Genomic DNA, 114417 nt, shown 5'->3' with positions numbered 1-114417 from the left:
CCGGTTCCCCGCTTCCCTCGCGAACCACGCCTAACGCTGGTTAGTCTGACTCGGGTTCGGTTGCACAGCGTCGCGGCCTAAGGAGGATCACCGTCATGGACGCCGATCTGAAACGCTGGCTGGACTCCGGCGAGTACTTCGACTACCTCGGCTTCGACATCTTTTACCGCGTCGAGGGGAGCGGGCCGCCGCTGCTGCTGATCCACGGCTATCCGTTCAACACCTTTGACTGGGCGGCGATCTGGCCCACACTGACGCAACGGTTCACCGTCGTCGCACCCGACATGATGGGTATGGGATTCTCCGCGAAACCCGTGGCCTACGAATACTCGGTCACCGACCACGCCGACATGCACGAGGCGCTCCTACAGCACCTCGACATCCACAACGCGCACATCCTGGCCCACGACATCGGCGATTCGGTGGGCCAGGAACTGTTGGCCCGTCACGAATTCGGGCAGCAGGCGTACGGCGAATGGCGCATCGACTCGATCACCTGGCTCAACGGCGGCATGTTCATCGAGTCGTACACGCCCAGGGCGGCGCAGAAGCTGATGTCGGGCACCCCGTTGGGCGACGTCTTCAGCCATGTGCAGAACAGTCCGCTGTCCCGGCGGCTACTGGAACCCACACTGCGCGAGATGTTCGGGCCCAACACCAAGCCGACCCGGCGCATGATGGACGTGTTCAACCAGATCTTGGACTACAACGACGGCCGCCGAGTGCTGCACAAGGTCGGACGGTTCATCAACGATCGGTACAAGCACCGCAACCGCTGGGTGCGCGCCATGCGCCAGACCACGGTTCCGATGCGGCTGATCGACGGGCCGGTCGACCCCAACTCCGGTGCCCACATGGCCCGCCGCTACGCCGAGGTGATCCCCGACCCCGATGTGGTGATGCTCGCCGACGACATCGGGCACTGGCCGCAGATCGAGGCGCCCGACGCGGTATTGACGCACTTCCTCGCCCACATCGAACGGATCTCCCGGCGCGACGAATAGGCACCCACCAAGTCGCTGCCCTTAACGGAGACCCGGCGCGGGCCGCCACGCTGCATAATTGTGAACATTGGGTTCAGTTATTTGCGTGTAGAGGTGACGGGTGGCTGAGGATCCGAGGTCTCGTCCGGGCCGACCACGCAGCGAGCAGTCCCGTTCGGCCGTCCTGCGCGCCACGTCGGAATTGATCAACGAGGTAGGCCTGCGTGCGATGACGACCGACGAGATCGCCACCCGCGCCGGCGTGAGCAAGGCGACGATCTACAAGTGGTGGCCGAACAAATACGCGGTTGCAGTCGAGGCGTTCCTGTCGGAAATGGCGAAGGAGTCGCCGGACCCCGACACGGGGTCGGCCGAGGAAGACTTCCGCCAGGCGCTCCGGGGTCTGATCCGCTTCTACCGCAGCAAAAATGGCCGAGCGTATGCCCAACTCATCGGGGAGGCGCAGTTCGATCCCCAGATCGGCAAGGAACTGCGGGAGCACCTCGTGAGCTCTCGACGGGAATTGGTGCGGGCGATCCTGGACCGCGGCGTCGCGCGGGGGGAGCTGCGGCCCGACGTGGATTCAGAGGCCGCGATCGACCTGATCTTCGGGCCCGCGATGTACCGGCTGGTCGCCGGTCACGCACCGCTTGATCGCAACGCCGCCGACGCGATCGTGGACGCGGCGATGCGCGGCCTGGCGCGCTGAGACTGACATCACAGATCCGGCGGGATCAAAGCCGCCTTGCAGCGTGTTGGCTGCATTCGGAAACTAAACGTTCAGTTTTTAGAGGAGCCTGGTATGACGAACGCCTTTCCGGTCACAAAACCTCCGACGCCGGTCGCGGCGCGTCGGCCCTCGACCATCCGCAAGATGACCGTCGAGCTGATCGGCACATTCTTCTTGGTGTTCACCGTCGGGGCCACGGTGCGCGGCGGCGCCGCGCTGGCTCCGCTGGCGATCGGGTCGGCACTGATGGTGATGGTGTATGCCGGCGGGCACCTCTCCGGCGGCCATTACAACCCGGCCGTGACGCTCGCCGCGCTCGTGCGCGGCCGGATCGAGCTCACCGACGCGTTCGGCTACTGGATTGCCCAACTCGTCGGCGGTGTCGCGGCTGCTCCGGTGGTCCGCGCGGTTGTCAGTGCTTCGCAGGCCCACGCCGTCGCACCGGCCGGTCATGCCATGACGAGTGCGCTCGTCGGCGAGTTGCTGTTCACCTTCGCGCTCGCCTATGTCGTGCTCAACGTGGCCACGAGCAAGGACAACACTGGCAACTCCTTTTACGGCCTGGCGATCGGGTTCACGGTGGCGGTCGGGGTCGTCGCGGTCGGCGGGATATCGGGGGGCGCCTTCAACCCCGCCGTGGTCGTGGGCGGCGCGGCGATGGGACTGTTCGCCTGGTCGACGCTGAGTTATGTGGCCGCACAACTGGTTGCCGGCGTCTGCGCCGGCCTGGTGTTCCGCGTCCTCAACCCCGACGACAAGTAACGGCGGATCATGAGCCCAAATGCGAAGGTGGCCCGATGCGGTTCGCCTGATCCCTGCGCCGCGATTTGGTCTTGCGGCGCAACCTGTCTTGCTCTAGCTGTTGAGCCAGTCCGTTGATGATCAGTTGCAGCCCGAACTCGAATTCATCCTCCAGCGGCACGGGAAGGTGCTCCGCAACGGCGGCGGTGGCCGGAAACGCATGAGGGTCCAGGCCTTCGAACTGGGCCGAGAATCGCGGATCGGCCGGGCCCTCGGCGGTGGTGTGACCGGACCACTGCATAGCGAAGCCCAACACGTAACGAGCCAACGTCGCGTACGAGCGCGCAGCGAGTTCACGGGGGAACTCGTTGTCGAGCAGCAGCGCCACGAATCTTTCCCGGTAAGCCATCGCGTAGGGGCCGACCGGAAGCTGCTCGGCGAGCAGGGATGCGGCATTGGTGTGTCGCCGCAACGCCTCGAACATGGATTCTGCGGCTGCATGAATGGCTTGCTGCCACCCCAAGCCCTCCAGCCGCTCGGCGTCGAACTCGATCTCGGCGAAGACCCGATCGACGACATGCGCGATCAGTTCGGCTCGGTTGGCAAAGTGCCGGTAGAGCGTTGCCGTACCCGAACCCAGACGTTGCGCGAGGGCACGCATCGATAGGGCATCAGCCCCTTCCTCGTCGACGATCTGCAGGGCGGTGGCGATGATCCCGTCCACCGGGATCGCGGGTCGTCCAGGGGAACGGCGGGGTACCGGCTCGGCGGCCGTTCTCTCGCCACGGGTGCTCGTCACATACGCAAGTATGTCCTTGGTTGACAACCGCGCCAATAACGGCAACACTGTTACCGAAACAACGGGGTGCCGCCTTGTAGGCGCAACTATCTGGCGGGCACCACAAATGCAACCCGATCGAAAGAGTTTCACCCCAATGCTGCTGCCACTAGCAACCAAGCCCTTCACGGTCCCGACAGACCGGGACATGCTTCCGTCGGAGCGGCGAGAGTTCGTCCGCACTCACCGCACGTGCGTCTACGGTTTTCGGCGCAAGCAGGACGGGCCCGCAATGTCCATCGTGTACTACATCCCCACCGACGGCGACGAACTTCTGGTGGCTACCATGGCGGGCCGCGGCAAAGCCCGTGCCGTACAGCGCGACGGCAAGGCGAGCATTTGCGTCCTGGACGAACGATGGCCGTTCGCGTATCTGCAGGTATACGCCGACGCCGTGATCGACCGTGACCACGAGACCGTGGTGGATGTGATGATGGCAGTGGCCGGGCGCATGTCCGGTCAACCGCTCGGCGATGACGCCCGGCCCCACATCGAGGAGATGGTGGTCAAGGAAGATCGTGTCGTCCTGCGTTGCAAACCGTACGCCACGTTCGCGTCGCCGCCGCGGCACCTTTATCGCAACGACCAAGTCGCCCAGCTCAATCATTGGTTGGGGTCCGCCGTTCCCTGGGACGCCCCGGACCCGGAATAGGACCGGGTGGCTCGCCATGAGGCGGACGCTGCTGCGCGGTGCGCGGGTGATCACGATGGCGCCCCACCGGCCGGACACGGAAAGTCTCGACATCCTCGTTGAGGACGATCGCATCGCAAGCCTCGGCGATCACCCCGACAGCGACGGCGCGGAAATCGTTGACCTTTCTGGTCGTATCGTGATCCCCGGGCTGGTCAACGCCCACTTGCACACCTGGCAAACCGCTCTGCGGTGCGTGGGCGCCGATTGGACCTTGCCGCAATATCTGCGCCACGTGCACGGCGACGTTGCGCGGCGCTACAGCGCCGAAGACATCTACATCGCCAACCTGGTCGGCGCTCTCAACCAAATCAACTGCGGCATAACCACACTCGGTGATTGGTGTCATAACAACCGGACCCCCGAACATGCGGACGCGGCCGTCGACGCGTTGCGCCATGCCGGCATCCGCGCGGTCTTCTTCCACGGCATCCCGGACCGGTCAGCCGACACTGCCCATCCGCTGCACGAAATCGACCGACTGCTCGACGGCCCGTTCCACGACCATTCGTTAGTCAGTCTCGGGATGGCGATCAGCGGTCCGCAATACTCCACACCCGATGTGGCTGTGACTGATTTCCGCGCCGCCAAAGATCGCAACCTCGTCGTCTCGATGCACCAGAGCGGTGGCGAACCCGCGCCCGGATGGGAAGCCGTGCGCACCGCCGGGCTGTTCGGACCGCGGACAAATATTGTGCACGGCTGTGGTCTGACGGCCGGCTGGATCAAGGCCCTCGGCGAAGCCGGCGTCACGTTCACGATCACACCCGAAAACGAGCTCAGTCACGGCCACGGAACTCCGATCACCGGCCCCCTGCTGCGAGCCGGTGTGGCGCCGTCCGTGGGCACCGACACCGAAACCGCGTCATCTGGCCACATCCTCACCGGCGCACGGATCGCGTTAGCTCATCAGCGCGGCCTCGAGCACGATCGCACCCGAGAAGCGACAGGCGCCTCGTCGGCGACGAACTCGACCACCGGCAGGCAAGCTTTATCGTGGGCGACGTTCGAAGGAGCGCGTGCACTGAGTCTCGCCGAACAGGTCGGCCAGATTCAGCCCGGCATGCAGGCGGACCTGGTAGTCATCGATGCTGCGGCGATCAACCTGTGGCCGTCGCATGACGCGATCGCCGCGGTGCTCTGCGCGGATATCAGCAACATCGAAGCGGTCATGATCGCCGGGCGGTGGCGCAAACGCAATCATCGCCTTGTCGGAGTGGAACTCGCCGGCCTCCAGGACAGGCTGCTCGCCTCGGGCCGTCGCCTCCTTCGGCGCCCGACGCGGCGTTGACGATTCTCTCTCCCCACATCGACCGAGTAGCCGGCTGAACGAATAGGCATTCGTCGTCGGGGCGACCGGATCGGGTACGACTAGGGATGTGATGAACAAGCAGGAGTTGACCCGGGAGCTTGGCCACCCCGGCGCCCGAGAGTTGCTCTCCGGCTCCATGGCGAGGCTCGCCTATAACGGACTTGACGGCTTTCCGCGGGTCATCCCCGTCGGGTTCTACTGGACCGGCGAACGCATCGTCGTCTCGACCGCACCGACCTCCCCGAAAGCCCGCGCGATTTCCTCCCGCCCGCAGGTCGCATTGACCATCGACACCGGCTCCACGCCAGAAGAGGCCAAGTCCCTCCTGGTGCGTGGCCTCGCCGCACTGGAAACCGTCGACGGCGTCACCGACGAGTACCTGGCAGCAGCGAGGCGATCAATGGACGAAACCCAGCTTGCCGAGTTCGAAGACAACGTGCGGTCGACGTATAGGCAGATGGTGCGCATCTCCATTGAGCCGCAGTGGGCGCGCTTTTATGACTTCGGTGCGGGTCGGTTGCCCGCTTTCCTCGCAAAGCTGGTCAACGATGGTTAGCGCATGGGTCAGCGGGCGCCGAACGCAAAAACCGTTGTCGAATCGTACGTCTGGCCCGGGTTGAGCGTGGTGGTGGGAAACTCCGGGTGATTCGGAGAATCGGGGTAGTGCTGGGTCTCCATCGTGAATCCCGCGCCCTGCCGATAGATTCGCCCGCTGGTGCCCGCGAACGCCCCGTCGATGAAGTTGGCAGTGTAGAACTGCACACCGGGTTCGGTGGTGGAGACAGTCACGGTGCGCCCCGACATCGGGTCCTCGGCCCGGGCCGCCTCCACCAACCCGGTGTTGTTGCCGCGATTGATCACCCAGTTGTGGTCGTAACCGCGGGCCGCCAACAGCTGCGGGTCATTCGCGGTGATATTCGCGCCGATCGCGGTCGGTGACGTGAAGTCGAATGGTGTGCCCTTCACCGGGGCGATCTGCCCCGTCGGGATCAGGGTGGGGTCGGTCGGCGTGTAGTTGTCGGCATTGATGGTGATTTTCTGGGCGTAGACGTCGCGTGTGTGCTCACCCGCCAGGTTGAAGTAGCTGTGATTGGTCAGGTTGATCACGGTGGGCGCATCGGTGGTCGCGTGGTAGTTGATGCGCAGTTCATTCTTCGGGTCCAGCGTGTAGGTGACGGTGGTCGTCAGCGTCCCGGGGTAGCCCATTTCGCCTGCGGGACTGACATATTGAAGCTTCAGCCCCACGCTGTCGCTGCCGTTCTGTTCGGTGGCCTGCCACACCTTGGTATCGAAGCCCGCAGTGCCGCCATGCAGGCTGTTGCCGTCATTGTTGATCGGCAAGTGATATTCGTTGCCGTTCAACGAGAAAGCTCCCCTGGCTATCCTGTTGGCATAACGGCCGACGATCGCGCCGAAATACGTCTTGGCCGACCCGGTGTTGTTCAGGTATCCGTCCAGCGTCGGAAAGCCCAGCACCACATTGTCGACATGTCGTGAGCGATCGGGGACCTCGATCGATTGGATGACGCCGCCGTAGGTCAGGATTCGCACGCGCATGCCGCCCCCGCTGGTGAGCGTGTAGCGGCTCACCGGGTTGCCGTCCACCTGGCCGAACGGCTCGCCGGCGATCGACGGCGACCCGGCGGGCATCGGTGGATTGCCGCTGTTGGTGGAGTTAGTTGTCGCGTTGCTACATGCCGCCAAGCCCGCAACACCGGCGTTGGCGATCAGTTGAAGTATTCGTTTACCGCGCATGGGCGCTCCTCGCATTCGTGCCGAGCCACCTGCGCGGCTCGTGACGAGGAACCTCGTCAGGCCCGGGACGAGGATAGCCTGGTCGCGCCGGCCGACATTCGCGCCGCGGACAACCTCTGCCAATTAAGCCCGCGACCAGGGTAGGGTGGTGGGCGCGGTTGGGAGACGCCAAACTGCACCCCCTCGGTGCATTGCAGATTGCCGGCCGGACGGCATCAGATTCAAGTCCGGCCACACGACAAATCGGCGCGTCTCAGTAAATCCCTGCCACAGGAAGAAGTCATGCCCACCGTTGAGGCGCAGCTCCGTCAGGACTTGCGCGACTACGCCGTCGAATTACGGCAACTCGCCTACACGCTGCCCGGAGGTCTGGGCGAGCACGATCTGCTTGGCTTGTCTGGCCGGATGCGCGCTACCGCCGATCAGGCCGAACTACAGCGAAGTGTTGGCAATGGCTGACCGCGTCATGAGGGGCAGTCGACTCGGCGCCTTGAGTTATGAGACCGACCGCAACCATGACCTCGCGGCGCGCAAGATCGCGCGGTACCGCACCGAGAACGGCGACGAGTTCGACATGCCGTTTGCCGCCGACGCCGACGTGCCTAACTCCTGGCTGTGCCGCAACGGCATGGAGGGCACCCTGATCGAGGGCGGGGAACTCGCCGAACCCAAGCAGGGCAAGGCGCCGCGCACTCACTGGGACATGCTGCGGGAACGCCGCTCGATCGAGGAACTGGATGATCTTCTCAACGAACGCCTCGAGATCATCAAGTCACGCCGACGCGGCAGCTAAAAATCGGCTACCGCGCCTTCCGGAGATCGCCGAGCGAGTTGCGCAGCCCACCGTCCATGCGGATCTGGATGGCGGCCACCGCCAGCATCACGCCGGCGGTCACCAGGTGCACCACCGCGTCGGTCGTGTTGTTGGGGAACGTGAAGACGAACGCCACCTGATGTGAGAAGAACGCCCAAATGCCCGGCAGCGCACCGGCTATCGCGGCGAGCAAGAGATACAACACCGCCCACGACTTGCGCGTCGCGAACACCAACCCAGGGCCGAACAGGGCAAGCCCGGCGCCCGCGTGCCAGCCGTTGTAGTCCATCCCGAACAGTTGGACGGTCGGGGCACCAGGCCCGGTCGCGAAGCTGGGCTCCAGGATGAAGCCGATCACCGCCTGAATGACGTGCACAACACAGATGATCAGGAGCCCGATCTGGGCGAAACTCCACCTCACGTTGCACCTCCTTGTGCACGGTGGGATCGCCCCGAATACTACGCCAGGTAGTAGATCATGGCAATGTCACTTGCGGCCGGGCAGCCGCATCACCGCGCGCACCATAGGCACTAGCGACTTTTGCCACAGGGTCGACGGAACACCAAGCGGCGGATCGAGATTGAACACCCGCGCCGCCGCGATCGTCTGCGATTCGGTGTACTTCAGCAGGCCCTCGGGCCCGTGCCGGCGGCCGACGCCGGACTGGCCCATCCCGCCCATCGGCGCGCTGAGGCTGCCCCACGCGAACGCGTAACCCTCGTTGACGTTCACCGTCCCCGACCGTAACCGGGCGGCGATTTGCTCACCCTCGGTGGCGGAGCCCGCGAAAACGCTCGCGTTCAGCCCGTACTCGGTGTCGTTGGCCTTCTCGACCGCTTCGTCGACATCGGCAACGGGGTAGATCGAGACGAGCGGCCCGAACGTTTCGTTCGCCGCGCACTCCATCTCCGGCGTGACATCCGTCAGCACCGTCGGCTCGTAGAACAGCGGCCCTATGTCGGGTCGGGCTTTGCCGCCCGCAATCACCTTGGCGCCCTTGGCTTTCGCGTCATCAACGTGGTCGGTCACCGTGTCCAGCTGACCCGCGGAGATCAAGCTGCCCATGTCGACGGAGAAGTCATAGGCGGTGCCGAGCTTCATGTTCCGGACCGCGGTGCCGAACTTGCTGGTGAACTCGTCGGCGATGTCCTTCTCGACGTAGATCCGCTCGATGGAGATGCACAGCTGGCCCGCGTTGGAGAAGCATGCGCGGGTGGCCGCCTTGGCTGTCTTGTCGAGGTTGGCCCCCCGCGTGACGATCATCGCGTTCTTGCCGCCGAGCTCGGCCGAGAAACCGATCAGCCGACGGCCGCAATGCTCGGCGAGCTGGCGGCCGGTGGCGGTCGAGCCGGTGAACATCAGGTAGTCGCAGTTGTCGATGATCGCGGTGCCGACGACCGAGCCCGGACCGGGGACGACCGCGTAGAGCGCCCGTGGCAGGCCGGCCTCGTACAGCAGCTCGGCGCAGGCCAGCGCGCAGTACGGCGTCTGGCTGTCCGGCTTGAGCACCACGGCGTTGCCGGCCAGCAGCGCCGGCACCGAGTCGGAGGCGGTCAGCGTCATGGGGTAGTTCCACGGCGAGATCACCCCGACCACGCCCTTGGGCTGGTAGGCGACGATGGTCTTGCCGATGCCCGGAAACAGCGCCTGCACCGTGCGCGGCTTCAGCAGGTCGGCGGCGACGCGCACGTAGTAGTTCGCGTTCGCCATCAGGTCGACGATCTCCTCCTGGGCGGCCCAGCGGGCCTTGCCGGCCTCGGCCTGCAGCAGGTCCATGAGGAACTCGCGGTTCTCGACGACCAGGTCGCGGTAGCGGCGGATGACATCGACGCGCTCGCCGACGGGTCGGTTCGCCCACTCGACCTGCGCCGCGCGGGCCTCGGCGAATGCCGCTTCGACGTCGGCCGCCGTGCCGATCGGGATTGTGGTCAGCGGTGTGCCGGTGAAGACCTCATCGATCGTCTTGGTCTCACGTGCGGTGGTGTCCTTGATCGCTGCCAGCTGGCGCAAACGGTCGAAGACCGAGGCTGATGGTGCAGGCATGTCGTTACCCCTCGAGAGCGCAGGCGTACAAAGCACCAGCCTATAGCCGCGACTACAGTGCTTGACCGTGAAGCCAGACCCGGTTGCCTTCAGCCAGCAGTGGGTGGATGCGTGGAACGCCCACGACGTGGACTCGGTCCTCCGGCATTTCGCCGAGAACGTTGTGTTCACGTCACCCGTGGCCGCCACGTTGCTGACGGAAACAGCCGGAGTGATTTGCGGTAAATCCGCACTCCGCGACTACTGGACCCGGGCATTGCGGCGCGTCGCGAACCTGCGGTTCGCCGTCGAGGGCGTCTACGAGGGCATCGACACCATCGTCATCGCCTACCGCAACCAGGACGGTGGTCTGGTCAGCGAAGTGCTCCGATTCAGCGATGGCCTGGTCGTCGAGGGCCACGGAACCTATCTGGTTGACGCGCAAGGTGTTACGGGCTCGATGAGTTGAGCGGACTCGGCGGGCGGTCCGGCTCGGCGGCGGTCGGCAGGTCGAGTTGCATCCAGGCGACGTCGTGCCATGCGTTGTGTTTCCATCCGACGCGGCGGTACAGCCCCGCCTCCCGAAAGCCGAAGGAGCGGTGAAATGCATTGCTGGCTTCGTTGGGTTGCGTGATGCCGGCGAAGGCGCGGCGATAACCGCGCTCGGTGAGCCGGCGCAGTAGCTGGGTGTAGAGCCTGCGGCCGGCGCCAGAGCGGTGATGTCCGTCGTCGACGTAGACACTGGTTTCGGCCGACCATTGGTACGCGGCGCGGGGATTGAATGCGTGCGCGTAGGCGTAGCCGATGATGTGATCGCCATCCTCGAGCACGAGCCAGTCGTGGGTGGCTCGGGCAGCGGCGATGCGCGCGGCCATCTCGGCGGCGGGCGGCGCTTCGATTTCGAAGGTGATCGCCGTGGTCTCAACGTAAGGGCAGTAAATCGCGAGGCAGCCGACGGCGTCCTCCGGCACCGCCGATCGCACCGTGTCACCGCTCGCTGCCATGGAAGTAGTGTCGCACTGCGAATTCGCAGGCGCCTCAAGTTATTCAGTGACTGCCGCGGCGAGTTGTTGCCGGGCCGCCTGCACGATCAAGCCGGCGGTCAGGAAAGCGGGTTTGCCTTGGTCGCAGTCATCGATCGGCAGGTCGGCCGCGCGGCGCAGCACCATCACGGCCAGCGCGGTGTAGGTGGCATACGGGATGACCAAAAGGTTGACGTGTGACTGCCCGCCGCTGAACGTCATCACGTGCTGGCGTTTGTGTTCCCATCCCGCCCAGTTGAAGTCGGGCGGCCGTTGCAACGGCGGCCAGTTGACGTTGATGGATTCGATGCCTCCGAGCAACGGAGTCAGGGCCGCAACGAGGCTGGGCAGTTCATTGGTGATCCGGTCGGCGCGCGGCCACCAGGCGCCGTCGATGGCGCCGCCCAAGTGGCGAGCGACGGACACCCGGACGGGATCGATGCGGCGCCGGCCTTCGCGCGGATACGTCATCGCTCAGCGAATCGGTGCGAGGAGCATTACTACGGTTGACGCTGTGCGATCCACGGGCTGGTCCTTCACGTTCTGCATCGTCCGCCCCGCGGGTGCGGGCCGAGCGGAGAAATCGCATTGCCCGGGATGGCGGTGGACCACAGCTGACAACGAAACGGCTCGCGGTTGACGCTACGCCACCCGCGGCCGGGCGGATCCGTCGGCTGACCAGCGGGGAGCGCAAATCCCACGTAGGGTTGCGGCAACAACAACAGGATGGATGAGATGCCCATAGAGAATTGGTGCGACGCACCCCAGATCCATCCGTCGCAGGTCCGGGTCGGTGACGTCATCGGCACGTTGCAACCCACCAAATTGCGCCTGACCGTCAAGCTGATCGGCGGGCCCCAGACCACCCCGCGGCAGTGGACCTTTTTCACCCGCGACGACAACGGCCTGCAGCGCACGAGCACGTTCGGCGAGGACGAGCTGGTCCGCCGGTACGTCAAAGCCTCGTAACGACACCCTCACTTCGACAGTAAGATAGCCGACCGGTCGGCTAATATTAGCGTCATGCCACGCCCGCCGAACCCGGAGGTGCGCCGCCGCCTGCTGGAGGCGGGGCGCGAACTCGTACACGCGCGGGGTTTCACGGCCAGCGGCGTCAAGGACATCACCGACGCGGCCGGCGTGCCGAAGGGGTCGTTTTACGCCTATTTCGACAGCAAAGAGGCCTTCGCCGCGGCGATCCTCGAAGACTACTGGGCCGATATCGAGTCCCGGCTCCTGCCCATCCTGGATGCGGACGGGTCGGCTCAGGACCGCATCACGCGCTTCTTCCATGCGCTCGCCGACGAACACGAGGCCGGCGAATTCCTGCTCGGCTGCCTGGTCGGCAACCTGTCGCTCGAGCTCGGCGGGTCCAGCGAGCCGGTGCGCACTGAGCTCGTCCGCATCCTCGACCGCTGGGACGCCGCCCTCACCGCCTGCGTGCGTTCCGGTCAGCGCGGCCCCGGGGGCATCCGAGGGGACCTCGACGCGGGGGAGCTGGCCGCGCGGCTGATCGAAGCCTGGGAAGGCGCGGCCCTGCGCGGGAAAGTCACGCGCAGCCGCACCCCGTACGACCGGTTCGAAGCGATCACCGTCCCGGCGCTGTTGCATTAGCTCCGTCAGCAAGGGAATGGGCGGCCCGCACTCGCCGTTAAATAGACGACTGGTCACCTACCATAGTTGACAACCCTGATGGAGGCCGAAATGGCAACGAATCACGATCTGGGGCAGCGCAGATTCGCCTTGAACAACGGCAGGGGCGAGATTCCGGCGCTCGGATTCGGGACCTCGCTGTCCGACAACACCAAGACGCGTGACGCCGTCAGGGCCGCGGTGCAGGTGGGATTCCGTCACCTCGACGCCGCCGAGCGGTACCGCAACGAAGCGCAAGTCGGTGCGGCGCTGAAAGAATTGTTCGCCGATGGCACCGTGCGCCGCGAAGAACTGTTCGTCACCACCAAGCTGTGGAACAACAACCATCGGCCCGAACGGGTCAAGCCGGCCCTGCAGGCCAGCCTGGACAGGCTCGGCCTCGAGGCGGTCGACCTGTACCTGGTGCACACCCCGTTCGCGTTCCGGCCGGGGGATGATCAGGATCCGCGCGACGCCCACGGAGCCGTCGTCTACGACGACGGCGTAACGCTCGATGAGACCTGGGCGGCGATGGAAAGCCTTGTCGACGAAGGACTTACCGGGGCGATCGGCCTGTCTGACATCGACGCCGCCGGCGTCCGCGACGTAATCGATAACGCCCGGATCAAGCCGGCGGTCGTCGAGGTCGAGTCGCACCCGTACCACCCGCAGTGGGAGCTGCACGGATTGTGCGCGACGCACGGGATCATCCTGCTGGCATTCGCGTCGCTGGGGCACGCGCTCGAACCGCGGCTGCTCGACGACCCCCTGATCGTCTCGATCGCTGCCAGGGTGGGCAAAACTCCCGCACAAGTGCTGTTGGCGTGGGGCATCCAGCGCGGGAGCGCCGTTCTGACGGCATCGGTGACGCCCACGCGCATCCGCGAAAACTTCGACGTCACGGCGCTTCCTGAGGGCGCGATCCGCGAGATCAACGAGCGTCTCCGAACCCGGTATCGGTTCAACTCCGTCGTGGACGCGGGAGAGCCGGGGTTCGCCGAAGTGCCCCAGGGGAGTTGAGAACATGGCCGTCCAGAGCCGGCCGGGCTTTCACAGCGGCGAGTTGGCCACGCAACGACAAGCAGGCGTCGAAGCGGACGCGGCCCGGCTCGCGCCGATGATGGCCGGCGGCGTACTGCGCGCCGGCATGGCCGCATTCCTGTCCGAGGCGCCGTTCGCGGCGATCGCGGCGCGCGACGCGACCGGGCGGCTGTGGACCTCACCGCTGCTGGGGCCACCCGGATTCCTGCGCGCCGCGTCGCCGACCACGCTGCAGATCCGCACGTCGCCGCCGTCCGCGGACCCGCTGCACGGCCTGCCCAGCGGGCAGCCGGTGGGCCTCATCGCGATGAACTTCCTGACCCGCCGGCGTGCCCGGATCAACGGCCGGCTCGTCTCCACCGAAGGCGGGCTCACCGTCGACATCGACCAGGCCTACGGCAACTGCCCGCAATACATTCAGCAGCGCCGCATCCAACTCGAGGGAACCCCGGGCGCCGGCCGGGTGCGCCTGTATGAGGGAAATGCGTTGCGGCCCAGCGATATCCGCCTCATCGAGAACGCCGACACGTTCTTCTTGGGCACCTCCCACGTCGCCTCGGGCAATGACGCTTCGCATCGCGGTGGCCCGCCCGGGTTCGTTCGCGTCGAACCCGGAGAGCTGTGGTGGCCCGACTACCCCGGCAACAACATGTTCAACAGCCTCGGCAACCTGTCCGCGGATCCCACCGCGGCCCTGCTGTTCCTCGACTTCCGCGCCGGGATCGCGGTGCAGCTGTCCGGCAGCGCGAGCGTTCGCTGGAGCGCTCCGGGCGACGCCGGCGAGACCGGCCGGCGCGTCCATTTCGTTCCCCGGCGGGTGATCAGCACGGCGCTGCCCGGCGTCGGCGAGACGGACCACGCCCCTTATCCGAGAAACCCGCCGTTGAGCCGATAGCGCATCGCCCTGATACCCCAAATCCAATACGGGTTGGATTCAACAACTAAGTTTGTACGTATGGGGGACGACGAACGGGACGAATCCGCGTTCACCTGGCAGGGCCGGCGCGGGCTGGTGAGCCGCGTGCATGCACAGCTCGACGATCTGGTCGCGGCGCGAGACCAGATGGAGCAACTCGTGCGGGTCATCGTCGAGATCGGTTCCGATCTGGACCTGGATGTGACGCTGCACCGAATCGTCGACGCCGCCATGGAGTTGACCGGTGCGCCGTACGGGGCGCTGGGCATACGCGCGCCCGACGGGTCCCTGGTCTCTTTCGTCTACGCGGGAATGGACGATGAAACGGCGCGGCGGCTCGGCGACCTGCCGGTCGGTGCGGGTCTGCGCGTCGATGATGTGAGTGCTGACGCGCAGGCCGGCGGGCTGCGCGCGCACGATCCGCCGCTGCGGGCGCTCCTCGGAATACCGATCACCGTGCGCGCGGCTGACTTCGGCAGCCTCTACCTGGCCGACGACCGGCCGGGCCGGGTGTTCTCCGACATTCAGGAGGGCGCCGTGCGGGCGATGGCCACCGCGGCGGCTGCTGCCATCGACAACGCGCGGCTGTTCGAGCGGGAACGCGAATCGGCGAAATGGACGAAGGCCAGCCGCGAGATCACCACCGCGCTGCTGTCCGGGGCCCCGCAGACGGGACCGTTGCAGCTGATCGTGAACCGGGCGCTGGAGCTGTCCGACGCCGAGCAGGCGATCCTGCTGGTTCCCCGGGAACCGGATCTGCCCGCCGATGAAGTCGACACGCTGGTAGTGGCCGCGACGGCGGGCCGCTACTCCTCGGAGGTGATCGGCCGGCAGGTACCGATGAAGGGCTCCACCACGGGCGGGGTTGCCCGCCGGGGTCTGCCGCTGATCACCGAGTCCTTCCAGTATCCGATCGAGGGGTTCACCGACGTAGGTGAACGGTCGGCGATCGTCATGCCGCTGATTGCCGACGAAAGGGTGCTCGGTGTGATCGCGGTCGCGCGCCACCCGCAACAGCCGCCGTTCGGCAACGATTACCTCGAACTGGTCAGTGATTTCGCCCGCCACGCCTCGATTGCCTTGGCGCTGGCCGCGGGCCGCGAACACGCGCTCAACCAGGAACTCGCCCAAGCCGACACCGTCGACGACGCACTGCAAGCCGTCGCCGAGGAACTGCGACGGCTGTGGCGGGCGCGCCGCGTTCTGGCCGTTACCTTCCCGGCCCACGGTAGCTCCGCTGAAACCGCCTACAGCGCACCACAAGTGGTGTCCGTCGGCGAGGCCACCCAGTGGGCCGACCTGCCCACGGCTACGCGACAGATGCTCGCCGCATTGCGCGACGGCGATCTACTCACCCCCAACGCGACCACGCCCGGGACGGCCGGCATCGCCCTGCAGCATCCCGAAGGCGTGCTCGTCGTCTGGATGGATCTGGCCGAGCAGCGCCCGTTCACCCTCGAGGACCAGACCTTGCTCACCGTGCTGGCGGGTCGGCTGGGCCAGGGCCTGCAGCGCGTGCACCAGGTGGATCAACAGCGCGAGACCGCCCTGGCGTTGCAGCACGCGATCCTCGGTCCCGCCGACCTGCCGCATGGGTTCGCGGTGCGCTACCAGGCCGCAAGCGCGCCCCTGCAGGTGGGCGGTGACTGGTTCGACATCGTCGATCTGGACGACGGCCGCATCGCGTTGATCGTCGGCGACTGCGTCGGCCACGGCCTCGCCGCCGCCACCGTGATGGGGCAGATGCGCAGCGCCTGCCGGGCGCTGCTGTTCGACAACCCCAGCCCGGCCGCCGCCCTCGCCGGGATGGACCGCTTCGCCGCGCGGCTGCCCGGCGCGCAATGCACCACCGCCGTCTGCGCGGTGCTCGACCGCGCAACCGGCGAGCTGGTGTACTCCAGCGCGGGTCACCCGCCGCCCATCCTGGTCCACGCCGACGGCACCGCCCGGACGCTCGACGGCGGCCACACCATCGCCCTGGGGGTGCGATCCAACTGGCCCCGCCCGGAAGCCCGGGTGACGATCCCGGCGCGAGCGACCCTGTTGCTCTATACCGACGGCCTGGTCGAACGTCGCCGCAGCGCCCTGCACCACGGCATCTCCCGCGCCGCCACCCTGCTCCAGGAGGGCCGCACCTCCACGCTCGATGACTTGGCGAACCAGATCATGTCGGGCCTCGCGCCGAGCGGCGGATATCAGGACGACGTGGTCCTTCTCCTCTACCGCCATCCCGCCCCGCTGGAGCTGAAGTTCCCCGCGGACGTCAGCCAGCTTGCCCCCGCCCGCACCGCATTGCGCACCTGGCTGACCCAGGCCAGGGTGGACCCGGACCAGACCGTGGACGTGCTCGTCGCGGCCGGGGAAGCCGTCGCCAACGCCATCGAACACGGTCACCGCCACACCCCGGAGGGCACGATTGTCCTGGGCGCGACCGCACTGGTAGACCAGGTGCAGTTGACCATCACCGACACCGGCTCGTGGAAGCCTCCGCAACCGGCCGCCGAAGCCAATCGCGGCCGGGGTATCACGCTCATGCGAGGGCTCATGCAGGACGTCACCATCAGGCCCGGCGCCGCGGGCACCACAGTTCACCTATCCGCGAGGATCACCGGATGACCACGCCCCTCACCCTCGACACCGCGCGCCGCAACGACGGGAATCTCGTGCTGATCGCCGCGGGGGAAATCGACCTGAGCAACATCGACGCCTTCAACCAGGCCCTCAGCACCGCCAGCAATGAAGCCGGCGGCAGCGGCGAACCTCTCACCGTCGACCTCAGCGCCGTGGAGTACCTGGACAGCGCCGCCATCAACGCCCTGTTCGCCCGCGCCGACGACATCCGCCTCGTCGCCCACCCCCTCCTGATGCCGATTCTCAACATCAGCGGTCTGACCGAGCTGGTCGCCACCGAGTCCGCGCCGCCCGCCGAGCACCGACGCGCCGACAGCTGATGATCCGCGGCAAGTCTGTTCTCGTAACAGGGTCGACGTCGGGTATCGGTCTGGGCATCGCCCGCGCCTTCGCCGCGGAGGGCGCGAACGTGACCCTCAACGGCTTCGGCGAACCGGAGGCCGTGGAGGAGCAACGACGCGGCATCGAGCAGGATTTCGGGGTGGCGGCGGCCTATTCGGGCGCGGACGTGACCAAGCCGGACGAGATCGCCGGCATGATCGGCGGCGCAGAAAAGACCTTCGGAGCAATCGATGTCCTCGTCAACAATGCGGGCATCCAGTTCGTGGCGGAGGTGGAGGACTTCCCGGTCGAGAAGTGGGACGCCGTGATTGCCACGAATTTGTCGGCCGCTTTTCACACTTGTCGGTGTGCACTGCCGGGGATGAAAGGCCGTGGCTGGGGTCGAATAATCAATATCGCCTCGGCGCACGGCCTTGTTGCCAGCGCGGGGAAGGCGGCGTATGTCGCGGCCAAGCACGGGATAATCGGACTGACGAAGGTGGTCGCAATCGAAACCGCCGACCACGGCGTCACGTGCAACGCGATCAGCCCCGGATGGGTGATGACACCTCTGGTGGCCAAGCAGGTCGAGGCGCGCGCCGCCGCGACGGGCAAGCCCTTTGACGAGGCCAAGCAAGAATTTGTTGCCGAAAAGCAGCCGATGTCCCGCTACACGACTCCCGAAGACATTGGCGCCCTCGCGGTCTTCCTGGCCGGCGACGCGGCCGCCACCATCACCGGCGCAAGCTATTCGATCGACGGCGGTTGGACCGCCCAATGAGGCGCGATGGACTTCGTGAATTGGCGCTAAAGGCCCTATGACTCGACAAAGACATTCCATTCGGGTTGCCAATTGCTGAAAAGGCGAATTTTCGTGGCTATTTTGTGCCTTTCCCATTAGAGTCATGTCACTTAGGTCGTCGGGCGACCATCGCATCCGATCGAACTGGAGGCGCATGTGTCATATCTGGTGACCGCACCAGACGAGGTGGCGGCGGCGGCTCGCGATCTGGCAGGCATTCGCTCGTTGTTGGCCGGGTCCGCCGCATCGGCCGCGGCGCCCACGACCGCGGTGGCCGCGGCGGCACAGGACGAGGTCTCGGCCTTGGTCGCAGCGATGTTCAACGATTTCGGTCAGGATTTCCAAACCCTCAACGCCCAAGCCAGCGCGTTCCACGGGGAGTTCGTCGGTTTGATCAAGGCGGGCGCGGACGCCTACCTCAGCACTGAGGTGGCCAACGCCGCGGCCGCCGCGATGGGCGCCATCAACGCGCCCGTCCAGGGAGTGCTCGGGCAGTCGATCCACAGTGCCGCCGCCGCCGACCTGAGCCTGTCGTCGATCCTGGGCGGCAGCGCAAGCCTGTCGCTGGACGGTGGTGTGGTGAGCCTGCCGCCGATCCTGGGCGGTGGCGTGCTGAGCGTGCCGTCGCTCATCGCGGGCGGTGCGCTGACTCTGCCACCGGTACTCGGTGGCGCGCAATTGACCGTGCCGCCGCTGTCCAGCGTCGGTCCCGCCGTTGTCAGCGCCATAAGCCCCATCATCAACGGCGGCGTGGTGGCCCTGCCTTCCTTCCTGGGCGGCGGGGAGCTGGACGTGCCGTCGATCCTGACCGGCGGTGTGCTGAACCTGCCCGCATCGCTCGGCGGCGGAATCCTGAGCCTGCCCTCGATCCTCACCGGTGGCCTGCTGAGTCTGCCCTCGAGCCTCGGCGGTGGCATCTATACCGTGCCGCCGATCACCAGTGTCGTGAGCGCGATCGTCAACGGCGGCGCGGTGACGCTGCCTCCGATGCTGGGCGGTGGGCAGCTGAGCGTGCCGTCGCTCCTCACCGGCGGCTTGTTGACGTTGCCGCCCATCGCCGGCGGCGGAAACGTCGGCATCCCCTCGATTCTCACCGGCGGCGTGCTGACCTTGCCGCCGGTCGCCGGCGGTGGGGACGTCGGCATCCCCTCGATTCTCACCGGTGGCGTGCTGACCCTGCCCGCGAGCCTCGGCGGGGGCCAACTGACCGTGCCCCCGGTGCTCACCGGTGGCCTGCTGGGCCTGCTCGGTTAGGCCGGTTCGCTAAGGCCTTGCGGCCGCGGCGTTCCCGCGGTCGCCGCCGCCAGGATCTCCCGGATGCGCCGACGCGACCGACCCCAGCCGCGCACGCGCTCTTCGCCCACCGTGTGGCCGTCGCGCTTGATCACGATCCGCCACGGCAAACCGAGCCAATGCGCCACAAACCAGAAGGGCCACCACAACCCGATGACCACCACGCTGGTGACCAATGTCGCGGGGCTGACGCCCCCGGAGTCGGTGAACATCCAAGCGGACAAGCGATACCACCGGCGCCGGCGCACGGACCACACGGCGCCACGGGGGTCGGTTACCTGTGTCATGTCGTCCTCGTTCCTTCGCCCGGAATGACTCCTGCCGCAACGCGCGACGGGTCATCCGCAGCTTGGGGGTGAGGCCTTGGAGGATCCTTGAGGTCGGCCGGGATTGGGGCTCTCCCCGTCAATGAATCACTGTGGCGGCGCCGGGGTCATCGACCCGATGTAATAAGTCTCGTGCCCGGTGGGGTACCCGCCGCCGTTGGTGGCGATGTGGACGTGGTCGTAGTGGTTGAGGGTTTCGTTGCCGTAATCCGCGGTCCAGCTCGGCGAGCCGACGCCCGGATAGATCTTCTGCCGCCAGATCACGTGGTTGATTCCCCACCTTTTCGCATTCGCCAATGCGTACCCGGCGATCTCGTTGCCCAGCTGGATGCCCTCAGGGGAGGCGTGGTTGGGAATCATCACGTCGATCGCCAAGCCGTTGGGATGCCACGGCAACGGATCCTCCCGGTACCCGTAGATCGTGGTGATCTCAGGGAACAGCACGCTGATGGCGCGCGCCGCCCAGATGGTCTTCACCTGCAACCGCTGTTCCGACGCGACACCGGGGGACAACGGGAACAGGAATTGCTGGGCAGCGGCGGGAGCACCTGCCGCCAGCTTTTCCACCTCGGCCGGGGTGGCGATCTGCGGCGGGGCGGCCGCGGCTGCGGGCGGCGCGCCGGCCACCATGGACGGCGGGGCGGCGGGGCCGGACGCCGGTGCCGCCGGGCCGGGAGCCGGGTTGTCCACGCAGCAGGGCGGTTTGGCGCTTTCGGCGTGCAGGGGCTTGGCGCCCTGGGCGTAGACGATCGCGGCCGACACCACAAGGGAGGCCGCCAATGCCAGCCAGCGGCTCCTGCCGACGGCTAACACACCTCTGCCCACGAACAGCAGCTTAGTGGCGTGCGCAACGCCTGTGGCAATCTTTTCCATTTCTTATCGCTCCGATGCCCGACGAAAGGGGCCCGGATGGCGATAGTGAGCGGCGAGCGGGGGCGGCTCCGCACTCGAACCCGAGGCCCTGCGGGATCGTTTCCTCAAGCGGCACAGGTGTTTTCACGGCCGGACCCGGTCCGAGCGCGACGACCGATCGCGCGCCGGCAAGCGGCGGCCGGCTGTGGGTCGGCGCCCGAGCCCGGCGCTCCCGAGGGCAACCCAAGGGCAAGTTGTGGGACCATGCCCGTTATGGACTCCGACGATCCCGAAAAGCGAATCAGGGAGTTGGAACGGCGGCTCGCTGACGCTTCAGCCGGCCCGCCGGAGTCTGTTCCGGCCGGAGACGAGCCGGGTTCCCAGTACGACCTCCTGCGCCGTCGGCGATTCGGCACCATCTGGCTCATCGCCTTGGCGCCCTTCGCCTTGCTGTTCGCCATCCTCGTGCTCCATCCCTACCGGGCCGAGAGGCATCCGGCGCCGGCCACGTCCTCGGCTGCTGCGGAACCCACCGCGGACCTGTCGGGGGCGCTCACCGTGGTTCCGGGTGGAAACCTGACCGAGGAGCCCAGCCACGCCAGGTTCACGGTGGTCTGCGATCGCGCCGAACTGACAATTGCCGGCAACGCAAACGCGGCCTACGTGGCCGGCCACTGCTCGCAGCTCATCGTCAGGGGCTCGCACAACAAAGTGGTCGCCGACAACGCGGACGCGATCGACACGGATGGCTCCGGAAACCGGGTGGTCTACCGCGCCGGGACGCCACGGATCTCGATCAGGGGCACCGACAACGTCGTCACACCGGGCTGAGTTCGCCCGACGACACCTGCATCGGAATTCAGGGCACCATCCAGGACAGCAGCGAGGCCTGCAGTCCCGACAGGACGCAGATGAATGCCAGGAACACCAGGCTCCAGATGAACACGCGGCGGAAGATGTCGCCCTCTTTGCCGTGCACCCCGACCGCCGCAGCACCGATCGCGAGGTTCTGCGGCGAGATCATTTTGCCGAGCACGCCGCCGGAGCTGTTGCCGGCGGCCATCAACACCGGCGACAGCCCCGCCTTGGCAGCCGCGGTGACCTGCAGCGCGCCGAACAGAGAATTCGACGAGGTGTCCGATCCGGTCACTGCCACACCGAGCCAGCCGAGTATCGGGGAGATAACCGCGAACGCGCCGCCGGTGCCGGCCATCCAGGTGCCCAGCGTGATGGTCTGTCCGGACGCGTTCATCACGAAAGCCAGTGCGAGCACGGACATCACGGTGACGATGGCCCAGCGCAGCTGATGCAGCGTCGCGGCGTACGCGCTGTGCGCCCTGATCGGCGACAGCCGCAGCGCCAACATGGTGAGGACGCCCGCGACGAGCATCTGGGTGCCCGGCGTGGTGAGCAGGTTGAAGGTGAAGTTGGGCAGCGCCGACGCGGTGCCCTTGGCCGTGTAGAGATGCAGTCCCGGCCAGTGCACGGTGAAGGTGGCGTGATCGAGCAGCTTCTTCACCGCAGAGATCTGGCAGATCACGAAGACGGCGATGATGATCGCGTAGGGCGCGTAGGCGCGGAGCACGTCGCCGCGTGAGTCGGCATCCTCACCCTCCTCGGGGGGCGGCGCATCGGCACCGGCGCCCGCGGAGACCATGGCGCGCGTGTGTTCGGCCTGCGGCGGCCGCACGCGCACCATCGCCACCACGGCGCCGGCGGAAAGCAGGGAGGCGATCACGTCGGCCAGCGGCACAGACAAGAAGTTCGAGGTGGCGTATTGGCCGAGGCCGAAAACCACGCCGCCGGTGAGGGCGGTGAGCCATGTTTCGCGCACGCCGCGCGCCCCGTCGGCGATGGCGACGAGCGCCAAGGGGACGAAGACGGCCAGGATCGGGGTTTGCCGCCCGACCATGGCGCCGAGCGTGTCGGTCGGCAATCCGGACGTCTTGGCAAGGGTGATGATCGGTGTCGCCATCGCCCCGTATGCGACCGGCGCGGTGTTGGCGACGAGCGCAAGGACCGCCGCCTTGAGCGGTTTGAAGCCCAAGGCGAGCAGCATCACGGAGGTCACCGCGACCGGCGTGCCGAATCCGGCCAGCGCTTCGAGCAACGCGCCGAAGGAAAACGCGATGATGATCGCCTGAATGCGGTGATCCTCGCTGACGGTAGCGAAACTGCGCCGCAGCACATCGAAATGGCCTGTCTCGACCGTCATCTGGTAAACCCAGATCGCGTTGATCACGATCCAGAGGATCGGGAAGAATCCGAAGACCGCGCCTTCGCTGCCCGCCAGCACGGCCTGCCCGATGGGCATCGCGTAGACCGCGGTCGCGATCGCGATCGCGACCGCGAGGGACACCACCGATGCCAGCCAGGCCCTGATCCGCAAGACGCCAAGCATCACGAAGAGCGTGGCCAGCGGCAGGACGGCCACCAGCGAGCTCCAGGCCAGCGAATGGGCGACGGGATCAAGGATTTGGCGATACATGCCGGGCACCTTCCGAAATGAGGGGGGCGGGTGTTGATCGCAAACGATCCGCCAAAGCCGCGAAAGGGATCGGCGACCATGGGTTGCACACGGTCAGACCGCGCATCCGACAAAGCTGCCCTGGGGCCTTCTCAGCGGCCCGCAGAGTCAACACAGATTGGCATGTGGAGGGGTAGGTGACCGTGTACGGATCGTAACCCCCGGTGGCGCCGAATGCAGGGCGCGTGGCCGGGCCGCCACGAGACCGAACAAGGGTCCGGGCTGAAATCGCCTGGCTTGCTGGGCATCTGGCCGTGTGCGCCGGCGGCCCCACGGTGCGGGGGTCGCGCGCGCCGGGCGGTCAAACCGCGATGGCCTGATCAGCCTCGTCTTCGGGCGTCAACGCCAGCAGTTCCAGGTCCTGCGCCGCGAACCGCTCGACGAGAAGCGGTATGTACTCGCGGACCGGCCTGCCGTCGAAGCGGGCATGGATGTGCCGCACGACCGCACTCACGGTATCTGCCGAAATGCTTGGATATTTCCTGGTCAATCGACCGGCCACCCCGTCGATGATCTGCTGCTCGCTCAACTCGATCACGGCGACAGGCTCGCATGCGTTCACAGCGAAGTCAAACGCCGTTCATAAACGGGACGCCACGGGCACTCAGCGCGCACTCCTGGGTATTATGTACCATACTCAGCATGGCGGAAAAACTTCCCCGGCGGCTGGCCGACCACCCCACCGTGCGCCGGGTGCGCTCGCGCACCAGGCGGCGGCCCGGTGCGCTGGACGCCGAGTGGCTGCGCGAGATTTGCCTGGACGCCGGCGTCGACGACGTCGCGTTCGCCAGTGTCGACAATCCCGACCTCGCATCCGAGGTCGAACACGTTGAGGCCGCGCTGCCCGGAGCCAAGAGCTACATCTCGCTGGTCGTCAAGATGAACCGCGACAACGTCCGATCGACGGCGCGCAGCGTGGCAAATCAGGAGTTCCACCGCAGCGGCGAGGTGCTCAACGAGGCGGCTCACCGCATCGTGCGCCGGCTGCAGGACGTCGGCTACCGGGCGCTGAACCCCTCGGCGACCTTCCCGATGGATATGGACAACTTCCCCGGCCGGATCTGGGTCGTGGCGCACAAGCCCGTCGCCGTGGCCGCGGGCCTTGGCGTGATGGGCATCCACCGCAACGTGATTCATCCGAAGTTCGGCAACTTCATCCTGCTCGGGACGATCCTGGTCGACGCGCCGATCAGTGCCTACGGCCGGCCGCTGGACTACAGCCCCTGTCTGGAGTGCAAGTTGTGTGTGGCCGCGTGCCCCGTCGGCGCGATCGGCAAGGACGGCGACTTCGACTTCGTCTCCTGTTCGGTGCACAACTATCGCGAGTTCATGGGCGGGTTCACCGATTGGGTGCAGACCGTCGCAGACAGCGCCGACGCGGCGGACTTTCGTTCGCGGGTAAGCGATTCGGAGAACGCCTCAATGTGGCAGAGCCTGTCGTTCAAGCCCAATTACAAGGCCGCCTATTGCCTGGCGGTGTGCCCGGCCGGAGAGGACGTGATCGAGCCGTACCTCGACAACCGCAAGGGGTTCATGGACCTGGTGCTGAAGCCGTTGCAGGACAAGAGGGAAACGTTGTACGTGCTGCCGAACTCGCGGGCAAAGGCGCACGCCGAACGCCGTTTTCCGCACAAGCCGGTGAAAGTCGTCGACGGCGGAGTGCGTGGCCGCTGAACCTATTCGCTCACCGTGACCCGATATTGCGGGCAATACGCCGCCGTCGAAATGCCCAGGAAAAAACCGGCCTGCCTTGCGGAGAGATTCGTGTCCCGCATCAGCCGCAGCAAGAGCAGGGGCCGGGTTGTGCCCTGGTCGAGCAGGGTGCACATGATGCGGCCTTCCTGGACCGCGGCGTTGGCGTCAGGCACCGGAATCCCTTGGCCCACAAGCGCCGCCACGAAGTCATCGTCGGCCTGATCGGCGGCTGCCGGAGTTGCGGTGAGCGCCGCGGCGGCGCCCAGCAGGATCGCGACGAGAATCCGCGCAGGTGCACCTACCCTCGAATGGGCCATGGTTCCTCTTCGCGCGGACGAATGGCGTCCATGCAAAAATAACTCGACCACACCTCAGGTAAGACGCGCCTCACATCATCGGGGGAAACGGCACCGCCCAATTGAACGAATTGTCGGTCTTGCCCCGATATTGCGGGCAGTAGGCGGCCACCGAAACGCCGACGAAGTAACCGGCTTGTTTCGGCGAGAGCGGGGTTTCCCTGACGATCCTCATCGCCACCTCGGTTGAGGGTTGACCCTGATCGAATCCGGCGCACACGGTATGCCCCAACGACACCTCGGCGTTGCGGTCGGACATGGTGATCCCGTTCTTCGCGAGCGCCGAGACGAACGCATCGTCGGTCGGATCGCCGATCGCCGGCGCCGCGCAGAACACCCCGGCGGCCGACAGCAGGATCGCGCCGAGCGCCGGCCACTTCGCGCGACCGATGTCTGTCCGGGCCATGCGTCCTTCGATGCGGGTGAAACGGGTGCGAGTCAAGAACGACCTGGTTGAACGCTAGCTGAAATCCAGACATTCCTCTCGCCGAGCGGCCGCAAGAATTCCGCAAGAACTTCGCGATCAAGCGGCAAGCGGCGGGGAGCACCGTTTGTGCTGCCGGTCACAGCGACCGTTCCGCAAGAAAGTGTCCGACCGCGGGGGAGCGGTGGCTCTTACCGATGCGAGCGGCCCACCGCGCGTCCGTGGTCCGAGATGTTGGGACCGGTAGCCGAGCGAACCGGGTCGACTGGCACACAACCACAGACCATTCATCGAGAGGAAACTCCCCGTGACCGCCGACCTCGACAACGCGCCGACGCTGCGCACGCGGACCGTCAGCACGCTGACCGCCGCGAGCGAGCCCCGCATCGCCCACCGCGGTTGCTGTACGACGGGATCGCGGGCGCTCGGGTCGACGGACACGGCCACGCTTCCCCGCGTCAATGTCCTCACCACCGCGGTGGTCCCGCGGCCCACGGCAGCGCTCGAACGCGCTCCCCGGAAATGGCAGGGCCTCTACGCGCTGAAGCCGTGGTACACCCGCCGGCTGACACCGATCGTGAACGTCGCCGTCGCCCGGCGCATCTCGCCGGATGTGTTCACCGCGGGCGGGGTCGTGGCGGCGGGCGCGGCAGGCGTTACGGTCGCGCTGGGATGGTGGCCGCTGGCGGCCCTGTTCCTCGCGCTGCGGCTGGCCGGGGCCAATCTCGACGGTGCGGTCGCTCGCGCCCGCGGCGTGAGCCGGCCATGGGGATTCGTCGTCAACGAAATCGGTGACCGGGCCTCGGACCTGCTGACTTTCGCCGGCCTGGCGGTGTGGGCGGCGCGGCAGCGCGGGCCCGGGCTGCATTTCTTGTCCTGGCCGGTGCTCATGGTGCTGGTGGCCGCGCTGGCCGCGACGCTGCCGACCTTCGCGTCGCTGGCCGGCGCGGCGGCCGGAGCGCCGCGGCGCAACGGCGGACCGCTCGGCAAGACCGAACGCTGCGTGTTCGTGTTGCTGGCCACCGCGTTCCCGGTCATCCTGCCCGTGGTCTGCACCCAGCTGGTGAACGGTTCGCTGATCACCGCCGCGCTGCGGCTGCGGGCGGCGCACCGTGAGCTGACGGCCAAGCGCGACGGCGAGGTGCCGGCGTCATGACCGCGACCCGGATCACCGGCGTGCTGCGCCACCGGCTGTGGCGGGCGGTGTGCGCCGTCTCCGGCGGGCTGACCGTCACCGGGCGGTGGCGCGTGTCGGGTGGCTGCGTGGTGGTGGCCAACCACTCGTCGCACGCCGACACCGCGGTGCTGCTGGCCGCGCTGCCCGCCGGCGCCCAGCCGGTGTTCGCCGCGGCGGCGGACTACTGGTTCGACGTGCCGGTGCGCCGTTTCGTGGCGTCCTCGCTGATCGGCGTGCTGCCGGTGCGGCGATCCGGCTCCGACACCTACGCCCAGTTGCTGGCCGCCGCGCGTCCGGCGCTCGAGGCCGGGCGCACCGTCGTCATCTACCCGGAGGGCACCCGCTCGACGGACGGGACCGTCGGCGAATTCCGTTCCGGCGCGCTGCGCTTGGCGCGTGATTGCGGCGTCCCGCTCGTTCCGGTCGCCGTGCTGGGCACCGCCGAGGTGCTCCCCAAGGGCGCCGGCTTCATCTCCCACGCGGCCATGCGGGTCCACATCGGCGACCCGGTTGACCCGGCCGGCACGTCGGCGTCGGAGCTGCGGGCGCAGGTGATGGCGCTGCGGGACGGCTCGGCGTCGCAGCCGCTGCGGCTGGCGGCCGCGGCATGAGCGGCCCCTAAGCCAGCAGATACGCCAGCGGGAGAACCAGCAGTAACGAGTCGATCCGGTCGAGCAGGCCGCCGAAGCCGGGCAACCACGTGCCCGCGTCTTTGACCTGGGCCTGCCGCTTGACCATCGACTCGACCAGGTCCCCGAGCACGCCGCCGAACGCCACCGCGACCCACAGTCCGACGGTGACCGTTCCCAGCAGCATCAACACGAGAAACGCACCGACGACCGCGCCGACCAGGCCGCCGACCGTCTTGTTCGGGCTCAAGGGGGACAAGGGCTTTCGGGCCCACCCGAAGAACCGCAGCCCCTTGCCGCCGCACCAGGCCGCGACGTCGGTGGCCGCCGCCGCGAAGCACACCAGGTAGGCGTCCGACCACAGCGTCACCAGGTGCGCCAGAGACCAGCAGATCCACACCGAACCGAACGCGGTGAACGTGGTGCGCCTGCTGCCGTTCTCGACGTCGCCGCCGAACACCGACGGCAGGGCGCACGCCAGCACGACGATCGGCGCCAGGCGCAGCAGCGGCGGGTGCAGCCACGCCGCGAGCGGATACAGCACCGCCAGGCCCAGCAGCAGATAGGTGTCGACCTTACCGAGCTTGACCAACCGCGCATACTCGAACACCGCCACCACGGCCAGCGCGGCGGCCAGCGCGGCGGTGGTTCCCCGGCCGATCCAGATCGGGATGCCGACCACCGGGGCGATCATCACCCACGTCGTCCAACGCCGGATCAGCTCCCGCCTGCGCGACGCGAACACCGCGACGCCGGCGACCAGCAGGATCACCACGGTGACCCACATGAAGAACACCGATCGCGCGTACAGGTGCACGTGCAGCGGACCGAGGTCGAAGTTGAGCGGCATCCGCCGATCCCATTGCAGGATCCGCAGCGAGTCGCCGGTGAGCATCAGCGCGGCCAGGCGTGTCGGTGGAGCGGAGCGGTCGAGCGGTACCGGCCGAACGGCGTCCCGTCCACATCAGCCTCCCAGCAAACTGTGGTCCAGGAAACGATAAGCGGTGCGGCCCTATCCGGGAAACGAAAACGGCAGAACCGGGTCGGCGTTGGCTACCCATCGCCTTGGCCGCACTGTACGAGCCAGAACGCGTCCCGGTAGGGTCAAAGGAGTGTGTGGACTCACCGGTGAGGTTCGACTCGACGGCCGGGTCCCCGATCTAGCGGCGGTATCGGCGATGGCCGCCGTGATGGCGCCCAGGGGCCCGGACGCGGCGGGGGCCTGGTCACAGGGCCGGGCCGCCCTCGGCCATCGCCGCCTCAAAATCATCGACCTGACCGAAGCCGGCGCCCAGCCGATGGTCGACGCGGAACTCGGCCTGACGATCGCGTGGAACGGCTGCATCTACAACTACAAGGAGCTGCGGCGCGAGCTCACCGGGCACGGCTACCGGTTTTTCTCGCACAGCGACACCGAGGTCCTGCTGAAGGCCTATCACCGCTGGGGCGACGACTTCGTCAGCCACCTGCACGGGATGTTCGCCTTCGCCATCGTCGAACGGGACAGCGGCCGGGTGCTGCTGGGGCGCGACCGGCTCGGCATCAAACCGCTGTACCTCACCGAGGACGCGCAGCGGGTCCGGTTCGCCTCAGCCCTGCCGGCCCTGCTGGCCGGCGGCGGCGTGGACACCCGGATCGACCCGGTCGCGCTGCACCACTACATGACATTCCACTCCGTGGTGCCGGCGCCGCTGACGATCCTGCGCGGGGTGCGCAAGGTCCCGCCCGGCTCGCTCGTCGCCATCGAGCCCGACGGCAGGCGCGCCACCACCACCTACTGGACGCCCGACTTCACCCGGCGAGACGACCGCGCCGACTGGTCCGAGCGCGACTGGGAGGACGCGGTGCTGTCCGCACTGCGGGTCGCGGTCGAGCGCCGGCTCGTCGCCGACGTGCCGGTCGGCTGCCTGCTCTCCGGCGGCGTCGACTCCAGCCTGATCGTCGGGCTGCTCGCCGAGGCCGGTCAGCACGGGCTGTCGACCTTCTCCATCGGCTTCGAGTCGGCCGGTGGCGTGCGGGGTGACGAGTTCCAATGGTCGGACATCATCGCCGAACGGTTCGACACCGACCACCACCAGATCCGCATCGGCACCGACCGGATGCTGCCCGCCCTCGACGGCGCGATCGGCGCGATGAGCGAGCCGATGGTCAGCCACGACTGCGTGGCCTTCTACCTGCTCAGCCAGGAGGTCGCGCGGCACGTCAAGGTGGTGCAGTCGGGCCAGGGCGCCGACGAGGTGTTCGCCGGCTACCACTGGTACCCGCCGATGGGTTCCCCGGCGGCCGCGACGCTGCAGGGGGCAGTCGCCGAGTACCGCGGCGCCTTCTTCGATCGCGATTCGGCGGAGCTGGCGGGCCTGGTCGGTCCGGCGTACTTCGCCGACGGCGACCCCAGCCGGCGCTTCGTGGCCGAGCACTTCGCGCGCGCCGGCGCCGAAACGGGCATCGACCGCGCGCTTCGGCTGGACACCACGGTGATGCTCGTCGACGACCCGGTGAAGCGGGTGGACAACATGACGATGGCCTGGGGGCTGGAGGGGCGGGTGCCCTTCCTCGACCACGAGCTGGTCGAGCTGGCGGCGAGCTGCCCGCCGGAGTTGAAGATCGCCCACGAGGGCAAGGGCGTGCTGAAACAGGCTGCGCGACGGGTGATTCCCGCGGAGGTCATCGACCGGCCCAAGGGCTACTTCCCGGTGCCCGCGCTGACCCACCTCGAGGGGCCTTACCTCGATCTGGTTCGCGACGCCCTCTACGCGCCGGTGGCCAAGGAGCGCGGGCTGTTCAACGCCGAAGCCGTCGACGCCCTGCTGGCGGACCCGAACGGCAAGCTCACCCCCCTGCGCGGCAACGAGCTCTGGCAGATCGCCCTGCTGGAGCTGTGGTTGCAGCGTCACGGCGTGACCGGGCAGGCCGCGTGACCGCCGTCGACCCCTCCGACGACCACACCGAGGCCATCACCATGGGCCTGCACGACGCGTCGCCGCCCGAGCTGGTCGACGCGATGGCCAAGGACGTCGAGCTCGAAATGGGTTGGGGCAGGCTCATTTTCGGCCAGACCTTCGCGGATGCGGACACCCTGGCCGAGACGCTGCGGCGGGAGGTGCCGGGCCGGCGCGACATCTGCATCTACGCGCGCGAGTCCCATGTGGTGGTCGCCGGTGCGCCGACCGAGCTGTTCATCGACCCCAGCCACACCTATCGACTGCGCTTCCACCCGGACGATGAAGAGTCGGTGCCGACGCCGATCGGCGTCACGGTGCGCACCCTCAACGACCCGGCCGACGCCGACGCGATGAACCGGGTTTTTGTGCGCTGCGGCATGGTGCCGGCGCCGGTCGAGACGATCTGGGACAACCATCTGCACGCGGAGGCAGTGACGTACCTGGTCGCCGTGCGCGACGACGACGGCGCGGTGGTGGGCACGGTGACCGGCGTCGACCACGAGTTGCTCTTCTCCGATCCGGAGGAAGGGTCGAGTTTGTGGACCCTGGCCGTCGATCCCGCCGCGGCGCTGCCCGGGGTGGGCGAGGCGCTGACCCGGGCGCTGGCCGACCACTTCCGCCGCGCCGGCCGCGCCTACATGGATCTGTCGGTGGCGCACGACAACGCCGCTGCCATCGGCCTCTACGAAAAGCTGGGCTTCGTCCGCGTTCCGGTGCTGGCGATCAAGCGGAAGAACGCGATCAACGAGCCCTTGTTCACGTCACCGCCGGAAACGGTCGAGGATCTCAACCCCTACGCCCGGATCATCGCCGACGAGGCGATGCGCCGTGGGATCTGGGTCGAGGTCCTCGACGCCGAGACCGGGGAGATGCGGCTCACCCACGGCGGTCGCAGCGTGATCACCCGCGAATCGCTGTCCGAGTTCACCTCGGCGGTCGCGATGTGCCGTTGCGACGACAAGCGTTTGACGCGCCGGCTGGTCTCCGAGGCGGGCATCACCGTCCCGCGCGCCCGCCTGGCCACCTTCGACGATGGCGACTACGCATTCCTGCAGGAGGTCGGGGAGGTCGTCGTCAAACCGACCCGCGGGGAGCAGGGCAAGGGCATCACCGTGGGCATACCCGCCGAAAAGGGGCCCGACGAGCTGGCCGCGGCCGTCGCGCGGGCGCGGCAGCACTACCCGGAGGTGTTGATCGAGGAGCGGGTGGCCGGCGACGACCTTCGGCTCGTGGTGATCGACGGCCGGGTGGTGGCCGCCGCGCTGCGGTTGCCGCCCGAGATCATCGGCACGGGGGAGCACAGCATCCGGGACCTGATCGCCGCCGAAAGCCGGCGGCGTTCCGCGGCCACCGGTGGCGAGTCCAAGATCCCGATCGACGATCTCACCGAGGCGACGGTCGCCGAGGCCGGCTGGACGCTGGATGACGTGCTGCCCCAGGGAACCCGGCTCCGCGTCCGGCGCACCGCGAACCTGCACCAGGGCGGCACCATTCACGACGTCACCGCGGTGGTCAACCAGGAACTGTGTCGCGTGGCGGTGGCCGCGGCCGAGGCGATCGGCATCCCGGTGACGGGCATCGACCTGCTCGTCCCCGACGTGACCGGCGCCGAGTACGCCTTCATCGAAGCCAACGAGCGACCCGGGCTGGCCAACCACGAACCCCAACCCACCGCCGCGGCTTTCATCGACTACCTTTTCCCGGGTCAGCCCGGCCAGCCACCGGCCTGGACCCCCGAGGAGTCGCGCCCGGACCGGGATTGAGGCTTGCCGTACCGCGTGGGTGGGTAATTCTGTGCTCACCCAGATAGGAGTCAGATGAGCGCGGGCGTGCAAACCGGAACCATCACCACCCATGTGCCGGCACGGCTGGACCGGCTGCCCTGGTCGAAGTTTCACTGGCGCGTCGTCATCGGTCTCGGTGGGGTCTGGATCCTCGACGGGCTCGAGGTCACCATGGTCGGCAACGTGTCGTCCCGCCTCACCGAGAAGGGCAGCGGCCTCGGACTCACCCCGGCGCAGATCGGGATGGCCGCCGCCTTCTACATCGGCGGGGCCTGCCTGGGTGCGCTGTTCTTCGGCCACCTGACGGACCGCTTCGGCCGGCGCAACCTGTTCATCCTGACCCTCGCGGTGTACCTGATCGCCACCGTCGCGACCGCATTCGCCTTTGCGCCTTGGTATTTCTTCGTTGCCCGCTTCTTCACCGGCTCCGGCATCGGTGGCGAATACGCCGCGATCAACTCGGCGATCGACGAGTTGATCCCCGCCCGCGTGCGCGGTCGCGTGGACCTGATCATCAACGGCACCTACTGGCTCGGTTCGGCCGCGGGCGCGGCCGGCGCGCTAGTCCTGCTGGACACCTCGAACTTCCCGGCCAACATCGGCTGGCGGCTCGCGTTCGGCGTCGGCGCGATCTTCGGCATCTTCGTCTTGCTCGTCCGGCGCAACGTTCCGGAAAGCCCCCGGTGGCTGTTCATCCACGGCCGCGCGGAAGAAGCCGAGCGCGTCGTCGGCGAAATCGAGCAGGAGGTGCAGCGGGACACCGTCAAGCCGCTGCCGCAGCCGGCCGGTCGTCCGCTCAAAGTGCGTCAGCGCGAGACGATTTCGTTCCGGGAGATTGCCAGGGTGGCGTTCACCCTGTATCCGCGGCGGGCGGTGCTGGGGCTGGCGTTGTTCACCGGGCAGGCGTTCCTCTACAACGGGGTCACGTTCAACCTCGGCACGCTGCTGAGTGGCTTCTACGGCGTGCCGTCCGCCAAGGTGCCGCTGTTCTTCATCCTCTGGGCGCTCAGCAATTTCGTCGGCCCGCTGGCGCTCGGGCACCTGTTCGACACCGTCGGCCGCAAGCCGATGATCACCGCGACCTACCTCGGATCGGCCGTCGTGGCCGTCATCCTGGCGGTGCTGTTCGTGACGGGGACCGGCGGCGCCTGGACGTTCATCGCCGTGCTCGCGGTGGCGTTCTTCCTGGCCTCGGCGGGGGCGAGCGCGGCCTATTTGACCGTCAGCGAGATCTTCCCGATGGAGACCCGGGCGCTGGCGATCGCGTTCTTCTACGCGGTCGGGACGGCGATCGGCGGCATCACCGGCCCCCTGCTGTTCGGCCAGTTGATCAACTCCGGACAGCGCGGCGAGGTGGTCTGGTCGTTCCTCATCGGTGCGGCGGTGATGGCCGTCGCCGGCCTGATCGAGCTCTGGCTCGGCGTCGCGGCCGAACGACGCCCGCTGGAAGAGCTGGCATTGCCCCTCACTGTGGCCGACGCCCAGCGCGAGGACGACGAGGAACAACCGGCGGACGCCCCGGACGACGCAGGGTAGACGTCGCCACCGCCGCCGACGCCCGGCGAGCATGGCGGCACAGCGATTGGTTGAATTGCACGGTGATGCGATCCCGGCGCCTGGTTCAGATCCGTCGGCTGCGCGAATGGCTGGCGCTGTGCGCCGCGATCGCGCTGATCCCGTGGACCATCTTTCTGGCGTTGACGCTGCCGCAGAGCTACCCGGCTCAGCATTGGCAACTGACCTGGGTCGGCTTCGACCTTCTGCTGCTGGCCTTCATGATCGCCACCGCGGTACTCGGCTTCCTGCAGCACCCCCTGCTCACGCTGTTCGCCTTCGCGACGGGAGTTCTGCTCGTGTGCGACGCCTGGTTCGACGTGCTGACGGCCAGACGTGGCGACTTGATGGTATCGGCCCTGACCGCGGGGCTGGGGGAGTTGCCGCTTGCGGCGGTGCTGATCGCAGGTACGTTGCGGATCGCGCGGCTGCAGGGCCCGCCTTTCGGCCGGTCATGGCCGCCAATCCCGCTGCGGCGGTTGATTGTCCACGCGAAGCGGTCGGGCGCTTCGCCGCCGTACGTAAGCCCTCGGGGGTCGCCCAGAATATAGAATTCGGTCTAGAATCGAGATCATGGCGTTGAGCATCAAAGATCAAGAGGCGGATCGGCTTGCCAGGGAGCTCGCGGCGCGGACGGGCGAGACATTGACCGAAGCAGTGGTGGTTGCGTTGCGGGAACGACTCACCCGTGTCGCGGGGCACAGCAGGTCCATCCCGTTGCGCGAAGAGCTGGCTGCGATTCGGCGCCGTTGCGCGGCGTTGCCGGTGCTCGACACCAGGCCCGCCGAGGACATTCTCGGCTACGACAAGCGTGGGTTGCCGGCCTGATGGTGCTCGACACATCCGCGTTGGTCGCGATGCTCAGCGATGAGGCAGAGGCAGAACTGTTCGAGGCGGCGGTGGAGGGAGATCCCGTCCGGCTGATGTCGACGGCATCGTACGTGGAGACGGCAATCGTGATCGAAACAAGATTCGGTGAACCGGGCGGTCGTGAGTTGGATCTGTGGCTCCATCGTGCCGCAGTCGACCTTGTCGACCTCAACTCCGTTCAAGCCGACGCCGCCCGCGTTGCCTACCGCAAGTATGGCAAGGGGCGCCATCGCGCGGGCCTGAACTATGGCGATTGCTTCTCCTACGCCCTCGCCAAGGTCAGCGGCGAGCCCCTCCTCTTCAAGGGAGACGACTTCGCGCACACCGACATCGGCGTGGTTCTCACGGATCGTTAATAGGCCGACTCGTGCGCTGGCATGCCTTTTCGCCAGACTTTCAACACATCGTCGACGCATTGGCGAACCCGATCTCGCGCGGCCGCCCGGTTGACACCTGACATCAGCAGTTCGTCATAGTTTGTGTCGAGATGCCGGACCGATGCCGCAACCGCGAGGTCAACGGCATCCGGGTCGAGCGCCCGCCCGGCCGCGCTGCGTCCGATCCGGCCGCTACCGCGCATCGCCGCGTATCGCGCTATGTCATCCGCCCGCCCAGCCGGACAGTAAGGAAACAGGTCACGGATGACGGCGGCGAATTCCGCTTGGAACTGGACATCCTCGGATGCGCGCCGCGCCTGATCCCGCTCCTGGCGGCGTGAGCGGGCTTCGGCATCCGATAGACACTCTTGTTCGGCGCGTTCGATCGCGTCCGCCTCCGCCAGAATCCCCTGCCGTTCGTAGCGGTGGCGCGCTCGGCTCCAGCGCACAACGACTGCCGACAGCCCGCTCAGTCTCTTGGCCCGCCTGGGTCAGAGCCGCATCTCCAGACTGCAAGAAGACATGGTGCCCGAGATCGGCGCAGTCCATGCATAGCGGACCGCCGTCTTCCATCCGCAAGAAGCCGCCCGTGCCCCCGCACGACGCGCACGTCCAGTTATTCACCGCTGACACGACGATCAGGTTCGGCGAGCGGTTACGCGGTTCGGTCACAGGCTTCTCGCATTCGGCTGCCGCCTTCGCCGGCGCACGCGCATCACGATAGCGCTCGGCCGCGGGGCGCTGGACCCGGTCGTGCGTCTCACGATCGCAATCATTGCGGACCCAGGGTTGACATCGGCGTAACAGATTCGCCATCGAACGTTCCTACTGTGGGGCGGTCCGCTTTCCGGAACGGAAATCGCGGGCCCCCCTCAGCGATAGGAATTCAATTGAGCGGAAACGCCGTCCGCCTGCAGGCGATCAACAACGTCGAGGCGTATGTCCCCCCGGCCATCAGCTTCGTGCCCGGCGAACCCCCGGGTGAGATCTTCGGGTCGAACGTCTTCACCAAGGCGGAAATGCAAGCGCGGCTGCCCAAATCGGTATACAAGTCGGTCGTGGCGACCATCGAGAAGGGCGCCAAGCTCGACCCCGCGGTCGCCGACACCGTAGCGGTGGCAATGAAGGACTGGGCGCTGGAGAAAGGCGCCACCCACTACGCCCACGTGTTCTACCCCATGACCGGCCTGACGGCCGAAAAGCACGACAGCTTCCTGGAACCCATCTCGGACGGGCAGACGCTGGCCGAGTTCGCCGGCAAGACCCTCATCCAGGGCGAGCCCGACGCCTCCAGCTTCCCCTCGGGTGGGCTGCGCAGCACCTTCGAGGCGCGGGGTTACACCGGCTGGGACGTCACCAGCCCGGCGTACATCCTGGAGAACCCGAACGGCAACACGCTGTGCATCCCCACGGTTTTCGTCTCGATGACCGGCGAGGCGCTGGACTACAAGACCCCGCTGTTGCGCAGCCAGCAGGCGATGGGAATCCACGCCGAACGCATCCTGAAGTTGTTCGGCCACCAGGAGCTCAACAAGGTCGTGTCGTTCTGCGGCCCGGAGCAGGAGTACTTCCTGGTCGACCGGCACTTCTTTTTGGCCCGGCCGGACCTGGTCAACGCCGGTCGCACGGTGTTCGGCGCGAAGCCGCCCAAAGGCCAGGAGTTCGACGACCACTACTTCGGGGCGGTGCCCGAGCGCGTGCTGGGCTTCATGATGGACACCGAGCGCGAACTGTTCAAACTCGGGATTCCCGCGAAGACACGGCACAACGAGGTGGCGCCGGGTCAGTTCGAGGTGGCGCCGATGTTCGAACGGGCCAACATTGCCTCGGACCACCAGCAGCTGCTCATGACGGTCTTCAAGACCATCGCCAAGAAGCACGGCATGGAATGCCTGTTCCACGAGAAGCCCTTCGCCGGCGTCAACGGCTCGGGTAAACACGTCAACTTCTCGGTGGGCAACTCCGAGCTGGGCTCGTTGCTGGTCCCGGGCGACACCCCGCACGAAAATGCCCAATTCCTGGTGTTCTGCGCCGCCGTGATCCGCGCGGTGCACAAGTTCGCCGGGCTGCTGCGGGTGTCGGTCGCGTCCGCCACCAACGACCACCGGTTGGGCGCGAACGAGGCACCGCCCGCGATCATCTCGATCTTCCTCGGCGAACAGCTCGCCGACGTGTTCGAGCAGATCGCCAAGGGCGCCGCCACGTCGTCGAAGGGCAAGGGCACCATGATCATTGGCGTCGACACCCTGCCCCCGCTGCCCACCGATGCCGGCGACCGCAACCGCACCAGCCCATTTGCGTTCACGGGCAACAGGTTTGAGTTCCGGGCCCCGGGCTCCGGGCAGACCGTAGCCGTGCCGATGATCGTCCTCAACACGATCATGGCCGACTCGTTCGACTATATGGCCACGATCTTGGAGCAGGCCGTCGCCGACGGCGAGGACTTCGACACGGCGGTGCAGAAACTGCTCACCGACGTCATCACCGAGCACGGCGACGTCGTGTACAACGGCGACGGGTATTCGGAGAAGTGGCAGATCGAGGCCGCCGAGCGGGGACTGCCCAACCTCAAGACCACGCTGGACGCGATCCCCGAGCTGATCAAGCCCGAATCGGTCGAACTCTTCGAGAAATACGGTGTGTTCAACGAACGCGAGCTGCACAGCCGTTACGAGGTCCGCTTGGAACAGTACGCACTGACCATCGCGGTCGAAGCAAAGCTGGCGCTCGAGATCGGGACGACGGTCATCCTGCCGGCCGCGATCCGGTACCAGACGGAGCTCGCGCAGAACGTCGCGGCCTTGAAGAAGGCCGGTGTGGAGGCGAGCACGGCTGCCCTGGAAGGGGTTTCGGCTCCGCTTGCCGATCTGTCCGGGGCGCTGGTGACGCTGAAGTCGGCGCTGGCGGATCACTCGGCATCGTCGGCTCTCGAAGAGGCCGAACATGCACAGCGCGCGCTGCTGCCGGCGATGGACGCGGTGCGCGCGGCCGCCGACGCGCTGGAAAATGTTGTCGCCGACGATCTATGGCCGCTACCCACCTACCAGGAGATGCTCTACATCCTTTAAGCGACTTCGTCCGAATCCTTCTGAGGGACGAACAGACTTCGTCGGGCGTGGGGGTCGGCCGCGCGAGCGGTGGTGATCCGCGGCCCCCACGCCCGGCGATCCGCATCGCGGAAGCGCAAGAATTCCGCAAGGACTTCACCAAGATCTGACAAGTCCTGTGCCGCAACCTTTCCGCTGACGGGCAATCGCTCGTCGGGCGGAAAGGATCTGAAGTGCCGAAAAGCCCGAATGACAGGCCGTACGATGTCGCCATGTCGCTGGAGGTCGGCCAGGTGTTCGCCGGATACACGATCCGGCGGCTGCTCGGCTCGGGCGGCATGGGCCAGGTGTATCTGGCGGCGCACCCGAGGCTGCCGCGCGAGGACGCGCTCAAGGTATTGCCGCCGGAACTGACCGTTGACCCGGAGTTCCGGGCTCGCTTCCTGCGCGAGGCCGACCTTGCGGCGGGGTTGTCGCATCCGCATATCGTCCGGGTTCACGACCGCGGTGAAGAGGACGGGCACTTCTGGATCTCGATGGCCTATGTGCCCGGCACCGACGCAGGCCGGCTGCAGCGCGAAAACCACCCCGGCGGAATGCCGCTCGATGAGGTGGTGTCGATCATCACCGCCGTCGCCTCGGCGCTGGACTACGCGCACCATCGGGGGCTGCTGCACCGCGACGTCAAGCCGGCCAACATCTTGCTGACCGATACCGACGCGCAAGGGCGGCGGGTCTTTCTGGCCGACTTCGGCATCGCGCGGCGCATCGAGGACGCGACGGGCCTGACGGCCACCAACATGACGGTGGGCACGGCGGCCTACGCGGCGCCCGAGCAACTCAAGGGCGAGCCGATCGACGGGCGCGCCGACCAATACGCGTTGGCGTGCACGGCCTTTCACCTGCTGACCGGCGCGGCGCCGTACCTCGACTCCAATCCCGCCGTGGTGATCAGCCAGCACGTCAACGCCCCACCGCCCTCCCTCGCAGCGCGGCGGCCCGAACTGGCCGCCCTCGATCCGGTGTTCGCCACCGCGATGGCCAAGGAGCCCGCGCGCCGGTTCGGCAGCTGCGGGGAGTTCGCCGCCCTGCTGGGCGGTCAGGCGAGCCCGGGCTACGCGTACGCCGGTCAGATTCCGCCCCGTCCGGACAGCGAAACCACCCAGCCTTCGTTCGGCGTCGCCGCGCCCACGGTGCCGCTGCCGCCGAAGAAACGGTGGGGCCGGCGCCCCGCCGTTCTGGTCCCGGCCGTCGCGGGCGTCGCGCTGCTGATCGCGGGCGGCGTCCTGGCGGGGGACCGGCTCACCCGGTCGCATGAGCCGGCGAACGCCGCGGCGTCCACCGCGGCGCCGACACCCAAGCCCCCGCCGCCCAACACCGGTCCCTTCACGGGCGTGTACCGGGCCGACTTTGCGCGGATCACCAGCATCGAGGGGATGCCGCCGCCGGGTGCCGCGCCGACGACCGAGACGTGGGGGGTGAGCTCGGCATGCCGCCCCACCGGGTGCGTGGCAACCGCGACACGTCTCACCGGCGAAACGATGCAGGTGCCGACGATCGTGCTCGACCAGGTCGACGGGAGTTGGGTGTCGGTGACCGCGGGATCGAGCACGTGCAACAACGCCGAGGGCGAAATCTGGGAAACGTTCACGCTGCAACCGCGTCCCGACGGCACGCTCGCCGGCGAGGCCACCGAGATGATGGCCAAAGGTTGCGCCAACAAACGGAACGTGACCTTCACCCGCACCGGAGACGTCGACGTCAAGAGCGTGGCCGACCCCAACACCCTGCCGCCGCGGGTGGTGTCGCCGGCCGCGGGGGTGCACGGCCATTACCGGGAGACGGGCACCCAGCCGAACGGCTACCGGGAGCAGAACGACTTTGCGGTCCGCACGGACTGCCTGCGCACCGGCGACCGGTGCATGAGCTTCTTCCACAAACCACCCCTGTCGGCGATGGCGCTGGTATTCGACGGCGGCGCTTGGACTTACGACCGCGAGTTCGACATGCCCTGCACCAGGGGCGCTGCCATGGAACACACCAGGATCGTGGCGCATTTTCCCTTGCCGCAACCGCCGGAGGACCCGATCACGTTGATCAGCGGCCGCGGCCACGAGGACGTGACGGGGCCACCGTCGCCTTGTAAAAGCACCGACATCGACGTGAAGTTCGCGCGCACCGGCGATTAGGCGGGCCCGGTCGCTGGCCGCGGCGTGGCCGCCGGCGGGGCCGGGGGCTTCACCGGCCGCCGCGCGGACCCATCATGCAGCCGCCCATCATCTGCTGCATCATCGCGGGCATGCCCTGCTCCACGAACCCGGTGACCTCCCGCGCATGCGCGCGGATGGTATCGGTCAGGGCGGGGTCGTCGGCGGTCTCCTCGGCAACCACACCGGTTGCGGTGAAGGTGAATTGGCGGCGGTAGCCGCCGGCGTGGCGAAACAGCGTCGGCAGGCTCTGGCTCATGCATCGGACCTCGGACCCCTGATCGAGGTGGGCGTACATGCTCGAGACATGCGCCTGCAATTGGGCCGCAAGCTCCGGGGATTTCGATTCGGTGGTGGTGCGGACCCCGCCCGGAATCTCTTCCACGGCGCGGCTGATCTCGCGATGCCGCGCGAACATCTCCATGTAGCGGCTCATGTCCATCGAATCGGCACCCATGAAGCCCCCTCCGTTGGTGAGGCGGATCTGGGCATTGCCGGATGCGGGCAGGCCCCAGCGCACTATTCGCAGACCAAGGGCGCCGGCCGCACCGAATGCCCCGAGCGCGGCAAGTGCCGCCCGCCGCGTGAACTCAGCCATTGCCCTACCTCCACGTTCTGCCGCACCGTCCGGGGCCAAGCTGACCACCTTCGCGGCCCGCGAGCTAGGGCCGATGGTCCCTACCCCCGGTGGGTATATGTGTGGGATCCTTCGAGCCATGACGGAAACACCAGAACCCACGATCGAACCGACCACAGTGACCGGACAGCCCCGGTATGACAACCGATACGGCGCGCCGAGCCGGCTGGGCCAGGCTGCGGCGTGGGTGGTCATCGTCGCCGGGACGCTCTTCGTCGTCTCGGTGATCCTGTTCTGGGGGCTGTTGTTGGGTTGGTCCTCCGGCAGCCACTACGGCTGGTACCGCGGGTATTACGGCGGCCACGCCGGCACCTGCCCGATGACGGGATCCGGCGGCATGATGGGCCCCGGGATGATGGGCCCCGGCGGGATGATGGGCCCGGGCGGCATGATGGGGCCGCCGCAGACGCCCACGACGTCCACCCCGCCGACGCCGCACCCGTAAAGCGCCGCGCGCGCCGAATCGGCTGGCGCAGCAGCCTCATCCGATCAGCTTGGTGAGCCAGGTCGCGTCCTGGTAGTTGACGGACTTGGTGCCGTCCCAGACGAACGGCGTGCCGGTGGCGTTGAGCCCGCTCAACGTCGCGTCGCCCGCCGCGGCCTTGGCTTTGGCGGTGCCGACGTCGTCGCCGCCTTTGATGCAGTCGATCACGCTGGCGTCGACGCCGACGGTCTTGGCCAGTTGGGCGAGCTCGCCATCGGTGCGGTCTTCGGGGGCGTTCTCCGCGGGCTGGAAGGTGCTGGCGAACAACCCGGAGTAGAAGGCGGAGTACAGCTTCGGGTCCTCCTGTGCCGCAACGCAATACGTGGCGGCCACCGCGCGCGTCGAGTAGGTCTTGCTGTGTGACTTGTCATCGAGGAAGTTGAGCAGGTGATAGCGCACCGCCAACTTCTTGTTGTTCACCGCGTTGTCGATGTCGGCGGCGTTCGACCGGATGAAGCTGCCGCACGGCGGGCAGATGGGCTCGTTGAAGATGTCGATCGTCGTCGGTGCCGCCGAGCTGCCGATGGACACGCCGTCGTCGAGCACGCGCAGCTCGACCGCGTCGGGCGGGGGCGGCGCCGGCGTCGGGCTGGACGTGGCCCGCGGCGGCGACGATTGCCACGGATGGGTGGCGACGAGGGCCAATACGCCGACGACGGCCACCACGACGGTCACGGCCGCGCCCACCCACAGCCACGGCTTGCGTCCGGCCCGCGGCGGCTGGCCCCACAACGCTGCGGCGCCGCTGCCCATGTCGCCCGTGCCCCACGTCGGCGTGCCGGGCCACCCCGTCGGCTGCGGCACCGGCCCGCCACCGATCACCGGTGACCCGGTGGCCGGGGTCGCCGGCCACACCGGAGCCTGCGGCGCCCCGTGATTCGCCATGGCGGGCGGCGGCACGGACGCATACCCGCTTGGTTGCTGGCCGGCGAACGCGGCGGGCAGCTTGGCCACCTGGCTGCGCTCCAGGATGTCGGTGGCCCGATCCTGGTCGGGTGTGGCCAGCGCCGCGTAGGCGGCCGACGACAGGTCGCCGCAGGTGGCATAGCGCTCGGCGGGGTCCTTGGCCATGCCGCGGGCGATCACCGCATCGAACGCCGTCGGAATGCTCGGGCGCGCGACGCTGGGCCGCGGGATCGCCTTGTTGAGGTGGGCTCCCATCACGCTGACGGTGTCGCCCGTGTACGGCGGCGTGCCCGTCAGGCATTCGTACAGCACGCAGGCCAGGGCGTAGATGTCGGCGCGATAGGTCACCTCGCCGTCGCTGAACCGCTCGGGGGCCATGTATTTGACGGTGCCGACGGTGGTTCCGAACTGCGTCAGCTTTTCGTCCGACGTGGCGCTCGCGATCCCGAAGTCGACGAGATACGCGAAATCGTCGGCGCTGACGAGGATGTTCTCGGGTTTCACGTCGCGATGCATCACCCCGGCGGCATGCGCGGCGTCGAGCGCCGAGCCGATCTGGCGCACGATCGCCACCGCCCTGGGCGGCGAGAGCGGCCCGAAGCGACTCAGCGTGGTTGCCAGGTTCTTGCCGTCGATGAGGCGCATATCCACGTAAAGCTGGCCGTCGATCTCACCGAAGTCGTGAATCGGCACGACGTGGGGTTCCTGCAGCCGGCCCGCGGTGCGGGCCTCGCGCTGCATGCGCGAGCGGAAGACCGGATCGCCGGACAGGGTCGGCGACATCAGCTTGAGCGCCACGATCCGTTCCCGCACGGTGTCCTCGGCCTCGTAGACGTCGCCCATGCCCCCACGACCCACCAGCCGCCGCAGCCGATACGGCCCGAACTGCGAACCCTCCCGCGAATCCGCGGTCGTGTCACCCATCGCCGACTCCTCACCCGCCGCCGCGCGCCGCAAACACAGGAAAGCGTGGCCTGCCAGGCATAAGGCTAATGGTTTCGGCGACTTGGGGGCACTGTGAATAGGGAGAAAGCCGACTCACCGCGGCTTTGCTGGCGATCGCGGCTCAGGGCCTCAGGGCCGGACCGCCGGGGCGGGGCGAGGCCGCGACCGGATCAGCGACATTCCTCGTCGCCGGCTTTGCGCTCGCTGAGCCCCTCCCGGGACAGCGCCCGGACGAAGCCGTAAGCCTGCATCCCCGCCGGGCCGGGATTCTTGCCGATCCACTCGTTGATCTTTCCCAGGGCGCTGGCCAGGTCGTCGCGCCTGACCCGGATCAGGTATGTCTTTCGGTCGTCGTGCGGATCGTCGAGGGATTCCGCGACGGCGACGGGGTTGCGGAACGCGTACGCGATGCCGTGCACCGAGTCGTGGTTGAGCGCCCACTGCAGTTCACCGGGCCGTAGCCGGTTGACCGCCAGATTGCGGTATTCGTCCTCGTCGTTCGAATCGCTCACGTGGCCGCTGACCCTCCTTTCCGGTGCCCGCGAGTGGTTGGACGACGACGGACTGAAGGTAGTGTCGCGCAGGCAATTCGACGAAAATATTCCAAGCTTTCATCATAGGAAGCCGCATCACCCGCTGCATGCCGAGCGGCCGTCCAGCAATCGCGACGGCACTCCCGTCGACCGGCCGACGCGACGTAGAGTGACCTCCAGCGCAATTTATGGCTATCTCCGCCGGCTGCGAGGACTGATGACCGAACGCATCGAGACCAGTCGCACCATCCGGGCTCCCGCGGCCGACGTCTTCGCCGTGCTGTGTGACCCGCAGGGCCACGTCGCGATCGACTCGTCGGGCATGCTGCAGGGCGCCGAGGGCGACCCGGTGACGGGGGCCGGCGACAGCTTCGTGGTGCACATGGACCGCGAGTCGCTCAACGACTTCCCGCAATTGGGCAGATACGACGTCACCGTCAGCATCAAAGACTTCGAGCGGGATCGGCTGATCTCGTGGACGGTTCTCGGTCAGATCCGCCCGCAGATCGGCCACGTGTACGGTTATCGGCTCGAACCCGCCGACGACGGTGCGTCCACCGTGGTCACCTCGTTTTACGACTGGTCGGACATCGACCCGAAGTGGCGGGACGCCGGAATCTTCCCGGTGCTGTCCGAGGGCGCCCTACGGGCGACCCTCGGCATCCTCGACCGCACCGTGCGCCGGGGCTACCCCCGCGGCTGACCCCTCAGCGGCGATATTTCAGGAACAGATAGTCGTCGTAGGCCAACGCGTGCTCGAGCCGCATCGCGACCGGCATCGACAGTCGTGCGGTGCGCCGCAGGCCCACGGGCTGGCCGCCGGCGAGCTTGGGCGCCAGCGTCACGCAGATCTCGGCGATGGCGTCGGCGTCCACCAGTTCGTCCAGCAGGGTGGGTCCGCCCTCGCACAGGATGCGGTCCATCCCCTGTGCGCGCAACAGCGCGACGGCTCGGCCCACGTCGACGGAATCGTCCCCGGCCACCAGCGCCCGCGGCCGCCGATCGTCGCCGAGGCCGCCCCGCGCCGCGGACCGGGCGCAGGTCACCAGGATCGGCGGCTGACCGGGCTCGCTGAACAGCCTGGTCGGCAGTTCACCGGTCCGGCTGACCACCGCGATCGGGGGCGGCGCCGTCCGCCCTTCGGCGTCCCGCCTCTCCCGTTGGGCATCGGTGAGCCGCACCGGGCCGTAGTTCTCGGCGCGCGCGGTACCGGCGCCGACCAGGACGACGTCGGCGAAGCCGCGCAGGATCCGCAGCAGGTGCTGATCGGTGGGGCACGACAGCGGCCCGGCGCGACCACCGAAGGCGGCCGCGCCGTCGGCGCTGAAGATCATGTTGGCGCGCACCCCGGCCGGGGGATCGGCGTAGTGCGACGCCAGTTCGGTGACGTCGCCGACGGCGCCCACCTGGACAGGATCGGTCACGTCAGGCCTCGTGGCCGGGTTCCAGGTGGCGCACGTCCCCGAACGTCACCCATTCCTCCAGCTCCCGGGGCGGCTGACCGTCGACCGGCTCCAGCAGATGCCCGACGTGATCACCGAGGGAGAACCGATCGAGGATCTTGCCGACGAACCAGGCCGCCGCGTCGTCGAGGATGGGCAGTTGCGCCGGCCCGCGATGCCACGCGCACCGCTCGAACTTGTTGACGGTGTCGCCGGTCTGGCTGCCGAAGAATTCCGGGACGTCGATGTGCTCGCGGTCGAAGACGTGCACCGCGAGATGGTCGGCGTCGGCGGCGACCCGGAACGTGTGGTTCTTCTTGGAAAGCCCGACCAAGAAGCGCGGCGGGTGGATGCTCGTTTGGCTGGCGAACCCGACCAGGCAGCCGGCGTCGACGCCGTCGGCGTGCGTGGTCACAACGAACATCGGATAGTCCAGCAGGGCTACCAGCTTTTCGAACGCTTCCGCTGTTGCGGACTCTTCCGCTCCGGGCTCGGCCATCCGCTCAGTCTTCCCGTTCGGATCGCTCGGGAATCGTGGCGGGACCCCTAGGCCTGGCAGCAGGGCTCGTCGGTGGTTGCTCCGAAGGTGTCCGAGTCGGCGATGACGGTGTAGACCTCCCAGCGTTCCCCACCCGGGCCGGTCACCCACACTTTGTCCTGGGCGGCGAAGCAGCAGGTGGTGTTCATCTCCTCGTCGGTGACCAGCCCCTGATCGCTGAGACGGGCGATCTCGGCGTGCACGGTGTCGCTGGAGGCGACTTCGACGCCGAGGTGGTTGAGGGTGCCGCCGTGGCCCGGGTTCTCGAGCAACACCAGCTTGAGCGGGGGCTCGGCGACCGCGAAGTTGGCGTAGCCGGGTTTGACCTTGGCGGGTTCGGTGTCGAACAGTTTGGAGTAGAACGCGATCGCCTCGTCGAGGTCGTCGACATTGAGCGCGAGTTGCACGCGGGACATGTTGGCTCCTTTGTGGGTGCGGGTCATCTGGTGGTGGAGGTGGGCAGGAGTTCGGTGATCAACGCGCGGACGCGGTCGGCGATGTCGTCGCGGATGGCGCGCACGGTCGCCAGCGGTTGGCCCGCGGGGTCGGGCAGCTGCCAGTCGCGGTAGGCCACGCCGGGGAAGTAGGGGCAGGTGTCGCCGCAGCCCATGGTGATCACGACGTCGCTGGTCCGCGCGGCGTCGGCGGTGAGGACGGTCGGGGTGGCGGCCGTGATGTCAATACCGATTTCGGCCATGGCCGCGACGGCGACGGGGTTGACCTCGTCGGCGGGTTCGGTCCCCGCGGAGCGGACTTCGATCCGGTGGCCGGCCAGGCGGCTCAGCAGCGCGGCGGCCATCTGCGAGCGTCCGGCGTTGTGGACGCAGACGAACAGGACGCTTGGTTTGTCGGTCATCGGCGGCCCGTGGGGTTCGGCTCGGTTCGGAACAACCGGGCGCGCAGCGCCAGCGATACGTAGACCAGCCCGACCAGCACGGGCACTTCGATCAGCGGCCCGACCACCCCGGCCAGGGCCTGCCCGGAAGCCGCGCCGTAGGTGGCGATGGCTACGGCGATGGCCAATTCGAAATTGTTGCCGGCGGCGGTGAATGCCAGGGTGGTGGTGCGGGCGTAGCCCAGCCGGAGCAACAACCCAAGGGCATATCCGCCGGCCCACATGATCGCGAAGTAGGCCAGCAGAGGTAACGCGATACGGGCGACATCCCAAGGCCGCGAGGTGATCTGGTGGCCCTGTAGGGCGAACAGGATGACGATGGTGAACAGCAACCCGTACAGGGCCCACGGTCCGATGCGGGGCAAGAAGCGGGCCTCGTACCAGTCGCGCCCGCGGGATCGTTCACCCAGCCGCCGCGACAGGTACCCGGCCAGCAGCGGGATGCCCAGGAAGACGAGCACGGATTGGGCGATGCGCCAAGGGGAAACGTCGATGCCGGTTCGCGGCAGTCCGAGCAGGCCCGGCAGCACCGCGAGATAGAACCAGCCCAGCGCGGCGAACATGGCGACCTGGAACAACGAGTTCAACGCGACCAGCACGGCCGCGGCTTCGCGGTCGCCGCGGGCCAGGTCGTTCCAGATGATGACCATCGCGATGCAGCGCGCCAGCCCGACGATGATCAGCCCGGTGCGGTACTCGGGGAGGTCCGCCAGCAGCAGCCAGGCCAGGGCGAACATCACCGCGGGCCCGATCAGCCAATTGAGCACCAGCGAGCTCACCATCAGCCGGCGGTCGGCGGTGACCTCGTCGAGCCGGTCGTAGCGGACCTTGGCCAACACCGGATACATCATGACCAGCAGGCCGATCGCGATGGGCAGTGAAATGCCTTGTACCGCAATGGCGCTCAACGCCGATCCGAGACCTGGAATGAGTCGGCCCAGCAACAGGCCGACGGCCATCGCCGCTCCGATCCACACCGGCAGGAACCGGTCCAGCATGGACAGGCGGGGCGCGATGGCGTCCGGGGCGGTCACCGTTTCGGTCATGATCCGGTGTCCACGCGCAGGACATTCGAAAGCTGTTGCAAGGCAGAAGGAATCACCCAGTAGTAGACCCAGGTGCCCCGCCGCTCGCAGTCCAGCAGACCGGCCGAACGCAGCAGCTTGAGGTGATGGGAGATCGTCGGCTGCGAGACGTCGAACGTCGCGGAAATCTCACAGACGCAGGCCTCGCCGCCCGGATGGCTGGCGATCAGGCTCAACAAGCGCAGACGCACCGGGTCGCCCAACGCCTTGAACATCGCCGCCAGGTCCGCGGACTGCGCCTCGTCCATGGCGGCGGCGCCGAGCGTCGGGCAACACCCGCGGCTCTGATTCGACATCCATCTATATAAGCATTCATCGAATCAGTGCGCAAGCCCAGCTGCCGTCAGCCTTGGCGCAGCCCCCGCCGCAGCGCGTAGGCGGCGACACCAATGCCCAGCACGATCGCGCCAGCCAGCACCGAAGACAGCGGCATCGCGAAGGCCAGAACGATGCACCCGACCAACCCGATCACGGGGAGCGCGCGGTGCGGTCGGCCCTCATCGGGTCGCAGGGTGAAAGCCGAGGCGTTCGCGACCGCGTAGTAGATCAGTACGGCGAACGACGAGAAACCGATCGCTCCCCGGAGGTCGACGGTGGCGGCCGCGACCGCCACCAGGGCGCCAATCAGCAGCTCGGCGCGGTGCGGGACCCGAAACCTCGGGTGCACGGCGGTCAGCGCGTGCGGCAGGTGGTGGTCGCGCGCCATGGCCAGGGTGGTGCGGGAGACCCCGAGGATCAGCGCGAGCAGCGAGCCCACCGCCGCCACCGTCGCGCCGACCTGGACCACCGGCGCCAGCCAGCCGATCCCCGCCGCCCGCACCGCATCCGACAGCGGCGCCGGGGACTCGGCCAGGCGGCGCGGCCCCAACGCGGTGAGCGCGGCGACGGCCACCAGCGCGTAGACGGCCAGGGCGATGCCGAGCGCGAGCGGGATCGCCCGCGGGATGGTGCGCGCCGGGTCGCGCACCTCCTCGCCCAACGTGGCGATGCGGGCGTAGCCGGCAAACGCGAAGAACAACAGCCCCGCAGCCTGGATCACCCCGCCGACGGTGACACCCGTCAGCCGCAGGGGGTCGGCGTCGACGCTGTGGGAACTGAACACGGCGACGACCACCGCGGCCAGCACCGCCAGCACCACCGCGACGATGATGCGGGTAAGCCAGGCCGACTTCTGCACGCCGGCGTAGTTCACCGCCGTCAGGGCGACCACCGCGGCGACGGCCACCGCGTGCGCCTGCGACGGCCACGCGTAGGCGCCCACGGTCAGGGCCATCGCCGCGCAGGATGCGGTCTTGCCGACGACGAAGCCCCAACCCGCCAGGTATCCCCAGAAATCGCCGAGGCGCTCGCGCCCGTAGACGTACGTGCCGCCGGAGGCGGGGTAGAGGGCGGCCAGCCGCGCGGAGGAGGTGGCGTTGCAGTAGGCCACCACCGCCGCCACCGCGAGGCCCAGCAGCAGCCCCGTGCCGGCGGCACGCGCGGCGGGGCCGAGCGCGGCGAAAATCCCGGCGCCGATCATGGACCCCAGGCCGATCACCACCGCGTCGAACACTCCGAGGGTGCGCCGAAGCTCACGGTTGGTCGCGTCCACGGGCCCTAACCTATCAAACCAGTTTGATGTATTGTCCGAAGGGTGGCAGCGACCGATCGGGCTGTGGTCCCGCAGCTGATGCAGATGGCGTCGCATCCGGTGCGCTGGGCGCTGCTGACCGAGCTCGCGAACAGCGACCACCGCGTGCGGGAGTTGGCTGCCGCCGTTGACGAGCCGCAAAACCTCGTCTCCTACCACCTGCGGCTCCTGCGTTCGGCCGGCCTCATCGACGCCCGGCGCAGCAACTTCGACGGCCGCGACACCTACTACCGCCTGAACCTGACCAGCTGCGCGGGGGCATTCGCGGAAGCTGCTGCCGCACTTCACCCGTCGCTCGCGGGAGCCCCCACGCGGCCGGCCGGGTCGGTGCTGTTCTTGTGCTCCGGGAACAGCGCGCGCTCGCCGATCGCCGAGGCGCTGCTGCGAAAGAAGGGCGGCGGCCGCGTCCGTGCCGCGAGCGCGGGCAGTCATCCCAAGGCGCAGATGCACCCCAACGCGGTACGGATCATGCGCGACGTATACGGCATCGACCTCGCCGGTAGCCGGCCCCGGCCGCTGTCGGCGGTCGCTCGCCGGCGCTTCGATTACGTGATCACCTTGTGCGACAAGGTCCGCGAATACGCTCACGAGCACGGCGTGGCCGCCGCGATGCATTGGAGCCTGCCCGACCCGTCGGCGGTGACCGGCGGAAGCCGGGCGAGCTACCGCGAATTCCGCCGCGTGGCAACCGAACTGGACAGTCGCATCGACTCCCTGCTGCCCGTGCTGGCCCTGCACCCGTCGCCCCGGGAAAGGTGATGATGACCGTCGATCGACGTCGATTCCTGAAAGGCGGTGGGCTGGCGTTGATCGCCGCGGGCGGCAGCGCCGGCCTGGCAGCGGAGGCGTGTTCGCGAAGCGCGCCACCCGGTCCGCCCAACGGCAAACCCGACTACACCCTGCGGATCGGCACCGGACCGGTGGAGCTGGCACCCGACCACATCGTGTCGACCCTGACCTACAACGGCCAATTCCCCGGTCCGCTGTTGCGGTTCAAGGAGGGCCAACGCACCTGGGTGGACATCTTCAACGACACCGATTCCCCCGAGCAGTTGCACTGGCACGGCCAGCACGTGGGTGTCGACGTCGACGGCTCCGCCGAGGAGGGCACGCCCTACATCCCCGCGCGTGGCATGCGGCGCATCTCGTTCGTCCCCGGCCCGGCGGGCTTCCGCTTCTATCACACCCACGTCGTCCCGCGCGCGGATCTGTCCCGCGGCCAATACAGCGGCCAGGTCGGGCCCGTCTACATCGAACCGCGAGAAAACGCCGGTTCCTACGACCAAGAGATCTTCCTGACCCTCAAGGAATTCGACCCCACTTTCAGCCGGGGCGGCGACATGGCCGCCGACTTCCTGGCCGGCGAGCCCGAACCCGACCTCAAGGACAAGGGCGAATCGTCGATGAAGGCCTCACTTGACCGCGGCGACCCGCGCGGCTACGAGGTCAGCTACGGGGCGTTCGCGATCAACGGGCGCATGCTCGGTCACGGCGACCCCATCCGCGTCCAAACCGGTCAGCGGGTGCTGCTGCACGTCCTCAACGGCAGCGCCACCGAGTCCCGCAGCCTGGCGTTGCCCGGGCACACCTTCAACGTCGTCGCGCTGGACGGCAACCCGGTGCCGAACCCCGCATCCGTGCCGGTGCTCTGGCTCGGTGCGGCCGAACGCATTTCGGCGGTGGTGACCATGAACAATCCGGGGGTGTGGGTGCTGGGGGACCTCTCCGACGACGACCGCGGCCACGGCATGGGCATCGTGGTGGAATACGCCGGGCGCGGCGGGGACCCGCAATGGGCGCCGCCGCCACCGTTCAAGTGGGACTACCGGCTGTTCGCGCCGCCCAACCCCGCGCCGTCCCCGCCGCCCGACCGCACCATCGAGATGCTGATCGAAAAGCGCAACGCCGCCGACAACGGCTTCAACCGCTGGACGATCAACGGCACGCCCTTTTCGATGGACACCAACCAACCCGTGCTCGATGTGCAACGGGACAAGCGCTACCGGCTGCGCTTCCGCAACGCCAGCGACGACCTGCACCCGATGCACGTCCACCGGCACACCTTCGAAATCACCCGGATCGCCGGCACACCCACCGCCGGCGTGCGCAAGGACGTCGCGATGCTAGGCGGCTACCAGAGCATGGAGGTCGACTTCGTCGCCGACCAACCCGGCCTGTCGCTGTTGCACTGCCATCAGCAGATCCACATGGACTACGGCCTGATGCTGCTGCTGAACTGCACGTGAGGGGGCAGACCTTACGATTTGCCCATGTCGCTTGACCCAGGGCGGGTGTTCGCCGGGTACACGATCCTGCGGGTGCTGGGCGCGGGCGGCATGGGTCGGGTGTACCTGGCCGCGCACCCACGATTGCCGCGTGAGGACGCGCTCAAGGTGTTGCCGCCGGAAGTGACCGCCGATCCGCAGTACCGCGAGCGGTTTGAGCGCGAGGCCGAGCTGGCCGCCGGTCTCTCGCATCCGCACATCGTGGGCGTCCACGACCGCGGTGAATTCGAGGGCCGGTTCTGGATCTCGATGGACTACATCGCCGGCGCCGACGTGGCCCGCCTCCTGCGCGAGCGGTTTCCGGGCGGGATGCCGGTGGACGAGGTGATGGCGATCATCACCGCGGTCGCCTCGGCGCTGGATTACGCGCATCATCGCGGCTTGCTGCACCGTGATGTCAAGCCGGCCAACATCCTGGTCACCGAGTCGGACGAGCAGGGGCGGCGAATCTTTCTGGCCGACTTCGGCATTGCGCGGCGCATCGATGATGCGGCGGCCCTGACGTCGGCCAAGCTCGCGGTCGGTACGCTCGCCTACGCGGCGCCCGAGCAGCTGATGGCCCGACCGGTGGACGGTCGGGCGGACCAATATGCCTTGGCGTGCACAGCCTTTCACCTCCTGGCCGGCGTGCCGCCGTACGGCGGCCCCAACCATGCGGTCGTCATCGGCCAGCAGCTCAGCGCCCCGCCGCCTTCGATCGGCGCCCACCGGCCGGAGCTGGCCGCGCTGGACCCGGTGTTCGCCACCGCGATGGCCAAGGAGCCGTCCGGGCGGTTCGGCAGCTGCGGGGAGTTCGCCCGGCAATTGCATCAGCACCTCACCGCGCCCGCGCTCGCCGCGCCGCCCACGGCGTCATCGCCGGGCCGGTCGGGCCGGCGCCCCGCCGCGGTGATCGGCATTGTGGCCGGCATCCTGGTGCTGGTCGTGGCCGGCGTGATCGCGGGCCTGAAACTCACCGGGCAACATCACCCGGTCCCGGCCGCGGGACCCTTCACGGGCACGTACCGCACCGACTTCGGGCTGCCCACCGCGCTGGACGACACTGCGGATTCCGCTGCGCCACCCGCGCTGACGAGCACCTACGGGCTCCGTTCGGTATGCCGCCCGAATGGCTGCGTCATGACGGCGCAACGCCTCAACGGCGGCGCCGTGGGCGCACCCACGCTGGTGTTCGACCAGATCGGCGAAAGCTGGGTGGCGGTGGCGACCGCGTCGGACAACTGCCGCGACACGCCAACGGAGTTCTGGCAGGTGTTCACGCTGCGACCGGGCCCCGGCGCAAGCCTTTCCGGCGACTACACCGCGACCACCGCCAATGCCTGCGCGGAGAAGCGGACCGTGACCTTCACCCGCACCGGGGACGTCGACGTCAACGCCGTTCCCGACCCGGCCGCCAACCCGCCGCGGGTGGTTTCGCCGGCCCAGGGGCTCTTCGGCCACTACCACGTGACGTGGACGCTGGCGGACGGGACTCGGCTGCAGGAATTCGACACCGCCGTCAGCACCCACTGCCTGCGCACCGGTGACCGCTGCATGAGCTACTTCCACGAACCGTCGAACGACCTGCCGTTGGTGTTCGCGGCCGGAACATGGACCTGGAACGTCGACGCCACCAGCATGTGTCCGAGGTCGTCGGACACCACGCACCTCAAATCAACCGGCCAGTACCCGTTGCCGCAACCGCCGCAGGATCCCATCGCGAAGCTCACCGGGCGCGGCCACCAGGAACAGACCGCGCCCTGCCCGCTCAACGCCGATTTCGACCAAACCTTCACGCGCACCGGCGATTAGGCCTACGGTGCCGGCAGCCCCACCGGTGGCGAGTCCGGTCCTGCGCGAATTGCCGGTGCGGCGGCGGCCTCAGCATCTACGATCTGCCCATGTCGCTTGAAGTCGGCCAGGTGTTCGCCGGATACACGATCCTGCGGATGCTGGGCTCGGGCGGCATGGGCCAGGTCTATCTCGCGGCGCACCCAAGGCTGCCGCGCGAGGACGCGCTCAAGGTCCTGTCGGCCGAATCGGCCGGCGACCCCGAGTTCCGGGCCCGCTTCCTGCGCGAGGCAGACCTGGCGGCGGGGCTGTCGCATCCGCACATCGTGGCGATCCATGATCGCGGTGAGGAAGACGGCCGGCTTTGGATCGCAATGGATTACGTGGCCGGCACCGATGCCGGCCGGTTGCTGAGCGAAAGCCACCCCGGCGGAATGCCGCTCGAACTGGTGGTCGCCATCGCGACCGCCGTCGGCTCGGCGCTGGATTACGCGCACCATCGGGGGCTGCTGCACCGTGACGTCAAGCCGGCCAACATCTTGCTGACCGATACCGACGCGCAGGGACGCCGGATCTTTTTGGCCGACTTCGGCGTCGCGCGCCGGGTCGAGGATGCGACCGGGCTGACGGCGACCAACATGACGGTGGGCACCGCGGCCTACGCGGCGCCCGAGCAACTCAAGGGCGAGGCGATCGACGGGCGCGCCGACCAATACGCGTTGGCGTGCACGGCCTTTCACCTGCTGACCGGTGCGGCGCCGTACCTCGACTCGAATCCCGCGGTGGTGATCAGCCAACACATCGGTGCGCCACCGCCCTCCCTCGCAGCGCGGCGGCCCGAACTGGCCGCCCTCGATCCGGTGTTCGCCACCGCGATGGCCAAGGAGCCCGCGCGCAGGTTCGGCAGCTGCCGCGAATTCGCCGACCACCTGGCCGCAGCGCTGGGCGCCGGCCCCTCCGGGCCCCGCGCCGCCGCGCTCCTCGAAACCCAGCCCGCGGTGGAGGCGACCATCCCCGCCTTGCGACCGACCGCCGCCATGCGGCCCGGGCGGCGTCCGCGCGTGCTGATCGGCGCGCTGGCGGGTGTCGCGTTGCTCCTCGTGGCGGCTGGGTTCTTCGCCGGTCTGAAACTCCTGCGGCACCACGATTCGCGCCACGCCGTCGGGCCGAATCCGGCCGGGGCGCAGGGCAATTCCGCGGCCCCGGCGCCAAACACGGGCCCGTTCACCGGGGAATACCAGGCGCATTTCGGGCAGGGCGGCACCCTCGACGATGTCCCTGCCTCGGCCGCCGCGCCGACGACGGACACCTACGCGGTTCGTTCGGCGTGCGGGCCGACCGGCTGCCGGGCGACCGCGGCAAGGCTCAGCGGCGAGCTGAGGCTCGCGCCGACCTCGGTGTTCGACGAGGTAGACGGGCGCTGGGTGGCCGTGAGCCTGGGCTCGGACAAGTGCAGGGACTCCCCGAAGGCCGAGGTCTGGCAAGTGCTGACCCTGCAGCCTCGGCCCGACGGCACCCTGACCGGCGAATACCGGGGCGCATCCGAAAACGCCTGCAACGAAAAGCGAACGGTGACCTTCACCCGCACCGGAGACGTCGACATCACCAAGCTCCCCGACCCGGGTGCCCTGCCGCCGCGGGTCGCGTCGCCCGCCGAAGCGCTACACGGCCGCTACCACGTCACGCGAAAATTCAAGAGAGCCGTCCCGCCCCAGCAGGGCGACCAGGCCGTCGTCACGGACTGCCTGCGAACCGGGGACCGGTGCATGAGTTATCTGCACTCCAAGACGATCGACACGCCGCTGCTGTTTGCGGGCGGAGTCTGGAACCTGCACGTCGAGCATGACGACAACGACCCCGGCTGTGGCGGGCCGGTGTACGCGAAAGCCACGGGGCAATACCCACTGCCACAGCCGCCACAGGATCCCATCGCGGTGCTCACCGGACACAATCACCTGGACGAGTCCGGCGGCCCCAACTGCCAGTGGAGCCTGGATTACGACGAGACGCTCACGCGCACCGGCGATTAGGGCACGCGACCACGACACGGGCGAGATCAAGAGCTGATCCCACGCACCGGCGACTCCCCGAGTGGCCGGTTTTCCCGGACTCCGCGGTACATGCCCCACCGGACGATCCAGGGCATCACCACCCGCTCGACCGCCCATGGCGGGAAGCGGAACGCCTGACCCGTCGGGAAGAAGACCTCGAGCCCGTTGGGCTGGATACCCAGCAACGAACCCCACCGGCGTCCCGGCGTCCGGAAGCGCCGCAGGTCACGGCCGGCGAACTCGGCGCGAATGTTGCGGGCCACCAGCGCATCCCCACGATTGCGCGCCGAGCTGCGGAGCGGGTCGGTGGCCGCGACGTCGCCGACCGCGAAGACGCCCCGATGACCGGGCACCCGCAGCTCCGGCGTCACCCGCACGAACCCGTGTCCGTCGAGCAGTTCGCGCGGCAGCCAGTCGGTGTTGGGTCGGGCCCGGCCTATCGCCCACAGCACGGCGGCGGCGGCGGCCGGCGGCTGGCCGGTGCTCCAGTGGACCGGTTCGGCGGTGATCCGGTCGCCGGCGAAACCGTCGCAAACCAGGGCGCGATGCCCGGGGTGCAGGCCCACCCCGAGGCCGGTGAGTCGGTTGCGGATGCGCCGCCAGGTGGCGGGGTGGTACTCGCCCAGGGCGCGTTCTCCGGGGAAGTACAGGTCGATGCGCTTGTCCGGCCAGGTGGTCGCCATGTTGACGGCGCTGCTGACCGCGGCCGCGCCGCCACCGACGACGATCACCGAATCGGCGGCGGACAGCCGGTCGTGCGCGGCGCGCAGCTCGGCGCCGATGTCGCCAGGCGACTGCAGCGTCGGCAGACGCCAGAATCCGTTGCTGACTCCCGTCGATATGACCAGCGCGTCGTATTCCTCGGCAACGGGTGTGCCGTCCGCGCGCCGGCCCAGGACGGTACGGCCCGCCAGATCCAGCCCCGTCAACCGGGCCTGCTCCGTGCGCACCCCGTCGAGACGGCGAAACCTGTCGAAGGGGATCCAGTAGTCGCGCGCCCAGTCGTCGGGGCGGGAGAGCCGGACGCCGAGCTCTTGGCCGCTGACCAGCGCGGGTTTGCTGGAAATGCCGACGACCTCGGCGTGCCGGGCCAGCCGGATCGCGGTCAGGACACCGACATCGCCCAGTCCGGCGATGACCACGCGCCTGCGGTTCATGTCACCATCACGCGACGCTTTCCTTCCCGCGCGACGCCCGGTTGGCGTCCCGCCCCCGCCCCCAGGTGGGCAAACTGTAACACGTTCTACCGGGGCGTCATTGGGCGTCGGCTCACCCACCAGCCAGTAGCATGAGCCAGCGGCCCCTCGGCCCGTCGAGCACTTGTCCGAGAACGACGAAAGGAGCGGCTCAGATGACGACACCGGCCGCCGTGCATCGCCACAATCCGCAGTTGATTCCGCGCCGGCTCCTGCGGGGCGGGCAGGTTCACCACCCGGCCGTTCTGGACGAGGCCCGCAGGCGCAGCGGCAACTTCCAGCTGCGCCTGGCCGACCGGATCACCGCGTTTGCCGGATCGATGAATTTCGTCTGGCTGCATGCGGCCCTGTTCGGCGCGTGGATGCTGTTGTTGGAACGCAGCCCCTGGCCGACGCTGACACTGGCGGTGTCGCTGGAGGCGATCTTCCTGTCGACGTTTGTGTTGATCGGGCAGAACCGTCAGGCGGCCTTCCAGCAGGCGCGAGCCGACCATGACTTCCAGGCGCAGGAATTGGAGCTCAGGACCGACCTCGAGCTGACCCGTCAAATCCACATCCTCACCGAGGAGTTACATAGCCGCATCATCGGGAAGGGCGAGCGGGATGGGTAACGAATTGCATTGAGAGGGCAGTCTTTAACGACTCTTGCGGGGGAGCAGATGTCGGAGTTTGACGCGGCGGTGCGTCCGTGGGTGGACGGCGCGCTGCGCGCCGCGGTGCGGGCATCGGCCCCCCGCCCCGCGGCGGCTCGGCAGGCCGCCAAGGATTTGCAGCAAGACCTGTGGACGGCGGTGGGCGCCGAGATCCGCTGGGCGTTCACGCCGCCCCGCACCTGGCTGATGGGAGTGCTGGCCAACATCGTCTTCGCCGCGACGTGGTTACTGGTGCAGCCGCTGACCACCGGCCGCCACCACTCCGACTGGGTGATCCTGATCGGCACGTACTTTTCCTCGTGGGTGCTCGCCGATGTGACCACGACCAACCTGCTCGGCGCCGATCACTACCGCGTGCGGCAGGCGCTGTCCGACGGGGTGCCGTTCTGGCGGCTGCTGTTGATCAAGAATCTGGCCCTGCTGACGATCGTCGGCCTGCCGACATTGGTGGCGGCGATGGCCCTGACGCTGTGGTTGGAAACGCCCGCGCGCCTGGGGATAACGATCCCCACCGTCGCGGTGCCCATCGTGTCCTGGCTGGGTGTCGGCAACTTCGTCTCGGTACTGCACCCGGTGAGCGTTCAGCCGCTGATCCGCCGGTGGCGGCAGCGCGGCGATCGCCGCCGCACCCGCGGCTGGCTGCTGGCCCTGATGCTGCCGTATGCGCTGTACTACGTCGCCGACCCGATGAACGGCGTCGAGCACCGGGTGCTGTGGACGCAAGTGCCCAGACTGATCTGGCCGGTGTTCGGACGGGACACGAAAAGCTTCGTCCACCTGGCCATCGCCACCGGCGTTTACGTTGCGGGGACCGTTGCCGCCCTGCTGTGGGTCCGCAGGCGGGGGTTTCGGATCAGGTGAGCCTCAGCCTGCGAAGCCGGGCCCTGCCCACGGTGCTCCGCCTTACCCGCGGCCGCACCTACCGAACCGCGCAGAGCGCCCGCGAGCACATCGAGCAGCGGGCATCGCTTCGGCAGTCGTTCGGGCCGCCGCCCCGGTTGCGTTCCGACGTCGACGTCCAGATGGAGCTTCGCTCGGACTGGCCCATATACACCCTGACTCCGAAGGACGGCACGACGGCGCGCCGCACCGTCTTCTACCTCCACGGCGGTGCCTGGGTCAACGAGATCACCTCGCAGCATTGGCGATTGGCTGCGCAGATCGCCGCGCAGGCGGGAGTGCGGGTGGTCGTGCCGATCTATCCGCTGGTGCCGTTCGCCACCGCCAAGGACGTCATGCCCGCGGTCGCCGAGTTGGTGGCCGAGAAGGCGGAGCCCGACCACAGCGTGTGTCTGGCCGGAGATTCGGCCGGGGGACAGATGGCTTTGTCGGTGGCGCTGATGCTGCGCGACGAGCGCCGCCTCGTGTTTCCGCGGACCGTGTTGATCTCGCCGGTCCTCGACGTTGCGCTGACGAACCCGTTGATCGCCGGCGTCGACGATCCGTGGCTCACCCGCGACGGACTGCTCGCATTCGCCGCTCGCTGGCGCGACGACCTGCCGAGGACCGACCCGATGGTGAGCCCGTTGCACGGCGGGCTGGCCGGCTTGGGACCCTTGACGGTGTTCAGCGGCACCCGGGACATCCTCAACCCCGACGCGCGGCTACTGGCCGACAAGGCCGCGGCGGCCGGCGTCGACGTCGACTACCACGAACGACGCGGCCTGGTCCACGTGTATCCGCTCACGCCGACGCCGGAGGGCCGCGCCGCGCGCGCCGTCATCGTCGAACGTCTGCGCGACGACTGACGGTCTCATCAAGCCCATCGCGGGACAAATCCGGGTCGCCGGTGCAATGATGAGCCTCGACATTGATCACGGCAGGTCAATGCCCCTGGCGAGAAGTGGTGCTGATGCAGCAGGCCAACTGTGAAGGCTGCGCCCGGCCGGAGCGTAATCGGCTGAGCCGCAGTGGAATTCATGCGCCAAGAATCCTCCAAGGTGTCTACGCCAACATCGCCGTGACCGGCCGCAACGACCCGTAACAACACCGATCGACCTTCAGAAGAGAGGGCAACACGATGACCGAACAACCTGCCGCGGGATGGTACCCCGACCCGAGCGGCGGGCCCGGGCAAATGTATTGGGACGGCCGGCAATGGCGCGCGGAAGCGACTGCGCCGGCCGCGGGTGTCGCCCCGTACGGCGGCGGCGCGCCGTACGGCGTCGACGCCTACGGCCGCCCGCTCTCCGACAAGAGCAAGGTGGTCGCGGGGCTGCTGCAGATCTTTCTCTCGACGTTCGCCGTGGGTCGCTTCTACCTCGGTTACACCAACATCGCCATCGCCCAGATCGCGGTGTCGCTGCTGACCTGCGGCATCGGCGCCCTGTGGCCGTTGATCGACGGAATCATGATCATCATGGGCAAGGTCCCCGACGCACAGGGGCGCACGCTGCGCGATTGACGAGCCCGGGCCGGTGGCGATGGCCGAAAGTCAGTGACCGCAAGGCGAATTGAAAGCCTTGGCTGCGGCCATCCGGCGCACCGATGCTTCGATGCTCGGCAGGCTCAACTCGCCGTCGTTGAGCGCCGACACCAACCGGTCGAGTACCGCCGGAACCGCGGTGGTGCTCACCCACAGCGCGGTGTCATTGCCGGCCTGCAGGGCCTTCAGTACCGCCTCGGCGACGCCGTAGCGATCGGTGATCGCCCGCATGCTCCCCAGGTCGTCGGTGAAGACCGGGCCGTCGAACGGAGGTGCGCCGTAGCCGATCCCGTTGCGCAACAATGCGATCGCGGCCGGGCTCAGGCTGGCGGGGTCGCTTCCGGTGAGGCCGGGAACCTGCATGTGGCCGATCATCACTCCCACCGGCACCTGGGCGACCAGCGTCCGATAGGGCACCAGGTCGGCGCCTTGCATCTCGTCCAGCGGCGGCGTCACCACCCCGGTGGCGTGGGAGTCACCGGACGCGCGCCCGTGGCCGGGAAAGTGCTTGAGCACCGGCAGGACTCCGGCGTCACGCAGGCCGCGCGCGTAGGCGCTCGCGTACCGGGTGACCACCGCGGGGTCGTCGCTGAACGACCTGTCGCCGATCACGGTCTGGTCGGGCGCGTCGGTGACGTCGACGACCGGGGCGAAGTCGATGGTTATGCCGAGCTGGCGCATCTTGCGGCCGCGGTCCAGCGCGAGTTGGTATACCTGGTCGGCCGGCTCGCTTCGCGCCAGTAAGCGCGCCGACGGTGCCTGACCGATCAGCGACGACAGCCGCTCGACCCGGCCACCCTCCTCGTCGACGCTGACCGCCAGGTGCAAGGGCCCCGCCGAGCGGGCGATCTCGGCCAGGGACCCGTCCGTGAGCATGGACAGGTTCGTCCAGCTGGCGACGAAGATGCCGCCGACGTGGTGGTTGGCGACGACCGCGCGCGCGTCGTCCGCATCGGTCACACCGACCATCAGCAGCTGCGCCAGCTTGTCCCGGTTCGACATCGATGCGAGCAGCGACGTGATGTCGCAACCCGGCGGTTTCGGAGAGGCCGGGGCTCCGTGCGGTGCCGTCGCCGACGTCGGCGAGGAAGCGCTGTGCCGGGAGCCGGCCAGGCGGACGCCGACGATGACGCCGCCGACGACGAGGGCAACGGCCAAGACGCCGGCGGCGATGACGGCGGTGCGCGGCCACGAGCGGCGTGACCGCGCGGTTCTGTCCGTGTCTTCCATTCGAGCCAAGCGTCTAACCGGCCGCATTGCGCGCCGCGATGTAGCCGTACACGAGCCCCTGCGCGATCGTCGCGCCCGCCCCCGGATAGGTTGTGCCGAAGGCGTTCGCGGCGGTATTGCCGATGGCGTAAAGCCCGGCGATCGCCCCGCCGTCTTCGCGCAGCACGCGCGCCGCCGAGTCGGTCTGGAGCCCGCCGCACGTACCCAGGTCGCTGAGCACCATTTTCACGGCGTAGAAGGGGCCTTTGAGCAAAGGGCGCAGGTTCGGGTTCGGTTTGATCGTCGGGTCGCCGTAGTACCGGTCGTACGCGCTGCGGCCCCGGCCGAAGTCGGGATCGACACCGGCAGCGGCGTTTTGATTGAATCGCGTCATCGTCCCGCGAAACTCCGGCACCGGGACCTTCATCAGTGCGGCGAGCCCGGACAGGTCTTCGGCCCGTACCGCGATGCCGGCGTCGTACCACGCCTGCGGGATACGCATGCGCGGGAACAGTTGGGCGCCAAAGACATAGCTGTTCCGGTACTGCTGATCGAACACGATCCACATCGTTTCGACCGGACTGCCGGACCGCTCCAGCGCGAGCAGCCGCTGACCGAACGACATGTAATCCGCCGACTCGTTGGCGAACCGGCGGCCGTTGTGGTCAACGATCAGACAACCGGGCAGCGACCGTTCGGCCAGCATCACCGCCGGCGCCTTGCCGGGCAGGGGCGCGATGGCGGGAAACCACCACGCCTGATCCATCAACCCGATGTCGGCGCCCAGTTCCTGACCCGCGCGGATCCCATCGCCGGTGTTGGACTCCGCGCCCAGGCTGAGGTTGGGTCCCAACGACTCTGACTGGAACTTCCAGCGCATGTCCATGCTGTGGTCGAAGCCGCCGGTGGCCAGCACCACCCCGCGCCGGGCGGCGATCGTCACCTCCCGTCCGTCGTGGTCCACCACCGCGCCGGTCACCCGCTCACCGTCGCCTTTCAGGCGCGTGAGCGCGGTGTCGGTCCACACCGGGATCCCGGCGCGCAGCACGCCCGCGAACAACCCGGCCATCAGCCCCTGCCCGCCGGCGGCGTAGCGCCGGCCGATCAGCCGGCCGCCGAAGCCCTGGGCCAGCCGCTTGCCGAAGGTGGGAATGCCCTTGGCCGGGACCCGCGTCACCAGATTCATCCACCGGTAGTCGGCACCGGTCGTCGGTATCGAAAAGCCGGCCTCCAGCACGCCGGGCCGAAGCCGGGTGCGGTGCTCGCCGAGGATCGCGGTGTCCAGCGGGTGGCACTCGCAGGTGCGGCCGGCCGCGCTGCCGCCCGACTCCTCGGGGTGGTAGTCGGAGTAGTCGCGGGCCCAGAACAGCCGCAAGGGGGTCGTTCGCCGGAGCATGTCGACCGTCGCTGGCACATGCGCGAGGAATTCGGTCGAGCGGTGTGGGGGAGCCGACCCGGCCACCACCGAGCACAGGTAGGCCGCCGCGCGATCAACGGTGTCGTCGGCGCCCGCCTCCCGCAGCACGGGGCTCGCGGGCAGCCAGAGCGCGCCCCCGGACCGCGCGGTCGAACCGCCCACGTACGACGACTTCTCGACGATCAGCACGGACAGGCCGCGTTCGCGGGCGGCGAGCGCGGCGGCCAGGCCGCTGCCCGAGCCCACCACCAGCAGATCCACGGTCGTGTCGGCGACGGTGAGGCCGGCCGGGATCGTCCTGCTGTGCGAGGCCACGTTCAGCACCGTATGCCGCCGCGGCGGCGAAAGAGAAGTCTCGTCCTTGCAGCGGCACCAAGGCCGCAGCGCTTCGAGCGTCCGGCTGTCACGCCTCACGGGCTCGCGAACGTAACCTGGCTGCCATTTTCGGCGGGGGTTTTCGCGGTGTGGTTACGCTCGCCGGCAAGCCGCCGACCGGCCCGCGCGGCGGCCGTAGAAGCTGCCGTCCCCGAGCGAGACGCCGCTGGCGTAACCCCACGCGGCCAGCCCCGCGGTCGAGCGGCCGGCGGCGTATAGCCCCGGGATGGGCTCGCCGCTGACGTGCAGCACCTCTGCTTCCAGCGTGGTGGCCAGCCCACCCAGGGTGAACCCGCCGGTGTTCTCCCGCAGATCGATTGCCCCGACCGGCGAACCGATCGGCTTGACCCATTCCGGCTTCTTGTGCAGCAGCGGGTCCTCGCCTCGCGTGGCGCCCTCGTTGTAGGCGGCGACGGTCGCCTGCAGCGAACCGGGCGCCAGGCCGATGTCCTGTTCCAGCTCGGCGACGCTATCGGCCACCCAGGTCGGTTGCCGCAGCATGAACTTCGGCGACCAGGAGGCCATCGCCTCCTGCTGCGCCTCGTCGTCGATGATGAGGTACGCGATGTTGTCCTGCTGGTACAGGGTGAGCTGCCCGATCCGGCCCGGGTAGGTGTCCTCGGGGACGTAACGCTGCCCGCGGCCGTTGACCAGGATGCCCCGCACCAGTTGCTGCGGATCGATGAAGATCGCGACCTCGGTGGCGTCCATGTGGGCCAGGTCGGCGCCCAGCGCCTGGGCCATCCGGATCGCCTGACCGTCGTGTTGCTCGATGGACGCCGCCGGGCGCCCGGCGATCCGCGGCGCGTACCGCGCCACCATCGCGTCGTTGTAGGCGAAGCTGCCCGTCGCGAGTACGACGCCCCGCCGGGCACGAACGCACATCTCATTGCCGTATTGCCGGGCTTGGATCCCGACGACCCTGCCGTCGGACTCGACGATCAGGCGTTGCGCGCGCACGTCGTAGAGCGCCCGCGCGCCGGCGGCGGTGGCGGTTTCGACGAGCGGCTTCATCAGCATGTAGCCGGCGCTGGCTTCGCCCTGCTTCTTGTTCGACATCTGCGGGACGTGGCCGCGCGGGGCCGGCGTGGCGATCGTGTTGAACGGGTAGGCGTTTTCGCCGCCGCTGTACATCAGGCCCTGGTCGCCCATCGGTTCCCAGCCCGGTTCGGCGAAGAACTCCGCCTTGAACGGCACGCCGCAGCCGACGAGCCATTCGAAATGGGCGACGCTGCCGGCGCAGTAGTCGGCGATCCGGTCCTCGTCGGCGCCGGGGCCCATCGCGACGTTGAGGAAGGCCGCCATGTTCTCGACGGAATCGTCGAAGCCGCAGGCCTTCTGCAGTGGCGTGCCGCCGCCGAGATAGATGAAGCCACCCGCCATCGCCGCCGCGCCACCCCAGGACCCGGTGCGTTCCAGCACCAGAACGGAGGCGCCGGAGCGGGCCGCCTCCACCGCCGCGGCTGCGCCGGCGACCCCGTACCCGGCGACGACGACGTCGGCCTCGTCGTCCCACGACGCGATCGAGGACGCCGGAAGCGGCGTGACGTCCCGGTCGGGCGTCATGGCTTCATCGCGGCGGGCATCTCACCGATCCACTGGTGACCCCAGTAGCTGTCGGCGGTGATTTCCTCTGCCGTGTAATAGGTTTCGTCGACGCGCATGCCGTCGGTGCCGAACTCGATGTCCCAGTCGCCCGGCGCCCGGACGTAGAACGAGACCATCTTGTCGTTGGTGTGGCGCCCCAGGGTGGACGACAGCTGGAAGCCCTCGGCGTTGACGCGGTCCAGCGCCTGACCCACCGCGTCGAGGCTGTCGACCTCGACCATGATGTGCACCAGGCGCGGATCGCGCTGGTGCATCGCGGGGACGATCGCCATGCTGTGATGGCGCTCGTTGATGCCGAGGAAGCGCACCCGCACCGGGCCGAACTCCTTGGGCAACGGCACCCGGAACGCGCCGCGAGAACGGAAACCCAGCACCTCGGTGTAGAAGTCGAACAGCCCGCCCGGATCCATAGTCGGCACCACGACATGGCCCATGCCCTCGTCGCCGGTGACGAACTTCGCGCCGAACGGGGTGATCACCGGGCTGTGGTCCAGCACCGCGCCGTGAAACACCTCGATCGTGGTGCCGGCCGGGTCGTCGAAGCTGATCACCTCTTCCACCCGGCGGCTCTCGGCCTCATCGACCGACAGCTGCTTGAACGCGACGCCGGCGCCGTCAAGGGTGGCCTTGACCCGTTGCAGCGCCGCGTGGTCACGCACCTCCCAGCCGATGGTGAGCACCCGGTCGGTCTCGCCCGGGAAGACGATGAGCCGCGCCGCACGCTCGTCCATCCGCAGGTACAGCGCCGACGGGTCCGGCCCCTTACCCTCCGCGAAGCCGAGGACGCCGAACGCGAAATGCCGCCAGCGGTCGATCTCGGCGGTCGAAATCGTAATGTAGCCAAGGCTTTTCAGGTCACTCACGGTCGCGTCCTCCTAGATCAGGGCCCGCAGCGGACCCTCGGGCGGCTCGATGCCCAGGGAACTCAGCGCCGACGCGTGATACGTGGTGCCGGGGACGTGAATGGCGTGCAGCAGGCCGACGTGCGCGTCGCGCCAGTACCGCTGAAGCGGCTTGTCCATGCGCGCGGCGTTACCCCCCGACCTGGCGAAGATCTCGTCGACCGCGCCGACCGCGCGCCACACGGCGCGGATCTGGGTGCGCCGCCCCGCCGCGCGGTCGGCGAACGACACCTCCTTGCCCGCGGCGACCATGTCGTAGATGCGGTCGGCGTTGGCCAGCAGCTCCTGGCGGGCGGCGTTGATGTCGGCCGCCGCCTCGCCGATCGCGTGCATGACGTATGGGTCGTCCTTGATCGCGGTGCCGGTGGCGCCGACGCGTTCCCGTTGGTAGTCGAGGTGCGCGGCCAGCGCTCCCTCGGCGATGCCGATGGTCGCCGCCGAGATGCCCAGCGGGAACATCGTCGACCACGGCATCAGATACAGCGGCTCGGTCATGCCGGCCTCACGCTGCGCGGTGCCGTCCATCACCTTGGTCGCGTCCATGGTCCGGTAGGCGGGAACGAACGCGTCCTTGACGATCACGTCCTTGGAGCCGGTTCCGCGCAGCCCCACGACATTCCACGAGTCCTCGACGATCTCATAGTCCTTGCGCGGCAGGATCATGTGCAGCATCTGCGGCGGCATGATCGGGATGCCCTGCTCGTTGCCGAGCATCGCGCCCAGGATGATCCAGTCGCAGTGGTCGGTGCCGGAACTGAACTGCCAGCGGCCGTTGAACACATACCCGCCGTCGACCGGCTTGGCCACGCCCTGCGGCGCGTAAGGGGACGCCATCCAGGTGTCGACGTCGTCGGCCCAGACCTCGGCGGGCACTTTGGGATCGGCGTAGGCCAGCTGGTAGGGGTGCACGCCCACCACGCCGACGATCCAGCCGGCGGCCGGGTCCAGCGCCGCCGTGGCCATCACCGTCTCGGCGAACTCACGGGGGTGGACCTCGAACCCCTGGTAGCCCTTGGGCTGCAGCAGCCGGATCAGGCCGGCCCCCTTCATGAGCTTGACGGTGTCGTCGGTGAGCCGGCCGATTCGTTCGGCTTCGGCCGCCTGGTCGCGCAGCTGATCGGCCATGGCGATCACGTGGTCGATAACCCGCTCGCTCATCTTGTCGTCCTAACGTCCGGGGGCTTAGGTAATGGTCTACCGCAGTCTGCGCCAAACCCGAAGGCATTCCGGGCGAGCGGACGAAAAGGAGGAGCACAATCCATGACCGATCTGGACGACCTGGCGGCCCGACTGCGCCGGCTCGAGGACGACCGCGACATCAGACAGCTGATCGCGTCCTACGGCCCGGCGGTGGACGCCGGGGACGCGGATGCGGCCGCGGGGCTGTGGGCGAGCGACGGCGTCTACGACGTCGACGGCTGGCGCATGGCGAGCCGGGCGGACGTTCGCGCGATGGTCGCCTCGGAGGCCCACCAGAAGCTGGTGGCCAAGGGCTGCAGCCACTTCCTGGGGCCGTGCGTCGTCACGCTCGACGGCGACCGGGCGGTGGCGGTCTGCGAATCCCTGGTGCTCGTCCGCGACGGTGACGGCTATCGCGTGTGGCGGGCCACCGCCCACCACTTCGCGCTGTGGAGGACCGACGACGGCTGGCAGATCACCACCCGCACCAGCCGGGTCCTCGACGGCAATCCCGACGCGCACGCGCTCTTGACGAGGGGCCTGGCGGGCCGCTAGCGCTTCAGGAACGCCAGCACCGTGCTTTCGAACGCCTCCTTGGCCTCGATCATGGCCCAGTGTCCCGAGTTGGGGAAGATGTGCAGTTCGGCGTTGGGGATCGTGCGCATCGGGATCAGCGCCATGTCCGGTGGGCTCACCCGGTCATCGCGGCCCCAGGTCAGCAGGGTCGGCGCCGCCAGCTTGTGCATCACCGCCCACGGCTGCGGCCGGTCGGAGGCCGCCATCGCGGCGTTCATCGCGGCGAATGCCGCCTTGCCGTACATCCGGCGCGCGGCGGCCAGGGTCTCGGGATCGGTCGCCAGTTGCCAGCGTTCCTCGATGAGTTCGTCGGTGACGAGGGACTGGTCGTACACCATCGACTTGAGCCAGTCGACGAGCCGCTGGCGGGTCGGGTCCTCGACGAACTCTTGCAGCAGCCGGATGCCCTCACTGGGGCTGGGGCTGAAGATGTTGGTGCCGATTCCGCCGATCGTCACCAGCCGGCCAACGCGGTCCGGGTTGCGGATGGCGAAGTTGATGCCGACACCGCCGCCCATCGAGTTGCCGACGATGTGCACCTTGTCGACGCCCAGCGTGTCCAGCAACGGCGAGACGGCGCCGAAGGCGTCCACCATCGGGTGCCCGCCGAAGTCGTCGCTGACCCCGAATCCCGGGAATTCCAGGACCAGGCAGCGGTAGTGCTCGGCGAACGCGGGCAGGATCCCGCGAAAGTTGCGCCAGCCGGTGACGCCCGGGCCCGAGCCATGCAGGAAGAGCAGCACCGGAGCGGAATCCGGGCCGCCCTCGTAATAGCGCAAAGCCCCTTTCGGGGTGCTGATTTCGCGGAGGTCTTGCTCGACGGTCGCTTTCGCACTGTTGGCCACGGATGTCACCCTGCCATGCCGCCCCGCCGAGCGGGAGCGGTGTTCCGCCCATCGGTCGGCCGGGCCCTGGTCTACAGTCTTCGGGCATGCGGTTGCTGGTCACCGGCGTGGACGAATCGGGGCGGTCGTGCGCCGCGGAAGACGCCACCGTCGCAATGCAGGGCGACGCCGGCCGCGGCGGCCTCCTGTATTCGGTGCTCTACGCCTCGCCGTCCCTTCCGGCGATGTCGACCGGGGGAGGGCGATCCGCGGACCTTCTCGACCTGGTGGTGGCGCCCGGCGCGCTGCGCTGGACGGCGATCGAGTACGCACCGGGCGCGGAGTTCTCCATGCACCACACCGACACCGTCGATTTCGACGTGGTGCTGACGGGCTCGGTGGATTTGATCCTGGACGACGGAACGCACCGGCTGACGGTCGGCGACAGCGTGGTGGTCACCGGCGTCGACCACGCCTGGCTCGCCGGCCCGCAGGGCTGCCGGCTCAGCGTCCTGACGATCGGGGCGGCGGCCGGGCCATCGTCGAGCCCGGGGCCGCCCAATCCGTCGACACCGTCCGATGCCTGATCAGCCAGGTCCCACCGTCGGGCACCAGGATGTCGCGATAACGACCGAAATGATCGAGCCCGATCTGGGTGACCACGGTGAAGTAGGACGCCACCTGCGCCTCGTCGGGCGTGAGACCGGTGAACAGCACGTTGGTGACGATGTGCCGGACTACGGGCTTGAGGCCGGCGCGGGCGGCGACGCGCCCGGTGACGCCGCCGAGGAAGGACGCGATCTCGGCCCGCCCGCGCAACGGCTCCGACCCGCGAACCTCGAGGACGCCGTCCGCGCAGAACGTTTCGGCGAGGCCGTCGGGCCGGCCGGCATCGCCCGACCAGTTGTAGCGCGCGAGCGTGTCCCGGATCCGCTCACGGGCGGCCAGTTCCCACATCTCCACCGGCGTGAGCCTAATCGCGTTACCTCACGAGATAGGGCCGGAAACCGCGGTGCGCCGGCGCCGGGGTGATCCCGTTCAGTTCGAAGACCGCGATGAGGGCACGCAACAGCGCGGGGGACCAGTCGTCGAACGGTTGGGCGTCCATTCGGTCGAGCAACTCGCGGCGAAGGTACTCGATGCAGGTCGGCGGCTGGTGATCGGTCATGTCGATGACGACGCTAGAAGCGACGGCCAGGGGTGTACAGCCGACTGGCCATATTCAAATCTGATTCAGACGGGAATGAATCGCGGCCTGTGCCGGTAGAACAACGCATGAGACTCAACGACGCCGCTCGCGAACTCATCGGCAAGGGGGCCGACGCCACCCTGGTCACCATCAATCCCGACGGCAGCCCCCAGGTGAGCCTGGTCTGGGCCGCCCTGCAGTCGACGCCCGACGGGGACGAACTCGTCACCGCGCACCTGGCCGAACACAAGAAGGTGCGCAATATCCGCAGGGATCCGCGCGTCGCCGTCACCATCGTGTCGCTCAGCCCGAGCCCGGGGATGCGGCCGTACCTCTCGATCGCCGGAACCGCCCGAATCGTCGAGGGTGGCGCGCCCGAGCTGCTCAGCGAGCTCAACCCGGTCCTGGGCGACCCGAACATGAAATTCCCGCCGGACGATGCGCCGCCGGGACTGCTCACCCGCATCCGCATCGACAAGGTCGGCGGCATCGGCCCCTGGGCGTCCTGACGGGGAATTTTGCCACTTCCGCTACCGACAGTAGCGGAATACAGTGGGTGGGTGGCGACCGGCGACGACGGCAGGCATCTGCGCACCTGCCCCCTGTGTGAAGCCATGTGCGGCTTGGAGATTCACGTCGAAGGCGGCAGGGTCACCGGCATCCGCGGCAACCGCGACGACGTCTGGAGCCGCGGACACCTGTGCCCGAAGGGCGTATCGCTGGCCCAGGTGCACGACGACCCGGACCGCCTCCGCCGCCCGATGATCAACCTCGACGGCCAATGGCACGAGGTCAGCTGGGACGCGGCGTTTCGCCGCTGCACCGAACTGCTGACCCCGGTGATCGAGAAGTACGGCATCGCTGCGGTCACCGCCTACACGGGTAACCCACTGGCGCACTCGTTTTCGTTGGCCCGGTATGCGGGCGTGCTGCTGGGCATGTCGGGGATGCCGGTGACGTATTCGCCGGGCACCGTCGACCAATGGCCCAAAAACCTGTCGTCGCACCTGATGTACGGCCTGTGGTGGAATTTCCCGGTTCCCGACATCGAGCGCACCGACCTGTTGGTCATCATGGGCGCCAACCCCGCGGCATCGCAGGGGTCGCTGCTGGCCGCGCCGGACGTGATGGGGCTGATCAACGGGATTCGCAGACGCGGCAAGGTGATCGTGATCGACCCGGTCCGCACCCAGACCGCCGCCCAGGCCGACGAGTGGCTGCCGATCGTGCCGGGCACCGACGCGGCGCTGCTGCTCGCCGTCGCGCACACCCTCTTCGACGAGGGCCTGGTCGATCCCGGCCCGCACGTCGACGGTGTGGAGACGATGCGCCGCGTCGCCGCGGACTGGCCGCCCGAGCGGGTCAGCGCCGCCACGGGGATCGACGAAGACCGCATCCGCACACTGGCGCGCGAACTCGCCGGCACGGAGAGGTCGGTGGTGTATGGCCGAATCGGCTTGTGCAATCAGGAATTCGGCAGCCTGGCCAGCTGGCTGGTCGACGTCATCAACATTTTGACCGGCCACTTCGACACCCCCGGCGGCGCGATGTTCCCCAAGCCGGCGGCCTGGTCGATCACCACGCAGCCGTTGCCGGGTCTCGAAGGCGGCCTTCCCGAGTTCGGTCGCTGGCGCACCCGGGTCCGCGGCGCCAAGGAGGTCCTGGGCCAGGCCCCGGTGTCGTGCATGGCCGAGGAGATCGCCACACCCGGCGAGGGCCAACTCAAGGCGTTGATCACCGTCGCCGGCAACCCGGTGCTGTCCACACCCGGCGGCGACAAGCTCGACGAGGTGCTGCCGATGCTGGAAGCCATGATCTCCGTTGACCTTTGGCTCAACGAGACGACGCGCCACGCCGACGTCATCCTGCCGGGGCTGTCGCCCCTCGAGCAGCCGCACCACGACGACCTGATCCTGCTGTTCGCGATCCACAGCATCGCGAACTACTCGGCGCCGGTGTTCGATCCCGGCGATCGCCCGCACGAATGGGAGATCCTGATCCGGTTGACCGGCCTGTGCGCCGGCACACCGGCCGAGGACGTCGACGTCGCCGCGATCGACGACGGGTTCTTCGACTACCTGGCGTTCACCCGCGGAGTCGACGGTGCGGAGATCCGGAAGCTGTACGAGCATGGCGGACCCGAGCGGATGCTCGACCTCACGCTGCGGACCGGGCCCTTCGGAGATCAGTACGGCAAGTACCCGGGCGGGCTCACCCTGGACATGCTCAAGGCCAACCCGAACGGAATCGACTTCGGCCCGATGGTGCCGCAGCTGCCCGACATCCTGGGCACCCTCGACAAGAAGATCCGTCTCGCGCCGCAATACCTGCTCGACGACCTGCCGCGGCTGGCCGCGCGGCTGGAGCGGCCGGTGGAGCCGCTGGTGCTCGTGAGCCGCAGGCACCTGCGATCGAACAACACCTGGATGCACAACGCGCCCGCGCTGATGAGGGGCAGGGACCGTTGCACGCTGCTGATCCACCCCGACGACGCCGCCCGCTGCGGCGTCGCCGACGCCGACGTCGTCACCGTGAAGTCGGAGGCCGGCGAGATCAGGGTGCCCGTCGAGGTCACCGACGCGATCAGGCCCGGCGTGGTGTCCCTGCCGCACGGCTGGGGGCACGGCAAGCCGGGCACCCGCCTGTCGGTGGCCAACAGCTCGCCGGGGGCCAACACCAACGTGCTCTCACCGCCGACGTTCATCGACGAACCGTCGGGCAACGGGGCCCTGAACGGCATCCCGGTGACGATCATCGACGAGCAGGCGCGATTTCGGGCCGACCTCACAGCGAATCGATAACCACGATCCAGCCCGCTGCTAACACCGGGGCGCAGCCTTGGCGGCATGGCGCACATGCAAACCACAATCATACGAACGATTTTCGCCGGCGTCGCGACCTTCGCAGCGCTGGTGCTGTTTCACGCCGCGCAATCCGACTACCCGAAAACCGTTGGGACACCGGGGTCGATGAGCGTGGTGAACCGAGCCGATGGCGACGACGACGAAGCCCAACTTCAGCAACAGCTGCAGGCCGACCAGCAGATGCAGCAGGCCGAGCAGCAGGCCGAAGAGCAAGAGCAACTGGACCTTCAGCAAGCCCAGCAAGATGAGCAGCAAGGCCTGCAGGTGGAGCAGCAGGCCACCCTGTCGGTCCCCGGAAGCTGACCACATACACGACGGGGACGCCGGCCCGGTTCACCACCGCTGTGAGGCGCCGCGCCGGATTGTGTTTCGGCTCACCTTCCCGACGATCCGATGAACCGCGGTGGGGCAGCGGTCGTCGGCTGGGCATGACTGCAACCAGGTATTCCACATCCACAACCCATGCCGCCGTCGACGCGCGAGGCGCCCCGCGCATCGCCGGCACCGCGGTGGCGTTCACCCCGCACCGCTACGACCAGGACGAGGTGGCGCGCGAGCTCACCGAATTCGTGGAACCGGGCTTCATCCGGTTCGCGCGGACGGCGGGCGTCGACAATCGCAGCCTCGCGCTGCCGCTGTCGCGTTACCCGAAGCTGACCGGGTTCACCGAGGCCAACAACGCCTACCTCGAGGTCGCCGTCGACCTGGGCGAGCGGGCGGTGCGCTCGGCGCTGGCCGCGGCGAACATCGAACCCGCCGAGGTCGACACCATCGTGATGGTCTCCAGCACCGGCATAGCGGTGCCGACGATCGACGCGCGGCTGATGTCGCGAGTCGGGCTGCGGCCCAACATCAAACGCGTCCCACTGTTCGGGCTCGGCTGCGTGGCCGGTGCGGCGGGCATGGCACGCGTCTACGACTACTTGCACGGCTACCCGGGGGATGTGGCTGTGCTGTTGTCGGTCGAGCTGTGTTCGCTCACGCTGCAGCGGAGCGACACCTCCATCCCGGCCCTGATCGGCGTGTCGCTGTTCGGCGACGGCGCGGCGGCAGTCGTTGCCACCGGTGCGGACCGGCTCCCGTTGGGGGACAAGGCGAGTCAAGGTCCGCGCGTCCTCGCGACGCGGAGCCGCGTGGTCGCCGAGACGGTCGACGTCATGGGGTGGAACGTCAGCTCCAACGGGTTCCAGCTGGTGATGTCGCGTGACGTCCCGAAGATGGCCGACGACTATCTGCGCGGCGAGGTCGACACCTTCCTGGCCGATCACGGCCTCTCGGTCGCGGATATCACGACCTGGGTGTGCCATCCCGGTGGTCCGAAGGTCCTCGACTCGATCGAGAACGCCCTTGGTCTGTCACCGCAAGCGTTGGTGCACAGCCGAAACTCCATGCGCGAGAACGGAAACATCTCGTCGGCGTCCGTGCTTGACGTCCTGCGCAGAACCCTGGCCGAGCCGCCGAAGGCGGGATCCTACGGGGTGATGCTCGCGATGGGTCCGGGCTTCAGCTTCGAACTGCTTCTACTCCAGTGGTGAGGAACTAGACCATGTATTACTACCTGCTCATCCTCGCCATCGGTGCGGAGCGATTGGTCGAGCTTGCGGTCGCCCAGCGGAACGCGAGGTGGTCATTCGCTCACGGCGGCAAGGAGTTCGGCCGCGATCACTACCCGGCGATGGTCAGCATGCATGCGCTGCTGCTGATCTCGTGCGTCGTCGAAGTGTGGACCCTGGGCCGGCCGTTCATCGGTTGGCTCGGATGGCCGATGCTCGGCGTCGTGGCGCTGAGCACCGCGGTCCGGTGGCGTTGTGTCGCCGTGCTCGGCAAGCGCTGGAACCCGCGGTTGATCGTGATCCCCGGTGCGCCGGTGATCCGGGACGGGCTGTATCGATGGGTCCGGCACCCCAACTACACGGCGGTGGCGGCAGAGGTGGCGGCGCTGCCGCTGGTGCATTCGGCGTGGCTGACGGCAATCATGTTCAGCGTCGCCAACGCGGTGGTGCTGAACGTGCGGATCCGCGCGGAGAACGCCGCATTGGGCTACGCCTAACGATCAGGGTGTTCAGGCTTGAAAGGGACGATTTGTCCACTCCCGCCCGGGCCGGCGCGACGAGCGGAACCATCCGCCCGCCGCGCCGGTCCCACCGTCGGTGGGGATGGTGTGGCCGGTGACAAAGGAAGACAGGTCGGAGGCCAGGAACAGGATCACGCGGGCCTGATCCTCGGGCAGCCCCATCCGTCCGACCGGCACCCACTGCGGCCACTGCGTCTGCTCCTCGGCCGACAGCCACTGCGAGTACGGCACCTGCAGCGATTCGGTGACGTCGGGCCCGATCGCGTTGACCCGCACGCCGTCCCGACCCACCTGCACCGCGAGGCTGCGGGTGAAGTGGATGACGGCGGCCTTGAAGGCGGCATAGACCGGGTCCTCGGGGTAGCCGCGAAGCCCCTCGACCGACGAGACGTTGACGATCGCGCCGGCGCGCTGCGCGACCATCGCGGGCAGGAATGCGCGGGTGAGGAGGAAGACGTGGTGCAGGTTGACGCGGTACAAGTCGTCCCACAGCCGCGGGTCGGTATCGACGAAGTTGCCCGGATGCCGCAACCAATGGCCCACGTTGTTCACCAGCACGTCGATGCGGCCGTAGCGATCGAGCACCGACCGCGCCAGGCCGCTGACCTGCTCGGCCTCGCGGACGTCGATCACGACCGGCAGGGCCGAGCCACCCGACGCCGCGATGTCCTCGGCGGTCTGCCCGGCCAGCTTCTCGTCGATGTCCGCGATGACGACGTGCGCGCCGTGCAGGGCGAACAGCCGCGCGGTCGCCGCTCCGATACCGCCACCGCCCCCGGTCACCACCGCGACCCGGTCGGCCAGCAGCGCGGTTCCGCGCGTCGCCTCATCCATGCCCAATATCTTGAGCCACCTGCGAGATCGGTAGCGGTACCCACCCCGCCTGCCCCTCAAACAGTGATGAAGGCGACATTTGCCAAGGATTCACCCACCGTTTTCGCGCTGCGGCGGCGGGTACTCCCGCTTGCACTAGGAGTTGAATGCGAATGACCATGAGCGCGAACCGTTATCACATATTGCCCAGCCAGGCAATGAACCGGCGAGTTCACCATGGCCACAGCCCGCAGTCTTTTGCTGTGTCGCTGGCCAGCCGGTTGCTGGTGAAAAATCTGGTGCGCGCTTGGGCCATTCAGCCGAATCTGCACTGGCCCTTTCAATACGTGGACGGTTTGGCGGGCTTGATACCCCATGTCACGCACTCGGCAAAGATCGAACCGATCCGGCTCGAGAACTGTGCTGCTGAATGGGTGCGGGCGCCCGGCGTGTCCGCCCAGCGGGCGATCCTCTACCTGCACGGCGGCGCGTTCCTCACCTGCGGCCTGAACACGCACCGGTCCCTGGTGACGCGCCTGTCGAAGGCCGCGGACGCCGGTGTGCTGACCGTCGGGTACCGAAAGTTGCCCACACATCAGATCGCCGACGCGATCGAGGACGGCATGAACGGCCTGCGCTGGCTGGAGGAGCGCGGCTACGACGGGGACCGGATCGTCGTGGCGGGCGACTCGGCCGGTGGATACCTGGCCTTCATGATCACGCTGGCGGCCATTCGGACCCGTTTCCTGCGGCCCGCCGGCATCGCGGCGATCTCGCCGTTCACCGACGCCGACCCCGCCCGCAAACTGCGGCACCGCAACGCGCGCCGGTGCTCCATGTTCACGCGGGCGGCGTTGTCGATGTTCGCCCGCTACCTCGGCGAGGCGCGACTTCCGCACGACGGGGAAACGTGCACGCGCATCGAGTCACCGGTGGACGCGGATCTCTCGTCGTTGCCCCCGGTGGCCATCCACGCCAGCTCCGACGAGTTGCTGCTTCCGGACGCCGAGCTCATGGCAGAACGGTTGCAACTCAGCGGAGTTCGCTGCGATCTGCACCTGTGGGACCGCCAAATTCACGACTTCCCCATCGCGGCCGACATCCTGCCGGAAGGAAGGCGGGCGATTCGCTACATCGGCGACTTCATCAAAGAAGTCAGCGGTGCAATGGAGGGTTTGCCCAGCCGCCGCCGACACGACCTCGCGCGGCAACGGTCGAATTTCGCCGCCGCGGCCGGATAACGCATACCGCGGCGACCCGCCGAAGCGCCAGACCGAATCTCGGGTGCAAAATCCGTCGGCAATCATTCGTCGTCGCTCGGTTTTGCCCACTCTGCGGGTGCACGCGGCGGTGACCCGCCGCCGGTGAACCGCGTCGGCGACTTGGGCCGCAATCGGGCCCGCTGCCGATACAGTGGGTGCTCGTGAGCCCACCAGTCCCACCTGTGCTGACCGTGCGGTACGAGGGATCCGAGCGCACCTTCGCAGCAGGCACCGACGTCGTCATCGGGCGCGATCTCCGCGCGGACGTGCGCGTGGCGCACCCGCTGATCTCGCGGACCCACCTCATCGTGCGGTTCGACCAGGGGCGATGGATCGCCATCGACAACGGCAGCCTCAATGGGCTCTACGTACACAACCGTCGTGTCCCCGTCGTCGACATCCAGGACGGCATGCGGGTCAACATCGGCAACCCGGACGGCCCGGCGCTGACCTTCGAGGTCGGCCGCCACCAAGGTTCGGCCGGACGGCCCCCGCTGACGACGTCCATACCGATCTACAACCCGGCCAGCGGGCCGGGCGCCAGGGCGCCCCAGAGCCAGCCGCAGCAGGGCGCCCCGCAGTGGCCCGGCCCGCCGCAGCAGCCGTCGGGACCAGTCCGCCAGCAGCCGCATCCACCCGCTCCGCGGCCGGTCCACCCGCCCACCGGTCCGCAACCGGTTCATCCGCCGAGCGGATACCAGCCCGTCCACCCGTCCAGCGGCCCGCAGCAGGCGCCGAAGATCTACCGCCCCCAGACCGGGCAGCTGCCGCACGTCGCCGCGGGGCAGCCGGAGACCGCCCGCGTTGCGGAGCCCGCGGCAGGCGAGACCGGCCGCGTCGCCGATGCCACCAACATCGCCACGTCGATGATGAAGATCCTCCGGCCGGGCCGCACGTCGGTGGAGTCCATGCCCGGCGCGATCAAGATCGGGCGGGCCAACGACAACGACATCGTCATTCCCGAGGTGTTGGCCTCACGGCACCACGCCACCTTGATCCCCACGGCGCACGGCACCGAAATCCATGACAACCGCAGCATCAACGGCACATTCGTCAACGGCGCCCGCGTCGAGACGGCCGTGCTGCACGACGGCGACATCGTCACGATCGGCAACATCGACCTCGTCTTCGCAGGCGGCACCCTGGCCCGCCGTGACGAGACGGCGACCGCGACGCGCACCGGCGGCCTGGACGTGCGCGGGGTGACGTGGACGATCGAGAACAACAAGGTCCTGCTCGACGACATCTCGCTCGGCGCACAACCGGGCACGCTGACGGCCGTGATCGGTCCGTCGGGCGCGGGAAAGTCGACGTTCGCCCGGTTGGTGGCCGGCTACACGCACCCGAGCAAGGGCACGGTTTCCTTCGAGGGCCACAACGTGCACGCCGAATACGCCTCGCTGCGCAGCAGGATCGGGATGGTGCCGCAGGACGACGTGGTGCACGGTCAGCTGACTGTCCAGCAGGCCCTGATGTACGCCGCCGAACTGCGGCTGCCGCCCGACACCACCAAGGCCGACCGCGAACAGGTGGTGGCCCGGGTCCTCGAGGAACTCGAGATGACCCAGCACCTGCACACCCGCGTCGACAAGCTGTCCGGCGGTCAGCGCAAGCGCGCCTCGGTCGCACTGGAGCTGCTGACCGGGCCGTCGCTGCTGATCCTCGACGAGCCGACGTCGGGCCTGGACCCCGCGCTGGACCGGCAGGTCATGACGATGCTGCGGCAGTTGGCCGACGCCGGCCGTGTGGTGCTCGTGGTCACCCACTCGCTGACCTACCTGGACGTCTGCGATCAGGTGCTGTTGCTGGCGCCCGGCGGCAAGACCGCGTTCTGCGGGCCGCCCAGCCAGATCGGTCCGGCCATGGGCACGACGAACTGGGCCGACATCTTCAGCACGGTCGCGGGCGACCCCGACGGCGCCAAGGCGCGCTACCTGGCGCGGACGGGCCCGCCCCCGCCGCCACCACCCGCCGAGCAACCCGCCGAAATCGGCGATCCGTCGCACACCAGCCTGCTCCGGCAGTTCTCCACGATCGCGCGGCGCCAGGTGCGGCTGATCGTCTCGGACCGCGGCTACTTCGTGTTCCTGGCGCTGCTGCCGTTCATCATGGGCTCGCTGTCGATGTCGGTACCCGGCGATGTCGGCTTCGGCAAACCGAACCCGATGGGCGCGGCGCCCACCGAGCCCGGGCAGATCCTGGTGCTGCTCAATGTCGGTGCGGTCTTCATGGGGACCGCGCTGACGATCCGCGACCTGATCGGTGAACGCGCCATCTTCCTGCGCGAACAGGCGGTTGGCCTGTCCACGTCGGCGTACCTGCTGGCGAAGGTCTTCGTCTACACGGTGTTCGCGGTCATTCAATCCGCGATCGTCACGATCATCACGATCGTCGGCAAAGGCGGCCCGACCCAGGGCGCGGTGGCGTTGGGCATACCCAACGTGGAGCTGTTCGTCGACATCGCGATGACCACCGTCGCCTCGGCGATGCTCGGGCTCGTGTTGTCATCCATCGCCAAGTCCAACGAACAGATCATGCCGTTGCTGGTGGTGGCGGTCATGTCGCAGTTGGTGTTCTCCGGGGGCATGATTCCCGTCACCGGCCGGATCGGCCTGGACCAAATGTCTTGGGCGACACCGGCAAGGTGGGGCTTCGCGGCATCGGCCTCCACCGTCGACCTGCTCACCCTGGAACAGGCCGTCCCCTCGGTGCCGCACGACTCGCATTGGCGTCACACGCTCGGCGCCTGGTGGTTCGACATGGGCATGCTGATCGTGCTCAGCATCGTGTATCTGGGCTTCGTGCGCTGGAAGATTCGCCTCAAGGGCGGGTGATCGTGAGCTGGCGTTTGAGTTTGCGGTCAGGGTGTTGAGTGTGCACTCAGTGCGGCGAAATCGCGATTGTTCCGCCCTGGCTTCACACAGAAGGCCTTGCGCTCACACGCAACGCCCTGGGTTCACACTCAACGCCCTAGGCGCCCTTGCGCACCGCTTGCTCGGCGGCCGCCCGCATCCGGTCCGACAACTGCAGCAGAGCATGTTCGCCCACCCCGTGCGGCACCGTGTAGGCAAGTTGCCGTAACTCGAGCGCGCAGTCGCGCAACTCCTGGCGGAGGCGTGTCTCAAGGGTGGGCATGGTTTCTTCCTCTACGAGGCCGTACCGAAACTCTGTGCAACAAATTTTCGCAGCCAACGGCCGGATACGCGACGGCGGCGAAGTGTTTTTACGGGAGGTTGACAGGGTTTTTACAGTCGAGGCCGGTTCGGTGACGTGGCCGTGAACGCGCAGCCGATCGGTGAGCGCCGGGGGGCGCCGGCTTATCGCGCCGGGCGTGAAGGCCGGGCGAAATGCCGGAGTGAATTTCGCGATGGCGTTACGCTGACGCGGCCTGATGGAAGGGTTAGGTTGCCGGGATGGACTTCGAACTCGACGCCGGGCAACGCGCGTGGCTGACCGAGGTTCGTGAGTTCCTGCAGGAGAACGTCACCCCCGAGTTGCGGGCCGAACTGGCCGAGCACGATCTGGAGCTGCGCGACGGCGAGGTGGCACGGTTTCGCCGCAAGATCGGCGAGAAGGGCTGGTTCGGCCTCAACTGGCCGCGCGAGTACGGGGGACTGGGGCTCGGCGCGCTTCATCAGCACCTGCTGATGAGCGAGTTCGAATACTGGGGTGTGCCCGGCCCCGACCTGACGGTCACCTCGGTGGCGCCGATGATCATGCGCCACGGCACCGAGCGGAACAAGAATGAATGGCTACCGTTGATCGCCAAGGGCGAAATGGTCTGCGCGGTCGGATATTCCGAGCCGGACGCGGGCACCGATCTGGCCGCCCTGCGCACGCGCGCGACGCTCGACGGCCAGGATTGGGTGATCAGCGGCACCAAGATCTGGAACAGCGCGGCGCAGCGTGCCACCCACGAATGGCTGTGCGTGCGGACGGATCCGAATGCGGTGCGGCACAAGGGCATTTCGGTGATCATCGTGCCGATCGACAGCCCGGGCATCGAGATCCGCCCGCTCTACTCCTGGTCGGGCTATCGCACCAACGAGGTGCATTTTCGCGACGTGCGGGTGCCGGTCACCAACCTGATCGGTGAGGTCAACCGGGGGTGGACGTACATCACCGGCGCGCTCGATTTAGAGCGTGGGGCGCTGACCAACGCGGGCGACCTGCGCCGCGCGGTCGACGACTTGCTGCTGCTCGCGCGCGGCCCACGGCGTGACGGCACGGTGCCCGCCGACGACCCCGCGCTTCGGCGCAGGCTGGCGCGTGCCGAAGCCGACGTGGAGGTGGCGACGCTCATGGGCTACGAGGCCGCGTCGATCCTGGACGGCGGCGCCATCCCGACCGTGGAAGTCAGCGTGGAGAAGGTCTTCACCAGCGAGCTGCGCCAGCGCATCGCCGACCTGGCGCTGGACCTGCTGGGGCCCGACGGCCTGCTCGCGCATCGCGGACCGGACGCGCCGCTGGCCGGCAGGTTCGAACGGCTGTACCGCGCCGCCCCCTTGATGCGGTTCGGCGGGGGTACCAACGAAGTCCTGCGCGACATCATCGCCCAGCGCGGCCACGGAATGCCCTCGTATGGACGTTAGACCCAGCGCCGAGCAGCGCCAGTTCGCCGCGACGCTGCGCAAGCTGCTCGCGGCGGAGAGCCCCGCCGGCCTCGTTCGCGGCCTGCACGAACCCGGCGCCGACCGAAGCACCCCGGCGCTGTGGAAGGCCCTTGCGGACGCCGGTGTTTTCGGCCTCGCCGTCGCCCCGCACGACGGCGGCTCCGGCGGCTCCCTGGACGACCTCGGCGTGTTCTGCACGGAGGCGGGCCGTGCCCTGTGCCCGACGACCGTGCACAGCACCATTGCGGCCGCGCTGGCGATCGATCAACTCGCACCGCCCGCGGGCAAGTCCGGGTGGCTTCCGGGGCTGGCGAGCGGCGCGATCCGCGGCACCACGGCGTTGTGGAGTGCTCGCGACGCCGCGGACGTCTCGCCCGCGCTGGCAGCCCATCCCGACTCCGGCGGTGCCTGGCGGCTCACCGGAACAGCGGACTACGTCGCCGACGCCGACGTCGCCGACCTGATCGTGGTGTCGGCCGCCGCGGCCGGGCGCACGCTCGTCTTCGTCGCGGACGCGCACGCGACCGGGGTGACCGCGGACCCGCTGGCGATGGCGGGGGGCCACCGGGCGTTCACCGTGCGCTTCGACGACGTGACCGCCGGCGCCGGCGCGCTGCTCGCCGAGGCGGACCGGCGGGGGCTGCGCCGCGTCGCGAACACGGCGGTGGCGCTCGGATCGCTCGACCTGGTCGGGGTCGGGCAGGCGGTGCTGGAACGGACCGTCGAGTACACCAAGCTGCGCCACCAGTTCGGCCGCCCGATCGCGTCGTTTCAGGCCGCCCAGCACCTGATCTCCAACATGCACATCGCCTTGGCCGCCGCGCGATTGGCCGCGCACTCGGCGATCTTCTGGCTGGCCCGCGGCCGGCTCGCGAGCAGGGAAACGGCGATCGCGCGCCTGCACGCCGCCACCGCCGCGAGGCTGGTCACCCTGGACGCCCACCAATTGCACGGCGGAATGGGCTACGTCACCGAGACCGACCTGCATCTGTGGAGCGAACGAGCGAGGCTGGGCTCGACGCTGGGCGGCGGAGCCGACGTCGCCGCGGCCTGGCTGGAAGAGGAGCGAGCCGGTGAATGACGACTCCCTGATCGACGCCGAGTCGGCATCGCGGGTGGGCACCGTTGCCGCCTCTGCCACCGGCGAGGTGAATCGGCGCGACTGGCAGCGGTGGGCGGCCGCGGTCGGTGACCACAACCCGCTCTGGTACGACCCGGAATACGCGCGCGCCAACGGCTTTCGCGACATCATCTGCCCTCCGCTGTTCCTGCAGTACGCGGTGCTCGGCATCACGCACCTCGAGGCGCTGCGGCCCGACGGGTCGTCCGGCGCCGTCTCCGGCGGTCTCGCGTTTCCCCGCGCACCCAAGCGGATGGCCGGCGGCGAGAGCTTCACCTTTCACCTCCCCGCCTACCATCGCGACGAGATCGAGATGGTCCGCACCATCGAGGCGATCGTCGAAAAGCATGGCCGCTCGGGGAGATTCGTCCTGGTCACCTGGCACACGGTGTACCGCAACCAACACCGCGATCTCGTCGCCGAAGCGTCGACGTCGATGATCGCCCGGCCCTAGGATCGCTCGTGACCGGCAACCAGGTGTTCTACGAAGACGTCGGCGTGGGGGATTCGATTCCGGCGCTGGCCGTCTCCGTCGACGAGACGCAGCTCTTCTTCTTCAGCGCCGCCACCTACAACGGCCACCGCATCCATTACGACAAGGACTGGGCCCGCGGGGTCGAGGGCTACGACGACGTGCTGGTCCAGGGCCCGCTGCAGGCGGCGCTGCTGGCCCGCGCGCTCGGCGACTGGATCGGTGGACGCGGCCGCCTGGTGTCGTTCTCGGTGCAGAACCGCGCCGTCGCGTATCCCGGCCAGCGCCTCAGCTTCGGCGGCGAGGTGACCGGGAAGCGCCTCAGCGAAAGTGGCGCGGGGCTGGTGGATCTCGAGATCTCCGGCCGCCGCGACGCCACCGTGCTGATGCCGGGAACCGCGACGGTCGAACTGCCGCGGCGCGGAACGCCGTCGTGACGGGTCTGCGTGGCGAGGCGGCCATCGTCGGCATTGCCGAGTTGCCCGCGCAACGGCGCCCCACCGGGCCCCCGCGGTTCACGCTCGACCAGTACACCCTGCTGGCGAAGCTGGTGATCGAGGACGCCGGCGTCGACCCGGCGTGCGTCAACGGCCTGCTCACCCACGGGGTGGCCGAGTCCGCGATGTTCGCGCCCGCCACGCTGTGCGAATACCTCGGCATCGCACTGGATTTCGGGGAACGCGTCGACCTGGGCGGGGCCACCTCGGCGGGGATGGTCTGGCGGGCGGCGGCGGCGGTGGAGCTCGGCATCTGCGACGCGGCGCTCGCGGTGGTTCCGGGTTCGGGTGCGCAGCCGCAATCCGACACCAGGCCGCCACCCGCCCCGAATTGGTATGGGGCGTCGTCCAACAACTACGGCTCGCCGCAGGCCGAATTCGAGATCCCGTACGGCAACGTGGGCCAGAACGCGCCGTACGCGCAGATCGCCCAGCGCTACGCCGCCGAATTCGGCTACGACCCCGAGGCCGTCGCCAAGATCGCCGTCGACCAGCGCACCAACGCGTGCGCGCATCCTGGCGCGGTCTTCCACGGCACCCCGATCACGGTCGATGACGTGCTCGCCAGCCCGATGATCGCCGACCCCATCCACATGCTCGAGACGGTGATGCGGGTGCACGGCGGGGCCGGCGTGTTGATCGCCAACGCGGACATCGCGCGCCGAAGCCGCCGTCGTCCGGTGTGGATCAAGGGCTTCGGCGAACACATCGCGTTCAAGACCCCCACCTACGCCGAGGACCTGATGCACACACCGATCGCCCGCGCCGCCGGCAAGGCGTTCGCGATGGCCGGGCTGGACCGCGCCGACGTCGACGTCGCGTCGATCTACGACTGCTACACCATCACGGTGCTGATGAGCCTGGAAGACGCCGGCTTCTGCGGCAAGGGCGAAGGCATGTCGTGGGTTACCGGCCACGACCTGACCCACCGCGGCGACTTCCCGCTCAACACCGCCGGCGGTCAACTGTCCTTCGGCCAGGCCGGGATGGCCGGCGGCATGCACCACGTCGTGGATGCGGCACGCCAGGTCATGGGCCGGGCCGCCGACGCGCAGGTGCGCGACTGCCACACCGCGTTCGTCACCGGCAACGGCGGCATCATGAGCGAACAGGTCGCGCTGCTGATGCAGGGGGACTAGCAATGGGGACAGTGCCCGTACCCGTGCCCGAGCCGACGCCGGTCTCCCGGCCCTTTTGGGACGGCCTGGCCCGGCATCGCATCGTCGTGCAGTACTCGCCGTCGCTGGGGCGCTACGTTTTCTATCCCCGCACCCTCGCGCCGGGTTCGCTCGCCGATGACCTGGAGTGGCGCGAGATCGACGGCGGGGGAACGCTCTACACCTACACGGTCGCCCGCAGGCCGACCGCGCCGCCCTGGGCGGACGCGGTGCCGCAGCTGCTCGCGGTGGTGCAGTGGGACGCCGGGCCGCGGATCAGCACCGAACTGGTGGACGTCGACCCGGGCGGCATCCGGATCGGGATGCGCGTGCGGCCCGTGTTCTACGATCTTGACGACAAAATCACTTTGCTGAGGTACCGGCCGGCATGACCGACGCAACGGTGCGGGCGGAGGCGCACATGGACCAGGCCCCCGACGGCCCCGACGGCACTGTGCGGGCGATGTTGCGCGAGTTGAACGCCGGCTTCCCCCGCGTCGAGGCGATGACCGGTCCGGAGGCGCGGGCCGCGGTGGCCGCCCGGCGCGTGCCGGCCACCAACATCGCGGACGTCCGCAACACCGTCGACCATGCGATCCCGGGCCCGGCCGGCGCCATCGCATTGCGCGTCTATCACCCGCACGGAAAGGCCGACGGCCCGCGCGCCGGGATCGTCTTCTACCACGGCGGCGGATTCGTGTTCTGCGACATCGAATCCCACGACGGCTTCTGCCGGGCCCTGGCGCGCGGCACCCAGGCCGTCGTCGCGTCCGTCGGCTACCGGCTGGCACCCGAGCACCCGGCGCCCGCGGCCGCGCTCGACGCGTTCGCGGCATTCCGGTGGGTGATCGAACACGCGGACGGCCTTGGCGTCGACGCCAGCCGGACCGCGGTCGCCGGCGACAGCGCCGGCGCGAACCTGGCCGCGGTCACCGCGATCCTGTGCCGCGAGAACGGCGTCGCCCGTCCCGCCGCGCAGTTGTTGCTCTACCCGGCCGTCGATCCGTCGTTCGACACGGACAGCTACCACCGCTACGGCACCGGCTACTTCAACACCCGGGCGGCAATGCAGTGGTATTGGCATCAATACCTCGGCGGCGAACGGGATTTCGACCCACCCTGGATCGTCGCGCCGGCTCGCGCGGAAAGTCACACCGACCTGCCCCCGGCGGTGATCGTGACCGCGGGCCTGGACCCCTTGCACAGCGAGGGATGCGACTACGCGCGCCGGCTACGCGACGCCGGAGTGCCCGTCGTGCACCGGGACTTTCCCGGGTTGTTCCACGGCTTCCTGACGATCCAGCCCTTCCCGCCCGCGGATTCGGCGCGCGAGCTGGTATGCGGCGACCTCCGGGAGCTGCTCGCCCCGATTCGCTGTGAGTCGAGGTGACCCCGGTGCCTTCGGCCGACGTCATCGTCATCGGCGCGGGATTCGGCGGGCTCTACGCCGTGCACCGGGCCGCCTCGGCGGGCATGTCGGTGATCGGCATCGAGGCGGCTCCCGACGTGGGGGGCACCTGGTATTGGAACCGGTACCCCGGCGCGCGTTGCGACGTCGAAAGCGTCGACTACTCATACTCTTTCGACGCCGAGCTGCAGCAGAGCTGGACGTGGAGCGAACGCTTCGCCGCGCAGCCGGAGATCCTGGCCTATCTGCGGCACGTGGCCGATCGATTCCATCTGCGCCGCCACTACCGGTTCGGCGTCGACGCGATCGGTGCCGATTTCGAGCAAGCGGCCGGGCGCTGGCGCGTGCGCACCGCCGGTGTTGCGGAGGCCGGCGAGACGTACACCGCGCAGTTTCTCGTGTGTGCCACCGGCTGCCTGTCCGCGGTGAACCGCCCCGACATCCCCGGCGTCGGGGATTTCGCGGGCGAGGTGTACTTCACCGCAGCCTGGCCGCGGGAGGATCCCGAGCTGCGCGGCAAGCGGGTCGGGCTGATCGGCACGGGTTCGTCTGGGATTCAGGCGGTTCCGATCATCGCCGGCGAGGCCGAACAACTCGTGGTGTTCCAGCGATCGGCGAACTACAGCATCCCGATGCCCAATCGCCCGTGGACCGCGGAGGAACAGCGGCGGATCCGGGAGGACTATCCCGAGCGGCGCCGGCTCTCGGCCTATGCGTCGGCGGGCACACCGCACGGCACCTACCACAAAAAGGCGCTCGACACCGAACCGCACGAGCGGACCGAAGCCCTGTGGCGGCGCTGGCGCGAGGGTGGGGTCCTGTTCGCCAAAACCTTCCCCGACCAGAACTCCGACCCCGCCGCCAACGACGTCGCCCGGGAGTTCGCCGAGGAGCGGATCAGGGAGATCGTCCACGATCCCGTCGTCGCCGCGGACCTGATCCCGGTCGACCACCCGATCGGTACGAAGCGCATCTGCACCGACGCCGGCTATTACGCCACCTTCAACCGGGACAACGTCCGGCTGGTGAACCTGCGGCGCGAGCCGATCGACGCGATCGTCCCCGAGGGGGTGCGAACCGCCGCGGCGACCTACCCGTGCGACGTGCTCGTCTTCGCGACCGGCTTCGACGCGCTGACCGGCGCGCTGGCCCGCATCGACCCGACCGGGCCCCGGGGGGACCGGCTGCGCGACATCTGGGCCGACGGCCCCGTGACGTTTCTGGGGCTGATGGTCCCCGGCCTGCCGAATCTGTTCACCATCAGCGGCCCAGGCAGCCCGTCCGTGCTGGCCAACATGGTGCTGCATGCCGAGGTTCAGGTCGACTGGGTCCTGGAACTGATGTTGACGGCCCGCGGGCTGGGTGTGCGCGAGGTGGAACCCCGCCGGGATGCGGCGGACGCCTGGACCGATGAGGTCGCACAAGCCGCCGGGAAGACGTTGTTCCCGAAGGCTTCGTCGTCGTGGTATCTGGGCGCCAACATCGAGGGCAAGAAACGGGTCTTCATGCCCTACGCCGGCGGATTCGGCACGTACCGGCGCCATTGCGAGGCGGTGGCCGAACGCGGCTATCCCGGATTGGTGCTGACGACCCGATGAGCGCACCAGGGCCGGAGACGGTTCAGCAGCTGCTGCGGCAGCGCCGCAACGACGACACCGCCGCGATCGCCCACGGCGAGCGGACCTGGACGTGGCGCCAACACCTCGCCGACGCGGAGGCCGAGGCCGCCGCGCTCATCCGTCTCGCCGATCCGGACCGCCCGCTGCATGTCGGCGCCCTGCTCGGCAACTCCCCGGCGATGCTGCGCGCCATGGCGGCCGCCGCACTGGGCGGATATGTGCTGTGCGGCATCAACACCACCCGCCGCGGTGCCGGCCTGCTCGCCGACATCCGGCGATCCGACTGCCAGATCCTGCTCGCCGACGACGAGCACCTGCCGCTGCTGAACGCCTTGGATCTCAACGGGATTCAGGTCATCGACGTGGGTTCGGGGCGTTACGCGCAGGCCGTGGCCGCGGCACCACCGCTGGTGGCCCACCGCGAGGTCACCGCCGCCGACACCCTCATGATGATCTTCACCTCCGGCACCAGCGGTGACCCCAAGGCCGTCCGGTTCGCGCACGGGATGGCGATCATGTGTGGGGCCAGCCTGATCTTCCAGTACGACGTCACCGCCGATGACGTCTGCTACCTGGCGATGCCGCTGTTTCACTCCAACGGGATCGCCGCGGGGTGGGCCGTCGCGATCGGCAGTGGCGCCACCATGGTCCCCGCCAGGTTCTCGCCGTCGCGCTTCATCGACGACGTGCGCCGTCACAACGTCACCTACCTGAACTATGTCGGCAAGCCCCTCGCCCTGATCCTCGCCACCCCCGAACGCCCCGACGACGCCGACACGACCCTGCGGATCGCGTTCGGCAACGAGGCCACCGATCGTGACATCGCCGAATTCGCAAGGCGTTTCGGCTGCCGGGTGATCGACAGCTTCGGCTCCAGCGAGTTCGCCGTGATCGTCGTCCGCGAGGACGGCGCCCCGCCCGGATCGATCGGCAAGCCCTACCCCGGCGTCGCCGTCTACAACCCGGCGACGTTGCAGGAGTGCGCCGTCGCGCGCTTAGACGAACACGGCGCGCTGGTCAACTTCGACGACGCGGTCGGTGAACTCGTCAACACCCAGGGCGCGGGGCCGTTCACCGGCTACTACAACGATCCGGCCGCGACGGCGCAGCGCATGCGGCACGGCATGTACTGGTCGGGCGATTTGGCCTACCGCGACGCCGACGGCTGGATCTATCTGGCCGGCCGCACGGCGGACTGGATGCGCGTCGACGGCGAGAACCTGGCGGCGGCGCCGATCGAGCGGATCCTGGAACGGCTGCCGCAGGTCAGCCAGGTCGCCGTCTACGCGGTGCCCGACGAGCGCGTCGGCGACCAGGTGATGGCCGCCGTCGTGCTTCGCGACGGGATGCCCTTGGAGCCGGCGGATTTCGAGAAGTTCCTGGCCGCGCAGCCCGACCTGTCGCCGAAGGCGTGGCCGCGCTACGTGCGCATCAACGACGGCCTGCCGGCGACTGCCACCAACAAGGTCCTCAAGCGGGAGTTGATCGCCGCCGGCATCAGCGCCCAAGGCGGCGTGCTGTGGACGCGTCCACCGCGTGGCACGACCTATTCGGCTTATCCCGCGGCGGAGACCTAGCCGGACTCGGCGGGAGTGGGGGCTTCGCCGAAGCGGGCCAAAACCAGCGTCGCCGACACCGCGACCACGAATCCGAGGACCACCAACCAGCCGAGACCGTCGCGGGCGCTGTCACCCAGCCACACCACCCCCACGAGCGCGGGAGCGATCGTCTCGCCGACGACCATGGCGGCGACCGTGGTGGTCACCGAGCCGCGGTGCAACGCGGAGGTGAGCAACAGAAATCCCGCCGCCCCGCCGCCGGCGGCCGCGTACAGGGCCGGGTTGGTGTAGAACGCGGCCTTGGTCGGATCCATCACATCCATCAGGCGCACGCCGACCTCGACGACACCGAATCCACTTCCGGCGCCGAACCCGAGGGCGAGCGCGCGTTCGCGATCGCGGAGCCGGCCCGCGGCCGCGCCGGCGACGAATATCGCGGCGACCACGCCGATGAGCGCCCAACCCAGCCCGGCCGGGGCGTGACGGAAGTGCCCCGGCCCGGCCGCGCAGGCGAGCGCGACGAGGCTCGCGCAGACCACCCCGACGGCGGTCCACTCCGGCCGTGACAACCGCGCCGACAGCACCCAGGCGGATACGATGCCGGTGACCGCGATCGAAGCGGCCAGCGCCGCGGCGACGACATAGATCGGCACCAAACGCAGCGCGATCACCTGCAGCAGAAACCCGAGGCCGTCGAGGCCGATGCCGGCGAGGTAGCGCCACTGCCGGACGGCGCGCATCAGCAATACCGCGTCGACGCCCGACCTGCCGGCGGGTTCCACCGACCGCGTCGCGACGGCCTGCAACACCGAGGCGGCGCCGTAACAGACCGAGCAACCCAGCGCGAGCAGAAACCCGATCAGCACAGAATGACCATACGAGACGAAGGGACGCGCCATGAACGGCATCGAGGGGAAGGTCGTCGCGATCACCGGCGCGAGCAGCGGGATCGGCGAGGCGACCGCGCGGCTACTCGCCGGGCGAGGCGCCAGCGTCGTCCTCGGCGCACGGCGCGCCGAGCGCCTCGACGACGTCGCACACCGGATCCGCGCCAGTGGGGGAGCCGTCGCCACCTGCCCCGGCGATGTCGCGCGCCGTGCGGACGTCGAGCGGTTGGTCGATAGGGCCGTCAACGACTTCGGCCGGCTCGACGTCCTGGTGAGCAACGCCGGCATCAGCAAGATCGGGCCGATGGCAGACGGCGACGTCGACGGCTGGTCGGCGATGATCGACGTCAACCTGCGCGGGGTGCTGCACGGCATCGCCGCGGCCCTACCGGTCTTTCGTCGCCAGGGCCGGGGGCACTTCGTGACGACCGTGTCGACGGCCGGGTTGAAGATCGTGCCCACCATGGCGGTGTACGCGGCCACCAAGAATGCCGTGCGGACCGTGATGGAAGCGCTGCGTCAGGAGTCGACCGACGGCGTGATCCGAACCACCTCGATATCACCGGGATTCGTCGACACGGAACTCGACTCGTCCATCGACGACCCGGCCCTGCGCGAGCAAACCCGCCGCACGATGAGCGATTTCGGGCTGCCGCCCGCGGCCGTGGCGCGCGCCGTAGCTTTCGCGATCGAACAACCCCACGATGTCGAGATCGGCGAGGTCGTCATTCGCCCGACGGTCCAGGGCTAGGGCCACGGTGATGGCCGACCGGACCGGCTCACAGTTCGGAGATGATGCGGAGTCGGCGCGCGCTGTACTCGGTGTCGCTGATGGCGCCGTCGGCACGAAGCCCCTCGAGCTCCCGGAGCTGCTCCGAGACCGAGGCCTGCGCCGGCGGTTCCGACTGCGAAAGCGCGATCGGACGCATCGGCGCCGCGACGTCGCGGCCCACATCACCGGCGCCCCATCCCGCGCCGAGGTTGATCAGCCGCAGCGCGAACAGCACACCGGCGGCGACGATCGGCAGCCCGAGGTAGAGCATCCACCCCGGCGGCAGGCCCGAGCGGCTCAGCGCGAAATACCGCGCCAGCAGCAACAGGGCGAACAGCGCCCCGAACAGCAGGATTGCGGCCTTGATCTTCATTCGCGGGTTCCTCCTTGCGCAGCGCCGCCGCGTCGCAGCGGTCACGCGGCAAGTGGAAACCCGCTGCGTCGCTACCGATCCCAAGAACCGGCCGGCGCCCGATACAGGTAATGCAGCACCAGCGCGGTGACGACCCCGTAGCCCAGGTGCGGGACCAGATCGCTGATCCACCCCGCGACGCCCCACGTTCGCGGGTCGGTCACCCCGAGCACGGTCATCGGCCCATTGGTGCCGATCAGGGCGATCGCGGTGGCGACCAGCGTGGCCACCAGCAGGCGCGGGCGCCACCCCAGGCCGTAGGCCAGCCCCAGAACCAGGCCCATCCCGATGCCCGCGGCATAGCCGGTCAGCGCGCCGAGGCCGAGGAGTCGGTTGGCCAGGACATCGCCGGTCCCGGGCACCGTGCAGCCGAACAGCCCGGCCATGGCCTCGACGGTTCTTTCGGGCGTCGTGCTGATCGGCCGGCCCCGCACCGCAATATCCAGGTAGGTGATCACGTCGAGCGCCGTGGTGCCCGCCGCCCCGGCGACGGCGCCGCCGAGCAGCCCCGGCCAGAGCCCGGCTCTGCGCGTGGTCCGCATGGGCCACCGCCTCCCGTGCTGGCAGCTTTCGTAGGATTTGACTAAAGCACCCTGTGTCGCTGTGCGCATCTCGCGAACGGAAATTACAGTGAGAGCCGTGACGAATCGCAAAAGCAAACCGGCCGCCGCGGCGTGCGGGGCCGCGCTGCTGTTTGCGGTCGGAGTGGGCCTCGCGGGCGGGCAGTTCGGCGCCGGCGAGCCGCCGCACACCGCGGCCAGCGCTTCGTCCGCCGTTGCCCAGACCGACAGCGATGGGGGCGGGGCCCTGCCCGTGCAGCCCGCCGGTGGGGGCGCCTGCATTATCGGCCTCAACTGCGGCTGCATTCCGCGCATCACCTGCCCGACGCCGCACCCCCGCCCGGGCACCGCGGGCACCAACCAGCACAACCCGCCCGCCCCGCAGAATCCGTAGGGCGCCGCGACGGGGCTTCCCAACCCATTCAGGGGCCGTTTTCCTATCATTTGGGAATGAGCGCCGCTGGGCTGGATGCTGTGGGCTCGCCGGCATTCACCGACGAGGACGCGGCCCGGTTCCGCGCCGCCGGTTGGTGGTCCGATTCGACGCTGTCGGACGCGGTGCGTCGCAACGCCGAATCGGCACCCGAACGTCCCGCCTACATCGACGATCTCGGGGCGTCGCTCACCTGGCGTGAATTCGACCGTGCGGCAACCGAACTGGCGGAGCGACTGGCGGGCGCCGGTGTGCTGCGCGGCGATCGGGTCGCGGTGTGGCATGGCGACTCCACCGCCATCCACGTGCTGTTCGTCGCGATCGAACGGTGCGGCGCCGTCGTGGTCGGCGTCGGTGCGCGCGCCGGGACCCGCGAGCTGGCGGCGATACTGCGCAATTCGCGACCGAAGATGCTGATCAGCGACCCACAGCACGGCGAGGCGGCCGCGCAGGTGGCCGGCGAAACCCCGGTGTCCGTGCTGGTCCTGAGCGGCGAGCCCGCCGCGCTGCGGCTCAACGTCGACACCCCGCCCGGGGCGTTGAGCGCGTCCTCACCGCTGGGCCCCGACGACGTGTTTCTCATCAATTCCACCTCCGGCACGACCGGCCTGCCCAAATGCGTGGTACACACGCAAAACCGCTGGCACTACTTCCACCGCAAGGCCGTGGCCAACGGATTGCTGACGCCGGACGACGTCTTCTTGCCGGTCATCCCCACGCCTTTCGGCTTCGGGCTGTGGACCAGCCACACCACGCCGATCTACCTCGGCGCCACGGCGGTGATCATGCAGCGGTTCACCGCGCGCGCGGCATGCGAGGCGATCGCCCGCCACGCGGTCACCGTGTTGTGTTGTGTGAGCACGCAATTGACGATGCTGATCGCGGATCCGGCCTGTCGCGAGCACGACCTGAGCTCGCTGCGCGTCGTTTTCGCCGGCGGCGAGGCATTGCCCTACCGGCCGGCCGCCGAGTTCGAGGAGCTCACCGGCGCGAAGATCTTGCAGTTCTACGGCTCCAACGAGACCGGGATGCTCAGCGCGACGACGGTCCATGACTCGCGCGAACGCAGGCTCCGCACGGGCGGCCGCATCGTTCCGGAAATGGCGGTCCGGCTCTTCGACGGGGACCGCGACGTCACCGCATCGGGGCGCGGCCAGCCCGCGTGCCGGGGGCCGGCGACCAGCCTCGGGTACCTCGGCGGGACCGATCACGACAAGCTGTTCACCGCCGACGGCTGGATGCGCATGGGCGACCTCTGCGAGATCGACGCGGAGGGCTATCTGACCGTCACGGGCCGCACTTCCGACTTCATCCTGCGCGGCGGCAAGAACATCAGCGCGACCCAGGTCGAGGACACCGTCGCAACCCACCCCGCGATCGCGGTGGCGGCCGCGGTCGCGATGCCCGATCCGGTGTTCGGCGAAAAGGTCTGCGTGTACACCGAACTCGTCGACTCTGCGACCATCGACCTGCCCGAGCTCGTCGACCATCTGCTGGCGCAGGGGGTCTCGAAGGAACTCCTGCCCGAGCGGCTCATCGTGGTCGACGAACTTCCGCGATCGTCCGGGGGCAAGGTTGCCAAAGGCGTGCTCCGCGAGGACATTCGAACCAGGATGGAGGCCGATCATGAACGCTCCTGACGCGCGGCGCGGTGGTCTCGAGGTGTGGGCGCCGTCGGTGGTGCCGCCGATCGGAGTCGAGCTGTCCGACGAACAGGCGCTCGCGATCGCCTTTCGCCACCTCGCCGGCATCGGATTCGCGGAGAACATGGCCGGACACATCACCTGGCAGCTCGACGGCCAAACGGACATGTTCGTCAACCCGTGGGGACTGTGGTGGCAGGAGCTCACCGCATCGGACATCTGCGTCGTGGACAGCGACGCGCGGGTGGTCCGCGGTCGCTGGGATGTGACGCCGGCCATCCACATCCACACCGAGCTGCACCGGGTCCGCGACGACGCCCGGGTGGTCATTCACAACCACCCCTACTACGTGTGCGTGCTCGCCGCGCTGGGCAGGCTCCCCGAGCTCGTGCACCAGACCGGTTCGCTCTACCTCGACGACCTGTGCCTCGTCGACACCTACGACGGGGAAATCGACAGCCCCGCCCGCGCCGCCGATCTCGCCGCGCGCATCGGCGGCGCCAACCTGACGATCCTGGCCAACCACGGCGTGATCGCGACCGGCCGCAACCTCCCGGAGGCCGTATACCGGGCGGCATCGATCGAGCGGGTGTGCAAGCTGGCCTACGACGTCATGCTCACCGGCAAGGAGCCGGTGCAGATGAATTGGTCGGACATGGCGGGCATGCAGCGGTCGCTCATCGAGCGTGCCGCCGACGTGTACTGGGCGGGGGCCGCACGGATGACGATCAAGGCCGACCCCGATGTGCTCACGTGATCGCCCTCGAGTGTGCGGTGACGGCGTCGAGTGTGCAGTCATGGTGGCGACACGCCGGGCGGCTGCGCCGTCAGCTCACACACAAAGCCATAACTGCACACTCGAGCGCCCCGCCGCGGCAAGGAGATTGACGAGTGAAATCGATCGATGAGCTGGCCGGTGACCTGAACTTCACCACGGCGAAAACCGGGGAGCAGCGCTCGGTCACGTTCTTGCCCGACCCGCCCCGGGCGCCACGCCGCTACACGGTGATCTCGGCCGACGACCACATCGTCGAACCCCCGGACACCTTCACCGGGCGCCTACCGCGAAAGTTCGCCGACCGCGCACCCAGGGTCGTGGAGACCGGGAACGGGGGACAGACCTGGGTCTACGACGGCCGGGAACTCCCGAACGTCGGATTCAACGCCGTGGTGGGGCGGCCGGTCGCCGAGTACGGGTTCGAGCCGGTCCGCTTCGACGAGATGCGCAGGGGCGCTTGGGACATCCACGAGCGCATCAAGGACATGGACCTGAACGGCATCTACGCCTCGCTGAATTTCCCGTCCTTCCTTCCGGGCTTCGCCGGTCAGCGGCTGCAGCAGGTGACGGCGGATCGGGACCTGGCCCTGGCCTCCGTGCGCGCCTGGAATGACTGGCACCTCGAGGTGTGGGCGGGTTCGTATCCCGACCGCATCATCGCCTGCCAATTGCCGTGGCTGCTGGACCCCGAACTCGGCGCGAAGATGATCCGCGAAAACGCCGAACGCGGATTTCACGCCATCACGTTCAGCGAGAACCCGGCGATGCTCGGACTGCCGAGCATCCACTCCGGCCACTGGGACCCCATGATGGCGGCGTGCGCCGAGACGGGCACCGTCGTGAACCTGCACATCGGGTCGTCGGGATCCTCGCCGTCCACCACCGACGACGCGCCCCCGGACGTCCAGGGCGTGCTGTTCTTCGCCTACGCCATCTCCGCCGCGGTCGACTGGTTGTACTCCGGCCTGCCCAGCAGGTTCCCGGAACTGAAGATCTGCCTGTCGGAAGGCGGAATCGGGTGGGTGGCCGGGCTGCTCGACCGCCTCGACCACATGCTCAGCTACCACGCCATGTACGGCACCTGGGAGGCGCTCGGCGAAAGCCTCACCCCGGGCGAGGTGTTCACCCGGAACTTTTGGTTCTGCGCCGTGGAGGACAAGTCGTCGTTCGTGCAGCGCGACCGGATCGGCGTGGACAACATCATGCTCGAAGCCGACTACCCGCATTGCGACTCCACCTGGCCGCACACCCAACAGACCATCCATGAACAAATCGGCGACCTGCCGCCCTACGCCATCCGGAAGATCAGCTGGGAGAACGCGTCTCGCCTGTATCGGCATCCGGTTCCGGTCGAGGTCCAACGGGATCCCGAGGCGTTCTGAAACCGTCCTCGCGGCTCAATTGCCGGGGGCACGCGCAGTCGCCGCCGCCCAGCGCGACTCGCCGACCGAGCACAACGCGCAAAAGTGTGGGGCAGACGGTTGCGGGCGCGGGTTTCGAACCGCGGGTCTTCGGGTAGCCGAGCCTGGACGTCCGTCTTTGCGTCCAACGCACGATCGTCAACAAGGTCGCACGGGATTGGCAGGGCGAATGAACACCCTCGTATTGCTGGCCGGCCGCTACGAGGTGCGCGGCAGGCTGGGCGGTGGCGGCATGGCCGAGGTCCGCGACGGCTGGGACACCCGGTTGGGTCGCCCCGTCGCCATCAAGCTGCTGCACCCGGCGCTCAATACGCGGACCGACATGCGCAGCCGATTCGACGCGGAGGCGCGCGCGGCGGCCGCGCTGAACCATCCGAACATCGTCGCGGTCCACGACAGTGGCGAGCACAATGGGATGCCGTTCATCGTGATGGAGCGGTTGCCAGGCATCACCCTGGCCGACCAGATCGCGGGTGGTCCTCTCCCGCCGCCGGACACCCGCGCGACGCTCGACAACATTCTCGCCGCGCTCACGGCGGCGCACCGTGCCGCAATCCTGCATCGGGACATCAAGCCGGGCAACGTTCTGCTGTCCGCCGACGGCGGAGTCATGAAGGTCGCGGACTTCGGGATCGCCAAGACCCCGGGTGTCGCGTACACGCAGACCGGCCAGGTCGTCGGCACCATCGCCTACCTGAGCCCCCAGCGCCTCGCCGGCGCGCCCGCCACGGTGGCCGATGACCTGTATGCCGTCGGCGTCGTCGGCTACGAGGCATTGGCCGGGCATCGGCCCTTCCCACAGGACAACATGGCCGCGCTCGCCCGCGCCATCCTGCACGACCGGCCGCCGCCGCTTGCCCGGTTGCGCCCCGACGTCGACCCCGCCCTGCTCACCGTCATCAAGCGCGCGATGGCACCCGATCCTCGCCACCGTTTCGGTAGCGCCGAGGAGATGCGAGACGTCTTGCACGGCCGCCGGATCACTGGCGCGGTCGCCGCACCGCCGCGGCCGCCGACCAAGGTGCTGGACATGCCGCTGCCTCCCCCTGTCGTGAACCCGTCTGCGCCGCCGCCCGTCCCGCGGCTGTCGGGCCGCCACAAGAAGCTGCTGGCCACCCTCGGGGCGGTGCTGGCGGTGCTTGTCGTGCTCTTCGCGTTCGCGGCCAACCCCGCGCCGGTGCCCACGCCCACCGAACCGGTGACCACCAGCACCCCGTCGCCGGTACCCGTCAACAATCCCGTGCCGCCGCCCCCTCCGACGGAACAGCCTCCGGCGCCGGCTCCGCCACCGCACGGGCCCGGTAAGGGCCACGGCAAGGGACACGACGGCCCGGCAGGCGACTAGCCAAACCGGGCGAATCACGTTGCGCAGCAAGGGGTCTGATTCCCGGCCCGGGTGACCCGAGTGCCGGTGAGCACAATGCGCAAAAGCTGAAAATCGCTTGTTGCGTGGCTATTGCGCACAAGCGCGCCGGCGCCGGCGCCGCTCCGTAGCTTCGAGTGCACAAGGTGTCGGGACCCGCTCGACATCGCACCGAGCAGGAGTCCGCCGTGTTCACTCAGCCAGACCTGACTACGGGAACAAATGCGTATCGCGCTGCCGCCCAGCCGTTTCCGCAACGACTGGACGCCAAGCGCAACGGTTATGTCGAGCGCACTGTGGTCACCAGCGACGGCGTGCGCCTGGCGGTCCGCGACCACAACCCGGCGGGTCGCGAGCACACCGTGGTCCTGCTGCACGGCCTTTGCCTCACGCAGGCGAGCTGGGAACTACAGGTCCGGCACCTGAAGCGCCAGTGGGGCGACCGCCTTCGGATCATCACCTACGATCACCGCGGCCACGGTGGCTCGACCGGCGCCGACATGCACACGTACCGCATCGACCGGCTCGCCGCCGACCTGTCCGAGGTACTCACCATCCTGCGCGTGGACGGACCGCTCACGCTGGCCGGCCACTCGATGGGCGGCATGACGGCGCTCGCATACCTGGCCCGCCCCGCCGCCGAGCGCCCGGTGGACCCGCAGGGCCTCGTCCTGGTCGCCACCGCGGCGGGTCGGCTGGCCGAGCGCGGGCTCGGCCGCTTGCTGGGCAGCCGCGCCACCGAGCTGCTGTTCGACCTCGTTCACCACCTGCCCCGCCGCGCCATGGACAAGACGATCAGGGGATTTGTGCGGCCCGTCGTCGACGGTCTGATCAAGTACACCGGCGCCGACCGCAACGGCGCCGCGGCTCTCACCGCATCCGCCATCCGCTCGGTCTCGCTGACGACCGCGGCCGGCTTCCTGCCCAGCCTGAAGCGCTACGACCAGTACGCGGCGCTGGCCTCGATTGTCGCCAACACGATCGTCATCAGCGGCGGAGCGGACAAGACGACGCCGGCCGAGCACGCGCGGGACATGGTCGCCGCGATACCCGACGCGACCCACCTGCACCGGCCGGGGGCCGGGCACATGCTGCTCGGGGAGCACCCGCAGTGCGTCGGCGAGGCGATCGACCGCGTGATGGGCATGCGGGCACCGGCCGTTCGCGGTGCGGCCAGCTGACCAGCGGAGGACGCGTCAGAAAGCGAAGCGGTTGAGCACGTCGTAGTTGCGCAGGGGCGTGGCGTTGACCAGGCGCCACAGCAGCCGCAGCGGCGCCGAGGGTATCCGCTCGCAGAGCGCCCCCGCGGTGGACCGCTCGAGGAGGCGCAGGCGCGGGTTCCATCGCTCGATCTCGCGGGCGTCGCGGATGCCCCATTTGGTGATGCCCTTGGTGAACAGCTTGGACAGCCGGGGACCCATCGGCGACACGGTGTCGAACAGGAGTTCCCCGCTGCCGAACCGGTCGGTGAGGCGCCGCAGCAGCGTGCGCACCTCGGGTTCGGTCAGATACATCACCAGCCCCTCGGCGACCATCAGCATGGGACGATCCGTCGAGACCTCGTCCAGCCAGTCGTCGGTCACCGACGAGCCGATCATCCGGTAGCCGTCACGGTCGTCGTACAGCTTGCGGCGCAACGCGATCACGTCGGGTTGATCGACGTCGAACCACCGCACGGTATTCGGTGGGTTCAGCCGCAACGCCCGGGTGTCCATGCCGCAGCCGAGGTGCAGCACGACGGCGTCCGGATGGCGGCGCAGGAAGTTGGCGCTCCAGTCGTCGAGCTGTTTGGCGCGCATGGTGACCATGTACTGGTTGGAGCCCGGGCGCATGGCGCGACGCATCCGGGCCCAGTCGTAATCGATGCGGTCCACCGCCTCAGCGGCGGCGGTGTCCCCGAGAATGGGCGCGGGCGAACGGCTTTCGTATGCCCGTAGATACAGGGTGCACAGGTTCGTCCACTCCACCGAACCCCACGCCACGTCGCTGAAGTCGACTTTGTCCGTCAAAGTCATGGCTGCCTTTTCCCCTCCCGATATTCGGTCCACAGGCGCATCAGCTCCTCGCGATAGTCCCGGGTGCAGAACTCGCAGAAATCGCGGAAGTCCTCGACACGCTGCCGTTGCTCGGCGCGGTCGTCACCCAGCACGGACAGAGCGAACTCGGCGGGCTCGATGCCCAGCCGCATCAGCGACAGCTGCGTTTCCAGCACGCTGGTGAACCCGCCCGGCGCCACCCGGTAGAGATGCTGGCGGTCGGGGCTCGGCAGGCGCTGCACCATGCCGCCTTCCAGCAGTTGCCGGGCAACGGTGCTGATGGACGCCTTGCTCACCGACAGCGCGTCGGCCAGCTGGGTCAACGACTGCCGCGGCGGATCGCAGATCAGCAGCCAGCCGTACACCCGGCCCATGGTGCGGGTGGCGCCGAGGAGCTCGAAGAACAGCCCGAGGCGGTCGACGAACTCGGCCTCTTCCGGCGACATCACGACCTCACACTGTTCGTTCAGTACGTACTAAACGTAATGTACAGCGCCGTGCCGGCTGTGGGAAGGGACGAGGCGATGATCAGAGGCCGGATGCCAGCCGCCGCAGGATGTCCGCCGCGGGCTCGGCGGTGGCCTGCCGAAACCCCGTGCCCGCCCAGAGGTGGACGTAGTCGGGCTTGCCCGCGGCCGCGGCGGCTTTGCGCATCCCGGTGGTGAGGTAGTGAATCGCCGGATAGCCCAGCGGGGCCTCGGCTTCGTGGGCGTCGATGAACGCGTTGCGCAGTCCGCGCGCCGGGCGGCCGGTGAACGCCCGGGTGATCACCGTTTCGGTGTAAGCCGGATCGGTCAGGGCCGCCTGGTGGGTGGCCGAGGCGCCGCTCTCGGTGGCGCGCAGCAACACGGTTCCGACGACGGCCGCCGCGGCGCCCGCGCCGATCACGTCGGCCACCGCGGCCGGGGTGGCGAGCCCGCCGGCGGCCATGATCGGCAGCGGAACGGTCGCCGCGACCTGTCGCACGAGGTCCGCGATCGGCACCGGCGTCAGTGGCCGACGTGGCGAGAGCGTGCCCGAATGCCCCCCGGCGGCCGCCGCCTGTACGGCCAGCATGTCGGCGCCGGCTTCGTGGGCCAGCGCCGCCTCCTCCGGCGTCGTCACCGTTTGGACGACGACGCTGTCGGCGCGTTGCAGGGCCGCGATGACGTCGCGCGGCGGTATGCCGAAGGTGAACGACACCATCGGCACGGGGTCGTCGAGCAGCAACGCGATCTTCTCGTCGAACCTGTCGGTGTCCTCGATCGGCTCCGGCGGCAGGGTAATGCCGAACTGGTCGGCGTCCTTCTGGACGATCGCCGCATAGGCCCGGTAGTCGTCGGCGTTGATCGGCAGGGGATTGGGCGCAAACAGGTTGATGCCGAACGGGATTCCCTCGGCGCGGACCTTCTTGATCTCCGCTTCGACGGCGTCGACGCTCTTGTAGCCGGCCGCCAGCATGCCCAGGGCGCCCGCTCGGGTCGCGGCCGACACCATCGCCGGCGTGGTGGGACCGCCCGACATCGGGGCGGCGACGAGCGGAACGGACATCCCGAACTCTGCCAGCATTCATCGACAATAGCCCGCTGGTGCCGAGGCGGCTCCGGCGTTCCATCCCGGCCCCGGACCTGACAGGATGCTTGACCGTGAAGCGACCCAACTTCCTCGTGATCGTGGCCGACGACCTCGGGTTTTCGGATATCGGCGCGTTCGGCGGCGAGATCAATACGCCCAACCTGGATCGGCTGGCCCGCGCGGGCGTCCGGTTCACCGATTTTCATTCCGCCCCGGCCTGTTCACCCACCCGGGCGATGCTGCTGACGGGGACCGACCACCACATCGCCGGGATCGGCACGATGCTCGAGGTCGCGGCGCCCGGATTTCAGGGCGCGCCCGGCTACGAGGGCTACCTGAACGACCGCGTGGTGGCGTTGCCCGAACTGCTGCGCGACGCCGGATATCTGACGTTGATGTCGGGCAAGTGGCACCTCGGTCACACCATCGAGACCTCGCCGTGGGCTCGGGGGTTCGAGCGTTCGTTCGCCTTGCTGCCGGCCGGCGCCAGCCATTACGGCCCCGCCGCGGGCGGCGGATTCTCGCCGGTGGCAACGCTTTACACCGAGGACGACCAGTTCGTCACCGTTGGCGACGACTTCTACTCCTCCGACTCCTACACCGACACGCTGCTGCGGTACCTCCGCGAACGTCCCGGCGACCCTGAAAATAAAGACCGCCCGTTCTTCGCCTACCTGCCCTTCCAGGCGCCACACTGGCCGCTGCAGGCGCCGGACGAATCCATCGCGGCCTATCGCGGCCGCTACGACGCGGGCCCGGACGCGTTGCGCGAGGCCCGCCTGGAGGCGCTGAAGAAGCTCGGCCTGTGCCCGCCCGACGTGGTGCCACACCCCGTCGTGGCCGACGGCGCTCCCGAGTGGGCTGACATGACCGACGACGAGCGCGCGCGGTCGGCCCGCAGCATGGAGGTTTACGCGGCGATGGTGGACCGGATGGATCACAACATCGGGCGGGTGATCGACTACCTGGCCGAAACGGGGGAGCTGGACGACACGGTCGTGATCTTCTTGTCCGACAACGGCGCCGAGGGCGCGATGGTCGAGGCGATGCCGCTGCGTGGCCCCCAGATCGTCGCGCAGATCGAAAAGTATTGCGACAACAGCCTCGACAACCTGGGCCGAGCCAGCTCGTTCATCTGGTACGGCCCCCGGTGGGCGCAGGCCGCCACCGCGCCGTCGCGCCTGCACAAGGCGTTCACCACCGAAGGCGGGATCCGGGTGGTCGGCTTCGTCACCTGGCCCGGCTTCGCCCGGCAGGCCGAGATCGGCACGGCGTTCACCACCGTGATGGACATCGCCCCGACCGTCCTCGAACTCGCGGGCGTCACCCACCCCGGCACCACCTACCGAGGCCGTGCGATCGAACCCATGCGCGGTCGCTCGCTGGTCTCCTATCTGTCGGGCGACAGCGAGACGGTACACGGCTCCGAAACCGGCACGGGGTGGGAGTTGTTCGGGCGCCGGGCGATTCGGCAGGGCGACTGGAAGGCGGTGTATCTGCCGGCGCCGTACGGGCCGGGCGCCTGGCAACTCTACGACCTCTCCGGGGACCCCGGTGAGATCGACGATCTGGCCGACGCACGGCCCGACAAGCTCGCCGAGTTGCTGGCGCTGTGGGACCGCTACGTCGAGGAAACTGGGGTGCTCCTCGGCCCTGTCTCGGTGTACGACGCCGACCTGTAGCGGCCAGCCCTCACAGGAAACCACCAGGCGCATCGGCTATCTTCGGCGCGTATTTGCGGCGGGCAAGGGCGGGGGGCTGGGATGACGCGCGGAATCGAGAAGTCCGTGGCGGCGGCCGATCTCGACACGATGACGGCGGCCAGGGAGACGCTGGAGGATTACACGCTGCGCTTCGCGCCGCGCAGCTACCGACGGTGGTCCACCGCGGTGGTGGGCATCTCGGCCCTGGGCGGCATCGCGTATCTCGCCGACTTCGCGATCGGCGCGAACGTCGGGATCGCCTACGGCACCGGCAACGCGTTGTGCGGCATCGCGATCTTCGCGGGGGTGATCTTCCTGACCGGATTGCCGCTGGCCTATTACGCCGCGCGCTACAACATCGACCTGGATCTCATCACCCGCGGTAGCGGTTTCGGCTACTACGGGTCGGTGGTCACCAACGTCATCTTCGCGACGTTCACGTTCATCTTTTTCGCGCTCGAGGGCTCCATCATGGCCCAGGGCCTCCAGTTGGGGCTTCACGTGCCGCTGTGGCTGGGTTACGCCTGCTCGACGCTGCTCATCTTCCCGCTGGTGATCTATGGCATGAAAGTCCTTTCCCAGCTGCAGGTTTGGACCACGCCGCTCTGGTTGATCCTGATGGTCGCCCCGTTCGTCTATCTGCTGGTCGGCCACCCGCACTCGATCGGCCAGTTCTTCGCGTACGGCGGCCGCGCGGGTAACGGCCAAATGAACATCGGCTCAACATTGTTGGCGGCCGGGGTGTGTCTTTCGCTGATCGCCCAGATCGCCGAGCAGATCGACTACCTGCGCTTCATGCCGCCCCGGACGCCGGCCAACGCCCGCAGCTGGTGGACCTGGATGCTGCTGGCCGGCCCCGGCTGGGTGGTGTTCGGGGCGATCAAGCAAGTCATCGGCCTGTTTCTCGCCGTCTACCTGATCTCCAACGTCGCCGGCTCGACGCCGATCGCCAACCAGCCGGTCCACCAGTTCCTGCTGATCTACCGCAACTTCATGCCGCCGTGGCTGGCGCTGACGCTCGCCGTGGTCCTGGTGGTGATCAGCCAGATCAAGATCAACGTGACGAACGCCTACTCGGGCTCACTGGCGTGGACCAACTCGTTCACCCGCGTCACCAAGCACTATCCCGGGCGCGTGGTGTTTCTCGGCGTCAATCTCGTCATCGCGCTGATCCTGATGGAAGCCAACATGTTCGACTTCCTCAACACCATCCTCGGGTTCTACGCCAACTGCGGGATGGCGTGGGTGGTGGCGGTGGCGTCCGACATCGTGATCAACAAATACCTGCTGAAGCTGTCGCCGAGGACGCCCGAGTTCCGACGCGGCATGTTGTACGCCATCAACCCGGTCGGCTTCGGTTCGTTGCTGCTGGCCGCGGGGCTGTCGATCGTCGCGTTCTTCGGCGGCCTGGGCGCGGCGCTTCGGCCGTATTCGCCGCTCGTCGCGATCGTCCTGGCGGTGGTCATGCCGCCCGTCCTCGCGATCGCGACGAAGGGCAGGTACTACCTGCGGCGCAGCGACGACGGCATCGACCTGCCCATGTATGACGGCCACGGCAACCCCTCGGCCGAGCAGTTGAAGTGCCACGTCTGCCATCACGACTACGAACGCCCCGACATGCTGGCCTGTGCAACCCACGGCGCGCACGTCTGCTCGTTGTGCTTGTCGACCGACCGGGTGGGCGACCACGTGCTCCCGGCCCGCGCGTGACGATTCCGGCGAGTTCGGGCCTGGGCGCCGACGTCGATTTCAACGGTGGCCGCGGCGGATCTGACCAAGTGCTAGCGTCTGACCCGTGGCTGAAAATCGGGCTCCGATCCGGTTCGGGATCCTGGGTGCGGCCCGCATCGCGCCCCTCGCGCTCGTCAACCCGGCCAAGGAAAGCGGCGAGGTCGAGGTGGCCGCGGTCGCGGCACGCGATGCGTCGCGCGCGAAGGCCTTCGCCGGCAAACACGGCATCGCCCGCGTGCACGACAGCTACGAAGCGCTGATCGCCGACCCGGACCTCGACGCGGTCTACATCCCGCTGCCGAACGGCCTGCACGGCCGGTGGACCCGCGCCGCGCTGGCCGCGGGCAAGCACGTCCTGTGTGAAAAGCCGTTCGCCGCCAACGCCGCCGAGGCGCGCGAAATCGCGGATTTGGCCGCGAGTTCGGACCGCGTGGTGATGGAGGCCTTCCACTATCGCTATCACCCGTTGACCCGGCGCGTCGAGGAGATCATCGCCTCGGGCGAGCTCGGCAAGCTCCAGCGGGTGGAGGCCGCCCTGTGCTTCCCGCTGCCGAGATTCTCCGACATCCGCTACAACTACTCGCTGGCCGGCGGGGCGACGATGGACGCGGGTTGCTACGCGGTCCACATGGTGCGCACGTTCGGCGGTTCGACCCCGGAAGTCGTTTCGGCACAGGCGAAATTGCGGAACCCGCGCGTCGACCGGGCCATGACCGCCGAGGTGAGGTTCGCCCGCGGGCACGCCGGCCGGGTGCGCTGCTCGATGTGGTCGTCGCGGCTGCTGGAGATCAGCGCGCGGGTGGTCGGCGAACAGGGCGAGGTACGCGTCCTGAATCCGGTGCTACCGCACCTGATCAATCGGCTGAGCGTCCGGTCGCCCGAGGGCAAACGCGTGGAGCGATTCTCGCGCCGTCCCTCCTACGCCTATCAACTGGACGCTTTCGCCGGGGCGGTGCTACGCGCTCAGCCGTTTGAGACGACCCCGGAAGACGCGATCGAGAACATGACCGTCATCGACGCGATCTATCGCGCCGCCGGGCTTCCCCTGCGCAATCCGAGCTGAACCTGCACTGCGCGCCTGCCCGGGGTGTAGGGGTTTGGCCCCGTTCGAGCCCAGGGCGCTGCTCCGCGGCCAGGACCGAGCCTTTCGGCCAGGCCGCCCCGATGGCCTGACGCGGATCAAGGAATCTCGGCCAGCAGCCGGCGCGCCGCTTCGACACAGGGGCGGAAGCGATCGACCGGGGCGACACCGGCCAGCGCCAGCGACCGCCGTGGCACTTCGATTTCGATGACGATGTCGGGCGGTAACGCGGAAAGGATTTCGCGCAGCGGCAATTCGCCCTCGCCGGGCACCATGCGCTCAAACATGGCTTCCTCCATGTAGTTGTCGCCGCGCGGACGCAAGGTGGTGTCGTTGAGTTGGGCATAACCGATGTGGCCGGGGTCGATCGCCGCCAGCTCGGCGGCGCCGGAACCCGATCGCACCAGGTGCATGGTGTCGATCAGCAGGCGAAAATCGGGCCGCGCCACGTGATTCACAGCGGCCAGTGCGGTGCGCAGGTCACCGACGGTCAGGCCCGGTACCGGCTCGACGACCGTCTGGATCCCCCGTTGGGCCGCAAGCTCCGCGAGAAGCGCGAATTGGTCGAAGGTGCGGTCGAGGTCGGGGTCGAGGCTGACGACGTTGATCCGGGGAACGGCCAGTTCGGCCAGCACATCGAGATCTTCGGCGAAGCCGCCCATTTCGGCGCCGGGCAGGACCAGGAACCCGTCGCCGAGCGAGATGGTCACGTCGCGCTCCCGCATGGCCGCGAGGATGCCACGCCTGAGCGGCGCATCGCGCAGCGAGTAGGGCTGATAACCCAGGGGCACCAGCGGCGCTCCCCGCACCACAACGGACATGTGCCTGCAGCCGAGGTCGCCGGTGAGGTTGACGAATTCCACTGGCGGGAGCCCGAACCCGCCGAGGAAACCGATCCCGAGCCGATCCACAGGCTCACCTGTTTCTTCGATGATCGGCGCCACCGGGGTGCCCACCGAAACATTTCACCACACGGTTGCCGGAGACACGGTTGCCCCGACCGGTGCCGGCCGACGGTCGCTCGTCTCTTTACCAACACTACGAATATAGAGTAGCCTTACGGTCCGGAATAACGCCATGGACAAACGACGGAAACCCAACCCCACCGAGCGCCGCCGTGATCTGTGCGATGCGGCGATCCATCTCCTGGCGGACGAGGGGGCCAAGGGGCTGAGCCATCTCAAGGTCGACCGACAGGCGGGCGTGCCCGACGGCACGACCTCGTTCTATTTCCGGACCCGCTCGGCGCTGCTGCGCGCCGTGGCCGAGCGCCTGGCGGACCTCGACCTGGCGACGCTGCAGTCGGTCGCCGACGACGACTCCGCCGACCGCCTGCAGCACCCGTCGCCGTCGCGGTTGTCGCAGGTGGTGATCCAAGCCGGCAGCGAACCGCAGTTGTCGCGGACGAAGGCCAGATACGAGCTCACGATGCAGGCCAGCCGGGATCCGGCGCTGGCCGCGATCCTGCAGCAGGCCACGGACGGATTCACCAAGCTGCACCGCGAAATCCTGGTGCAGCTCATGCCGCGCGGCGGCGAGTTGGAGCCGGCGGTGGTCGAGGACATCAGCAACATCACCCTGACCTTCATCAACGGGCTGCTGCTGCGCTTCGCCCACGGCGACCGGATCGTCGACACTCCCGAACAGCTCGATGGCATCTTGACGGCCATGGCCACGGGCATTCTGAAGAGCTCGGACAAGGGGCGGCTCACCCGGACCGGGGGCGCACCGGCGGGCCGGCGCCGGGCGGCCGCCCCGGGTTGAGCGCACCGACCATGTTTCGCCCCGCCGGGTCTTGCCAGGGCACCCGCCGTATGGTTCTCTACGAGAATAGAGTAATCCGGCATTCACGCGCTTTAAGCGGTGTGTACAAATTGCCCGGACCGATTCCGGAAAGCGCGGCGACAGGAGGCATTTCGTGACGGCGAGCACCGACAGCGATGTTCATTTCGACCCCTACGACGTCGAGCTGATCGCCGACCCGTATCCGATGTTCGCCCGCCTGCGCGACGAGGCGCCGCTCTACTACAACGCCGAATACGACTTCTTCGCGTTGAGCCGGTACGCCGACGTCAACAAGGCGCTCGTCGACCATGGCACCTACAGCTCGGCCCGGGGCGTCATCCTCGAGCTCATCAAGGCCAACCTCGAAATCCCCTCGGGGATGCTGATCTTCGAAGATCCGCCGATCCACGACGTGCACCGCAAGCTGTTGTCGCGCATGTTCACCCCCCGCAAGATCAACGCGCTCGAGCCGATGATCCGCGAGTTCTGCGCACAATCGCTGGATCCACTGGTGGGGTCGGGGCGGTTCGACTTCGTCACGGACCTGGGCGCGATCATGCCGATGAAGGTCATCAGCGCCCTGCTCGGGATTCCCGAAGAAGATCAGCAGTACATCCGCGATCGCGGGAACGCCCAACTGCGCACCGAACCCGGCAAGCCGATGAGCGCCGCCGAGCACGGCTTGTCGGTGGGCGAGCAGTTCGAGGCCTACATCGACTGGCGCGCCGACAACCCGTCCGACGACATCATGACCGAGCTGCTCAACGTCGAGTTCCTAGACGAGACCGGCACCACCCGGCGGCTCACGCGCAGTGAGATCCTCGTGTACCTCAACGTCGTTGCCGGAGCGGGCAACGAAACGACGACCCGGCTGATCGGTTGGGCGGGCAAGGTGCTCGCCGAGCATCCCGGCCAGCGCCGCGAACTCGTGCAGAACCCCCAGCTGATCCCGCAGGCGATCGAGGAGTTGCTGCGCTTCGAACCGCCCGCGCCCCACATGGCGCGCTACGTTACGCGCGACGTCAGCCTGTATGGCAAGACGGTGCCGGAGGGCAGCGTGATGATGATGCTCCTCGGGTCGGCGTGCCGCGACGAGCGCCAATTCGGTCCCGACGCGGGTGAATTCAACATTCATCGCCCCGCCCGCCCGCACCTCACCTTCAGCGTCGGCGCGCACTTCTGCCTCGGTTCGGCGCTGGCCCGGCTGGAAGGCCGTGTCGCCCTGGAGGAAATCCTCAAGCGCTTCCCCGAGTGGGAGCCCGATCTGGCCAGCGCCAAGCTGAGCCCGACGTCGTCGGTGCGGGGCTGGGAAACCATGCCGACGGTAGTGCCCTGATGACGGGGCGGGTAGCAGGGAAGGTTGCGCTCATCAGCGGCGCCGCCCGGGGCCAGGGCCGCAGCCACGCGGTGCGCCTGGCGCAGGAGGGTGCCGACATCATCGCGGTCGACATCTGCGGACCCATCGACAACCTGGCCTACCCGCACTCCGCCCCGGCCGATCTCGCCGAAACCGCCGAGCTGGTGAAGGCCCAGAATCGGCGCATCGTGACCGCCCAGGTCGACGTGCGCGATTACGACGCCCTCAAGAACGCGGTGGACGGCGGGGTGGAACAGCTCGGCCGGCTCGACATCATCGTCGCGAACGCCGGCATCGGCACCTTCGGCAACAAGCTGCACAAGATCGGCGAGAAGGTCTGGCAGGACATGATCGACGTCAACCTGTCCGGTGTGTGGCACACCGTGAAATCCGGTGTGCCGCACATCATCGCCGGCGGGCGCGGTGGGTCCATCGTGCTGACCGGTTCCGTCGGATCGCACAAGGCCATGGCCTACACGGGCCACTACATCGCCGCCAAGCACGGCGTGATCGGGCTGATGCGCGCCTTCGCCGTCGAGCTGGGCCAGCACATGATCCGCGTCAATTCGGTGCACCCCAGCCAGGTCAACACCCCGATGACCATGAACGACGTGACGTTCCGCCTCTTTCGCCCGGACTTGGAGAACCCCGGACCCGACGACTTCGCCCCGTTCTCGCAGATGACCCACACGCTGCCGGTGCCCTGGGTGGAGGCCGCCGACGTCAGTAACGCCGTCCTGTTCCTCGCCTCCGACGAATCTCGTTATGTCACCGGCGTTTCGTTGCCGGTTGATGCGGGCGCCTTGCTCAAATAACTCAAATAGCAGAAGTGGAGAAAACCCTATGCCCGAGTACGACTACGAGAAGCTGAAGAAGGAAGCCGAGCAGTACATCAAGTTCGAGAAGGACAAGAAGAACCGCATCGCCTACATCACCTTCGACCGCCCCGACGCCCAGAACGCCACCACCTTGGGGATGCGGCAGAACTACGCCGACCTGATTCACAAGTGCAACGTCGACGACGACGTCAAGGTCGTGGTGATCCGCGGCGAGGGTGAGGATTTCGGCAGCGGCGGAGACTTGCCCGAGCAGCGACCCATGCTGGAGAACCCGGGCCTGCCGCTGCTGCACGAGCTCGCGATCAACGACGACGACGTCAAGTACCCGCCGGGTGGGTCGTACCGCTACCTGTCCACCGTCACCGACTTCTACGCCAAGGCCCGGGCCGGGAACCGGCCGCTGCAGGAGTTGCGCAAGATCAGCATCATCGAGGCGAAAGGTTACTGCTACGGGTGGCACTTCTATCAGGCCGGCGACGCCGACCTGGTCGTCTCCTCCGACGATGCCCTGTTCGGGCACCCGGCCTTCCGCTACGTGGGCTGGGGACCGCGGCTGTGGTGGTGGGCCGAGACCATGGGCCTGCGCAAGTTCTCCGAAATGCTGTTCACCGGGCGGCCTTTCAGCGCCAAGGAGATGTACGAGTGTGGCTTCGTCAACAGCGTGGTGCCCCGCGAGAAGCTGGAGGACGAGACGCTGAAGTATGCGATGGCCTGTTCCCGTTCCCGTCCGACGGACACCGTGGCCGTTCAGAAGACGTTCCTCGAGCTGTACAAGCAGCACAAGGGCGAATACTTCGGCAGCCTGCTCACCGGCCTGGTCGAGGGCATGCTGCCGCTGATCCAAAACGACGCTCAGGAAGTCGACCTCACCGAGGGCACCTTCGAAAAGGGGCTCAACAACGTGGTCAAGGACAACGACCTGAACTTCCCGCCGGAGTGGCGCCTGAGCCGCTCGGGCCGGAAGAAGCCCTGACCGCCCGAGGGCGCGCCCATGTCGGCGTTGACGGGCTTCAGGATCGTCGAGTTGGCCGGGACGGTCGCGGGGGAGTACTGCGGAAAGCTGCTGGCCGATTTCGGCGCGGAGGTGATCAAGGTCGAGGCGCCGGGATGCGGCAGCCCCACCCGCGCGATGGCACCTGTTCTCGCCGACGGGTGCGAAGGCAGCGCGCTGTTCGCCTACCTCAACACCAACAAGCGCTCCGTGGTGCTCTACGATCCCGACCGCCTGCACAGCCTGATCGGCACCGGGGACGCGGTGCTCGAAGACCGCGCAACCGGCTGGTCGGAACGGCATCCGTCCGTCGTGTTCTGCTCGATCACCCCGTTCGGCGTCGGCGCGCCCGCGGAATTCGACAACGCGAAGAGCCTCAACGTTTTCCACGCCAGCGGCTGGGGGTATCACACGCCCAGTCACGCCGATCCCGCCAGGCCCCCGTTGCGGGGACCCGGACGATTCCTGGCCGACTACGAGGCGGGGCTGGACGCGGCCCTGTGTGTCGCGGCGTCGCTCTTCGGGCGGATGCACACCGGGCGTGGTGAGGTCATCGACGTGTCGCAGCACGCCGCGCTGGTCTCGCGCGCCGACTGCATCCTGGGCCGTTTCATCACCGGCGAGGTGCCGGCCGAGGGGCGCCGGGGCGATTACGACCAGGCCGGACCGGCGGCGTTTTTCGCGTGCGCCGACGGCTTCGTGTACCTGTACATGACCAGCCGCGCGCACTGGCTCGGCGTCAAGAAGCTGATGGGTCACCCGGAGTGGTTGACCGCCTTCGACGAAGACTGGCTCGAGTTCTCCGTCACCCCGGAAAAGGTTGCCACGTTCCGGCGCGAATTCGCCGCCTGGGTAGCCGATTTGGACAAGGACGCGGTGGCCGACCGGGCGCAGCGGTTGGGAGTTCCGCTGGTCCCCGTCAACGATGCCGCTGACTTGCATCGGTCGCCGCAGTACCGGCACCGCGGCTTCTTCCAATCCGTGCATCACCCGGTGCTGGGCGACGCGGCATACGCGACCGTGCCGTACGCGCTCAGCGCCTCGCCGGCCCGAATCGGTTCTGCCGCACCGGCCCTCGGTCAGCACACCGCCTCGGTCCTGGACCGGCTCGATGATCCGCGCACACCACCCTCGGCAAGGGCGCCGCAACTCAAGCCGCCCGGGCGCCGCCGCGGCGGGCCGCTGGAAGGGGTGCGCGTCGTCGAGCTCACCAAGGTGTGGGCCGGTCCCTACGCCGGCAAGCTGCTGGCGATGCTGGGCGCCGAAGTGATCAAGGTCGAAACCGCCCGCAGCCCGGAGGAGATGCGGGCCTACGGCGGCACCGACGTCAATCACGCCCCCTACTTTCTCAGCATCAACCCCGAAATCCTCAGCGTGGAGCTCGACATCAAGTCGACCGAGGGCATGGCCCGGCTGCGCGAGCTCATCGCCCGCAGCGACATCGTGATCAACAACCTGCGGCCCGGCGCCATGGAGCGTCAGGGCCTGGGCTACGAACAACTCACCGCCATCAAGCCGGACATCATCTCGGTGTCGATCAAGATGTGGGGCAACGACGGGCCGCTCGGTCATCAAACCGGTTACGCGCCATGCTTTGCCGCGCTGGCCGGGCTCGCCGCGCTGGTCGGCTGTCCGGGCGGCCCGCCGCTCGGGACGAGCATGCGCTACGGGGATTCCACCGTCGGCGCTGTCGGCGCCTACGCCGCCGTGGTGGCGCTGCTGCATCGGGAGCTCAGCGGCGCCGGCCAATTCGTGGACGTGTCGGCGGTGGAGGCCCTGTCGTCGATGATCGGGGACTGCCTGCTCGAGGAAAGCCTGACCGGAGAACCCCTGGAGCGCAACGGGAACGCGCATCCCGATATGTGCCCGCACGGCTGCTACCCGTGCTCGAACGACTCCTGGGTCACGGTGGCGGTGGCCAACGACGCCGAATGGCGTGGGCTGTGCTGCGCGCTGGGCGCCGTGGCACTGGCCCATGACCCGCGGTACGCCACCATGGCCGCGCGACGCCGTCACAGCGAAGCGCTCGACGCCGAACTCTCGGGGCTGACCCGCAACCACGACGCCGAGGAGCTGGCCCACCGGCTGCGGGCCGCGGCTGTGCCGGCGGGCAAGAGCGCCACCGCAATCGATGTGATCGGCGATCAACGATTGTGGGACCGCGAGTTGTTTCGCTTCGTCTCCGACCACCGCGAGGGCCAGCGCCCGATAGTGGGACCGTCGTGGCGGATGGCCCGCTGTCCCACGCGGATCGAGCGCGGCGCGCCGGACCTCGGCGAGGACAACGAGTACGTGCTACACGAAATACTTGGCGCATGAGGCCGACACTCGCACACACCGCGGCCCTGGTGACCGGCGCCAGCAGCGGCATCGGGGCCGCGACGGCGAAAGCGCTGGCGGCCGAGGGCGCGGCGGTGGCCCTGCTCGCGCGCCGCGCCGACCGGCTCGCCGCACTGAAGGCCGACATCGAATCCGCCGGCGGCACAGCGTTGCCCGTCGCGGCCGACGTCACCGACGCCGAGCAGGTGGCGGCGGCCGTCGAGCGCGCCGTCGCCGAGTTCGGCCGCCTCGACACCGTCGTGAACAACGCCGGGCTGATGCGCTCTGGGCCCGCGGCCGAGGCCCGCCTGCAGGATTGGGACGACATGGTCGCGGTCAACGTACAGGGGGTCCTCTACGTCACCCGCGCAACGCTCCCGCACTTGATCGCCGCCGCCGCCAGTTCGCCCCGCGGTGTCGCCGACCTGGTCACCATCGGTTCCACCGGCGGCTGGGTGGCGCGGCCGAACACCGCGGTCTACTCGCTGACCAAGTTCGGTGTCAACGCGTTCAGCGAAGGCGTCCGGCAGGAAGTGCTGGGCAAGCGCGTGCGGGTCGGGGTGGTCAGTCCCGGCACCGTCGACACCGAGATCTTCAGCCACCTGGCCGAACCGGCGCGCGAGGCGGTCGAGCGTCAGACCGCGGGGATGGTCAAGTTGCGCCCGGAAGACATCGCCGACGCCGTTCGCTACATGGTGACGCGGGACCGCCGGGTGGCGGTCAACCACATGCTGGTGCGTGCGGCCGAGCAGACGTGGTGACCGGCGACCAGTTCGGCCTGGAAATCCCGGTCGACCCGGCCGCATTGCGCAGCGTCGGGGCAGGCTTTCTCACCGAGGCGTTTCGGGCGTTCGGCGTGCTCGCGGCCGACAACGGCGTCAGTGGCATCACGGGGTTCCGCGAGGTCGCCGGCGGCAGCACCGGGCGAAAAGCCGTCCTGTCGGTCGAATACCAGGCCTCGCAACCCGGCCTGCCCACCGAATTGTTCGTCAAGTTCTCCCGCGATCTCGACGATCCGGTGCGCGACGGGGGAAAGACCCAGATGGAGCCCGAGGTCCGGTTTGCCGCGCTGGCCCAACTTCCGGGATTTCCCATCGCGGTACCCGCCGTGCAATTTGCCGACTACGAGCGCCGGACCGGAACCGGAATCCTCATCACCGAGCGAATCCGGTTCGGCGGCAACGGGATAGAGTGCCAATATCACAAATGTCTCGACTATGACATGCCCGATCCCGTCGAGCACTACCGCGCACTGCTGACCGCGCTGGCCCGCCTCGCCGGCACGTATGGGCCCGGACGCCTGCCCAGCCACCTGGTCGCGCACTTTCCGCTCGACATTCAGGCCGCCACGGTGGGCGAACGTGCGCCACACAACGCCGATCGATTGGATCGCCGGGTGGCCCGGCTGGCCCAATTCGTCGAAACCCACCCCGGGTTGGTGCCCGCCAATGTCGGCTCGCCAGATTTCTTGGCGCGCTTACGCGACGACGTGCCACGCGTGGCACACCACGAGCACGCGATCATGCGCCGGCTGGCCGGCGACCTGGAGTACGTTGCGCTGTGTCACTGGAACGCCAACGTCGACAACGCCTGGTTCTGGCGGGACGCCGACGGAGCCCTGCGTTGCGGCCTGCTGGACTGGGGATGCGTCGGGCAGCTGAACATGGGCATGGCGATCTGGGGAGCCATGTCCGGCGCCGAAACAGAGTTGTGGAATGTGCATTTCGGCGAATTACTGGACCTGTTCGTGGCGGAAGTTCGGCGTTGCCGCGGCCCGCGCCTGGATCCGGGGCGGCTGAGCCGGCACACGCTGCTCTATGCGGCGGTGATGGGCGTGGCCTGGTTGCTGGACGTGCCGGCATTGCTTCGCAAGCGGTTCGGGCCCGCCACACCCGCGAGCCGCATGGATTCGAGAATCCGCGACGACGAAAGCGTGCGTGCGCCACTGCAGATGTTGTGTAACCTGTTGAACCTCTGGGAGCGCCACCGCGTGGGCGACCTGCTCGACGCGGCGCTGGCCGAAGGCGGGTCGAGCCTGCCCGGGCTTGGCGGCAGTGCGATCATGTCGGCCGTACGTCGCGCGGATACTTCATAATCCCTTGTGTCACAGTAGTTTCAGTGGTAACAGGACCGGCCGTTTTGTCGGTGGGGGTTCGTAGGGTTTGGGGTATGGGTGCGAGCAGTCGTGAGGAGATCGTCGAGGTCTTTCGCGCGCTCGATGCGGCCGT

113 protein-coding genes and 2 pseudogenes are annotated in these 114417 nt (G+C 68.4%); 74 read left to right on the top strand and 41 right to left on the bottom strand.

Going from position 1 to position 114417, the window contains the following annotated elements; all coding sequences use genetic code 11:
• Positions 1-95: 95 nt before the first annotated feature.
• From A5705_RS16225 to A5705_RS16215, 3 genes are all read left to right on the top strand, one after another.
• Positions 96-1004 (top strand): alpha/beta fold hydrolase, encoded by a 909-nt coding sequence (locus A5705_RS16225; protein WP_067878769.1) that lies wholly within the window; start codon positions 96-98, stop codon positions 1002-1004.
• A gap of 100 nt (positions 1005-1104) precedes the next feature.
• Complete coding sequence (locus A5705_RS16220; RefSeq protein WP_067878772.1) at positions 1105-1692, top strand: TetR/AcrR family transcriptional regulator; 588 nt, start codon at positions 1105-1107, stop codon at positions 1690-1692.
• A 93-nt stretch (positions 1693-1785) separates the two neighbouring features.
• Positions 1786-2475 (top strand): aquaporin, encoded by a 690-nt coding sequence (locus tag A5705_RS16215; protein WP_082956507.1) that lies wholly within the window; start codon positions 1786-1788, stop codon positions 2473-2475.
• Between the two features lie 7 nt (positions 2476-2482).
• Here A5705_RS16215 and A5705_RS16210 read toward each other — a convergent pair whose 3' ends face one another.
• Positions 2483-3178, bottom strand: coding sequence for a TetR/AcrR family transcriptional regulator (locus tag A5705_RS16210; RefSeq protein ID WP_068278582.1), 696 nt, complete (start codon positions 3176-3178; stop codon positions 2483-2485).
• 211 nt (positions 3179-3389) lie between these two features.
• Between A5705_RS16210 and A5705_RS16205 the strand changes: the two genes are divergently transcribed.
• From A5705_RS16205 to A5705_RS16195, 3 genes are all read left to right on the top strand, one after another.
• The gene (locus A5705_RS16205) at positions 3390-3944 is read left to right on the top strand and encodes a pyridoxamine 5'-phosphate oxidase family protein (RefSeq protein WP_068278580.1); all 555 of its coding nucleotides are present in this window, start codon (positions 3390-3392) and stop codon (positions 3942-3944) included.
• A 16-nt stretch (positions 3945-3960) separates the two neighbouring features.
• Positions 3961-5274: an amidohydrolase family protein gene (locus A5705_RS16200; protein WP_068278577.1), complete on the top strand. Its 1314-nt coding sequence runs from the start codon at positions 3961-3963 to the stop codon at positions 5272-5274.
• Positions 5275-5365: 91 nt separating this feature from the next.
• Positions 5366-5851 (top strand): pyridoxamine 5'-phosphate oxidase family protein, encoded by a 486-nt coding sequence (locus tag A5705_RS16195; RefSeq protein ID WP_068278655.1) that lies wholly within the window; start codon positions 5366-5368, stop codon positions 5849-5851.
• Between the two features lie 8 nt (positions 5852-5859).
• Here the strand turns inward: A5705_RS16195 and A5705_RS16190 are convergent, their stop codons facing one another.
• Positions 5860-6900, bottom strand: coding sequence for an aldose epimerase family protein (locus tag A5705_RS16190; RefSeq protein ID WP_231982475.1), 1041 nt, complete (start codon positions 6898-6900; stop codon positions 5860-5862).
• 432 nt (positions 6901-7332) lie between these two features.
• On the opposite strand from A5705_RS16190, the gene A5705_RS28175 reads away from it, so the two are divergent.
• Together A5705_RS28175 and A5705_RS16185 are read left to right on the top strand one after the other, a co-directional pair.
• Positions 7333-7509, top strand: a complete 177-nt coding sequence (locus tag A5705_RS28175) for a hypothetical protein (RefSeq protein WP_197521285.1) — start codon at positions 7333-7335, stop codon at positions 7507-7509.
• Positions 7502-7843: an RNA polymerase-binding protein RbpA gene (locus tag A5705_RS16185; protein ID WP_067878783.1), complete on the top strand. Its 342-nt coding sequence runs from the start codon at positions 7502-7504 to the stop codon at positions 7841-7843. The genes A5705_RS28175 and A5705_RS16185 overlap by 8 nt, the downstream gene beginning before the upstream one ends.
• Positions 7844-7850: 7 nt before the next feature.
• On the opposite strand, the gene A5705_RS16180 is transcribed toward A5705_RS16185, so the two are convergent.
• Positions 7851-8285 (bottom strand): DUF4383 domain-containing protein, encoded by a 435-nt coding sequence (locus A5705_RS16180; protein WP_068278574.1) that lies wholly within the window; start codon positions 8283-8285, stop codon positions 7851-7853.
• A 66-nt stretch (positions 8286-8351) separates the two neighbouring features.
• The gene (locus A5705_RS16175) at positions 8352-9908 is read right to left on the bottom strand and encodes a succinic semialdehyde dehydrogenase (protein ID WP_068278572.1); all 1557 of its coding nucleotides are present in this window, start codon (positions 9906-9908) and stop codon (positions 8352-8354) included.
• Between the two features lie 67 nt (positions 9909-9975).
• Here A5705_RS16175 and A5705_RS16170 point away from each other — a divergent pair, with 67 nt between their 5' ends.
• Positions 9976-10356 carry a nuclear transport factor 2 family protein gene (locus A5705_RS16170; RefSeq protein ID WP_067878791.1) on the top strand — a complete coding sequence of 127 codons (381 nt, stop codon included), beginning with the start codon at positions 9976-9978 and terminating at the stop codon, positions 10354-10356.
• Here A5705_RS16170 and A5705_RS16165 read toward each other — a convergent pair.
• Positions 10337-10858 (bottom strand): N-acetyltransferase family protein, encoded by a 522-nt coding sequence (locus A5705_RS16165; RefSeq protein ID WP_369829604.1) that lies wholly within the window; start codon positions 10856-10858, stop codon positions 10337-10339. The two genes, A5705_RS16170 and A5705_RS16165, sit on opposite strands and share 20 nt — an antisense overlap.
• A 72-nt stretch (positions 10859-10930) precedes the next feature.
• Positions 10931-11380, bottom strand: a complete 450-nt coding sequence (locus tag A5705_RS16160) for a DUF5994 family protein (RefSeq protein ID WP_068278568.1) — start codon at positions 11378-11380, stop codon at positions 10931-10933.
• Between the two features lie 264 nt (positions 11381-11644).
• On the opposite strand from A5705_RS16160, the gene A5705_RS16155 reads away from it, so the two are divergent.
• From A5705_RS16155 to A5705_RS29020, 8 genes are all read left to right on the top strand, one after another.
• Entirely contained in the window at positions 11645-11878 is a 234-nt protein-coding gene (locus tag A5705_RS16155; protein ID WP_067879198.1) for a hypothetical protein, read from the top strand.
• Positions 11879-11932: 54 nt separating this feature from the next.
• Positions 11933-12523, top strand: a complete 591-nt coding sequence (locus tag A5705_RS16150; protein ID WP_068278566.1) for a TetR/AcrR family transcriptional regulator — start codon at positions 11933-11935, stop codon at positions 12521-12523.
• A gap of 90 nt (positions 12524-12613) precedes the next feature.
• Positions 12614-13561, top strand: coding sequence for an aldo/keto reductase (locus tag A5705_RS16145; RefSeq protein ID WP_156763142.1), 948 nt, complete (start codon positions 12614-12616; stop codon positions 13559-13561).
• A 4-nt stretch (positions 13562-13565) separates the two neighbouring features.
• The gene (locus tag A5705_RS16140) at positions 13566-14477 is read left to right on the top strand and encodes a pyridoxamine 5'-phosphate oxidase family protein (protein ID WP_067878807.1); all 912 of its coding nucleotides are present in this window, start codon (positions 13566-13568) and stop codon (positions 14475-14477) included.
• A gap of 60 nt (positions 14478-14537) precedes the next feature.
• Positions 14538-17114 (top strand): SpoIIE family protein phosphatase, encoded by a 2577-nt coding sequence (locus tag A5705_RS16135; protein ID WP_067878810.1) that lies wholly within the window; start codon positions 14538-14540, stop codon positions 17112-17114.
• Complete coding sequence (locus A5705_RS16130; RefSeq protein WP_067878813.1) at positions 17111-17449, top strand: STAS domain-containing protein; 339 nt, start codon at positions 17111-17113, stop codon at positions 17447-17449. Before A5705_RS16135 ends, A5705_RS16130 begins: the two co-directional genes overlap by 4 nt.
• Positions 17449-18231, top strand: a complete 783-nt coding sequence (locus A5705_RS16125; RefSeq protein ID WP_067878823.1) for a 3-hydroxybutyrate dehydrogenase — start codon at positions 17449-17451, stop codon at positions 18229-18231. Before A5705_RS16130 ends, A5705_RS16125 begins: the two co-directional genes overlap by 1 nt.
• Before the next feature lie 189 nt (positions 18232-18420).
• Positions 18421-19506, top strand: a complete 1086-nt coding sequence (locus A5705_RS29020; protein WP_304528558.1) for a PE family protein — start codon at positions 18421-18423, stop codon at positions 19504-19506.
• On the opposite strand, the gene A5705_RS16115 is transcribed toward A5705_RS29020, so the two are convergent.
• A complete protein-coding gene (locus tag A5705_RS16115) occupies positions 19503-19832 on the bottom strand; it encodes a hypothetical protein (protein ID WP_068278560.1) in 330 nt (109 codons plus the stop codon). The genes A5705_RS29020 and A5705_RS16115 overlap by 4 nt on opposite strands.
• Before the next feature lie 126 nt (positions 19833-19958).
• Positions 19959-20696: a glycoside hydrolase gene (locus A5705_RS16110; protein ID WP_156738366.1), complete on the bottom strand. Its 738-nt coding sequence runs from the start codon at positions 20694-20696 to the stop codon at positions 19959-19961.
• A 300-nt stretch (positions 20697-20996) separates the two neighbouring features.
• Between A5705_RS16110 and A5705_RS16105 the strand changes: the two genes are divergently transcribed.
• Complete coding sequence (locus A5705_RS16105) at positions 20997-21554, top strand: DUF3060 domain-containing protein (RefSeq protein WP_068278557.1); 558 nt, start codon at positions 20997-20999, stop codon at positions 21552-21554.
• Between the two features lie 28 nt (positions 21555-21582).
• Here the strand turns inward: A5705_RS16105 and A5705_RS16100 are convergent, their stop codons facing one another.
• The gene (locus A5705_RS16100) at positions 21583-23211 is read right to left on the bottom strand and encodes an L-lactate permease (RefSeq protein WP_068278653.1); all 1629 of its coding nucleotides are present in this window, start codon (positions 23209-23211) and stop codon (positions 21583-21585) included.
• A gap of 340 nt (positions 23212-23551) precedes the next feature.
• A complete protein-coding gene (locus A5705_RS16095) occupies positions 23552-23788 on the bottom strand; it encodes a three-helix bundle dimerization domain-containing protein (RefSeq protein WP_156763141.1) in 237 nt (78 codons plus the stop codon).
• Between the two features lie 104 nt (positions 23789-23892).
• Here A5705_RS16095 and A5705_RS16090 point away from each other — a divergent pair, with 104 nt between their 5' ends.
• Entirely contained in the window at positions 23893-24924 is a 1032-nt protein-coding gene (locus tag A5705_RS16090; RefSeq protein ID WP_068278555.1) for an epoxyqueuosine reductase, read from the top strand.
• A 2-nt stretch (positions 24925-24926) separates the two neighbouring features.
• On the opposite strand, the gene A5705_RS16085 is transcribed toward A5705_RS16090, so the two are convergent.
• Both A5705_RS16085 and A5705_RS16080 read right to left on the bottom strand, forming a co-directional pair.
• A complete protein-coding gene (locus A5705_RS16085) occupies positions 24927-25262 on the bottom strand; it encodes a DUF732 domain-containing protein (RefSeq protein ID WP_068278552.1) in 336 nt (111 codons plus the stop codon).
• 70 nt (positions 25263-25332) lie between these two features.
• Positions 25333-25707: a DUF732 domain-containing protein gene (locus tag A5705_RS16080; RefSeq protein ID WP_067878837.1), complete on the bottom strand. Its 375-nt coding sequence runs from the start codon at positions 25705-25707 to the stop codon at positions 25333-25335.
• A 325-nt stretch (positions 25708-26032) separates the two neighbouring features.
• Between A5705_RS16080 and A5705_RS16075 the strand changes: the two genes are divergently transcribed.
• Entirely contained in the window at positions 26033-26881 is an 849-nt protein-coding gene (locus A5705_RS16075; protein WP_231982473.1) for a CDP-alcohol phosphatidyltransferase family protein, read from the top strand.
• On the top strand, positions 26878-27513 hold the full coding sequence (locus A5705_RS16070) for a lysophospholipid acyltransferase family protein (protein ID WP_068278550.1): 636 nt from the start codon (positions 26878-26880) through the stop codon (positions 27511-27513). The genes A5705_RS16075 and A5705_RS16070 overlap by 4 nt, the downstream gene beginning before the upstream one ends.
• Positions 27514-27520: 7 nt before the next feature.
• Here A5705_RS16070 and A5705_RS16065 read toward each other — a convergent pair whose 3' ends face one another.
• Positions 27521-28426, bottom strand: a complete 906-nt coding sequence (locus A5705_RS16065; protein ID WP_067878843.1) for a phosphatidate cytidylyltransferase — start codon at positions 28424-28426, stop codon at positions 27521-27523.
• Between the two features lie 217 nt (positions 28427-28643).
• On the opposite strand from A5705_RS16065, the gene A5705_RS16060 reads away from it, so the two are divergent.
• The 6 genes from A5705_RS16060 to A5705_RS16035 all read left to right on the top strand — a co-directional run bounded on the left by A5705_RS16060 (position 28644) and on the right by A5705_RS16035 (position 35037).
• Positions 28644-30449, top strand: a complete 1806-nt coding sequence (locus A5705_RS16060; protein WP_068278548.1) for an N-acetylglutaminylglutamine amidotransferase — start codon at positions 28644-28646, stop codon at positions 30447-30449.
• A complete protein-coding gene (gene ngg, locus A5705_RS16055; RefSeq protein WP_067878849.1) occupies positions 30446-32236 on the top strand; it encodes an N-acetylglutaminylglutamine synthetase in 1791 nt (596 codons plus the stop codon). The genes A5705_RS16060 and ngg overlap by 4 nt, the downstream gene beginning before the upstream one ends.
• Positions 32237-32290: 54 nt before the next feature.
• Positions 32291-33793: an MFS transporter gene (locus tag A5705_RS16050; RefSeq protein WP_067878852.1), complete on the top strand. Its 1503-nt coding sequence runs from the start codon at positions 32291-32293 to the stop codon at positions 33791-33793.
• A gap of 62 nt (positions 33794-33855) precedes the next feature.
• A complete protein-coding gene (locus A5705_RS16045; protein ID WP_156763140.1) occupies positions 33856-34362 on the top strand; it encodes a hypothetical protein in 507 nt (168 codons plus the stop codon).
• 22 nt (positions 34363-34384) lie between these two features.
• Positions 34385-34639 carry a type II toxin-antitoxin system VapB family antitoxin gene (locus A5705_RS16040; RefSeq protein WP_067878858.1) on the top strand — a complete coding sequence of 85 codons (255 nt, stop codon included), beginning with the start codon at positions 34385-34387 and terminating at the stop codon, positions 34637-34639.
• Positions 34639-35037 (top strand): type II toxin-antitoxin system VapC family toxin, encoded by a 399-nt coding sequence (locus tag A5705_RS16035; protein WP_067878879.1) that lies wholly within the window; start codon positions 34639-34641, stop codon positions 35035-35037. The genes A5705_RS16040 and A5705_RS16035 overlap by 1 nt, the downstream gene beginning before the upstream one ends.
• Here A5705_RS16035 and A5705_RS28640 read toward each other — a convergent pair.
• Positions 35034-35718: pseudogene (locus tag A5705_RS28640) on the bottom strand (DUF2293 domain-containing protein); the annotation flags it as partial. The gene A5705_RS16035 and the pseudogene A5705_RS28640 overlap by 4 nt on opposite strands.
• A 230-nt stretch (positions 35719-35948) precedes the next feature.
• On the opposite strand from A5705_RS28640, the gene A5705_RS16025 reads away from it, so the two are divergent.
• The gene (locus A5705_RS16025) at positions 35949-38126 is read left to right on the top strand and encodes a glutamine synthetase III (protein WP_068278545.1); all 2178 of its coding nucleotides are present in this window, start codon (positions 35949-35951) and stop codon (positions 38124-38126) included.
• A gap of 251 nt (positions 38127-38377) precedes the next feature.
• Complete coding sequence (locus A5705_RS29015) at positions 38378-40294, top strand: serine/threonine-protein kinase (protein WP_068278543.1); 1917 nt, start codon at positions 38378-38380, stop codon at positions 40292-40294.
• Between the two features lie 49 nt (positions 40295-40343).
• On the opposite strand, the gene A5705_RS16015 is transcribed toward A5705_RS29015, so the two are convergent.
• Positions 40344-40910 (bottom strand): hypothetical protein, encoded by a 567-nt coding sequence (locus A5705_RS16015; RefSeq protein WP_067878887.1) that lies wholly within the window; start codon positions 40908-40910, stop codon positions 40344-40346.
• 118 nt (positions 40911-41028) lie between these two features.
• Here A5705_RS16015 and A5705_RS16010 point away from each other — a divergent pair, with 118 nt between their 5' ends.
• Positions 41029-41394, top strand: coding sequence for a hypothetical protein (locus tag A5705_RS16010; protein ID WP_067878890.1), 366 nt, complete (start codon positions 41029-41031; stop codon positions 41392-41394).
• A 36-nt stretch (positions 41395-41430) separates the two neighbouring features.
• On the opposite strand, the gene A5705_RS16005 is transcribed toward A5705_RS16010, so the two are convergent.
• Both A5705_RS16005 and A5705_RS16000 read right to left on the bottom strand, forming a co-directional pair.
• Positions 41431-43263 carry a serine/threonine protein kinase PknE gene (locus A5705_RS16005; RefSeq protein ID WP_068278541.1) on the bottom strand — a complete coding sequence of 611 codons (1833 nt, stop codon included), beginning with the start codon at positions 43261-43263 and terminating at the stop codon, positions 41431-41433.
• Positions 43264-43454: 191 nt separating this feature from the next.
• On the bottom strand, positions 43455-43796 hold the full coding sequence (locus tag A5705_RS16000) for a hypothetical protein (protein ID WP_067878894.1): 342 nt from the start codon (positions 43794-43796) through the stop codon (positions 43455-43457).
• Between the two features lie 238 nt (positions 43797-44034).
• Here A5705_RS16000 and A5705_RS15995 point away from each other — a divergent pair, with 238 nt between their 5' ends.
• The gene (locus A5705_RS15995) at positions 44035-44520 is read left to right on the top strand and encodes an SRPBCC family protein (RefSeq protein WP_068278539.1); all 486 of its coding nucleotides are present in this window, start codon (positions 44035-44037) and stop codon (positions 44518-44520) included.
• Between the two features lie 4 nt (positions 44521-44524).
• On the opposite strand, the gene A5705_RS15990 is transcribed toward A5705_RS15995, so the two are convergent.
• The 6 genes and pseudogenes from A5705_RS15990 to A5705_RS15960 form a co-directional block, all read right to left on the bottom strand.
• Positions 44525-45241, bottom strand: coding sequence for a pyrimidine reductase family protein (locus A5705_RS15990; protein ID WP_068278538.1), 717 nt, complete (start codon positions 45239-45241; stop codon positions 44525-44527).
• A 1-nt stretch (position 45242) separates the two neighbouring features.
• Positions 45243-45758: a flavin reductase family protein gene (locus A5705_RS15985; RefSeq protein ID WP_068278536.1), complete on the bottom strand. Its 516-nt coding sequence runs from the start codon at positions 45756-45758 to the stop codon at positions 45243-45245.
• 47 nt (positions 45759-45805) lie between these two features.
• Complete coding sequence (locus A5705_RS15980; RefSeq protein WP_068278647.1) at positions 45806-46213, bottom strand: ArsI/CadI family heavy metal resistance metalloenzyme; 408 nt, start codon at positions 46211-46213, stop codon at positions 45806-45808.
• Between the two features lie 23 nt (positions 46214-46236).
• Positions 46237-47738: pseudogene (gene arsB / locus A5705_RS15970) on the bottom strand (ACR3 family arsenite efflux transporter).
• Positions 47735-48073, bottom strand: a complete 339-nt coding sequence (locus A5705_RS15965; protein ID WP_067878911.1) for a helix-turn-helix transcriptional regulator — start codon at positions 48071-48073, stop codon at positions 47735-47737. Before A5705_RS15965 ends, arsB begins: the two are co-directional and overlap by 4 nt.
• A gap of 47 nt (positions 48074-48120) precedes the next feature.
• The gene (locus A5705_RS15960) at positions 48121-49368 is read right to left on the bottom strand and encodes an APC family permease (RefSeq protein ID WP_068278532.1); all 1248 of its coding nucleotides are present in this window, start codon (positions 49366-49368) and stop codon (positions 48121-48123) included.
• A gap of 42 nt (positions 49369-49410) precedes the next feature.
• Between A5705_RS15960 and A5705_RS29010 the strand changes: the two genes are divergently transcribed.
• The 4 genes from A5705_RS29010 (at position 49411) to A5705_RS29005 (ending at position 55492) form a co-directional block, all read left to right on the top strand.
• On the top strand, positions 49411-50166 hold the full coding sequence (locus A5705_RS29010; protein WP_304528557.1) for a helix-turn-helix domain-containing protein: 756 nt from the start codon (positions 49411-49413) through the stop codon (positions 50164-50166).
• Positions 50163-51653 carry a multicopper oxidase family protein gene (locus A5705_RS15950; RefSeq protein ID WP_068278530.1) on the top strand — a complete coding sequence of 497 codons (1491 nt, stop codon included), beginning with the start codon at positions 50163-50165 and terminating at the stop codon, positions 51651-51653. The genes A5705_RS29010 and A5705_RS15950 overlap by 4 nt, the downstream gene beginning before the upstream one ends.
• 24 nt (positions 51654-51677) lie before the next feature.
• Positions 51678-53483 carry a serine/threonine-protein kinase gene (locus A5705_RS15945; RefSeq protein WP_068278528.1) on the top strand — a complete coding sequence of 602 codons (1806 nt, stop codon included), beginning with the start codon at positions 51678-51680 and terminating at the stop codon, positions 53481-53483.
• Positions 53484-53572: 89 nt separating this feature from the next.
• Positions 53573-55492 carry a serine/threonine-protein kinase gene (locus A5705_RS29005; RefSeq protein ID WP_068278527.1) on the top strand — a complete coding sequence of 640 codons (1920 nt, stop codon included), beginning with the start codon at positions 53573-53575 and terminating at the stop codon, positions 55490-55492.
• A gap of 26 nt (positions 55493-55518) precedes the next feature.
• On the opposite strand, the gene A5705_RS15935 is transcribed toward A5705_RS29005, so the two are convergent.
• On the bottom strand, positions 55519-56670 hold the full coding sequence (locus A5705_RS15935; protein WP_067878936.1) for an FAD-dependent oxidoreductase: 1152 nt from the start codon (positions 56668-56670) through the stop codon (positions 55519-55521).
• 194 nt (positions 56671-56864) lie between these two features.
• Here A5705_RS15935 and A5705_RS15930 point away from each other — a divergent pair, with 194 nt between their 5' ends.
• The 4 genes from A5705_RS15930 to A5705_RS15915 all read left to right on the top strand — a co-directional run bounded on the left by A5705_RS15930 (position 56865) and on the right by A5705_RS15915 (position 59766).
• Positions 56865-57320: a DUF1003 domain-containing protein gene (locus tag A5705_RS15930; RefSeq protein ID WP_082956502.1), complete on the top strand. Its 456-nt coding sequence runs from the start codon at positions 56865-56867 to the stop codon at positions 57318-57320.
• Positions 57321-57368: 48 nt separating this feature from the next.
• A complete protein-coding gene (locus tag A5705_RS15925) occupies positions 57369-58223 on the top strand; it encodes a hypothetical protein (protein WP_231982471.1) in 855 nt (284 codons plus the stop codon).
• A complete protein-coding gene (locus A5705_RS15920; protein ID WP_067879228.1) occupies positions 58220-59110 on the top strand; it encodes an alpha/beta hydrolase in 891 nt (296 codons plus the stop codon). The genes A5705_RS15925 and A5705_RS15920 overlap by 4 nt, the downstream gene beginning before the upstream one ends.
• 272 nt (positions 59111-59382) lie before the next feature.
• Complete coding sequence (locus A5705_RS15915; protein WP_082956501.1) at positions 59383-59766, top strand: NINE protein; 384 nt, start codon at positions 59383-59385, stop codon at positions 59764-59766.
• A 30-nt stretch (positions 59767-59796) separates the two neighbouring features.
• Here A5705_RS15915 and A5705_RS15910 read toward each other — a convergent pair whose 3' ends face one another.
• The 5 genes from A5705_RS15910 to A5705_RS15890 all read right to left on the bottom strand — a co-directional run bounded on the left by A5705_RS15910 (position 59797) and on the right by A5705_RS15890 (position 66456).
• Positions 59797-61017, bottom strand: coding sequence for a glycoside hydrolase family 3 N-terminal domain-containing protein (locus A5705_RS15910; RefSeq protein ID WP_068278523.1), 1221 nt, complete (start codon positions 61015-61017; stop codon positions 59797-59799).
• Between the two features lie 13 nt (positions 61018-61030).
• The gene (locus tag A5705_RS15905) at positions 61031-62728 is read right to left on the bottom strand and encodes a 3-ketosteroid-delta-1-dehydrogenase (RefSeq protein WP_068278639.1); all 1698 of its coding nucleotides are present in this window, start codon (positions 62726-62728) and stop codon (positions 61031-61033) included.
• Positions 62729-62881: 153 nt separating this feature from the next.
• Complete coding sequence (locus tag A5705_RS15900) at positions 62882-64354, bottom strand: FAD-dependent oxidoreductase (protein ID WP_068278520.1); 1473 nt, start codon at positions 64352-64354, stop codon at positions 62882-62884.
• Positions 64351-65259, bottom strand: coding sequence for a biphenyl-2,3-diol 1,2-dioxygenase (gene bphC, locus A5705_RS15895; RefSeq protein WP_068278518.1), 909 nt, complete (start codon positions 65257-65259; stop codon positions 64351-64353). Before bphC ends, A5705_RS15900 begins: the two co-directional genes overlap by 4 nt.
• 12 nt (positions 65260-65271) lie before the next feature.
• Positions 65272-66456 carry an acyl-CoA dehydrogenase family protein gene (locus A5705_RS15890; RefSeq protein WP_068278516.1) on the bottom strand — a complete coding sequence of 395 codons (1185 nt, stop codon included), beginning with the start codon at positions 66454-66456 and terminating at the stop codon, positions 65272-65274.
• Between the two features lie 102 nt (positions 66457-66558).
• On the opposite strand from A5705_RS15890, the gene A5705_RS15885 reads away from it, so the two are divergent.
• Positions 66559-67032, top strand: a complete 474-nt coding sequence (locus tag A5705_RS15885) for a nuclear transport factor 2 family protein (RefSeq protein WP_068278514.1) — start codon at positions 66559-66561, stop codon at positions 67030-67032.
• Here A5705_RS15885 and A5705_RS15880 read toward each other — a convergent pair.
• Entirely contained in the window at positions 67029-67898 is an 870-nt protein-coding gene (locus A5705_RS15880) for an alpha/beta fold hydrolase (protein WP_067878948.1), read from the bottom strand. The two genes, A5705_RS15885 and A5705_RS15880, sit on opposite strands and share 4 nt — an antisense overlap.
• A gap of 86 nt (positions 67899-67984) precedes the next feature.
• Here A5705_RS15880 and A5705_RS15875 point away from each other — a divergent pair, with 86 nt between their 5' ends.
• Positions 67985-68464, top strand: a complete 480-nt coding sequence (locus tag A5705_RS15875) for a cupin domain-containing protein (RefSeq protein ID WP_067878952.1) — start codon at positions 67985-67987, stop codon at positions 68462-68464.
• Here A5705_RS15875 and A5705_RS15870 read toward each other — a convergent pair.
• The gene (locus A5705_RS15870; RefSeq protein WP_068278512.1) at positions 68382-68840 is read right to left on the bottom strand and encodes a nuclear transport factor 2 family protein; all 459 of its coding nucleotides are present in this window, start codon (positions 68838-68840) and stop codon (positions 68382-68384) included. The two genes, A5705_RS15875 and A5705_RS15870, sit on opposite strands and share 83 nt — an antisense overlap.
• Before the next feature lie 19 nt (positions 68841-68859).
• Entirely contained in the window at positions 68860-69045 is a 186-nt protein-coding gene (locus A5705_RS15865) for a hypothetical protein (protein WP_067878958.1), read from the bottom strand.
• Between the two features lie 107 nt (positions 69046-69152).
• On the opposite strand from A5705_RS15865, the gene A5705_RS15860 reads away from it, so the two are divergent.
• The 5 genes from A5705_RS15860 (at position 69153) to A5705_RS15840 (ending at position 73980) form a co-directional block, all read left to right on the top strand.
• Positions 69153-69575 (top strand): PPOX class F420-dependent oxidoreductase, encoded by a 423-nt coding sequence (locus A5705_RS15860; RefSeq protein ID WP_068278510.1) that lies wholly within the window; start codon positions 69153-69155, stop codon positions 69573-69575.
• A gap of 51 nt (positions 69576-69626) precedes the next feature.
• Positions 69627-71867, top strand: coding sequence for a molybdopterin-dependent oxidoreductase (locus tag A5705_RS15855; protein WP_082956500.1), 2241 nt, complete (start codon positions 69627-69629; stop codon positions 71865-71867).
• A 45-nt stretch (positions 71868-71912) separates the two neighbouring features.
• Complete coding sequence (locus A5705_RS15850) at positions 71913-72233, top strand: hypothetical protein (RefSeq protein WP_068278508.1); 321 nt, start codon at positions 71913-71915, stop codon at positions 72231-72233.
• Between the two features lie 125 nt (positions 72234-72358).
• Positions 72359-73465 carry a type III polyketide synthase gene (locus tag A5705_RS15845; RefSeq protein WP_082956499.1) on the top strand — a complete coding sequence of 369 codons (1107 nt, stop codon included), beginning with the start codon at positions 72359-72361 and terminating at the stop codon, positions 73463-73465.
• Positions 73466-73476: 11 nt separating this feature from the next.
• The gene (locus A5705_RS15840) at positions 73477-73980 is read left to right on the top strand and encodes an isoprenylcysteine carboxyl methyltransferase family protein (protein WP_068278506.1); all 504 of its coding nucleotides are present in this window, start codon (positions 73477-73479) and stop codon (positions 73978-73980) included.
• Between the two features lie 12 nt (positions 73981-73992).
• Here the strand turns inward: A5705_RS15840 and A5705_RS15835 are convergent, their stop codons facing one another.
• Entirely contained in the window at positions 73993-74838 is an 846-nt protein-coding gene (locus A5705_RS15835) for an SDR family NAD(P)-dependent oxidoreductase (RefSeq protein ID WP_068278504.1), read from the bottom strand.
• A gap of 152 nt (positions 74839-74990) precedes the next feature.
• Between A5705_RS15835 and A5705_RS15830 the strand changes: the two genes are divergently transcribed.
• Together A5705_RS15830 and A5705_RS15825 are read left to right on the top strand one after the other, a co-directional pair.
• The gene (locus A5705_RS15830) at positions 74991-76058 is read left to right on the top strand and encodes an alpha/beta hydrolase (protein ID WP_068278502.1); all 1068 of its coding nucleotides are present in this window, start codon (positions 74991-74993) and stop codon (positions 76056-76058) included.
• A 176-nt stretch (positions 76059-76234) separates the two neighbouring features.
• Positions 76235-78913: an FHA domain-containing protein gene (locus tag A5705_RS15825; RefSeq protein ID WP_197521284.1), complete on the top strand. Its 2679-nt coding sequence runs from the start codon at positions 76235-76237 to the stop codon at positions 78911-78913.
• A 136-nt stretch (positions 78914-79049) separates the two neighbouring features.
• Here A5705_RS15825 and A5705_RS28170 read toward each other — a convergent pair whose 3' ends face one another.
• Positions 79050-79214, bottom strand: a complete 165-nt coding sequence (locus A5705_RS28170) for a hypothetical protein (RefSeq protein WP_193376463.1) — start codon at positions 79212-79214, stop codon at positions 79050-79052.
• Between the two features lie 278 nt (positions 79215-79492).
• Between A5705_RS28170 and A5705_RS15820 the strand changes: the two genes are divergently transcribed.
• The 9 genes from A5705_RS15820 to fadD1 are packed head-to-tail and all read left to right on the top strand — an operon-like array spanning position 79493 to position 88542.
• Positions 79493-80671 (top strand): acyl-CoA dehydrogenase family protein, encoded by a 1179-nt coding sequence (locus tag A5705_RS15820; protein ID WP_068278501.1) that lies wholly within the window; start codon positions 79493-79495, stop codon positions 80669-80671.
• On the top strand, positions 80661-81773 hold the full coding sequence (locus A5705_RS15815; protein WP_068278500.1) for an acyl-CoA dehydrogenase family protein: 1113 nt from the start codon (positions 80661-80663) through the stop codon (positions 81771-81773). Before A5705_RS15820 ends, A5705_RS15815 begins: the two co-directional genes overlap by 11 nt.
• Positions 81766-82266, top strand: a complete 501-nt coding sequence (locus A5705_RS15810) for a MaoC family dehydratase N-terminal domain-containing protein (protein ID WP_067878990.1) — start codon at positions 81766-81768, stop codon at positions 82264-82266. The genes A5705_RS15815 and A5705_RS15810 overlap by 8 nt, the downstream gene beginning before the upstream one ends.
• Positions 82267-82274: 8 nt before the next feature.
• Entirely contained in the window at positions 82275-82721 is a 447-nt protein-coding gene (locus tag A5705_RS15805) for a MaoC/PaaZ C-terminal domain-containing protein (RefSeq protein ID WP_067878994.1), read from the top strand.
• The gene (locus A5705_RS15800) at positions 82718-83920 is read left to right on the top strand and encodes a thiolase family protein (RefSeq protein ID WP_068278498.1); all 1203 of its coding nucleotides are present in this window, start codon (positions 82718-82720) and stop codon (positions 83918-83920) included. Before A5705_RS15805 ends, A5705_RS15800 begins: the two co-directional genes overlap by 4 nt.
• A gap of 2 nt (positions 83921-83922) precedes the next feature.
• Entirely contained in the window at positions 83923-84330 is a 408-nt protein-coding gene (locus A5705_RS15795) for a Zn-ribbon domain-containing OB-fold protein (RefSeq protein ID WP_068278495.1), read from the top strand.
• Positions 84327-85328, top strand: a complete 1002-nt coding sequence (locus A5705_RS15790) for an alpha/beta hydrolase (RefSeq protein WP_231982467.1) — start codon at positions 84327-84329, stop codon at positions 85326-85328. Before A5705_RS15795 ends, A5705_RS15790 begins: the two co-directional genes overlap by 4 nt.
• 5 nt (positions 85329-85333) lie before the next feature.
• Entirely contained in the window at positions 85334-86944 is a 1611-nt protein-coding gene (locus tag A5705_RS15785; protein ID WP_369829603.1) for a flavin-containing monooxygenase, read from the top strand.
• On the top strand, positions 86941-88542 hold the full coding sequence (gene fadD1 / locus A5705_RS15780; RefSeq protein ID WP_068278488.1) for a fatty-acid--CoA ligase FadD1: 1602 nt from the start codon (positions 86941-86943) through the stop codon (positions 88540-88542). The genes A5705_RS15785 and fadD1 overlap by 4 nt, the downstream gene beginning before the upstream one ends.
• Here fadD1 and A5705_RS15775 read toward each other — a convergent pair.
• Complete coding sequence (locus A5705_RS15775) at positions 88539-89423, bottom strand: DMT family transporter (protein WP_067879006.1); 885 nt, start codon at positions 89421-89423, stop codon at positions 88539-88541. The genes fadD1 and A5705_RS15775 overlap by 4 nt on opposite strands.
• On the opposite strand from A5705_RS15775, the gene A5705_RS15770 reads away from it, so the two are divergent.
• The gene (locus tag A5705_RS15770; protein WP_067879009.1) at positions 89422-90162 is read left to right on the top strand and encodes an SDR family oxidoreductase; all 741 of its coding nucleotides are present in this window, start codon (positions 89422-89424) and stop codon (positions 90160-90162) included. The two genes, A5705_RS15775 and A5705_RS15770, sit on opposite strands and share 2 nt — an antisense overlap.
• A 28-nt stretch (positions 90163-90190) precedes the next feature.
• On the opposite strand, the gene A5705_RS15765 is transcribed toward A5705_RS15770, so the two are convergent.
• Together A5705_RS15765 and A5705_RS15760 are read right to left on the bottom strand one after the other, a co-directional pair.
• Complete coding sequence (locus A5705_RS15765; RefSeq protein ID WP_067879012.1) at positions 90191-90556, bottom strand: SHOCT domain-containing protein; 366 nt, start codon at positions 90554-90556, stop codon at positions 90191-90193.
• Between the two features lie 71 nt (positions 90557-90627).
• Entirely contained in the window at positions 90628-91137 is a 510-nt protein-coding gene (locus tag A5705_RS15760; RefSeq protein WP_067879015.1) for a hypothetical protein, read from the bottom strand.
• 97 nt (positions 91138-91234) lie between these two features.
• On the opposite strand from A5705_RS15760, the gene A5705_RS15755 reads away from it, so the two are divergent.
• The 6 genes from A5705_RS15755 (at position 91235) to A5705_RS15730 (ending at position 97974) form a co-directional block, all read left to right on the top strand.
• Complete coding sequence (locus tag A5705_RS15755; RefSeq protein ID WP_067879017.1) at positions 91235-91549, top strand: hypothetical protein; 315 nt, start codon at positions 91235-91237, stop codon at positions 91547-91549.
• A 56-nt stretch (positions 91550-91605) separates the two neighbouring features.
• The gene (locus A5705_RS15750) at positions 91606-93228 is read left to right on the top strand and encodes a class I adenylate-forming enzyme family protein (RefSeq protein WP_068278487.1); all 1623 of its coding nucleotides are present in this window, start codon (positions 91606-91608) and stop codon (positions 93226-93228) included.
• Positions 93215-93988: a class II aldolase/adducin family protein gene (locus A5705_RS15745; RefSeq protein ID WP_068278486.1), complete on the top strand. Its 774-nt coding sequence runs from the start codon at positions 93215-93217 to the stop codon at positions 93986-93988. Before A5705_RS15750 ends, A5705_RS15745 begins: the two co-directional genes overlap by 14 nt.
• 134 nt (positions 93989-94122) lie before the next feature.
• Positions 94123-95391 carry an amidohydrolase family protein gene (locus tag A5705_RS15740; protein WP_068278484.1) on the top strand — a complete coding sequence of 423 codons (1269 nt, stop codon included), beginning with the start codon at positions 94123-94125 and terminating at the stop codon, positions 95389-95391.
• Between the two features lie 208 nt (positions 95392-95599).
• Entirely contained in the window at positions 95600-96775 is a 1176-nt protein-coding gene (locus tag A5705_RS15735) for a serine/threonine-protein kinase (RefSeq protein ID WP_068278482.1), read from the top strand.
• 206 nt (positions 96776-96981) lie between these two features.
• The gene (locus A5705_RS15730; RefSeq protein WP_067879036.1) at positions 96982-97974 is read left to right on the top strand and encodes an alpha/beta fold hydrolase; all 993 of its coding nucleotides are present in this window, start codon (positions 96982-96984) and stop codon (positions 97972-97974) included.
• 15 nt (positions 97975-97989) lie between these two features.
• Here A5705_RS15730 and A5705_RS15725 read toward each other — a convergent pair whose 3' ends face one another.
• From A5705_RS15725 to A5705_RS15715, 3 genes are all read right to left on the bottom strand, one after another.
• Complete coding sequence (locus A5705_RS15725) at positions 97990-98808, bottom strand: class I SAM-dependent methyltransferase (RefSeq protein ID WP_067879039.1); 819 nt, start codon at positions 98806-98808, stop codon at positions 97990-97992.
• A complete protein-coding gene (locus A5705_RS15720) occupies positions 98805-99275 on the bottom strand; it encodes a GbsR/MarR family transcriptional regulator (RefSeq protein ID WP_067879041.1) in 471 nt (156 codons plus the stop codon). Before A5705_RS15720 ends, A5705_RS15725 begins: the two co-directional genes overlap by 4 nt.
• 82 nt (positions 99276-99357) lie before the next feature.
• Positions 99358-100377 (bottom strand): nitronate monooxygenase family protein, encoded by a 1020-nt coding sequence (locus A5705_RS15715; RefSeq protein WP_068278481.1) that lies wholly within the window; start codon positions 100375-100377, stop codon positions 99358-99360.
• Between the two features lie 77 nt (positions 100378-100454).
• Here A5705_RS15715 and A5705_RS15710 point away from each other — a divergent pair, with 77 nt between their 5' ends.
• From A5705_RS15710 to A5705_RS15700, 3 genes are all read left to right on the top strand, one after another.
• Positions 100455-102065 (top strand): arylsulfatase, encoded by a 1611-nt coding sequence (locus tag A5705_RS15710; protein ID WP_068278479.1) that lies wholly within the window; start codon positions 100455-100457, stop codon positions 102063-102065.
• Positions 102066-102146: 81 nt separating this feature from the next.
• On the top strand, positions 102147-103796 hold the full coding sequence (locus tag A5705_RS15705) for a cytosine permease (protein ID WP_067879050.1): 1650 nt from the start codon (positions 102147-102149) through the stop codon (positions 103794-103796).
• An 85-nt stretch (positions 103797-103881) separates the two neighbouring features.
• Complete coding sequence (locus tag A5705_RS15700) at positions 103882-104880, top strand: Gfo/Idh/MocA family protein (RefSeq protein ID WP_067879053.1); 999 nt, start codon at positions 103882-103884, stop codon at positions 104878-104880.
• 116 nt (positions 104881-104996) lie between these two features.
• Here A5705_RS15700 and A5705_RS15695 read toward each other — a convergent pair whose 3' ends face one another.
• Entirely contained in the window at positions 104997-105854 is an 858-nt protein-coding gene (locus A5705_RS15695; protein ID WP_369803333.1) for a sugar phosphate isomerase/epimerase family protein, read from the bottom strand.
• Between the two features lie 121 nt (positions 105855-105975).
• Between A5705_RS15695 and A5705_RS15690 the strand changes: the two genes are divergently transcribed.
• The 7 genes from A5705_RS15690 (at position 105976) to A5705_RS15660 (ending at position 114284) form a co-directional block, all read left to right on the top strand.
• Positions 105976-106662 (top strand): TetR/AcrR family transcriptional regulator, encoded by a 687-nt coding sequence (locus tag A5705_RS15690; protein ID WP_067879056.1) that lies wholly within the window; start codon positions 105976-105978, stop codon positions 106660-106662.
• 154 nt (positions 106663-106816) lie between these two features.
• On the top strand, positions 106817-108019 hold the full coding sequence (locus A5705_RS15685; RefSeq protein ID WP_067879059.1) for a cytochrome P450: 1203 nt from the start codon (positions 106817-106819) through the stop codon (positions 108017-108019).
• Positions 108019-108855 (top strand): mycofactocin-coupled SDR family oxidoreductase, encoded by an 837-nt coding sequence (locus tag A5705_RS15680; RefSeq protein ID WP_067879062.1) that lies wholly within the window; start codon positions 108019-108021, stop codon positions 108853-108855. The genes A5705_RS15685 and A5705_RS15680 overlap by 1 nt, the downstream gene beginning before the upstream one ends.
• A gap of 28 nt (positions 108856-108883) precedes the next feature.
• The gene (locus A5705_RS15675; RefSeq protein WP_067879065.1) at positions 108884-109852 is read left to right on the top strand and encodes an enoyl-CoA hydratase/isomerase family protein; all 969 of its coding nucleotides are present in this window, start codon (positions 108884-108886) and stop codon (positions 109850-109852) included.
• 18 nt (positions 109853-109870) lie between these two features.
• Positions 109871-112189, top strand: a complete 2319-nt coding sequence (locus A5705_RS15670; protein ID WP_068278477.1) for a CaiB/BaiF CoA-transferase family protein — start codon at positions 109871-109873, stop codon at positions 112187-112189.
• Positions 112186-112950, top strand: a complete 765-nt coding sequence (locus A5705_RS15665; protein ID WP_067879070.1) for an SDR family NAD(P)-dependent oxidoreductase — start codon at positions 112186-112188, stop codon at positions 112948-112950. Before A5705_RS15670 ends, A5705_RS15665 begins: the two co-directional genes overlap by 4 nt.
• Entirely contained in the window at positions 112947-114284 is a 1338-nt protein-coding gene (locus tag A5705_RS15660; protein WP_231982465.1) for a hypothetical protein, read from the top strand. The genes A5705_RS15665 and A5705_RS15660 overlap by 4 nt, the downstream gene beginning before the upstream one ends.
• The last annotated feature ends 133 nt before the right edge of the window (positions 114285-114417 follow it).

This window comes from Mycobacterium sp. E787, assembly GCF_001668725.1.
In the GTDB taxonomy this organism is placed as follows: domain Bacteria; phylum Actinomycetota; class Actinomycetes; order Mycobacteriales; family Mycobacteriaceae; genus Mycobacterium.
Note: the sequence above shows the minus strand (reverse complement) of the source record. Positions and strands in the feature narration are given on the sequence as shown.

Coding starts and splice junctions, on each gene's coding strand:
- A5705_RS16225 (WP_067878769.1), top strand. CDS start 96: ATGGACGCCGATCTGAAACGCTGGCTGGACTCCGGCGAGTACTTCGAC.
- A5705_RS16215 (WP_082956507.1), top strand. CDS start 1,786: ATGACGAACGCCTTTCCGGTCACAAAACCTCCGACGCCGGTCGCGGCG.
- A5705_RS16205 (WP_068278580.1), top strand. CDS start 3,390: ATGCTGCTGCCACTAGCAACCAAGCCCTTCACGGTCCCGACAGACCGG.
- A5705_RS16200 (WP_068278577.1), top strand. CDS start 3,961: ATGAGGCGGACGCTGCTGCGCGGTGCGCGGGTGATCACGATGGCGCCC.
- A5705_RS16195 (WP_068278655.1), top strand. CDS start 5,366: ATGAACAAGCAGGAGTTGACCCGGGAGCTTGGCCACCCCGGCGCCCGA.
- A5705_RS28175 (WP_197521285.1), top strand. CDS start 7,333: ATGCCCACCGTTGAGGCGCAGCTCCGTCAGGACTTGCGCGACTACGCC.
- A5705_RS16185 (WP_067878783.1), top strand. CDS start 7,502: ATGGCTGACCGCGTCATGAGGGGCAGTCGACTCGGCGCCTTGAGTTAT.
- A5705_RS16175 (WP_068278572.1), bottom strand. CDS start 9,908: ATGCCTGCACCATCAGCCTCGGTCTTCGACCGTTTGCGCCAGCTGGCA.
- A5705_RS16160 (WP_068278568.1), bottom strand. CDS start 11,380: ATGACGTATCCGCGCGAAGGCCGGCGCCGCATCGATCCCGTCCGGGTG.
- A5705_RS16155 (WP_067879198.1), top strand. CDS start 11,645: ATGCCCATAGAGAATTGGTGCGACGCACCCCAGATCCATCCGTCGCAG.
- A5705_RS16150 (WP_068278566.1), top strand. CDS start 11,933: ATGCCACGCCCGCCGAACCCGGAGGTGCGCCGCCGCCTGCTGGAGGCG.
- A5705_RS16145 (WP_156763142.1), top strand. CDS start 12,614: ATGGCAACGAATCACGATCTGGGGCAGCGCAGATTCGCCTTGAACAAC.
- A5705_RS16140 (WP_067878807.1), top strand. CDS start 13,566: ATGGCCGTCCAGAGCCGGCCGGGCTTTCACAGCGGCGAGTTGGCCACG.
- A5705_RS16135 (WP_067878810.1), top strand. CDS start 14,538: ATGGGGGACGACGAACGGGACGAATCCGCGTTCACCTGGCAGGGCCGG.
- A5705_RS16130 (WP_067878813.1), top strand. CDS start 17,111: ATGACCACGCCCCTCACCCTCGACACCGCGCGCCGCAACGACGGGAAT.
- A5705_RS16125 (WP_067878823.1), top strand. CDS start 17,449: ATGATCCGCGGCAAGTCTGTTCTCGTAACAGGGTCGACGTCGGGTATC.
- A5705_RS16115 (WP_068278560.1), bottom strand. CDS start 19,832: ATGACACAGGTAACCGACCCCCGTGGCGCCGTGTGGTCCGTGCGCCGG.
- A5705_RS16105 (WP_068278557.1), top strand. CDS start 20,997: ATGGACTCCGACGATCCCGAAAAGCGAATCAGGGAGTTGGAACGGCGG.
- A5705_RS16100 (WP_068278653.1), bottom strand. CDS start 23,211: ATGTATCGCCAAATCCTTGATCCCGTCGCCCATTCGCTGGCCTGGAGC.
- A5705_RS16090 (WP_068278555.1), top strand. CDS start 23,893: ATGGCGGAAAAACTTCCCCGGCGGCTGGCCGACCACCCCACCGTGCGC.
- A5705_RS16085 (WP_068278552.1), bottom strand. CDS start 25,262: ATGGCCCATTCGAGGGTAGGTGCACCTGCGCGGATTCTCGTCGCGATC.
- A5705_RS16080 (WP_067878837.1), bottom strand. CDS start 25,707: ATGGCCCGGACAGACATCGGTCGCGCGAAGTGGCCGGCGCTCGGCGCG.
- A5705_RS16070 (WP_068278550.1), top strand. CDS start 26,878: ATGACCGCGACCCGGATCACCGGCGTGCTGCGCCACCGGCTGTGGCGG.
- A5705_RS16065 (WP_067878843.1), bottom strand. CDS start 28,426: ATGCTCACCGGCGACTCGCTGCGGATCCTGCAATGGGATCGGCGGATG.
- A5705_RS16050 (WP_067878852.1), top strand. CDS start 32,291: ATGAGCGCGGGCGTGCAAACCGGAACCATCACCACCCATGTGCCGGCA.
- A5705_RS16040 (WP_067878858.1), top strand. CDS start 34,385: ATGGCGTTGAGCATCAAAGATCAAGAGGCGGATCGGCTTGCCAGGGAG.
- A5705_RS16035 (WP_067878879.1), top strand. CDS start 34,639: ATGGTGCTCGACACATCCGCGTTGGTCGCGATGCTCAGCGATGAGGCA.
- A5705_RS29015 (WP_068278543.1), top strand. CDS start 38,378: ATGTCGCTGGAGGTCGGCCAGGTGTTCGCCGGATACACGATCCGGCGG.
- A5705_RS16015 (WP_067878887.1), bottom strand. CDS start 40,910: ATGGCTGAGTTCACGCGGCGGGCGGCACTTGCCGCGCTCGGGGCATTC.
- A5705_RS16010 (WP_067878890.1), top strand. CDS start 41,029: ATGACGGAAACACCAGAACCCACGATCGAACCGACCACAGTGACCGGA.
- A5705_RS16005 (WP_068278541.1), bottom strand. CDS start 43,263: ATGGGTGACACGACCGCGGATTCGCGGGAGGGTTCGCAGTTCGGGCCG.
- A5705_RS15995 (WP_068278539.1), top strand. CDS start 44,035: ATGACCGAACGCATCGAGACCAGTCGCACCATCCGGGCTCCCGCGGCC.
- A5705_RS15985 (WP_068278536.1), bottom strand. CDS start 45,758: ATGGCCGAGCCCGGAGCGGAAGAGTCCGCAACAGCGGAAGCGTTCGAA.
- A5705_RS15980 (WP_068278647.1), bottom strand. CDS start 46,213: ATGTCCCGCGTGCAACTCGCGCTCAATGTCGACGACCTCGACGAGGCG.
- A5705_RS15965 (WP_067878911.1), bottom strand. CDS start 48,073: ATGTCGAATCAGAGCCGCGGGTGTTGCCCGACGCTCGGCGCCGCCGCC.
- A5705_RS15945 (WP_068278528.1), top strand. CDS start 51,678: ATGTCGCTTGACCCAGGGCGGGTGTTCGCCGGGTACACGATCCTGCGG.
- A5705_RS29005 (WP_068278527.1), top strand. CDS start 53,573: ATGTCGCTTGAAGTCGGCCAGGTGTTCGCCGGATACACGATCCTGCGG.
- A5705_RS15935 (WP_067878936.1), bottom strand. CDS start 56,670: ATGAACCGCAGGCGCGTGGTCATCGCCGGACTGGGCGATGTCGGTGTC.
- A5705_RS15930 (WP_082956502.1), top strand. CDS start 56,865: ATGACGACACCGGCCGCCGTGCATCGCCACAATCCGCAGTTGATTCCG.
- A5705_RS15925 (WP_231982471.1), top strand. CDS start 57,369: ATGTCGGAGTTTGACGCGGCGGTGCGTCCGTGGGTGGACGGCGCGCTG.
- A5705_RS15915 (WP_082956501.1), top strand. CDS start 59,383: ATGACCGAACAACCTGCCGCGGGATGGTACCCCGACCCGAGCGGCGGG.
- A5705_RS15910 (WP_068278523.1), bottom strand. CDS start 61,017: ATGGAAGACACGGACAGAACCGCGCGGTCACGCCGCTCGTGGCCGCGC.
- A5705_RS15900 (WP_068278520.1), bottom strand. CDS start 64,354: ATGACGCCCGACCGGGACGTCACGCCGCTTCCGGCGTCCTCGATCGCG.
- A5705_RS15890 (WP_068278516.1), bottom strand. CDS start 66,456: ATGAGCGAGCGGGTTATCGACCACGTGATCGCCATGGCCGATCAGCTG.
- A5705_RS15885 (WP_068278514.1), top strand. CDS start 66,559: ATGACCGATCTGGACGACCTGGCGGCCCGACTGCGCCGGCTCGAGGAC.
- A5705_RS15875 (WP_067878952.1), top strand. CDS start 67,985: ATGCGGTTGCTGGTCACCGGCGTGGACGAATCGGGGCGGTCGTGCGCC.
- A5705_RS15865 (WP_067878958.1), bottom strand. CDS start 69,045: ATGACCGATCACCAGCCGCCGACCTGCATCGAGTACCTTCGCCGCGAG.
- A5705_RS15860 (WP_068278510.1), top strand. CDS start 69,153: ATGAGACTCAACGACGCCGCTCGCGAACTCATCGGCAAGGGGGCCGAC.
- A5705_RS15850 (WP_068278508.1), top strand. CDS start 71,913: ATGGCGCACATGCAAACCACAATCATACGAACGATTTTCGCCGGCGTC.
- A5705_RS15845 (WP_082956499.1), top strand. CDS start 72,359: ATGACTGCAACCAGGTATTCCACATCCACAACCCATGCCGCCGTCGAC.
- A5705_RS15840 (WP_068278506.1), top strand. CDS start 73,477: ATGTATTACTACCTGCTCATCCTCGCCATCGGTGCGGAGCGATTGGTC.
- A5705_RS15835 (WP_068278504.1), bottom strand. CDS start 74,838: ATGGATGAGGCGACGCGCGGAACCGCGCTGCTGGCCGACCGGGTCGCG.
- A5705_RS15830 (WP_068278502.1), top strand. CDS start 74,991: ATGACCATGAGCGCGAACCGTTATCACATATTGCCCAGCCAGGCAATG.
- A5705_RS28170 (WP_193376463.1), bottom strand. CDS start 79,214: ATGCCCACCCTTGAGACACGCCTCCGCCAGGAGTTGCGCGACTGCGCG.
- A5705_RS15820 (WP_068278501.1), top strand. CDS start 79,493: ATGGACTTCGAACTCGACGCCGGGCAACGCGCGTGGCTGACCGAGGTT.
- A5705_RS15815 (WP_068278500.1), top strand. CDS start 80,661: ATGGACGTTAGACCCAGCGCCGAGCAGCGCCAGTTCGCCGCGACGCTG.
- A5705_RS15795 (WP_068278495.1), top strand. CDS start 83,923: ATGGGGACAGTGCCCGTACCCGTGCCCGAGCCGACGCCGGTCTCCCGG.
- A5705_RS15790 (WP_231982467.1), top strand. CDS start 84,327: ATGACCGACGCAACGGTGCGGGCGGAGGCGCACATGGACCAGGCCCCC.
- fadD1 (WP_068278488.1), top strand. CDS start 86,941: ATGAGCGCACCAGGGCCGGAGACGGTTCAGCAGCTGCTGCGGCAGCGC.
- A5705_RS15770 (WP_067879009.1), top strand. CDS start 89,422: ATGAACGGCATCGAGGGGAAGGTCGTCGCGATCACCGGCGCGAGCAGC.
- A5705_RS15775 (WP_067879006.1), bottom strand. CDS start 89,423: ATGGCGCGTCCCTTCGTCTCGTATGGTCATTCTGTGCTGATCGGGTTT.
- A5705_RS15765 (WP_067879012.1), bottom strand. CDS start 90,556: ATGAAGATCAAGGCCGCAATCCTGCTGTTCGGGGCGCTGTTCGCCCTG.
- A5705_RS15760 (WP_067879015.1), bottom strand. CDS start 91,137: ATGCGGACCACGCGCAGAGCCGGGCTCTGGCCGGGGCTGCTCGGCGGC.
- A5705_RS15750 (WP_068278487.1), top strand. CDS start 91,606: ATGAGCGCCGCTGGGCTGGATGCTGTGGGCTCGCCGGCATTCACCGAC.
- A5705_RS15745 (WP_068278486.1), top strand. CDS start 93,215: ATGAACGCTCCTGACGCGCGGCGCGGTGGTCTCGAGGTGTGGGCGCCG.
- A5705_RS15735 (WP_068278482.1), top strand. CDS start 95,600: ATGAACACCCTCGTATTGCTGGCCGGCCGCTACGAGGTGCGCGGCAGG.
- A5705_RS15725 (WP_067879039.1), bottom strand. CDS start 98,808: ATGACTTTGACGGACAAAGTCGACTTCAGCGACGTGGCGTGGGGTTCG.
- A5705_RS15720 (WP_067879041.1), bottom strand. CDS start 99,275: ATGTCGCCGGAAGAGGCCGAGTTCGTCGACCGCCTCGGGCTGTTCTTC.
- A5705_RS15715 (WP_068278481.1), bottom strand. CDS start 100,377: ATGCTGGCAGAGTTCGGGATGTCCGTTCCGCTCGTCGCCGCCCCGATG.
- A5705_RS15705 (WP_067879050.1), top strand. CDS start 102,147: ATGACGCGCGGAATCGAGAAGTCCGTGGCGGCGGCCGATCTCGACACG.
- A5705_RS15690 (WP_067879056.1), top strand. CDS start 105,976: ATGGACAAACGACGGAAACCCAACCCCACCGAGCGCCGCCGTGATCTG.
- A5705_RS15680 (WP_067879062.1), top strand. CDS start 108,019: ATGACGGGGCGGGTAGCAGGGAAGGTTGCGCTCATCAGCGGCGCCGCC.
- A5705_RS15675 (WP_067879065.1), top strand. CDS start 108,884: ATGCCCGAGTACGACTACGAGAAGCTGAAGAAGGAAGCCGAGCAGTAC.
- A5705_RS15670 (WP_068278477.1), top strand. CDS start 109,871: ATGTCGGCGTTGACGGGCTTCAGGATCGTCGAGTTGGCCGGGACGGTC.
- A5705_RS15665 (WP_067879070.1), top strand. CDS start 112,186: ATGAGGCCGACACTCGCACACACCGCGGCCCTGGTGACCGGCGCCAGC.